Origin of the sequence: Streptomyces prunicolor (assembly GCF_045162825.1) — a bacterium.
In the GTDB taxonomy this organism is placed as follows: Bacteria; Actinomycetota; Actinomycetes; order Streptomycetales; family Streptomycetaceae; genus Streptomyces; species Streptomyces prunicolor.
In genome coordinates, this window is record NZ_CP108676.1 from 3361086 (window position 1) to 3474752 (window position 113667).

Genomic DNA, 113667 nt, shown 5'->3' on the forward strand with positions numbered 1-113667 from the left:
GCTTCGGCTACGAGGCGACGACGGACGCGCCGACCGTCGTGAACCTCACCAACCACAGCTACTTCGATCTGAGCGGCGCGGGCGGCACCAGCGGTGCGGGCGGTCATGAACTCCGGCTCACCGCCTCCCGGTTCACGCCGGTCGACGGCGATCTGATCCCTACCGGTGCGCTCGACGAGGTGGCGGGCACGCGGTTCGACTTCCGGGAGGCGCGGAAGGTGGGCTCGGGCTACGACCACAACTTCGTGCTGGACAAGGGGCTGACCCCGGCCCCGGTCGAGATCGCCGAGTTGTACGACCCGGCGTCCGGGCGGGTGCTGACGGTGGCGACGACCGAGCCCGGCATCCAGCTCTACACCGGTGAGCATCTGGGCGAGCCGTTCGCCCCGGGGGCCGGGATCGCCCTGGAGACCCAGCACTTCCCGGACTCCCCGAACCGCCCCGAGTTCCCGAGCACGGAGCTGCGTCCGGGCCAGGTCTACCGGTCGGAGACGGTGTACGGCTTCTCGGCCCGCTGAACGCGTCGGCCGACCGGGATGTGATGAGCCCCGGCCCAGGGGTCAGGTCCCGGGCCGGGGCTGTCTGTGGGGAGCTTGTCCCGGCTCAGACGTTAATCGTCGTGGCGACCCTGCGGTCCGCGATCGAGCGTCCCGCCTGGATCTCGTACGAACCCTTTACAACTGCCCACGAGTTCGCCGTCTCATCCCAGATCTCGAAAGCCCGTCGCGGAAGTTCGACGATCACGTCGACGCTCTCGCCGGGTCCGGCCTCGACCCCGGCGAAACCGGCCAGCCAGCGGGCCGGGCGCTCCGGGGCGGTGTCGGTGTCGGTGTTGGTCCCAGTGGGGGCATCGGTGGGGGCATCGGTGGGGGCCAGATAGACCTGGACGACCTCACGGCCGTGCCGGGCGCCCGAGTTGGTGACGCGGACGGTGACCGACGTCCCGTCCGTGTCGTCCGCTGCGATCTCGTCGTAGGTCCAGTCCGTGTAGCCGAGGCCGTGCCCGAAGGGGTACGACGGGGTGCGGGCCGCTTTCTCCCAGGCGCGGTAGCCGATGAACACGCCCTCGGTGTACGGGAGTTCGCCGTTGTCCGGGACGACCTGGGTGACCGGGGCGTCGGTGAGGGAGCCCCAGGTGGTGGGGAGGCGGCCGCCGGGTTCGTGGGTGCCGGTGAGGACGTCGGCGAGGGCGGCGCCGCCCTCCTGGCCGGGGAACCAGCCGAGCAGCACGGCGGCGACCTCGTCGCGCCAGGGCAGTTCGACCGGGGAGCCGGAGTTGACGATCACGACGGTGTTCGGGTTGACGGCGGCGACGGCGTGTACCAAGTCGTCCTGACGGCCGGGGAGTTGGAGGTTCGTTCGGTCGTAGCCCTCGGACTCGACGCGTTCGGTGGTGGCGACCACGACGACGGCGGTGTCGGCGCCGCGTGCCAACTCGACTGCTTCGGCGATGAGTTCGTCGGGGTCGCGCTGTGGTTCCTGGTGGACGAGGGAGAAGCCGATGACCTTGAGGGAGCGGTTCTCGGCGAAGCTCACGACGTAGGTCAGGGACACCTCGACCAGGGCGCCGGCAGTGAGGTCGACGCGGGCGCGGGGTTCGGGGGCGCCGAAGAAGGAGCTGAACGGGTCGTCCTTGAGCGGGCGTTGGACGTCGTCGTAGTACGTCGTGCCGTCGACGGTGAGGGTGAAGGCGCCCAGGCCCTTGATGCCGAAGGTGTGCGTGCCGGTGGCGCGCGGGGTGAAGGTGCCGGTGAGTTCGACGGTGTGGAGGGTGTCGTGGGTGACGCCCTCGGGGAGGTCGGCGCCCATCCAACGGAGCTGTCCGCTGGGCGCGGAGGCGGTGCCGATGACCTGGCCCGCCGCGTCCCGGCAGACGGCGCGCAGCTCGAACCCCTTGTCCGCGTCGGCGAGTTCGGTGTTCGGGTCGGCGCCGACGGCGTAGCTGAGGGTGCCTTCGGGGAGGGCGGCGGTGAGGCCGTCGAGCGGGGAGACGGTGTGGGGTGGGAAGACGATGGCGGAGCCGCCGCCGAGGACGCGGGCGTCGCGGGCTGCGGCGCCGAGGAGCGCTACGGTGCCGTTCGGCTTCAGCGGGAGGGCGTCGTTCTCGTTGCGGACGAGGACGAAGGAGCGGCGGGCGATCTCGCGGGCGAGGGCCTCGCCGTCTACGGGGGACGGGAGTTGGGCCTCGGCGACGACGGGTTCGGCGCCGTCCAGGATGCCGACGCGGGCGGCGAGCCGCAGCACGTTCCGCACGGCGGCGTCGACGGTGGTCTCCTCGACCTCGCCGTCGCGCACGGCCTGCGCGAGGGCCTCGCCGTAGACCGTCCTGGGGCCGGGCATCGCGGCGTCGAGGCCGCCCTCGATGGCGCCGACGGTGGAGCGGGCGGCGGTCCAGTCGGAGACGTTGAAGCCGTCGAAGCCCCATTCGCCGCGCAGGATCTCGTTCACGAGGTAGCGGTGCTCGGTCATCGTGGTGCCGTTGACCCTGTTGTAGGCGGTCATGATGCCCCAGGGGTGGGCGTTCTCGACGATCGCCTCGAAGGGGGCCAAGTACAGCTCGCGCAGGGTGCGTTGGGAGATGAGGTTGTCGACGGTGAAGCGGTCGGTCTCGGCGTCGTTGGCGACGAAGTGCTTGACGGTGGTGCCGACTCCGCCTTCCTGCACGCCTGTCACGTATCCGGTGCCGATCCGTCCGGTGAGGTAGGGGTCCTCGCTGTACGCCTCGAAGTGCCGTCCGCCGAGCGGGGAGCGGTGCAGGTTGACGGTCGGGGCGAGGAGGACGTGGACGCCCTTGCGGCGGGCCTCCTGGGCGAGCAACACGCCTGCGCGGTGGGCGAGTTCGGGGTCCCAGGCGGCGGCGAGGGCGGTGGGGGACGGCAGGGCGACGGAGGGGTCGTCGGCGGTCCAGCGCACGCCCCGGACGCCGATCGGGCCGTCGGACATGACGAGGGACCTCAGGCCGATCTCCGGGAGCGCGGGCAGCGACCACATGTCCTGACCGGCGAGCAGCCGCGTCTTGGCGTCCAGGTCGAGCTTGCCGAGGGCCGCCTCCACGACTGCTTCACGGGCCTCGTCGGCCGGGGTGCGGGTTCCCGCCATCGCTGTGCCTCCTCGTTGAGTCCGTACCGTGCGGTGCCTCCATCGTGCATCGATTACCTGTAGAGCGGTAGGTTTCGTAACCTTGCTGTTATGTGAACTGTGGTCGGGTGTCGTACGGTGACGCCATGAACGCCACGAACTCCAGGACCCGGCGCGAGGAACGACGCGCCGAGATCGTGCGGGCGGCCCTGGAGGTGATCGCCGAGCGCGGCTACCGGGGCGCGAGCCTGGCGGCGGTGGCGGAGCGGGTCGGGCTGACCCAGCAGGGCCTGCTGCACTACTTCCCCACGAAGGACGCGCTGCTCGTCGCGGTCCTGGAGGAGCGGGACCAGTGGGACGCCGTACCGGACAGCCGCTGGCGGGTCGACCTGCTGGCCTCGCTGGTCGAGTACAACGCGATGCGGCCCGGGATCATCCAGACCTTCTCCGCGCTCCTCGGCGAGAGCGTCACGGAGGGGCATCCGGCGCGGGGCTACTTCACCGAGCGGTACGTCCGGGTGCGGGCGAACATGGCGGGGGTCCTGCGCACCGAGTACGGCGACCGGCTGCCGAACGGGCTGACGCCCGAGCGGGCGGCGCCGCTGCTGGTCGCGGTGATGGACGGGTTGCAGTACCAGTGGCTGCTGGATCCGGAGTCGGTGGACATGCCGGGGGCGTTCCGGGACTTCCTGGCGCTGCTGGGCGAGGAGACGTAAGGCCTCGGCCAACTCCCCTGCTACTGCCGCCAGATGACGGCGAACGCTACTGGCGCCACATGACGGCGAGCGTCTTGCTCACCGCGCACACGAGGACGAGGACGAGGGCCCAGTCGTAGGCGCCGGCGAGGACCAGCGCGGCGACTCCGGCCCCGAACCACACCGCCTCGAACCCGACCCGGCCGGCGCCCCGCACCTTGTACCTGGCCTTCGGTGAGCCGCACAGTCCCCACAGCGCGGCGAGGACGAGGGGCGCGCCGAGCCCGAGCAGCCAGGTCAGCGGTGTGGCGAGGTCCCGCGTGAACCCCCAGTAGGCGACGGCCACGAGGACGCCGAGTTCGATGGCGAAGAGGACGCCGAGGTTCGCTGCCTTCGCTGTCTTCATGGGTGGCAGTATCGCGGGCCGCTCCGCCCCGCGCGCAAGACCGCATCAGGGGGCGGCCGGTGGCGGGTGTTGGGGGGACCGGGACCAGCTGGCCAGCAGCTTCAGGCGGTCCGCGGAGGGGGAGCCCGGTTCGGCGGTGGAGACGCCCAGGATCTGCTCGGGGTCGTCGGTGGGGGCGAACGCCTCGTAGCCCAGGACGAGTTCGCCGACGACGGGATGGTGGAAGCGCTTGGTGCCGTGGGTGCGCTGGAACACGTCGTGGTCGGCCCACCAGTGGCGGAAGTCCGCGTCCTGGACGGAGAGTTCGCCGACGAGTTCGGCCAGGGCGGGGTCGTGCGGGTGGCGTCCCGCGTACAGGCGGAGCGAGGCGACGATGGAGCGCGCGGCGTCCTCCCAGTCGACGTACAGGCTCCGGAAGTGGTCGTCGAGGAAGACCAGGCGGGCCATGTTGCGGCCGCGGGCGGGCAGCGCCTCGAAGTCCGTGTACAGGGCGCGGGCGAGGTGGTTGGCGGCCAGGACGTCCATGCGGCGGCCGTAGACGAGGGCGGGGACGTCGGTGAGGCTGTCGAGCAGCAGGCGCAGGCCGGGGCGGACGCGCTGCGGGGGCAGCGGGCGCGGACGTGTGTGGGTCGGTCGGGCGACCCGGAACAGGTGGGCGCGCTCCAGGTCGGTGAGGCGCAGGGCGCGGGCGATCGCGTCCAGGACGGACGCGGAGACGTTGAGGTGGCGTCCGCGCTCCAGGCGGACGTAGTAGTCGACGCTGACGCCGGCGAGCTGGGCGACCTCCTCGCGTCGCAGGCCCGGAACGCGGCGGGTGCCGGGCAGCGGGGCCAGGCCCGCCTCCTCGGGGGTGATCTTCGCGCGGCGGGAGCGGAGGAAGTCCCGCAGCTCGCTGTTGGGTTCCTGGGCCATGTCACCACCGTAGACCGGGTGACCTGGGGAGCAGCCGCGCGAAAGGGGGTCTGTCGGACCCCCGGTCGGAGTGGGTCTCCCACCCTGGGCGCGAGCGGTGGTCGTCTGGTGGAGAGCAGAGCACGTGGGAAACACGTGGGGAAAGCAGCGCAAGTACGCACCTGGAGGCCCGTGATGAAGCGCAGGATTCTCGGCGGTACCGGTATGTCGGTGAGCGAGTACGCGCTCGGCACGATGATGTTCGGCGCGATGGGCAACACCGACCACGACGAGTCGGTCCGCATGATCCACACGGCGCTGGACGCCGGGATCAACCTCGTCGACACCGCCGACGTGTACTCCGGCGGAGAGTCGGAGGAGATCGTCGGCAAGGCGTTGAAGGGCCGGCGCGACGATGTCGTCCTGGCCACCAAGTTCGGGCTGGCGATGGGCGAGGACCCCAACCGCCGTGGCGGCTCGGCCCGTTGGATCCGGCGCGCGGTGGAGGACAGCCTGCGCCGCCTGGACACCGACCACATCGACCTGTACCAACTGCACCGCCCGGACCCGCGCACCGACATCGACGAGACCCTCGGCGCGCTGTCGGACCTGGTCAGGGCCGGGAAGGTGCGGGCCGTCGGCGGTTCGTTCTTCTCCCCCGAGGAGATCGTCGAGGCCCAGTGGACGGCCGAGCGGCGCGGTCACCACCGGTTGCGCACCGAGCAGTCGCCTTACTCGATCCTCACCCGCGGGGTGGAGAGCCGGGTACTGCCCACCGCGCAGCGCTACGGCATGGGCGTGCTGACCTTCGGGCCGCTCAACTCCGGTTGGCTGTCGGGGCGTTCGGATCCCACCGCCGGGCATCGCAGCGCCGGCGCGGGGGCGAAGATGTTCGACCTCGGCCGGCCTGGTGTGCGGGCCAAGGCCGACGCCGTGCGCGAACTGACCGCGCTGGCCGCCGAGGCCGGGCTGCCGTTGCCTCATCTGGCCACGGCTTTCGTCCTGGCCCACCCGGCGGTCACCGCGGTACTCATCGGCCCGCGCCGCCCCGACCAGCTGACCGACCTCCTCGCCGCGGCCGACGTGCAACTCGGCGACGACCTCCTCGACCGCGTCGACGAGATCGTCCCGCCCGGGGTCGATGTGAATCCCGACGACTTCTACATCGACCCGACCCCGGCGATCACCGACAAACGGCTGCGGCGGCGGTGAAGGCCGTGGGGGTGGGTGCGGGGCGGCCTATTCGCCGGGACGTACTTCGTGGAATTTGCGGGTCATCGTAGGCCCCAGATGGGACACGATCTCGTGTCCCGGGTCACCCGGGTTGGGCATGTACCAGAGGAACGAGGTGACGATCACCTCGGTCACCGCCAGGACTCCCCTGTTCAACTGTTCCTCCAAAAAGGCGAGGACGGATCGCCAGTCCAGAGCATCCGGATCCCGCGAGATGAAGGACTGCACCACTTCCTGCGAAACCTCGTAGAAGTAAACGTGCGGCAGCAATTCGTCCATGTTGTTGAACACATGGGATTCGTAGGAATCCTCAAGGATCGGGAACCTGGTCACCAGGTCTTTCACCAGCTGCACGTCCGCACTCATGAGCACGGCCCCAGACCGGCGTAATTGCCGAGACCCGAATATTTTCCGGCATGGGCGTCATCGATCGCCGAAATCAGACCATTCGCGACCTCGATATCACGTGCTGTCCTCACCACGGCCTCCTTCTTTCCGCCCTTCAGTCTGACCACGTCATTCGTCAGGAATTTGTTGAGCGCGCTACGCATTTGCGTTGTGCTGCTGATGTGGTTCTTCCCCTCGACCGACGCTCCGCCGAGGGCTTCGTGGTTTGCTGCGGCCATTGCCGAACCGTCACCGACCGCCCTCTCGTTGCCCAAGCCGTGGAAAAGGGAGTTGACAACCAGCTGCAGCCGTGGATTGTCGACCTGCGGTATGCCGTCGCCACTGTTGTGAACGAGGACCGGCGTCTCCCCGGCCAGCACATAGTACGTATGCAGGTCATCGACCGTGAGGTTGTACGTCGTCGCGTGCCGGGTGTAGGCGCGGTTGGCCGTGACGATGACCGTGGCGCCCTCGTCGGTGAGGAGGGTCGTGCCCGGGGTCAGGGAGGCGGAGGCCGAGGCGGCCGACGGGGTCGTCTCCGCCGCGGCGGCCGTGCCGCCCGCCGAGTCCCACATGGCCGCGGGCGGCGCCGAGAAGACCGTCGTACCGTCCTCGTCGGCGGCCACCATCCCGCCGGCCGCCGTCTCGCGCAGTGTCACGCCGTCCGTGGCCAGGGCGAACTCGACCCGCTTCAGTTCCTCGCTCGCGGCGGCGGCGGCCGACTTCACGACCAGGAGTTCACGGAACCCCTCGACCGTCGCGGTCAGTTGGAGGTCCACGTCCGGCAGGACCGAGGCGTACGTCGCCGTCGCCCCTTCGATCACCGGCTCGGGGAGCTTGTCGGCCCAGCCCAGCGACAGCGCGGCGCCGTCCCGGCCAATCGACACCAACTCGCGGTCCCCGCCGCCCGAGAACGACAGGTCCACAGCGGCGGCCACCGGCCCGACCGAGCCGTCCGACCGCACCTCCAGCGTCGCGTCCGGCGCCCGCCAGGAACCGTCCGCGCCCTTGACCCGGACCACCGCGGCCGAGTCCGCCAGGGTGAAGGAGATCCCGTCGGGGTTCGCGTAGGTGGTCGAGTACTCCGAACCGAGGCCGGTCACCTCGACGCGTTCGCCGCTCGACTCGGCTTTCTCCAGGGCGAGTTGGGCCTCGGACCGCTCAGTCTGCTCGGCCTGTTCCGACTGCGACGACGGACGCGTCATCGTCGCCGCCGAGCCGACCGCCACCGGCAACGCCGTGCACCACAGCCCTGTCAGGACTGCGGCGACCATGGCTCCGCGCACACTCCGGCCCATCGCGATTTCCCCCCAAAAGATCACCGATACGCGAGGAGCAGCTTCCAGACCTAGCGCGGGCACGTCAAGGAATGGCAATGAGTCCATGGGGAAGCAACGAAGAAGCAAAGACCTTTACTTGCCCTGGAGTTCACCTCCTGTACATCCGCTCTCCGGACGGAACGGAACAAGGGCCGCATAAGGCTACGGCTGCCCCGGCACCAAATGTTCATCTTGCCGACCGGGCGATGGCGTGCGCCGCTTCCGCCAAGCCATACTGCGGCCGTCCGGCACCCCAGCGCCCCCGCACCCCACTGCGACGGAAGGCCCCAACCACCTTGAACGTCATACGAGTTCGGACCAGCGTCCTCGGACTTGCCCTGCTGGCCGGTTTCTCCGCCCCCAGTACCGGGGCGGCGGCCGAGACCACCCTGTCCCCGACCGTCGAGGAGCAACGGCTCGACAAGGCGGTCCCCCAGGAGATCCTCGAACACTCCGGATTCGACACCGTGGCACCGGAGTTCACCCACGCGCTCGAAGCCGCGCACAGTTACGCGCAGGCCCGGCGCGTCGTCGTACGCGAAGGAACCGCGCTGTGGCGGCGGGCGGTCGACCGGGCGCAGGGGCGGGGGTCGGCCGGCGGGGATCTCAGCCGGGACGATGATCGGCCGTTGTACTGGGCCCGGTTGGGGATGACTCGGGAAGTGCGGGGCTGGGAGCCGGAGTTCGGGATCAGTGAGGCTCAACGGAACGCTCTGCTCTCCGAGTTGGAGACGGCCTCGCGCGGGCAGAGCAGTATTCGGTATCCGCAGGAGAAGGCGCTGAAGCGGATTCTCGTGACCGGGTTCGACCCGTTCACGCTCGACGCGGACATCCGGATCTCCAATCCGTCCGGGGCCACCGCGCTCGCCCTCGACGGCACGGTGATCCAGACGGCGGACGGGCCGGCGCGGATCGAGACGGCCATGTTCCCGGTGCGGTGGGCCGACTTCGCGGAGGGGACCGTGGAGCGGGCGTTGCGGCCGTATCTGCCGAAGGTGGATCTGTTCACGACGGTGAGTCAGGGGCGGGTCGGCCGGTTCGACGTCGAGCGGACCAACGGGGCCTGGCGGGGCGGATATCCGGACAACGACAAGGTGTCGCGGACGGAGACGATCCCTGTCGCTGATCCGGGCTCGCAGCCTCAGTGGACGTCAACGACCCTGCCGTACAAGGACATTGTGGCCGCGAACACCGGGCGTTTCCCCGTCTACGACCACACCGAGGTGACGGAGATTCCGGCGGGCGGGACCGTTCCCGTCGTGCGGGCGGACGGGCCGACCTCGGGGTCCACGGCCCGTGCCGGGGGTGGCGGCAACTATCTCTCCAACGAGATCGCGTACCGCGCCACGTTGCTACGGGATCGGCTCGGGCTGCACGATTCGTTGCCCGGTGGTCATATCCACACGCCGGTACTGCAGTTCGGGACGGGGAACACGGACCCGGCGACGGGGGCGATCACCGATCCGGAGTTCGTGCGGAACCGGGTGGACATCATCGCGCAGGTGAGGGCGATGGTGACGGTGGCGATGGACGCGGCAGCTGGTTCACCGGGTTCGTAGGCACCCGGTACCGGTGCGGGCCGAAGCGGGGGCTGCCGCCCCCACACCCCCGCTTCGGCCTGAACGGCCTCGTCCTCAGACGCCGGACGGGCTGAGAATTGACCGGCGTTGAGAAGTGCCTCGCCCCCTCAAACGCCGGACGGGCTGAATGATGCCGGCCTGCGCTGAAAAGGCGAGCGCCTCACCGGATGCCGTCCTCAGTCATCCGCAGGGCCGGTGTCCTCGCCCTCCTGAAGAGCACCCTCGGTCTCCTCCCCCAACAGCTCCCGCGCCATCATCGTCGCCCCCGCCACCGCCCCCGGCATCAGGAACACCGCGACGAACGGGACCAGGAAGGACAGGCCGAGGGGGGTGCCGAAGCCCCAGATGAGGGTTTTGCGGGAGCGGAGGAGGGTGAGGCGGGCGCGGAGGTCGATGCCTCGGCGTTGGAGGGCGACCGCGGTCAGTTCCTCCGTGAGGAAGAAGCCCGTGACGAAGAAGCCGATCACCGGGATGAACGTCTGGCCGATGAACGGGACGAAGCCGAGGGCGAAGAGGAGAATGCCCCACAGCACCGCGCGGACCAGGATGCGGAGGCTGTCGCGGGCCGAGATCCACAGTTCGCGCCAGAGGGGGAGGCCCGATTCCGGGGCCGTGCCGTCCGGGGAGACGTCCCGGTCGACCTTCTCGGAGAGGGTCTCGTAGAAGGGCTGCCCTATGAGGAGGGTGACGGCCGTGAAGGTCAACACCGAGAGAAGTAGGGCGAGTACGAACAGGACCGCCGTGAGGAAACCGCGGAACAGGCCCTGCCACGGGCTCGACCAGTCGTCCGCGAAGGGGGTCGCCCAGGTGACGAAGTCCTCGCCCCACAGGGCCAGCGCCACCAGCGCCGCCACGTACAGGACCAGGGTGATCAGGCCGGGGATCAGCCCGAAACCGTAGTGCCTCCCGTGCCGGGCCATCCAGCGCTGGCCCTTCAGGAGATAGCTGAATCCCGCGCCAAGATCATGCATGGGGTGAACTTTACTCAGCGTCAGCGCTATGTGGTCGACACCGCCAACACGACTCCCCGATCCGCCGTCGGCGACACCGCCGCCGTCACCCGTACCGCGGTCGCCCGGGCCACCCGGCCCGCGCGGGAGGTCGCCGCGAGGAGGGTCGGCTGGACGCGTTCCAGGGCGGAGAGCAGGAGTTCCTCGCCCGCGACCAGCATCGGGGCGGTCGCCTTCGTGGTGGCCGCCGCGGCCTCCGTGAGGTCGGCGAGGGGTGGGAGGGTGGCCCGGAGGATGCTCGCGCCCGCGGTCGCCGCCCGTTGTGCGAGGGCGACCTGGAACGGCAGCAGCGGAGCCAGTACCGCCGTCAACGCCTCGGCCACGCGCCGGAGTTCGGGGGACGCGTCGGCCAGGGTGTCGGCCAGCGCGCGGATCAGCGGGGTGAGGGCCAGCAGTACGCCCGCCGCCACACCGGCCGCCGCGGGCAGCAGCGGGGAGGCCGCCTCGACCAAGTCGCCGAGTGCCGTGGTGAATTCCTCGACCGCCGGTTCCACCGCGTCCAGGACGGGCAGCAGGCTGTCGCCGAGGACGGTCAGCAGCGCCTGGGCCGGTGCGCTCACCGGGTGCACGGCCAGCGGGGCGCCGGTCGTGCCGAGTCGGGTCAGGGTGTCGACGATGCGGTAGAACGCCTCCTGGGCCTGCGGCGACGCGCTCGCCTCGGCCAGTTCGGCGGTGGTCTCGCGCAGCACCCGTAGCGCCTCCGCGCCCGAACCGTCGCGTGGATCAAGGGTGTTGATCGCGATCCTGGTGATGTTCCCGGCCGTGTCCAGGAGTTGGCCGGTGATGTCGGTGGTGCTGCGTGCCATGCGCAGCACCTCGTCCCTGCTGGGGAGCGAAGGAATCGTTGCCATGGGATCTGGGACCTCCTCGCCGTACGCAGTCGTGCGCAACCGGCCGCGCCCGCTGCCCGGTAGCGATTCCGGTGACCTCTGCTCAGCATGCCCCCTTCCCGGCCCCGTGAATGCGCCATACGGGGCATCGACGACACCGACAACTTCCTGTTCACCGTTGAGTCGAAAAGGTGCGGCTCGCCGTACCGATCTCTGGAACCAAAGAGGAGGTACGCGTGCGCACCATTGCCAGAGCCGTCCCCCCGAGACCCGTTCTGATCGCCGCCGTCGCCCTGACCACCGCCGCCGGTTCGCTCCTGCTCTCCCCTCGCGTCGCGGGCGCCGACCCCCGCCCCGCCACCCGCGAGGGTTCCGCCCCCGACCGACGCGCCGCGCGCGCACCGGCCGCCGCCGCCCGGCGCGCCCTCACCGCCACCGTCCCCCGCGCCGATCCCCACCTCGGCTATCCCCGCCGCCAGGTCCTCTCCCCCGACCCGGCGAACCCCGCCGACACCTCCCGCAAGCTCGGCCTGACCCCGTACGACGCCCTCGCCCCGCGCCTGAACGCCCTCCAGCGGCTGGGCGACCGGGTGAGTGTCGAGGTCGCGGGCGTCTCGGCCGGCGGGCACCGGCTCTACCTCGTCACGGTCACCGCCCCGGAGACCGCCGACCAGGCCACCGCCCAGGAGCGGATGCGCGAGCTCATCGAGAACGCGCCCGCCACCGCCGCCAAGTCACCGGAGATCAAGGCCGGTTACAAGACCCCGGTCCTCTTCGACAACAACATCCACGGCGACGAACGCGAGGGCACCGACGCCTCCCTCGATCTCATCTCCCAGCTCGCCACCGCCAACGACACCGCCACCAAAGACCTGTTGGCGCACAGCCGCCTCTACTTCAACCTCACGGCGAACCCGGACGGCCGTATCGCGGGCACCCGCGCGAACGCCAACGGCTTCGATCTGAACCGGGACTTGATCACCGCCTCGCAGCCCGAGACCCGCGCGATCCGCGCGCTCACGATCGACAAACAGCCCGCCGTCCTGCTCGACCTGCACGGTTACGTCAACGGCACCCTCATCGAGCCGACCACTCCCCCGCACGGCGAGAACTACGAGTACGACCTCTTCCTCAAGAACACCTACGCCAACGCCCTGGGCATGGAGTCCGCCGTCAATGGCCTCGGTTACACACCGGCCAAGGACGGCGTCGAGCCCGTCCACATCCCCTTCCGGGACCAGGCGGAGGGCTGGGACGACTGGCCCCCGGTCTTCACCCCGCAGTACGCGGCCTTCCAGGGCGCGGTGGCCGCCCACACCGTCGAGATCCCGCTCCAGGTCAACAACGCGGCCTACGACACCCTTCCCACCACCGAGCTCCGCCGCCGCTCCGCGATCAACGTGGCCGTCGCGGGCGCCGCCATGCGCGCGACCCTCGACTTCGCCCGGTCCCACCGGACTTCGCTCATCGCCGACCAGATCGAGATGTTCCGGCGGGGCGCGGCGGGCGCCGAGCAAGTCCCGGTGTCGGCACGGACCGTCCCGGGCGTCCCGGGCATCGGCCCCGAGGACGTCTACACGACCGAATTCCCCCGCGCCTACACCATTGCGGCCGACACCGCGGGCGCCCGCCTCGTCGCCCACCTCATCGCCAACGACGTCCGCGTGCTACGCGCGGCGACCGGCCCGTACGTCATCGACATGCGCCAGCCCAAACGGGGCCTGGCGAACGCCCTGTTGGCCGACGGCCGTGACATCAGCGACAAGGTGACGGCCATGTACGACATCTCGGCGTGGAGCCTGGGCCGCCTGTGGGGCGCCACCGTCGAGGCCGTAACCACCCTCCCCGGCACCGCACTTGACGCCGTCACCGCCCCCTCCCCCACCGCCCGGGTCGCCCCGCACGGCGACCTGCGCCTGCGCCTCACCGACCCGGCCGAGTTCGCCGCCCTCAACTCCCTTCTGCGGCAAGGGATTCCGGTACGACGGGCAGCGGACGGCAGCGCGATCGTGCCGGAGTCGGCGCGAGCGAAGGCGACCGAGGTGGCCGGTGAGTACGACGTGGCCCTCGACGCGGCGCCCCTCACCGGCACCACCACTACCGCCCTCCACCCCGTCCGCGTCGCCGCCGCCGTCACCGCGGGCGAGCTGTTCGCGCTGCGGGAGATGGGCTTCGACGTCACGCCCGTGTCGACGGACATCCTGAACGCCGGGTTCGACTGGTCGAAGGCGGACGTCCTGTTCGTGTCGGCGGGCTTGGACCACGGCGACCTGACCCCGGCCGCCCGCACCGCCCTCGGCACCTTCCTCACCACCGGCCACGGACTCGTCGGCCGGGGCGTCACCGGTGCGGCCCTCGGCTCGGCGGCCGGACTCCTGACGGCGACACCCGTCGAGGGCGACGAGGAGGCCAACGGCGTTGTACGGGTGGTGAATTCAGGACCGGTCACGCTCGGCGCACCGGCCTACGGCTTCGTGTACGCGCCGGTGTGGTTCACCGGTCTCGGACCCGGGGTGCGGGTCGAGCAGTCGTACGCGACCGGGAATCCACTCGTCGCCGGGCACTGGCGGCCACTGGACGACGGAACCGGCGGTCCTGCCGCCGCGGCAGGGCGCCCCTCGGTCATCAGCGGCCCGCACGCCGTCCTGTTCGGTACGGAGCCCCTCTTCCGAGATCATCCGAAGGGGGAACTCCCGCAGGTCGGACGGGCGTTGTTCACCATGGCACACACGTACGACGGCACACGAGCGATGGCACACGCGAGCAGCGGATCAGTCGAGGAGAGCAGATGACCCAGGAGATCCACGGCACCGTAGCCGACGGCTTCGAGGCGGTGCGGGAGGAGTTCGCCGCGGTGGTGGCGGTCGAACGCGCCGATTACGAGGGCCAGTTGTGTGCGTACGTACACGGACGGCGGGTCGTCGACCTGTGGGCGGGACCACCCGGCACCGACGGCGACTCGCTCTATGGCGTGTTCTCGTCCACGAAGGGCGCCGCGCATCTCGTGGTGGCGCTGCTCGTGCAGGACGGCACGCTGGAGCTCGACCGCAAAGTGACGTACTACTGGCCGGAGTTCGCGTCCGAGGGCAAGGGCGCGCTGACCCTGCGCGAGCTGCTCGCGCACCGGGCGGGTCTGGTCGGGACGGACACCGGGTTCACGCTCGACGAACTGGCCGACGACCGCGCGGTCGCCGAACGCCTCGCCGACCAGCGGCCGTTCTGGCGCCCGGGCACGGCCTTCGGCTATCACGCCCTGGTGATCGGCGCGTTGACCGGCGAGATCGTACGGCGGGCCACGGGCCGTTCGCTCCGGGACGTGCACGAGGAGAGAGTGCGGGCGCCGTACGGGCTGGACTTCTTCCTCGGGCTGCCGGCGGCGCACGAGCCCCGATTCCGCACCGTCCAGCCCCAGTTGCTCACCCCGGAGCAGGAGGCCGCGCGCGCGGCGGAGCCGGCCGGGCCGCACAGCCTCGCCGCGATCGCGTTCAACGAGCACGCGGCGCAGCCGACGGTCCTGGAGTCACTGCCGAACGAGCGGGTGATCCGGGCGAAGGGTCCCGCGTCGGTCGGCGGGGTGGCGTCGGCGCGCGGTCTCGCCGGGCTGTACGCGGCGGCGATCAGTGAAGTCGACGACCGGGCCGCGCTGTTGAAGCCGGACACGGCGGCGGAGTTCGGGCAGCTGCACTCCGTCGGGTACGACGTGGTGACCGACACGCACCGGGCGTACGGCCTGGGTTTCCAGGCGACCGCGGACGCCTGGTACCCGTTCCTGGGTGCCGGCACGATCGGCCACAGCGGCGCGGCCGGCTCCCAGGCCTTCGCCGACCCCCGCAGCGGCCTGGCCTACGGCTACACCCGGCGCCGCTTCGCCTTCCCGGGCGGCGCGGCCCTGGAGAACGAGGGGTTGGTACGGGCGGTGCACAGCGCGGCGCTGGCTCAGTAACGTCCGTTCAGTGACGTCCACTTGATGACGAACGAAGGCCGCACCCCACGTCCAGGGGTGCGGCCTCGTCGTAGAAGCGTCTTGCGTCAGAGCTTGACGATCATCTTGCCGGTGTTCTCGCCCCGCAGCTGGCCGAGGAACGCCTCCAGGTTGTTCTCGATGCCCTCGACGACCGTCTCGCGGTACTTCAGCTCGCCGGACGCGACCCACGCGCCGACCTCCTGGACGAACTGCGGCTGGAGGTCGTAGTGGTCGCCGACGAGGAAGCCCTCGATGCGGCCGCGGGTCTGGATGAGGCGGCCGAGGTTCTTCGGGCCGGGGGTGGGCTCGGTGTTGTTGTAGACCGAGATCATGCCGCAGATCGCGATGCGGCCACGCTCGTTCAGGGAGCCGATCGCCGCTTCCAGGTGGTCGCCGCCGACGTTGTCGAAGTAGACGTCGACGCCGTCCGGGGCGGCCTCGCGGAGCTGCTTGCCGACCGGGCCGTTCTTGTAGTTGAAGGCCGCGTCGAAGCCGTACTCCTCGACGAGGAGCTTGACCTTCTCGTCGGAGCCGGCGGAGCCGATGACGCGGGAGGCGCCCTTGAGCTTGGCGATCTGGCCGACCTGGCTGCCCACGGCACCCGCGGCGCCGGAGACGAAGACCGAGTCGCCCTCCTTGAAGGAGGCGGTGCGCAGCAGACCGGCGTAGGCGGTGAGGCCGGTCATGCCGAGGACGCCGAGGTAGGTGGAGAGCGGGGCGAGGTCGGGGTCGACCTTGACGGCGCCCTTGGCGTCGATGGTCGCGTACTCGCGCCAGCCGCCGAAGTGCAGCACGTGGTCGCCGGGCGCGAAGCCCTCGGCGTTCGACTCGACGATCTCGCCGACCGCGCCGCCCTGCATGACCTTGCCGAGCTCGAAGGGGGCCGTGTACGACTTGGCGGCGCTCATCCGGCCGCGCATGTACGGGTCGACCGACAGGTACTTGTTCCGCACCAGCACCTGGCCCTCGGCCGGGGCCCGGGTCTCGGTCTCCACCAGGGCGAAGTCCTCGGGCTTCGGCCAGCCGACCGGGCGGCTGAGCAGGTGCCATTCGCGGTTGATCATCACAAGCGCCTTTCGTAGTGCAGGGGGCCGTGCGGGGTGGTTCGCACACTGCCAAATACTTCAGTACCTGAAACAACCATGCTCCTGAATATTTCATGATGTCAAGTAACGGGGTACTCTGAGTCCATGGCCACACCCGAAAAGACGCGTCGCTCCGACCCCGTGACCGTGGAGGTCGTCGAGCTGATCGGCGATGTCGTGGCGCGGTTCTACGCGGACTACGAGGAGGCGGCCGGCGACCACCGGCTGACCGGCGCGCAGGCCAGGCTGCTCAGCCTGCTGTCCCTGGAGCCGCTGCCGATGCGCAAGCTGGCGCTGAAGCTGAAGTGCGAGCCGTCGAACGTCACGGGGATCGTGGACCGGCTGGAGACCCGCGGCCTGGTGGAGCGCCGCCCCGACCCCGCCGACCGACGCGTGAAGCTCGCGGCGGCCACGGAGGAGGGGCGCCGGGTGGCCCGTAGCCTGCGGGAGTCGCTGCGTTTCGCCCGCGAGCCGCTGGCCGGACTGTCGGACGAGGAGCGGCTGGCATTGCGCGGGTTGCTGCGGCGGATGCTGGAAGTCTGAGCCGGACGGCTCACAGGCGTCCGAGCCGAGCCACCCACGGGCGTCCGAGCCGAGCGGCTCGGCAGCGCCACTCAGACCCTAGGAACGCAGCACCACTCGGACCCTAGGAACACCACCACAGGATCTGCTTGCAGGTCTCCGAGGGCGACGGTGTCGGGCTCGGGTCGGAGGACGACGGGTCCGAGGACGGGGTGGTCGCCGGGTCCGTCGAGGACGTCGACGCGGGGGACGTGGTGCCGCCGCCCGTCGTCGGGGTCTGCGACTCCTCGGGGTCCTTCGTTCCCTTCGCGGACTTCGACGGTGACGCGGACGGGGATGCCGACGCGTCCGGGGACCCCGTACCCGCGCTGGTTCCGACGGTCTTGGTGACGTCCAGGGGCTCCGCGGTCTGACTGGCCTCCGCATCCGCCCCGCCCTCCGCCGACGCACCCGGCGCCGCGGACCTCTGGCTGGAGAACGGCGCGTCGGTGCCCAGCTCTGCCAGGCTCAGGCCGCCCGCCGCCAGTAGGAAACCGGCCGTTATGAGAAGCACCCGGCGCCGACGCCGACGGTGGGCCGCGGCCTTGCGATCGCGACGACTTCCGCCCGCCGTACCGGCTCCCGCGCCCTCGATGGCGTCGTCGCCGTCATCATCGAAGTCACCGCCGCCGCTGTGACTGCCGACCCGCCCGCGCCCACGGCTCTTGCGCCGCGCGGCACGCCCCCGGGGCTCGCTGTTCTCGGCGTCTTCGTCGTGCCCGGCATCAGGTGCGTCCGCCTGCGGGCGCGCTTCAACCGCACGCGTGTGGGCCTGAGTTGATTCGGCCGGCGCTTCGGCTGATGCGCCGCACCCCGGGCACGCGAGGGCGCCGTTCAGGTGCCGGCCGCAGGGGTGGCAGTAGTCCATGACGCGGGAAGACTAAGTTCCTCACAGGTAACGTTCATAGTCGCGCCTGTGAAAGTTGTGTAGGGACGCGGCGGCAAACGACAAGAATCGACACGAACCGACGCCGCCGAGCGGTACGCCGATCGCGCCTCTTGCCGAAACCGTTACATGTTCGACCCATTGACACCCCCGCCCCGGCGTCCTTACTGTCTGCCCAGCATTTCGAACGTGAGCCGAAATTTCGAACAGCACTGAAGAGCACAGGGGGCATCTGCCGTGCGCATCACGGGAATCAGTACGCACGTGGTCGGGACGCCATGGCGCAATCTGACGTACGTCCAAGTGCACACCGACGAGGGCGTCACCGGCGTCGGCGAGACCCGGATGCTGGGCCACACCGACGCGCTGATCGGTTACCTGCGCGAGGCCGAGGCAAACCACATTCTCGGCTCCGACCCGTTCGCCGTGGAAGACCTCGTACGCCGGATGAAGTACGGCGACTACGGGCGCGCGGGTGAAATCGTCATGTCCGGCATCGCCGTGATCGAGATGGCCTGCTGGGACATCAAGGGCAAGGCCCTCGGCGTGCCGGTGTGGCAGCTGCTCGGCGGCAAGGTCACCGACAAGGTGAAGGCGTACGCCAACGGCTGGTACACCACCGAGCGGACCCCGGAGGCCTATCACAAGGCCGCCCAGGGGGTCATGGAGCGCGGGTACAAGGCGCTGAAGATCGACCCCTTCGGCACCGGGCACTTCGAACTCGACCACGCGCAGACCCTGTACGCGGTCTCCCTCATCGAGGCCGTGCGGGACGCGATCGGTCCGGACGCCGAGCTGATGCTGGAGATGCACGGCCGGTTCTCGCCGTCGACCGCGGTACGGCTGGCGAACGAACTCGCGCAGTTCAAGCCCGCGTGGCTGGAGGAGCCTGTTCCGCCGGAGAACCTGAAGGCGCTGGAGAAGGTCGCCGCGAAGGTGGACATCCCGATCGCGACGGGTGAGCGCATCCACGACCGGATCGAGTTCCGCGAGCTGTTCGAGAGCCAGGCCGTCGACATCATCCAGCCCGACGTCGGTCACATCGGCGGCATTTGGGAGACGCGCAAGCTCGCCGCGACAGCCGAGGCGCACTACGTCCTCGTCGCCCCGCACAACGTCGGCGGACCGGTGCTGACCGCCGCTTCGCTCCAAGTCGGCTTCTCCTCCCCGAACTTCAAGATCCTGGAGCACTTCAACGACTTCGCCGACGCGGAGATCAAGAAGGTCGTCAAGGGTGCGCCCGAGGTCATCGACGGCTACTTCCACCTCTCCGACGCGCCCGGTCTCGGCGTCGAGCTGGACACCGACGCGGCGGCCGAATTCCCGCAGCAGCAGGCCCGGTTCGACCTCTGGGCGGACGGCTGGGAGCAGCGCAAGCCGAAGGGCGCGAAGTGAGCACGGCGGTCGTCATCGCGGCACCGGGTGAGCACCGGCTGGCCGCGCACGAGCCGCGGCAGCCGGACGCGGGCGAGGCGCTGGTACGCGTCCACGCGGTCGGCATCTGCGGCAGCGACCGCGAGGTGTACCAGGGCAACAGGCCCGAGGGCTACGTCCGTTACCCCCTCACCCCGGGCCATGAGTGGTCCGGCACGGTGGACGCGGTCGGCGCCGGGGTGCCGTCGACGCTGGTCGGCCGCAAGGTCGTTGGCGAGGGTTTCCGCAACTGCCAGGTCTGCGACCGCTGTCACGCGGGCGAGACGACGTTGTGCACGGCGGGCTACGAGGAGACCGGCTTCACCCAGCCCGGGGCGATGGCCACCACCCTCACGCTCCCCGCCCGGCTCCTCCATGTCCTCCCGGACGAGGCCGACTTGACGGCGGCGGCGCTGCTTGAGCCGGCGGCCTGTATCGCGGCGGCGGCGCTGAAGGCGAACGCCCGGCCGGGTGAGCGGGTCGCGGTGGTCGGTACCGGCACGCTCGGGATGTTCGCGGTGCAGTTCCTGAAGGCGGGCTCACCGGCCGAGTTGCTCGTGGTGGGTTCGCGCCCGGACCGGGCGGCCCTGTCGGAGCAGTTCGGCGCCACGGACTTCCGTACCAAGCACGAACCCCTCCCGGACGACTTCGACGTGGTGATCGAGACCGCCGGCTCCGCGGACGCAGCCCGTACGGCCGCCTCGCTGCTCCGGCGCGGTGGCCGCCTCGTCCTCACGGGCATCCCGGCGCCGGGCGCCGAGGGCCTGGACCCCACCGATCTCGTCGTACGGCAGCTGGAGGTGCACACCGTCTTCGGGGCACCGCCGGACGCCTGGGCGCACACGGTGCGGGTGTTCGGGGCGGGCTTGCTCGATCCGCTTCCCCTGGTCACCCATGAGCTGCCGCTCGCCGAGTTCCCGCAGGCCATCGAGCTGGTGGGCTCCGGCGATCCCAAGGTCGGCAAGGTGCTGCTGCGGCCGTAGGAAACCCCAGCCGTACGCCGGCACGGGGTGACCTGACCACCCCGTGCCGGCGTACCACCAGAGTCTTTTTCTACCCCGAGCCGCGAACCTCGTCCGAAATACCGAACGCGAAGGACAGCAAGTGACCGACACCGCCACGGCAGCCCGCAGGCCCGGGGAGCAGGCGCTCTCCGCGCTCGGCCTGGGCGCGCCCGCCCTCGACCCCGCCGACGCCTCCACCCACACCTTCCCGGACGGCGGTCGCTGGCGCACCGAGATCCCCTCTTGCGAGGGGCCCGAGGCGCTGGCGGTCATCCTCAAGGAGTCCTCGCGCCTCGACGTGCCGATCCACCGGATCAGCCAGGGCAGCGGTGTCTGGATGCTGACCGACGCCGAGATCACCGAGATGGTCGAGGCCACGGCCGAACGCGACATCGAGCTGTGCCTGTTCACCGGTCCGCGCGGGACGTGGGACATCGGCGGGTCGGTGCGCTCCGACTCGCGCGGTGGTGGGCTGCGTGCCCGGGGTCATGACGCGGTCGCCGGGTGCATCGAAGACGCCGTGCGGGCAACGGAGTTGGGCGTCAAGTGCCTGCTCGTCGCCGACGAGGGTGTGCTGTGGACCTTGCACCGGGCGCGGGTGGCCGGGATCATTCCGGCCGACACGACGCTGAAGGTGTCGGCGCTGATCGGTCCGGTCAACCCGGCGGCGTACGCGGTGTACGAGAAGCTCGGCGCGGACTCGCTGAACGTGCCGAGCGATCTGACGCTGGATCACTTGACGGAGATCCGGCGGGTGTCGGCGGCTCCGATGGACATGTACATCGAGGCGCCCGACGACCTCGGTGGCTACATCCGGATGTACGAGGTCGCGGAGCTGATCCGCCGCGGCGCTCCGCTGTACCTGAAGTTCGGCCTCTCCAAGGCCCCCGGTATCTACCCGTGGGGCACCCACCTGCGGGACGTCACCCTGGACACGGCGCGGGAGCGGGTCCGGCGGGGTCGGCTGGCCCTGGACCTGCTGGCGAGGCACGGCGCGGACGGTGACATGGCGGCCCTTGGTACGAGGTTGCCGGGGACTCTCAACCGTTTCCCCGCAGAGAGTGCCACTGACTGATCAACGGGGGCTGCGGCCCGGTGGGGGCTGGTCGCGCAGTTCCCCGCGCCCCTTGATGGCGGGCCTGGGTTTGCGAGGTGCACCTGGAAACCGGGGGGTGCGTTTCGTAGGGGCGCGAGGCTGTATCGAATTGCGGCTCCGCCGCGGGGCGCGACCAGCCCCCACCGGGCCGCACCACACAACTCAACCCGCACCACCCGCACCTCTTCAGCACAGGCCCGCTTCAGAAGGGGCGCGAGGAACTGCGCGACCAGCCCCCACCGGGCCCGCACCACACAACACAACCGGCACCACCCCGCACCCGCACCACCAATCCGCACCCTGAACCACCCCCCACGCCCGCTGCACCTCTCAACGACGAGAAGAATGAGGCCAGTTCACATGCGCATCCGTAGAAGTCGCGCCCTCCCCCTCATAGCCGGCGCCGCCACCCTCGCGCTGAGCCTGTCCGCGTGCGGACAGAGCGGTTCGGGCGGCAGCAAGGAGAAGGAGACCACCGCCAAGGGCGGCACGATCGGCATCGCGATGCCGACGAAGTCCTCCGCGCGCTGGATCTCCGACGGCAACAACATGGTCAGCGACCTCAAGACCAAGGGCTACAAGACCAAGCTGGTCTACGGCGAGGACGACCCGGACACCCAGGTCTCGCAGATCGAGAACATGATCACCCAGGGCGTCAAGGGCCTGATCATCGCGGCGATCGACAACAAGTCCCTGAACAACGTGCTCCAGGAAGCCGCGGACGCGAAGATCCCGGTCATCGCCTACGACCGCCTGATCCTCGGCACCAAGAACGTCGACTACTACGCGTCCTTCGACAACACGAAGGTCGGTGTCCTCCAGGGCAACTACATCATCCAGAAACTCGGTCTGGACCAGGGCAAGAAGGGCCCGTTCAACATCGAGCTGTTCGCCGGCTCGAACGACGACAACAACACCAAGTACTTCTTCAACGGCGCGATGAGCGTGCTCCAGCCGTACATCGACAAGAAGATCCTGGTCGTCAAGTCCGGGCAGACCGCGCTGAACAAGGTCACCACCCTGCGCTGGGACGGCACCAAGGCGCAGAACCGCATGGAGGACATCCTCACCGGTTCCTACAAGAGCGGCCGGGTCGACGCGGTGCTCTCGCCCTACGACGGCATCTCCATCGGCATCCTGTCCGCGCTGAAGTCGGACAGCTACGGCACCGCCAGCAAGCCGCTGCCGGTCATCACCGGCCAGGACGCCGAGCTGGCCTCGGTGAAGTCGATCATCGCCGGTGAGCAGACGCAGACCGTCTACAAGGACACCCGTGAGCTCGCCAAGGTCGCGGACACCATGATCGACGACGTGCTCAACAAGAAGACGCCGCAGACCAACGACACCAAGACCTACGACAACGGCACCAAGGTCGTCCCCGCCTACCTGCTCCAGCCGGTGAGCGTCGACAAGACGAACTACGAGGACGTGCTGGTCAAGGGCGGGTACTACACGGACGCTCAACTCAAGTAAGCCCGCGTCCAGTTACCCGACCCCACACTTGATTGGTAGGCACGACCATGGCGGGACCCGTCCTGGAAATGCGCTCGATCGTCAAGACCTTTCCCGGTGTCAAAGCGCTGTCGGACGTCACCTTGACGGTCCGTCAGGGCGAGGTCCACGCCATCTGCGGTGAGAACGGCGCCGGGAAGTCCACCCTGATGAAAGTGCTCTCCGGCGTTCATCCGCACGGCAGTTACCAAGGCGACATCCTCTTCGAGGGAGAGGAGTGCCACTTCCGCGACATCCGGGCGAGCGAGCACCGCGGCATCGTCATCATCCACCAGGAGCTGGCGCTGGTGCCGTTCCTCTCCATCGCGGAGAACATCTTCCTCGGCAACGAGCACGCCACGCGCGGGCTCATCAACTGGAACGAGACCCTGCGGCACGGCACCGAACTGCTGCGCCGGGTGGGCCTGAGCGACCACCCGGAGACCCGCGTCGCCGACATCGGCGTGGGCAAGCAGCAGTTGGTGGAGATCGCGAAGGCGCTGTCGAAGAAGGTGAAGCTGCTCATCCTGGATGAGCCGACGGCGGCCCTGAACGACGAGGACAGCGGCAAACTCCTCGATCTCATCCTGGAGTTGAAGACCCAGGGCATCACCTGCATCATCATCTCGCACAAGCTGAACGAGATCCGCAGGGTCGCCGACTCGGTGACGATCCTGCGCGACGGCCGCTCCATCGAGACGCTCGACGTGAAGGCGCCGGAGACGACCGAGGAGCGGATCATCTCCGGCATGGTCGGCCGCGACCTCGACCACCGCTTCCCCGAGCGCACCCCGCACGCGGGCGAGCCCGAGGCGGCACCCGCGCTGGAAATCCGCGGCTGGACCGTGTTCCACCCGATCGACCAGCAGCGCAAGGTAGTTGACGATGTGTCAATAAATGTGCGCAGAGGCGAGATCGTCGGCATCGCCGGACTCATGGGCGCCGGCCGCACCGAACTCGCGATGAGCGTCTTCGGCCGTTCCTACGGCCGTTACGCAGCCGGCACGGTCCTCAAGGACGGGCAGGAGATCCGTACGAAGTCGGTCGCGGAGGCGGTGAAGCACGGCATCGCCTATGTCACCGAGGACCGCAAGCACTACGGCCTCAATCTCATCGACACGATCAACCGGAACATCTCGCTGGCCGCCCTGAACAAGGTCTCCCAGCGCGGAGTCGTCGACGAGCACGAGGAACGGCAGGTCGCCGAGCGGTTCCGCAAGTCCATGAACATCAAGGCACCGACCGTCTTCGAGCCGGTGGGCAAGCTGTCCGGCGGCAACCAGCAGAAGGTCGTCCTCAGCAAGTGGATCTTCGCGGGTCCCGAGGTGCTGATCCTGGACGAGCCCACCCGAGGCATCGACGTGGGCGCCAAGTACGAGATCTACACGGTCATCGACCAACTCGCCGCCGAGGGCAAGGCGGTGGTCTTCATCTCCTCCGAACTGCCGGAGCTGCTCGGCATGTGCGACCGCATCTACACGATGGCGGCGGGCCGGCTGACCGGTGAGGTGCCCCGGGCCGAGGCCACGCAGGAAGTGCTGATGCGCCAGATGACGAAGGACAAAGAGGTAACGCGATGAGCACGGACGTGACCGCCAAGAGCCCGGCCCCCGCGCCACCGGGCAAGAGCGGATCGGCCGCGGGCGGCGGCCTGTTGTGGCTGGTGCTGGACGGCCTGCGGCGCAACATGCGCCAGTACGGCATGCTGATCGCCCTCGGTCTGATCGTGATCCTCTTCGCGGTCTGGACCGGCGGGGACCTGCTGCTGCCGCGCAACGTCTCCAACCTGGTGCTGCAGAACAGCTACATCCTGATCCTCGCCATCGGCATGATGCTGGTCATCATCGCCGGGCACATCGACCTGTCGGTCGGTTCGCTCACCGCGTTCGTGGGCGCCTTCGCGGCCGTCCTGATGGTCAATCACCAGGTGTCGTGGCCCATCGCGTTGGTGCTGTGCCTGCTGATGGGCGCGGTGGCGGGCTCGGTACAGGGGTTGTTGATCGCCTACGCGGGCATACCGTCGTTCATCGTCACGCTCGCCGGAATGCTGCTCTTCCGCGGCCTCACGGAGATCCTCCTCCAGGGCCAGACGCTGGGCCCCTTCCCCAATGGTCTGCAGAAGTTCGGCAACGGCTTCCTGCCCGCGGTCGGCCCGAACACCAACTACCACAACATCACCCTGCTGTTGGGCCTGGCGATGATCGCCGTGGTGGTGTGGCAGGAGTTCCGCGACCGGCGCCGGCAGCAGGAGTTCTCGCTCGACGTGGCGCCGACGAAGCTGTTCCTCCTCAAGCTCGTCGTCATCGTCGCCGCGATCCTCTGGCTCACCATGCTGCTCGCCAGCTACAACGGGGCGCCGATCATCCTGATCGTCCTCGCCGTCCTGGTGGCCGGTTACGGCTATGTGATGCGCAACTCCGTCTTCGGCCGCCACATCTACGCGATCGGCGGCAATCTGCCGGCCGCGAAGCTGTCCGGCGTCAAGGACAAGCGCGTCACCTTCCAGGTGTTCCTGAACATGGGCGTGCTCGCGGCCCTGGCGGGTCTGGTGATCACCGCCCGCCTCAACGCGGCCTCGCCGAAGGCCGGCGACGGCTACGAACTGGAGGCCATCGCCTCCTCGTTCATCGGTGGCGCGTCCATGAGCGGCGGTGTCGGCACCGTCTTCGGCGCCATCATCGGCGGTCTGGTCCTCGGCGTGCTGAACAACGGCATGAACCTCCTCAGCGTCGGCACCGACTGGCAGAAGGTCATCAAGGGCCTCGCCCTGCTGGCCGCGGTCGGCTTCGACGTGTGGAACAAACGCAAGTCCGGTTCGTAACTTCAGCGCGACGCTCCGCTGGGAAGGCCGTACGAAAACTGCGCGCCGTACGTGGCTGGTCGCGCACACGCGGCGGTAGCCGCATTTCGATACAGCCCCGCGCCCCTTTGGGGCGCGGGCCCAGCGGGGCCCCTCCAACTCACATGGGAGAGCCGCTACATGGAACTGAACAGACGCACGGTCATTGCAGGTGCCGCGGCAGCCGGTATCGCCGCGAGCACACTCGGCACAGGTACGGCGCAGGCAGCCTCGGGAGGCAGAAAGCCCGTGAAGGAACTCTTCGGCACCCTCGCCGACGGCAGCAAGGTCTACCGCTGGTCGCTGGAGAACGGCGGCACCCGGCTCAAGGTGCTGTCGTGGGGCGGAGTCGTCCAGTCCCTGGAACTCCCGGACCGGCACGGCAAGTACGCCAACGTCTCGCTGGGCTTCGACAACATCGCCGACTACGTGGCGAAGACCCCGTACTTCGGCGCGCTGATCGGCCGCTACGGCAACCGCATCGCCAAGGGCCAGTTCGCCCTGGACGGCAAGAGCTACCAGGTCTCTGTCAACGACGGGGTCAACAGCCTGCACGGCGGCACCCAGGGCTTCGACAAGCACATCTGGGACGTGGAGGGCTTCACCTCCGGCTCCGACGTCGGCCTGCACCTCTACTACACCAGCGTCGACGGCGAGATGGGCTACCCGGGCACCCTCAAGGTGAAGGTGACGTACACGCTCAACAAGCACGGCGACTGGCGCATCGACTACGAGGCCACCACCGACAAGGCCACGGTCGTCAACCTGACCAGCCACGTCTACTGGAACCTCGCCGGCGAGGGCAGCGGCACGATCGAGAACCACCAGCTCACGATCCCCGCCGCCCGCTACACGCCGACCGACTCGGGGCTGATCCCCACGGGCGAACTGGCCAAGGTCTCCGCCACCCCCTTCGACTTCCGCAAGACCAAGCCGATCGGCCGCGACATCCGGGCCGGCCACGTCCAGCAGGTGCAGGCCAAGGGCTACGACCACAACTGGGCCCTCGACAAGGGCATCACCGCGAAGCCCGAGCACGCCGCGACCCTGCACGACCCGCACTCCGGCCGCACCCTGAAGATCGCCACCGACCAGCCGGGGCTGCAGTTCTACACCGGCAACTTCCTCGACGGCACGCTCACGGGTACCGGCGGCCACACCTACCGCCAGGGCGACGCGCTCTGCCTGGAGACCCAGCACTTCCCGGACTCGCCGAACCACGCGAACTTCCCGTCGACGGTGCTGCGGCCCGGTCAGACGTACAAGACGTCGACGATCCACACGTTCGGCAACTGAAGAGGCACAACCGACGCGTAGTTCGGAACCGGGGTTCCCGAACACACACCATTTTCACATCCGTTGAACAGCGCCACTCGCGTATCCGTATCCATGGGTGGCCCGTGCTCCCCCGCGCGGGCCACCCAAGACGACGGGCCCGGTCGTCCCCGCCGGGCCCGCCTTCATACGGAGGTTCCATTGGCCGACTCCAACGTCACCTCGCTGTTCCGCAGTACGGCGGCGCACAGCCCGTCGATGGCAGCGCTGGCGCGTGAGAGCGACGGCACCGGCCCCGTGGACTTCTGTATCCCGTGCAACCCGTACTTCCCCACCCCCGCCATGTTCGACGACATGGCGGCCCGGTTGCGCGAGATCATCACGTACTACCCGAGCAGCGCCGACACCATCACGGCCGAGCTGTGCAACCTGCTCCAACTCCCGCCGAGCTGCGTGGCGATGGGCAACGGTTCGACCGAACTGATCACCTGGATCGACCACTTGATGGTGCGCGAGTCACTCGCCATCCCCGTCCCCACCTTCGGCCGCTGGACCGACCAGCCCATGGAGACCGGCAAGCGGGTCGACATGTTCCCGCTCCAGGAGTCCAGCGGTTTCGCCCTGGACCTCACGCAGTACGCCGAGTTCATCCGCAAGCGCAACACCAAGGTCGCGGTCATCTGCAACCCGAACAACCCCGACGGCGGCTATCTGCACAAGCAGGCGCTCGTCCAGTTCATGGACGCGATGGCCGACCTGGATCTCATCATCATCGACGAGTCGTTCCTGGAGTTCGCCGACGCGGAGGTCGAACCCAGCGTCGTACAAGAGGCGATGCTCCGCCCCAACGTCGTCGTGCTGCGCAGCCTCGGCAAGAACTTCGGTCTGCACGGCATACGGTTCGGCTACCTCGTCGCCAACCCGGCTCTCGCGGGCCGCATACGCTCCATGCTCCCCAAGTGGAACCTCAACGCCTTTGCCGAGCATGTGGTGTTCATCCTCAAGGAGCACGGCGCGGAGTACGCGCAGAGCCTCCAGCAGGTGCGCCGCGACCGGCTCGACATGGCGAGCCATCTCTCCGCGCTGCCCGGTCTGACGGTCTATCCGTCGCAGGGCAACTTCCTCTTCGTACGCCTCCCCGTCGGCGCCGAAGGCACGGTGGTGCGGGACCGGATGCTGACCGAGCACCGCATCCTGGTCCGCGAGTGCGGCAACAAGATCGGTTCGTCCAGCCGCTTCCTGCGGCTCGTGGTGCGCCCCCAGACGGACGTGCGTCGCCTGGTGTCCGGCATGGAACAGGTGCTCTACGGGACCAGGAGGGGAGCTGCCGTACCCGAGCTGGGTACAGGGACCAACTACAGCTCGGGTACGGCGGCCGTGGACCGTCTGGTCGGGGCGACGAACGGGGCGGGGATGCAGAACCTCGCCGCGCAGGCTCTCGCCACGGGTACGTCGGGGGTCGGTATGCCGATGCAGGCGCCTATGCAGATGCCGGTGCCGGTGCCCGCGGCGGCTCAGATGCCTATGCAGCCTCAGCCGGTGCCCATGCAGGCGCCGATGCAGATGCCCCAACAGCCTCAGCCTCAGCCCCAACCGCAGCAGCCTCAACCGCAGATGCAGCCGATGGTTGCCGCGGCGCAGGTTCAGCAGATGCCGATGGCTGCGATGGCGGACCAGTCCAATGGGATGGGGATGCCCATGCAGGCGCCCCAGCAGATGCCTCAGCAGCCTTACGGGGTGCCCGCGCCGGCTCCGGCGGCGCCGCCTATGCCGCAGGGGCCTACGCCGACTGGTGTGCCTGCGCGTAATGGGCTTACGGCTGCACAGGTTCGGGGGGCTACGAGTCCTAACGGGATGCAGAATCTTGCGCCGGCGCCTGCTACTGGGTGGCCCAATGCGCAGAGTTGGCCCAATGCTGCGGGGATGGGGCAGGCGGGCTGAGGGGTCGTTGCCGGGTGCGGGTGCGTGGGGGCTGGTCGCGCCCACGCGGCGGAGCCGCAAATCGACAGAGCCCCGCGCCCCTAAAAACAGGGCGTTGACCCTTGAGGTGTTGATTAGGGTCGCGGTATGACGCCTTCTCTCACCGGTACTGCCTTTGACTCGCTTCGTGTTGATGCCCTGTGTGATCAGGACGAGTTGCGGCGGGTCTACGCTCTGCCCAATGCCACCGCTCTGCGGAAGCAGATGACCGAACTCACCGTGCAGACGCGGGCGTTGATCGGGTGTTCCTCGTTGGTTTTTGTCGCCAGTGTGGATGGTGAGGGCAACTGCGATGTGTCGCCGCGTGGTGGGCCCGCCGGGTTTGTCGCTGTGTTGGACGCGCGGACCGTGGCGATTCCGGACGCGACCGGGAACAAGCGGCTGGACACGCTGCAGAACGTCCTCGCGACCGGACGGGCCGGGTTGCTGTTCGTGATCCCGGGGCGCACCACGACGCTCCGGGTGAACGGCCGGGCCTGTGTCTCCACCCGGCCGGAGCTGTTGTCGCAGCTGACCGCCGTGGGCAAGCCGCCGGCCAGCGCGCTGGTGGTGGGGATCGAGGAGGTCTACCCGCACTGCCCCAAGTCCCTGCTGCGCAGCGGGGCCTGGAAGCCGGACCAGTGGCTCCCGGCGGACGCCCAGCCGGCCTCCGCCGAGGTGACGCTGGCCCAACTGCGCATGCCGGAACTGACGATCGCCGACATCCAGCAGACGGAGGCGGACTCGCTGAAGTACCGGTACGAGTGACGGGCCGGAGCTACTGGAGCTAGGAGGGAGTCGCCCGCACCGCGTCGATCAGTGACGCCCCCAGCGGCAGGTCGTGACACCCCCGCACCTCGAAGCCCGCCTCCGCCAGCATGCGGGTGTAGTGGGCCTCGTCCCGTTCCCGGCCGCCCACGTTGCACAGCATGTGGACGTCCCATGCCACCGCCGTCGGGGTGGGCAACAAGCGTTCCACCACCAGGAGTTGGGCACCCGGGCGCATCGCCTCCGCGCACCTGCCGAGGATGGTGAGGCAGCGTTCGTCGTCCCAGTCGTGCAGGACCCGGGACAGGAGGTAGACGTCGCCGCCCTCCGGTACGGACCTCGTGAAGTCGCCGGCGACGAAGGCGCAGCGCTCGGTGAGCTGGGTGCGGGCCGCCTCCAGGGCGTCCGGGCGGTCGAAGAGCACGCCGTCCAGGTGCGGGTGGGCCCGTAGTACGTGCCCGAGCAGCGCGCCGTTCCCGCCACCGACGTCCACCACCTCGCGTACGGCCGAGAAGTCGATCAGTGTCGGTACGGGGGTGAACATCTCCGCGCTCGCCGCCATCGCACGGTGGAACAGGCTTCCCAGTTCCGGGTGTTGGGCGAAATAGGGGAAGTGGTGCTGGCCGTGGCGGTGGGCGAAGGCCTCCTGGCCGGTGCGTACGGAGTGGGTCAGGCCCGCGAAGGAGTCGTAGAACGGGCCGCCGTAGAGCTGTGCGAGCGGGTGGAGGGAGAACTCCGTGCCCGTGCGCAGGGGTTGGCCGGTGGCGGTGAGGTGGTAGGTGCCGTCGGCGGAGGTGAGCAGTCCCAGTGAGGTGAGGTAGCGGAGCAGGCGGCGTAGCGCGTCCGGGTGCGTCGAGGTGAGGGTTGCCAGCCGCTCCGCCGACATGCCGGGGTGGTCCGCCAGGTGGTCCGCGATGTTCAACTCGGCCATCGTGGCGACCGCTTGGGTGGCCCAGGCTCCGGTCATGACGGTGAGGAGCGCGGTCGTCGGGTCGGGCAGCGGGTCGTGGCGGCCGGGGAGGCGGAGTTCGAAGCGGCGGTGGGTGGTGGTGCGGTGGTAGAGGACGGTGACGTTCTCGTGGCCGTTGTAGCCGCCGCCATCGGGCACCGCGCCGCCCCGCTCCTGGAGGAGGAGCCGTAGACCCGCGGGGACCACCGGGCCGGGGGCCGTGACCGCGAAGGCGTGGTGCGACTCGTGTTCCGCCTCGCGTTCGTCCGCCGCCACGGCCTCCAGCGCGGAGTCGGGGGACACGGGGAGCGCGAAGATCTCCACGCTGCGTCCCCCGACCGCCACGTGCACGATGCCCACCGGGATGCCGGCGAGTGCCGGGCCGTAGCGGCGGGTGAGGCGGTCGCGGACGACCACGCTGGGGGTCACCGGGCCCGGTTCGAGGCCGAGGCGGCCGAGTTCCTCGCGGAGGCCGTCGAGGGAGTCGGGGAAGACGAGGACGGCGGTGTGGTCGAAGACCAAGTGGCGGGAGACGTCCGCCCGTTCGGCCGACGTGAGGGCCGGGAGGAGTTCGGCCAGGACCTGGTCCGTGTCGTGGGTCTCGACGTAGGCCGCCGCGCGCTCGATGCGCGCTACGTCGGCTTCGGCGAGGCGTGCCTGTACGACGGGGAGGTTCATGAAGGGGTTCCCGGTGAATCGTGGGGACGGAGACGGGAGACAGGAGAGCGGGGGGACGGGAGAGCGAGGGGGCGGGATCAGATGCCCGTGTAGTTCTCGGCGAAGAAGTCCTGGTGGGCGCGGGAGGTGCGCAGGCTGTCGAGGCGGGCGTACTGGAGCGCGCGGCCGTAGCGGGCGCGGGCGTCCACGGTGTTCTCGGTGTCCTCGGCGGACGGGCCGTGCAGCAGGCCGCTCATCCAGTGCGAGAACTCGTGGGCCCGCCAGACGCGCGGCAGACAGTCGGCGGCGTACCGGGCGAGGTCGCTCTCGTCGGCGTGCTTCAGCGCCAACACCATTGCCTGGGCGAGGCGTTCGGCCTGGAGTACGGCGAGATTGGCGCCCTTCGCGGCGGAGGGGCTGATGAGTCCGGCCGCGTCGCCCGCCAGCCAGAGGCGTCCGTCGCCGGGGGTGTCCAGGACGTCGGAGCGGAGGTCGACGACCGCCTTCTCCAGCACCGGGCCGTCCTTGAGCACGCCGAACTCGTCGACACGGAACCGGGTTTCCAGTTCGGCCCAGATCCGGTCCGCGCTCCAGTCGGCGGGATCGGTCCCGCGCGGGCACTGGAGGTAGTAGCGGGTGACGGTCGCCGTACGGGCCATGTGACCGGCGAATCCCCGTTCGTGCAGGGCGTATCCGACGGCTTCCATGCTCGGCGGGGCCTCGACGAGGACCGCGAGCCAGCTCACGCCGTGGTCCCAGCGGGCGGTACGCGCCCCGTGGGCGGTCATGGTCGCGCGGGCGACTCCCCGGTGTCCGTCGCACCCGGCGACGTAGCGCCCGGTGACGTCCGTGCCGTCGGACGTCCGTACCCGGCCGTCCTCGGAGATCTCCTCGACCTCCGTGTCGAAGCGGATCTCGCCGCCGCGTCGGAGGTACTCGGCGAGCAGGTCCCGTACCAACTCCTGCTGGGGGTAGACCGTGTGGACCTCGCCGCGCCCCAACTCGCCGTAGTCGAGGGTGAATTCACCCTGCTCGCTGCGGAAGAGGCAGGTCCGGTGGGTGTGCCCCCGGGCCAACAGCCCCTCCGCCAAGCCATGTTGGGTGAGGACGCGGACGGAGTGGGCGGCCAGGAAGCCCGCTCTGGCCCGCCCCTCCACCGCCTCGCGTCCGCGCCGCTCCAGGATCACGCAGTCGATGCCGCGGTCCAGCAGCAGGTTCCCCAGGACGAGCCCCGCCGGGCCCGCCCCGACGATCACCACCCCGGTCCGCACTCCGGTCCGCGCCCCGGTCCGCGCCCCGGAGTCGAATCGTTTCGCCACATCCACCCCTGATCTTGCTTTTTCGGCCAAGGGGTTTCATATCAGCCAGATCAGGGCGATGAGGAATCGAAGCTGGACTTCTTAGCCCATAAGAGCCAAGGGGCCAACTGGGCATATGTCACTGACCGTTGACACCGTCGTCAGTGGTCGTTGTCCAGGTGCAGTTTCAGCAGGTCCACGCCGTAGTCGCCGCCGTTGGGGGTGCGGATGATGGTGTGGATGTGCTCCTGGGACGGCGTGCCGCCGCCCATACCCATACCGCCGCCGGGAGGGCCGCCGCCGTTGGCACTCGCACTCGCACTGGCACTGGCACTCGGGCTGGCGGAGGAGGCCTCGTGGTAGAAGAGCGGGGCCTGGGCGTCGTACTCGATCAGCACGACCGGGCTGTGGATCCGGTAGTAGAAGGCGGACGTGTCCTTGGTCTCGCCCATCCAGTAGAAGTACGTGTCGTCGAGGTGCTTCTCCACCTCGGTCATCTTGACCTCGGCATGCCCCTCGCTGATGTAGCCGATGTACACGCGGGCCACGTCCAGGAGCTTCTCCCGCTGCACGGAGGTGAGTTCGGAACCGCGCAGGCCCTCGTAGGCGAGCTTGAGGTTGTCCGAGCCGGCGCCGGCCTTCATGTCCTCGTTGCCGTTGCCCTGCGAGGAGACCGCCTTGGCGAGCTGTGCCTTCGTGAGGGAACGGATCATCGCCAGACCGGCCGTGGTCTCCGGCCGGAACAGGGCGATCTTCTCGCCCTTGTACGTGGCCGTGGTCGGCTCGGACCCCATGAAGGTCGGTGTCATCACGACCTGGTCACCGAGCACGAAGTAGTTGATGGCGACGTGGTGGCCCTCGTACTGGAAGCCCCACGGCTTCGTGGTCGACAGGGTGCCCATGAAGGTGAAGAAGTAGTGGCCCTCGGTCAGGGTCTTCTGATTGCCGCCGTTGGAGTCGCCGAGGAACTGGTTGAGCTTCATGATGTTGCGGGTCTGCGTGAGACCGTCGGCGGACAGGGCGACACCGAGCAGCGCGTAACCGAGGTTGCGCTTCTTGTCGGTCAGGTCGCCCATGCGGACGCCCTTGCGGTCGTAGCCGTCGACGTTGCTCCAGGCCGTCCACTCGTCGGCGTCGATGTCGAACGTGCAGGACTTGCGCTCCTTCGCGGAGAGCCCGTCCAGGAACGCCTGCGCCGCCTTGACCAGGCCGTCCGTCGACACACCGGTCGAGTGGATCGTGAACAGGTCGTCGACGACCTTGCCGTCGGCGGTGACACCCTTGAGGTCCTCGTACTTGACCTGGGAGACCCCGGGGCCCATGCCGCCGCCTCCACCACCGCCGGCTCCGGGGCCGCCCGACGGCATGCCACTCGGGGCACCTCCGGAGGGTGCGGCCGAGGACGAACTCGCCGTGTCCGACGAGCCATTGGAGCATCCGGTCATGGTCGCCACCGCGGCGACGCCTCCGGCGAGCAGCGCCTTGTTCATGAACCAGCGACGGCTGCGCTCGGTTTCGGGGGTGTGGGGTCGGTGTCCATGCATACGGACCAACCTCCCGCACCAACCTGAACCGAACCTGAAGCCCGGTCCAGCCCCCTGACCAGCGTCAACCACCTCGGCAGGTCGATTTCCACCCTTACGGTCTTGCCCGGCGGCGGCACCCGCTCCACCACCTCCCACCGATCCGCGAGCGCCTCGACGACCACGAGCCCGCGCCCGCTCTCGTCGAGCAGGTCAGGCGGCTCTACGGCCCCGGGTGCGGGCGGACGCGGTCCGGTACGGGTGTCGGTGACCTCGATGCGGACACTCCCCGTGACGAGCGAGAGCCGGAGTTCGAAGTCCCGCCCGGGTACGCGGCCGTGGGTGACGGCGTTGGCGGCGAGTTCGGCGACGATCGCGCCGGCGGTGTCGGAGGCGGTGCTGCCGTGCGGGATGCCCCAGGCGTGAAGTTGGTGCAGGGCGAGGTGACGGGCCAGGCGGGCACCTCGAGGGGTGGGGCTGAGGCGCTGGACGAACGTATGTACGGTGACGGGGAGTTGGGGAGTCATGTGCCCAATGTGGCGGTCGGGGGCGGCACTTCACCAGGCTCCGGGCCCGTACGCTGCCGCAGCGTACGGGGTCACCCGCTGGACAGTACGCGCTACGTTCCGTAACCATGTCCGCGGGAGGTGGGTGACCATGACCGAGGGCAGCAGCGAGCCCGAAGTGTCCGACAGCCTGCGAACGTTCGGGGCGATGTTGCAGGCCCTGCGTGAGCATGCGGGGCTGAGCCGGGAACAGTTCGGACGGAAGATCAGGTACTCCAAACACACCGTGGAGTCGGTGGAGTTGGGGAGGCGGATGCCGGACGCACTGTACGTGGAGCGGTCGGAGCCGGTGCTGGGGAACACCGGGGCGGTGCGGCGGGGTGCGGAACACCTGGAGCGGCGGCCGGGGTTGGCGGCTTGGTTTCGGCAGTGGGCGCTGAAGGAGAAGACGGCGATCACGCTGTACACGTACGAATGCCGGTTGATTCCTGGGCTGTTGCAGACCGAGGCGTACGCGCGGACGCTGTTCACTGGGCAGTTGCCGCCGTTGAACGACTCACAGATCGAAGTGCAGTGGGTGGAACGGGAGAAGCGGCAACGGCTGCTGTGGGACCGACCGAACACGGCGTTCAGCTTCATCCTGGAAGAGGGGCTGTTCCTGCGCCGCACAGGCGGAGTTGAGGTCACACGGGGGCTAATCGACCACGTACTGGCGATCGCCGCGTTGCGGAACGTCGAGGTCCAGATCATGCCGCAGGTCCGGCAGAGCCATGCCGGGCTGGACGGTCCCATGCAGCTACTCGAAGAGCCCAACAACCGTTGGTACGCCTACTGCGAGGGACAGGAGAGCGGGCTGCTCGTAGCTGATCGAAAAGTGGTGAGCATGCTCCAGATGCGATATGCCAGAATGCGTTCGCAGGCTCTCACCATCCAAGACTCCTTGAGCCTGTTGCAGCGCATGCGAGGAGACCTATGAGCACCACTGAGCTGGCCTGGTTCAAGAGCAGCTACAGCAGCGGCGGTTCCGGTGACTGCGTAGAAGTCGCTCTCTCCTGGCACAAGTCGAGCTACAGCAGCAGTGGTTCCGGTGACTGCGTGGAGGTGGCCACCTGTCCCTCCACGATCCACATCCGCGACTCCAAAAACACCCAGGGCCCTCAACTCGCCCTCACCCCCACCACCTGGACCGAGTTCATCGTCACTCTGCGATAGGGACGCCCTCCTCGCCATACCGTTCCTGCTGGGTGTCGTCCCGCACTGGACCGGCATGCTGCTGGGCGTGTTTTCCGGGCTGGCCGGTCTCTTCGCGGGGATGACGTTGGACGGCCAGGGCGTGGACCGGGAACCGTGGACCGCGCGCACGGCATCACACCCGTCGGCGCGCTGAGCCCGGCGCCCTACGCAGCGGGCACTCCGTCCCTGCGCGGGCGGTCAACTCGGCCCGGAGTGCGGTCAGTTCGGCCATGCGGGTGTCGATGACGCGGATCTTGTCGGCGAAGAGGGCGGACAGCGCCTCCGCTTGATCGGGGGCCTCGCTCAACTCCTCCCCGTGGTCGGCGATTTCGGCCAGCGAGAATCCGAGGGCCTGCGCCGTACGGACGTACTCGAGCCAGGGCACCGCTTCCGGCGGGTACTCCCGATAGCCGTTCGCCCGCCGCTCACTGGTGAGGATCCCCACCTGCTCGTAGAACCGAAGGGCGTCCCTGGTCAGACCCACCCGTGCCGCCAACTCCCCGATACGCATGCCCACATGATGACTTGACCTTGGACCGCACTCCACTGTTTAGCGTGAGCGGCATGACCACCGATTCCCGTCCCGCTTCCCTTCCTGCTTCCCATCCCGCTCCCCGCAGCGCTTCCCGCCCCACCTCCTACCTCCGTGTCGTACGCGCCAGCGCCTGGTACGACCTCGTCGTCACGGCCGGCTTCGCTACCCCGTGGACCTACGCGCTGGTGCATGACGCGTTGTCGGCGCTGGGCCGGGCCTGGGGGCTGGGCGTACTGCCCGAACTCGACCCGATACAGACCCTGTACGCGAACCTGATGGGCTCGGTGGTGGTCGTCTGGGCCGTCCTGCGCCTCGTCCGGCCGCTGCCTCTGTACGGTCTGCTCGACGGGGTGGCCCGCGTTCTCTTCACCGTCTGGCAGGCCTACGCCCTCGCGCAGGGCGCCCCGCGTTTCCTGTGGCTGTTCCTGGTCGTGGAGGCGATGTTCGGTGTGCTCCAACTGGCGCCGTGGTGGCGCCCCGCAACGGGAATGCGGGAGCCGCGAGTGCGATGATGCCGCCATGTCACAGTCACCGCAGGACGCCTCTGACTCCCCTGACTCCTCTGACTCCCCTGACTCCTCTGTCACGGAAGACGGCATGACCGCGGTCCAGGCCGTCGACCGGATCGAGGCCGCCGCGCACCCGCGTCCGCACGATCGCCGTCTGCACGCCCGCGGGGCCGTGTACGACGCGCGGTTCGTGCCCACCGGGCAGATCGCGGAGTGGACCACCGCCGCCTGTCTCACCGCCGAGTCCGCCGCCGTCATCCGGTTCTCGAACGGCTCCGGCAACTTCGCCGCCGACGACCGGGCACGCGGCGTACGCGGGATGGCGGTCAAGTTCCTTGACGGCGACGGCAGTAGCGATGACGCGAAGGCCGTCATGGATCTGGTGGCCGCGAACTTCCGGGTCTTCCCCAGTCACAATCCCGAGGGGTTCATCGACCTCGTCGAGGCGCTGGGCATGGCGGGCACGGAGGGCGGGTTCGCCGACCGGGCGAAGGGGAAGCTCGCCGCGGCCGGGAAGTTCGCCACCGTTCTCGCCCAACACCCGGAAAGCCGGGGCGCGTTGAAGTCGTTCGCCGGGCAACAGGCACCCGCCAGTTTCGCCACCACCCGCTACGACGGGCTGCACGCCTTCGTCCTGGTCGACGAGTCGGGCGTACGCCGCCCCTTCCGCTACCGTCTCGTGCCCCAACTGGGCGAGGTCGAGATCGATCCCGCGTCCGCCGAGACGCTCGCCCCGGACTTCCTCATCGGCGACCTCGACTCCCGTCTCACCACCGGTCCCGTCACCTTCACCGTGGTGTACCAGCTCGCCGAGCCGAACGACCCGACCCACGATCCGTCCCAGGCGTGGCCGGAGCAGCGCCCGCTGATCCCGGCCGGCCACCTGCACGTGACGGCCCGCTCGCCCCGCGAGGACCACTGGCAGCAGCAGGTGTTCGACCCGACGCGTCTCGCACCGGGCGTGGAAGCGTCCGACGACAAGATGCTGGCGTTCCGCCGCCACGCGTACTCCGTCTCGGCGGAACGCCGGCTCGCTCCCTAGGCGTACTGCCCCGCGGAGGCCTCTGCGAGGAACGGCCGTAGCGGCTGCCGTGCCGCGATCTCGGCCAGGCGCGGCAGCGGGTGGCCCGGGGCGAGGCGTGCGGCCAGCCAGCCCCACAGGGCGAAGTTGACCTGGGACGACCGCTCGGGGGCGCAGTGGCCGGCGTCCTTGATCACCCACACCGTCGTTTCCGGCCGCCCGGCCAGTCCTACGATGTCGCCGAGCGGGACGTAGACATCGTCGGCGCCGTTGATCACCAGCAGCGGGGAGCTCTCGGCCCCGGCCTTGTCGAGGAGCCCCTGCTCGCGCAAGGAGAAGCTCGCGAGCAGGTCGGCGATCACGGACTGGTCCGGCAGCTCGTCGAGGTGGAGGGCGTTGCCGACGATCCCGGCCATGCCGTACGGCAGGTTGAGCAGATCGACGGGTTCGTCGGTCAGACCGGTCGGGCCGTCGAGGTCGACCGCCGCGTCGACGTGGCCGGCGAGTGCCAGCTTGGCCGCCCAGTGCGCGCCGAAGCTGATGCCGTAGAACCCGACCGGTTGGCCGTAGGCGCGCCGGAGCTGGGAGACGAGGCCGACGAGGATGCGGTCGGCGTCGGGTGCGAGCGGGACCGTGGACTCGCCGGTGCCGGGCATGTCCACGGCGGCGACGAGGAAGCCGGTGGCGCGGGCGGTGGCCACGGCCAGGCGGTGCAGGTCCATTTTCCAGGTGTCGACGCCGCCGCAGAGCACGATCACACCGGGGCGGGCCGACCGCCCCCGTGGCCGTCGCCGTCGTTGGAAGAAGTGCACGGGGACGGGTTCGGGCACGTTCAGTACCGCGCGCTGGAAACGGACGGGGAAGCGGGGCGCCGCTTCGAGGTACGCGGCGAGCTGGTGTTCCTGCGCGGCTCGCCGGTCGTCGGTCGCCAGGCACGGGAAACGGGCCGCGCCCCAGCACAGGGAGGCGAGCAGCGGGTCGCCGGAGGCGTGGGCCCGCTCGGCCTCGGCCGCCCACACCGGGACCCAACTCCCCGCCCCCGTACCCCACATGTCGGTGATCCGGGCCCGGGCGCGGTCCACGACCGGGCGCGGGATCCCGAGCGCCACGAACTGTGGGGTGCGCTCGTCCAGAAGGTCGTCGGGCTCTACGGGGAAGGTGAACATGCCTTCTACAATGCGAGTAATCCTCAGTTTCTGACAACTCGCATTGGACCCCGGATCCGACTCATGTCCACACCCCGCAAACGCCCACGTCAGCAGCGGTCCCAGGAGACGTACGACGCGATCCTGGAGGCGGCTGCTCAGCTTTTCGAGGCCCTCGGCTACACCGGCGCGACCACCAACAAGATCGCGGACCGGGCCGGGGTGTCGATCGGCTCGCTCTACCAGTACTTCCCGAACAAGGACGCGCTGCTGTACGCACTGGGCGAGCGGCATGTGCGGGCGCTGGCCGCCGCGATGACCTCGGCGATGGCGGACCTGCGCGCGGCCGCACCCCCACCCGAACAGACCATCCGCACCCTCTACTCGACCCTGGCCCAACTCCACGACACGGACCCGCACTTGCACCGGCTCCTCTACGACCAGGCTCCGCGCCCCGCCGAGGCCGCGACCCAACTCCGCGCGCTCCAGACCGAGATGGCCATCGAGGTCGAACACCACCTGCGCCGCCTCGACTTGGGCGCCCCCGACCCCACCCTCACATCCCTGCTCTTGGTCCAGGCGGCCGAGGCCCAGATCCACGGCGCGATCCTCGACCCGCCGCCGGGGCGCACCCCGGCCGAGTGCGTGGAGGCGGCGATCGCCCTGTGCCTGGCGGCGCTGGGCATCCGGCCGACCACGTAGAGCGGCGCTACGGCTGTGTCACGCCGGCGAGTTCCCCCACCGGCGCGAGGTCATGGCAGTCGCCGCCGGCCGTACCGCCCCGGCACCACCACACCAGACGCCCGCTCCAGCCGTCGTCCCAGTCCCAGTCGGGCGCCGTGCCCTCGGGGCGAAGATGCGTGCCGAGCTGGTGGAACGGGCACATCGGCCAGGCCAGCCAGAGCCGGTCGGCCAGCGTCTCCTGCGCCGCGTCCGCGACGGGGCCCAGGGCGTCGAGGGCATCGCCGTCCGGTTCCTGGAGACCGTTGTGGTGCCAGGTTCCGTCGGACACGGCGACGTAGACCTGTTCCTCCCAGGCCATCAGCACGAGGGGTGGCTGGTCGGGGAGGGTTGCCGCGAGGTCACGGTTGACGGTGGCGAGGGCGGCCTCAAGTCGCGGGTAGCGGCCGGGTTCCGCGCGTCGGGGGTCGAAGGGTTCCATCGGCCGATCTTCGGTCATGTCCCGCACCCGGGACCAGCGGCTGCTTCACGTCACGGCGCGGTACAGGCAGGGGTGGGTGACGATCGGAGGCAGGTCGGAGCAGCTCGATGCGTGGTGGGGTCTTGTCTCGGAGGCGAGCGACCGGATGACGGCCGCCCTCGCGACGCACGGACGCGAGGGCGATCCGGAGTTCCGGCGGATGCTGCAGACCGATGCCGCACCGGTGCTCAGTATCCAGTCGGCCGACTGCTTCGACGATTTCCTGGGCCGGGCCGACGAGTTGGGGTTCACCGATGTCGTCGCCCCGTGGCCGCGTGCGCAGGGTCCCTTCTCCGCGCCGCGGTCGGTGGTCGACCGGATCGCCACGGATGTTCTTCCCCGGTGGCGGACCTCGGCGATCGACGGTCCGTGACGACGGCGGTGGCACCATCCGGTCTTCCCCCACCGGGCAGCAACCGCATGTCCGAGTTACCGAGTACGGACGGGCCGAGCCGCCTTCCAGGCGAGGTAGTGCCGGGTGGGCGCGTCCGTGAACGAGATGTGGCGCGGGGTCCAGCCCAGCAGGCGGTGGGCCTTGGCGCTGGTGACCAACTCGTCCTGGTCAGCGGCCAGTTGCATCATGCCGCCGGCCTCCGCGCTCTCCAGGGCGATCTCGCCGGTGTGGCCCGCGGCGCGTACGGCGGTGCGCTGCATGTCCAGGGCGGTCAGCCGCTGGTCGTCGGCGATGACGAAGGTCTCCCCGTCCACGGCGGCCGGGTTGTCGAGGATGCGGACGTAGCCGTCGGCGAGGTCGTCCACGTGGACCCAGCTCCAGCGCTTGGCGGGGTCGCCGTAGAAGACGGGGGTGCCCGCCTCTGCTGCGGCGAACCACTGGGCGGTCATGGACGTGGTCGCGGGACCGCCGTACATGAAGCCGGGGCGGACCACGGTGTGGGCGAGGCCGGAGGCGGCCAACTCCCGTTCCAGCGCGAAGCGGAAGCCGATCGGGCTCTCGGGGTTGCCGGGGGTGTTCTCGTCCATGAGGGGCAGGCCGGTGCGGCCGTAGGCGGAGATGCCGGTGGTGTAGACGAGGTGGCGGCTGCGTCCGTCGCGCTCCTGGGCGGCGCGCAGTTCGGCGAACAGGCGCTGGTCGCCGCCGATCGGGTCGCTCATGTCCATCAGCAGGTGGACGACCGCGTCCGTGCCGTCGAGGTGGTCGCGCCAGGTCTCCGGCTTGCCGAAGTCGCCCTCGATCGGGGTGACTTCGTCCGCCGTGAGCGCGTGGGCCGCGGGGGCGGAGGTATCGCGGGCCAGGCCCAGGACGGTGTGTCCGGCGCGGGCGAGGGCGGCTGAGACGCGGCGGCCCGCGTAGCCGGTGGCACCGATGACGAGGATCTGCATGAGAAGTACTCCGTGTGCTGTGTCGCGCCGCGCGTCGGGCGGCGGGGTCAAGTTGCGGGTTCGGGTGGGGAGTTCAGGGGGTCGCGGTGAAGAACGGGCGCGGCGGTCTGCGGTCCGGGCCGGGTTGTCGGCCGCGAATGCGTGCGCCGCCCACGGCACCGTGTCGTGCCACCTGCCAGGCGGCTGGGTCAACAGACCGACCCAGACGGCGAGTTCGGGCAACGGGATCAGGCGGCCCGGGGGTGGTGAAGAAGCAGGCGAGCCGGACTGTCGGCCGCAAGGGTGTGCGCGGCCCAGGCGACGGCGTCATGACGAACACCGATCGGCGACGTCAAGCGACCGGCCCAGGTGGCGTGTTGAGGTGACGGGTTCAAGCGGCGGGAGTGGTCGTGAAGAAGCGGGCCAGCCGGTCCGCCGTCCAGGCCGGGTTGTCGGCCGCGAACGTGTGCGCGGCGCCCGGGACTATGTCGTAGCGAACGTCGGTCGCGGCCTCGCGGGCGCCGGTCAGCAACACGTCCTGGGGCAGGCCGTGTTCGCCGTTCAGGACGAGGACGGGCATGGTCAGGCGGTCGCCGGAGCGGGCCGACTTCCCGTCCTCGACCAGCGTGGCGTAGTGCTCGAAGCCGCCGCGCATCGCGTCGGGGCGGGTGTAGGTGCGGAGGAGGTCGGCTCGGTCGGCGGTGGTGATGCCGCCGCTCGTCATCAGCGACCAGAAGCCGGAAAGGTACTGCTCCTCCTTGCCGGCGGTGAGCATCGCGGCCAGGTCGCTCTGGGCGTGGAAGCCGAAGTGCCATGAGCCGCCGGTCGCGGGGTTCATGTGCTCCTCCAGGCCGTAGCCGGGCAGGAACGCCTCGCTGAGCACCAGCCGGGCCACGTCCTCGGGATGGGCCTGGGCCCAGGCGTGCGCGGTCATCGTGCCGACGTCGGTGCCGACCACGAAGGCCCGGTCGTGGCCCAGGTGCTTCAGCAGGCGGTGCAGGTCCTCGGCCTCCTCTCGCTTGGTCCAGTGGCCGGGCGGGATCTGTGAGTCGCCGGATCCGCGCAGGTCGGGCGCGATCACCGTGAAGCCTCGTGCGGCGAGCAGCGGCAGCAGCGCCCGCCACTCGATCCAGCTGAACGGCCAGCCGTGGATGAGGACCGCGGCGGGGCCGGATCCGCCCACTACGTAGTGGAGTTGGACACCAGCGACATCGGCGACGGCGTGCTCGAATCCGTCCGGTGCGGGTGCTCCGGGATGCATACGATCACCTCTTACTTAATTAGTTAAGCAACCATTGCACCCACTTGCTTAACTAGTCAAATACAGTGGCCGCATGGACCCCACCGCCGACCCTGCCGCCGACGCCACCCCCCTCACCGATCCACCGACCGTCGATCCGCTGAGCGCCGACGAGCTGCTGCTCTGGCAGAGCCTCGGCCGTCTCGTCCACTCCCTGCCGCGCACCCTGGAGCAGGACATGTCCCGCACCGGCGTGACCATGACCGAGTTCGCCGTCCTGCTGCTGCTCAGCGAGGCGCCCGACCGTCGTATGCGCATGTCCGCGCTCGCCGCGGCCTCCGGCGTCACCCCGCCGCGCGTCACGCGGATCATCGACGGTCTGTCCCGGCACGACCTGGTGCGCAAGGAACGGCACGGCCAGGACGCCCGCGGCAGCGAGGCCGTTCTCACCGACGCCGGGCTGCGCGCCATGCACGCGGCGCAGCCCTCCCACCTCGCCAGCGCCCGGCGCCGGGTCCTCGACCACATCCCGGCCGACCTCCTGCCGGCCATCGCGGCGACGCTCGCCGAACTCGCCGAGCTCACAGAGGGCGGGCGCCGACAGCAGCCGTCGTAGCGCGACCGTGGCAGCCGTCGTAGCGCGACCGGCAACAGCAGCCGCCGTAGACCGATCGGTGACAGCGCCGTAACTCGCCTGTCTCGCAATGGACTTGACGGACCATCACTTTACGGTTCGCACAGCCGAGCGACAGCTTCCACTCCTAGCGTGCCGTGTCCATGACAGACAACAATGGAGCCACCCCCACCTCGGTCGGACGCCGTACCGTCCTGATCGCCACCGGCACCACCGCCGCCGTACTGGCCGTGGGCGCCGCCGCTCCCTCATCCCCCACGACCACCACCGCCGCGGACACAACTCCCGCTGCGGCGGCGGCAGTCTGCACCCTCACCAAGGAGATGACCGAAGGTCCCTACTACCTCGACGGCGCCCTGGTCCGCGCCGACGTCACCGAAGGCAAGGCCGGCATCCCGCTCAAACTCGCCCTCACCGTCGTGAACGACAGCACCTGCGCCGTCATCCCCAACGCACTCGTGGAGATCTGGCACTGCGACGCGCTCGGCGAGTACTCCGGCTACGTCGGCAACAACGGCCACAGCGAGCCGGACGACGGCACCTTCCTGCGTGGCGGAGTCCTGACGAACTCCGCCGGCCTCGCCAACATCACCACCATCTACCCCGGTTGGTACCGAGGCCGCTGTGTTCACATCCACGTGAAGGTGCACACCGGCGTCACGCTCACCTCGGACGGCTCGTTCACCGGCGGCAGCGAACTCCACACGGGCCAGCTCTTCATCGCCGAGACCATCACCACGGCCGTCGCCACGGTCTCGCCGTACTCGACCAACACGGTCACCCGCACCACCCTCGCCCAGGACTCCATCTACGACGACGGAGGCGCCGCGTCCGGGCTCATGACCCTTACGGCGCTGGGCAGTTCGACCTCGTCCGGCTACACGGGCACCTTGACGCTGGGCGTCAGCCAGAGCTGACCCGGCGCTGACATCCCCCCGCGAAAAAGGGGTGGCCCGCGGTGCGAGACGGGCCACCCCTTCCTCATGTCACCTCACAGCACCGCACGTCAGGAACCCGGGCAGTGCTCCCACGCCATGTGGTACACCGTGCTGATGTCGCCGTCCGTCGAGTCCATCGTCATGAAGCTGACCGCACTGGACGACGAAGAACCGGCGCTGACCCGCAGCTCCGTGTTGATGTTGAAGTTGCGCTGAACTCCGCAGGGCGCCCAGACCAGTTGGGCCACCTCCGTGGTGTCGTTCGCCTGCCAGTTGTCGTCGTAGGGGCCGCTGAAGGGGTGGTTCTTGCTCGTGGTGTTCGACGAACCCTGGAAGTAGTACGAGGCCTTCTGCGCACCGCTCGCGCCGCGCTGGAGCGAGGCGAAGCCCCGGTAGTCGGCGCTCGCGATGGCGTACGTGAAGCCCTGCGGGACGTGAACGACCAGGTTGAGCTGGCAGTTCTTGCGGAACGCCGTGGGGTCGGAGTTGCCGCCGACCTGGGCGAGGTACGCGCTGTAGGTCACCGTGAAGGCGGTGTTGTCCTCGGAGACGGCGACCGCCGTCGTGCCCTGCGGGCAGCCCGAGCCGTTCACCGTGGCGACGTTGATGACGATCTTGTCCGGGGGCGGGTCGTCGAACACGGGCGAGGACGAGTGCTGCGCGGGCAGCACGGTGGTGAGAAGAGCGGCGACGGCGCCGCTCAGGAGGAGCCCACCAGGCATGGTTTCTCCTTGGGGTTGGGGGGGTGGCTGCGCCCCAAGTCTTTGAAGAACCAATGAAGTTCCTGTGAAGACCGACGGCGCGCTCGCATCGTAGGGAGCCCCACAGGAAGCGGTCAGCGCGAACTCAGGCCATTCACAGACGCGTCTTTCACATTCTCTCCACAGTGTGTGAACTCTGTTGAAATAAGCGGCCGTTGGCCGTTCCGTCCCCAGGTCCTTCACAGCGGCACACCAAGGAATTCTTCAGGTACGGCCGTAGCTTCCTTGCACAAGTCGAACTGGAGGCAGATGACCAGGAAGCACTGATCGGGATCCGCCGATCACACCCCTACCGGCTGCCGCCCTTCGGCGGACTCGGACTCGGTCGGCGCCGGCGCCCTCTCCCGGCGATGGGCGCCGACCGAGTACGCCAGGGCGGCAGCCGATGTCCCGTACTGCTACTTCGGCAGCAACGGCTCGACGATCTTCGCGAGCTGGTCGCGGGTCACCGCGCCCATCCGCGTCGCCGCCACCTTCCCCGTCGGGTCGATGACGATCGTGTACGGCAGCGCCTGTGTGTTCACCAGGCCGCGCGGCAGCCGCAGCGCCTGCTTGCTCGACGGATCGTGCAGGGACGGATAGGCCAGGCCGTGGGCCTTCTGGAACGCGAGACCGGCGGAACGGTTCCCGTCGTTGTCGAGCCCCAGCACCCGCAGCCCGCGCCCGCCCCACTCCTGCTGGACCTTCTTCAGCTCGGGCGCCTCCGCCCGGCAGGGACCGCACCAGGACGCCCAGGCGTTGAGCAGGACCACCTTGCCGCGGTAGTCGGAGAGCCGGATCGCTTCGCCGTCCAACGAGGTCCCGGCCAGATCCGCCACGGCGGGACGCTTGCCCTCCTTGAAGGTCCGGGTGAGCGGATCGCCGGGGCTTGCGTCGCTGATCGGGGCCGGTGAGGAGCAGCCCGCGAGGACCGCGCACGCGGCGGCCACGGTCACGCACGCGCGTCGAGTCGTCGTCACCGCTCGCGCACGTCCCTGCGGGTGTCCTCCGCGGCGACCGCGCTGAGTACGACCTCCAGGTCCCGCGACCGCCACGCGCCCAGCGCCCAGGCCGCGGGCAGTTGGAGGGTGAACAGGGCGTAGATCGCCACCACGAACGCCGCGTCCGCCGGCGCCTCGTCGCCCGTGGCCCACGCCGACAGCCCGGCGGTGAGCAGCAGGGCCAGCAGGTACACGGATCCGTCGACCACGACCACGCGCCAGCGCGGCAGGGGCGCCAGCAGCCGCCGGGCCAGCGTCAGGGCTGCCGTGCCGCACACCAGGAAGACCCAGTTCCCCGGGTCCTTCAGCCAGAAGGACGCCCACGCTCCGAGGCCACCGGTGGCGGCCTGCCACGCCAGGTCGACGCCGGCGCCGATCAGCCAGGACAGGACAACGACGGTGAGCGCGTAGCGGACGGCCCCGCGCCAGGTGACAGTCACGTCACTCCCCCTTTCGTCGACGGGCCGCCGCCCAACAGCGGCCCGTCCCACGATCATTGTCCTCTGCCCGCTCCGCCGAGCGGGCCCGGGGTCAGTAGCCGCCGTTGTTGCCGATGGTGCCGAGTTCGCACATCGGCTGGGACAGGCACAGCAGGCTCTTCATCCTCGACTGGTGCACGGCCTTCGTGGAGTGCTTGGTCGCGCTGGTGTACCCGTACAGGTACATCTCGCTGTCCGGGGCCTGGCGGTACTTGCCCGACACGTAGAAGTCGCCGTTGCGGGCGAGCCGCGCGTCGTAGTACACGCCGATCCCGGCCCGCTTCACGCCGGTCTTCGGGCAGAAGGGGTCGGTGGCCTCGATCTGGCCGTGCACGGCACGGGTCTTGCCGTCGAAGCGCGTCTTCGTGGTGAAGTCGATCTTCTTCGTGGACGCCTTCCGCTTGGCCACGAACTTGCCCGTCTTGGCGTTGTAGACCTGCGTCCAGCCGGTCTCCGGGAAGAGGTCGTACGCCGACTTCGTCCAGTACACGACCCCCCGCAGGCCGGCACGGAACGACGGGCCGGTCACCTTCGAGGAGAAGCCGCGGTTGTCCCCCTTGTACTTGTAGCCCTTGGTGTACTCGCACCCCGACACCGAGCCGAGCTTGGTCGGCACGGTGGCCCACTGCTGCCGGATGAACGACCGCCGGACCATGGTCGTCTTGGTGTACTTCATCGGCCACCGGCTGCACATCGTCAACAGCTACGACCAGGACGTCCAGCTGGTCACCGATGTCACGTCCCGTATCGCCGGCGACAAGGCCGCGACCGCCACCCTGACCTTCACCGTCTCCGAGCGGATCTACGGCATCCCGGTCACCACCGAGGCCATCACGGTCAGCTTCGAGACCCGCGGCAGCGCCAAGAACAAGAACGCCCACGCCAAGGTCGCCCTGAAGAACGTCAACGCCGCCGTCGTGGTCAAGGCGTCCAAGCCGAAGGCCGTCGTCAAGGGGGCCATCGCCAACAGCTCCACGGTCTGGACCGCCACTCCTCAGGTGCGGGCCTTCGGCAAGAAGGTCGTCAAGGACCAGCTCATACAGGCGGCCGTCACCAAGACCGGCAAGACCTTCAACGGCAGGCTCACCAACCGCTGACCCGGGCGCCGAGCGGCCGAACCGACGGTCCTACGGGTTCTCCCAGGCCGCCGGTTCCGCTGCCAACCGCCGTACCGGTTCCGGGAGGGCGTCCGCCGCGATGTCCGCGACCGTGACGCCCTCCAGGATCTTGCGGACGTTGGCGCGCAGCGCGATCCACAGAGGGAGGAGGGGTTCGGCGGTGCCGGTGTAGGAGAGTCCGGTGGGGCGCTCGCCGCGCACGGACACGATCGGGCCGTCCACTGCGCGGATGACGTCCGCCACGGTGATCGCCCCGGCGGCGCGGGCCAGCCGGTAGCCGCCGCCCCCGCCGCGCCGGCTGTCGACGATCCCGGCGCGCCGGAGGTCGCCGAGAATTCCCTCCAGGAATTTGTGCGGGATGTCCTGCGCGGTGGCGATGGTCTCGGCCTTCACCGGACCGTCCGGCACAAGGCCGTCGTCACCCCGTACGGCGAGCTCCAGTACCGCCCGTACCGCGTAATCCGCCCGTGCCGAGATCCTCATGCGTCCATTGTGGTCCGTTCCGGCGTAGAGAATGGCCCCGCACGACAGCCTCCCTGGACCACCACGGAAAATGGCTTCGCACGTGCCGCCGACGGACCGGACCCGGGAGGAGCTTCCAGTGGAGCTGAGCAGGCGTACCTTCAGCACCCTCGCGGGGACGGCCGCGCTCGGCCTCGCGCTGGGCGGCGGCAGTGCCGCCCCCCAGGACGCGTACGCCGCACACGTCGTGCCGACCGGCCCGCCCCCCGCCCCACCGGGCGCGGACGGGCAGCCGCACACGATCGGCTACGACCGCTACTCCCTGATCGTCGACGGCAGACGCCTGGTCCTGTGGTCGGGCGAGATGCACCCCTTCCGGCTGCCGAGCCCGTCCCTGTGGCGCGACGTCCTGCAGAAGATGCGCGCCTTCGGCTACAACGCCGTCAGCATCTACGTCTCGTGGAACTACCACTCCCCCGCCCAGGGCCACTACGACTTCACGGGCATCCGGGACCTCGACCTGTTCCTGCGCATGGCCACCGAGACCGGCCTCTACGTCATTCTGCGCCCTGGCCCGTACATCAACGCGGAGATCGACGCGGGCGGCTTCCCGGGCTGGCTGACCGCCACCAAGGGCACCGCGAGGACGGCCGACCCGACGTACCTCTCACACGTCGACGAGTGGCTGACGCAGGTCAACTCCATCGTCTCCCAGCACCTGTTCACCCAGGGCACGGGCACGGTCCTGCTCTACCAGATCGAGAACGAGTACGACGCCCACGTCACCGAGCCCACCGGCCGCGACTACATGTCCCACCTGTACAAGAAGGTGCGCGCCGACGGCATCGACGTCCCCCTGTTCCACAACGACAAGGGCCGCAACGGCTATTGGACCCCCGGGTCCTTCGACACCGGCGCGGACAAGGGCGGTTGGCTGTACGGCTTCGACGGGTATCCGACGCCGTCCCAACCGCCGCCGGACTGGGGGCACTTCGGGATCGGCGGGGCGAAGGGCGGGGCCACCGCCAGCCCCAAGACCCCTGGTTTCGTGCCGGAGTTCGGCGGCGGCTGGTTCGATCCGTGGGGCGGGTCCTGGTTCGACGGCAAGGGGTACGCGGAGTCGCGCCGGACGCGTGACGCGGCGTACGAACGGCGCTTCTACCTCACCAACCTCGCCAACGGACTCACCCTGCACAACGTCTACATGACCTTCGGCGGCACCTCGTGGGGCTGGCTGCCCGCGCCGGTCGTCTACACGTCGTACGACTACGGCGCCGCCTTCGACGAGGGCCGCAATCCGACCGCGAAGCTCGTCCCGATGCACCAACTCGGCCATCTGCTGCGGACCGTGCCCGACTTCGCCAAGCTGGACAAGGCGGCGGACGTCGCGGTGGACGGCCTGAAGACCTACCACCTCACCAACGCCGACACCGGCGCCCATGTCTACGTCCTGCGCAACGACAGCACGAAGGAGGTCACTTCGACGCTGCCGACCGCGACCGACGACATCGAGGTCACCGTCCCGGCCCAGGACGCCCGTCTCCTCGTCACCCAACTCGCCCTCGGCGGGCGCAAGTTGAGGTACTCGACGGTCACGCCGATGATGTCCCTCAGCACCGGTCGGCAGGACCTCGCCGTGTTCGCCGGGAAGCGCGGCGAGATGGCCCACGTCGTCGTCGAGTGCCCGGAGGAGCCGGTGGTGACCCGGCTCGACGAGCAGGCCGCGTGGGTGTGGGACCGCGGTCTCCTGCACGTCACCGTCCCGCTCGGCATCGGCGGTCTGACCCGGGTCCTCGTCCAGGCCGGCGGCGTCGACAACCCCCTCGTCCTGCTCTTCGCCGACGAGGCCACCTCCGTACGCCTGTGGCCGTACGAGACCGGCTCGGGCACCGCCCTGGTCTACGGCCCCGCGCTGCTCCGCGGGGCCACGATCAGCGACACGACCGCCCAGCTCACCGGCGACACCATCGCCGAGACCGGCGTGGAGGTGTGGGGCCCGCGCGGCATCACCGCGGTCACCTGGAACGGGCGGCCCGTGCCCGCGACCGTCACCAACGCGGGCAGCCTGCGCTCGAACCCGGACGCGCTGCTGCCCGGTGTGCCCGCGGTACCGCTCCCCGCGCTCGACGGCTGGCGGCGGAAGGTGGAGAACCAGGAGGCCGCGGTCGCCTTCGACGACTCCAAGTGGACGGCGGCGAACAAGACGTCGACGTTCAGCACGACGGCCATCCCCTCCGGGCAGCCACTGCTCTTCGCGGACGACTACGGCTTCCACTACGGCGACGTCTGGTACCGGGGCCGGTTCACGACGACCACGGCCGACGACCTTGAGTCGCTGACCCTCGCCTACAGCACCGGCACCCAGGGGCTGCTGATGGCCTGGCTCGACGGCGAACCGCTCGGCACCCACCGGATGCCGGTACCGACCAACAGCAGTGTGCGGCAGGGAAGTTGGACGGCGAAAGCGACCCTCGCCGTCCCGGAGAAGCCCGCGAAACTGCGCGCGGCCGGTCCGCATGTCCTGTCCGTGCTGGTGCGGCGGATGCAGCACGACCAGGACGGCAAGGCCCTCGACACCCACAAGGTGGCCCGCGGCCTGACGGCGGCGACCTTCAAGGGCGCCTCCCCGAAGGTGAGTTGGCGACTCCAGGGCGAGGCCGCACCCGATCCCGTGCGCGGGCCGCAGAACAACGGCGGGCTGTACGGCGAGCGGGAGGGCTGGCATCTGCCGGGGTACGCGGACGCTGGTTGGGAGGCGGTCACGCTCCCCCGCGCCGACAAGCGGCAGGGCGTGGCCTGGTACCGGACCAGCTTCCAGCTCGCCGTGGACACCGGCATCGACGCCTCGATCGGCCTCGTCCTCGACGACGACCCGGCGCGTGCCTACCGCGTCCAGATCTTCCTCAACGGCTGGAACATGGGCCAGTACATCAACGACGTGGGCCCGCAGCACACCTTCGCCCTGCCGAACGGGATCCTCCGCACACGTGGCGCCAACACACTCGCCCTGGCCGTCCTGTCCGACGGCACCACACCGGCGGGCCCGAAGGACGTACGGCTGACGCTGTTGGGGAGTGCGGCCGGAGGAGTACCGGTTTCGCCGGTGGCCTCGCCCGGCCGCTGACACCCATGGGGTTCAGGGCTCTGTTTCGGTTCAGCTGATCCGGATCATGTTCCAGGACAGCGGCTCCAGTACGGCGGTCAGGGTGCCGTCCTGGAGGGTGGTGCCCTCGACCTCGTGCGGGGCCACCCGCTCCGGGTCGGCCAGGGTGTTGCGGGCGTCCGGGTCGGCGTCCGCAAGGGCGCTGTGCTCGACGACCGACGTCAAGTCCAGGCTGTTCAGGCCGACTTCGAGCGGGAGCGACTCGGTGCGGCTTCGGTTGACGGCGAACACCGTGACCGAGCCGTCCTCGCCGCGCACCGCGGTGGCGTGCAGCAGGTCGGCCTCGCCGTACTTCTGCGTCTCCTGCTTCGGGGAGTCGACGCGGACGTCGAGGACCTGGCCGCGGCCGTGCTTCGAGGCCTGCGCGAAGGGGAAGAACGTCGTCTGCCGCCAGGCCGGGCCGCCCGGTTCGGTCATGATCGGCGCGATGACGTTGACGAGCTGGGCGAGGCAGGCGACGGTGACGCGGTCGGCGTGCCGGAGCAGGGCGATCAGGAGCGAGCCGAAGACCACCGCGTCCATGACGCTGTAGTTGTCCTCCAGGAGGCGCGGGGCCTCCGGCCAGTCGGCGGGGTCCGCGTTCTTCGCCTGCTCCTCCCAGTCCGACGTGTACCAGACGTTCCACTCGTCGAAGGAGAGGTTGATCTTCTTCTTCGACTTGAGGCGGGCGCCCACGTGGTCGGCGGTCGCGACCACGTTCTCGATGAAGGACTCCATGTCGACGGCGGAGGCGATGAAGGAGTCGAGGTCGCCGTCGGTCGGCTGGTAGTAGGCGTGCAGCGAGATGTAGTCGACCAGGTCGTACGTCTCCTGGAGGACCGTCGACTCCCACTCGGCGAAGGTCGGCATGGCCTGGGAGGAGGAACCGCAGGCGACGAGTTCGACACCGGCGTCGATCTGGCGCATCGCGCGGGCCGTCTCGGCGGCGATCCTGCCGTACTCCTCGGCGGTCTTGTGGCCCGTCTGCCAGGGGCCGTCCATCTCGTTGCCGAGACACCAGACCCTGATGCCGAAGGGGTCCTTGTCGCCGTGGGTGATCCGCTGCTCGGAGAGGGTCGTGCCGGCGGGGTGGTTGGCGTACTCCTGGAGTTCCAGGGCCTCGGCTACGCCCCGGGTGCCCAAGTTGATCGCCATCATCGGTTCTGCTTGCGGGCCCAACTTCTTCAGGAACGCGATGTACTCGGAGAGGCCGAAGCGGTTGGACTCCGTCGAGCGCCAGGCCAGGTCGAGGCGGCGGGGGCGATCCCCTGCGGGGCCTACCGAGTCTTCCCACTTGTAGCCGGAGACGAAGTTGCCGCCGGGGTAGCGGATGGTGGTGACGCCGAGTTCGCGGACCAGGTCGAGGACGTCTTGGCGGATGCCCTGTTCGTCTGCGGTGGGGTGGGTCGGTTCGAAGATGCCGGTGTATACGCAGCGGCCGAGGTGTTCTACGAACGAGCCGAAGAGGCGGGGGTTGACTTCGCCGACTGTGAAGGCGGGGTCGAGGGTGAAGCGGGCGGTGCGCATTGCTTCCTTCCGGGGGTTGAGATTTGTCTGCCGGTGCGTCGTGGCTGGTCGCGCTCACGCGGCGGAGCCGCATATCGATACAGCCCCGCGCCCCTAAAAGCTAAAAGACCTTTGGCCAGCCGGTGTTTGTCCAGCTCAGGGTGTTTAGCCCTAGCTTTGGTGTGCCTGAATCCTCGCCGTCGTAGTAGTGGTATGCCAAGACATCCTTACCTTTGTCTCGGAAGATGGATTCTCCGCCTGGGCCTATGTAGCGGCCGTGGCTTGCGAGGAGTAGGTCCCCGCCGCCCGCCAGCATCGACTTGCCCGTGCTGTCCGCGTAGGGGCCCGTGATCGACGTCGAGCGCCCGACCCGGATCTTGTAGGTGGAGTTCACACCTGCGCAGCACGCGTCGTACGACGCGAAGAGGTAGTAATAGGGGCCGTGCTTCAGCACATACGCGCCCTCCACCGCATACGGCGCGTCCGGGCGGGTCGCCAGCTGGGCGACCGTTGCGCCGGGGATCGCCTTACCTGTGGCGGGGTTCAGTTCGACCATGCGGATGCCCGTCCAGTACGAGCCGAACGCCATCCAGAGTTTGCCGTCCGCGGTGATCAGCGCGGGGTCTATGGCGTTCCAGGCGTCCGTCGTCTCCGAGGTGAAGGCCTTGCCCTGGTCGGTCCAGGTGCCGGGGAGGCCGGTGGGGGACGTCGCCACGCCTATCGCGGAGTGGTTGGTGCCCCAGGAGGAGACGGCGTAGTAGAGCCAGTAGCGGCCGTCCCGGTAGGAGAGGTCGGGGGCCCAGGGATCGCCGGTCGAGCTGTAGTCGTACCACCAACTCGGGGGCGCGGCGAAGGCGTTGCCCGCGTCGTCCCACTGGACGCGGTTCTTGGAGGTGCGGGCGCCGATGACGCCGCCGGTCGAATAGGCCACGTAGCCACCGGACTTGAGGGCGATGACCGTGGGGTCGTGGATGATCTGCTGGCCGGTGATGGGCTGTGGGTCGGGGTAGGTGACGGCGGCCCCGGCCGTGGCGGGGAGGATCGCGATCGCTGCTGCGGCGAGCAGGGTCGCCAGTCTGTAGTGCTTCAACTCAGTACCTCCGAAGGTGAGTTACTGGCCGGCCAGACCGGTGTGGGCCACGCCCGCGACGATCTGGCGCTGGAAGAAGACGAAGACGATGATCAGCGGCAGGCCCGCCATGAGACCGCCGGCCATGAGCTGGGCCCACTGGATGCCGTAGGAGTTCATGACGGTCGCGATGCCGTTCGGCATGGTCATCAGGTCGGGGTTGTTGGTCACCATGTACGGCCACAGGAAGTTGTTCCACGAGGCGATGAAGGTGAAGATGCCGACCGCCGCGAGGGAGGGGCGGGAGAGCGGGACGACGATGGTGAAGAAGATCCGCCAGCGGCCGGCGCCGTCGATGAAGGCGGCCTCCTCCAGTTCGCGGGGGATGCCCTGGAAGAACTTGTACAGGATGTAGACCATCGCGGCGGGCGCGCACTGGGGCAGGATCATGCCCCAGTAGGTGTCGACCATCCCCATCTGCTGGACGGTGGTGAAGAGGGGGACGCCGAGGACGGCCGGGGAGATCATCAGGCCCGCCATCACCACGCCCATCAGGACGGTCTTGCCCTTGAACTCGGTGCGGGCGAAGCCGTATCCGGCGAGGGCGGCGACAGTGACCACGATGGCCGTCACCAGGATCGAGACGACTAGGGAGTTGACGAACCAGTTCGTGATGTTGCCGGTCTTCCAGAGGGCCTTCCAGGCCTGGGTCGTCCAGACCTTCGGTAGCCAGTGCGGCGGGATCTCGGCTGCCTCGGTCTCCGACTTGAGCGAGGTGAACAGGGCCGCGGCGATCGGCGCGACGAAGAGGGCGGAGACTGCGATGCCGAGGAGGGTGAGGACGATCTGGCTGGGTGTCCAGGGCTTGCGGGGCTCGGTCCGTAGGGGCTTCAGCCGTATCTGGGTGGTGCTCATCGGGTGCCCTCCTCACGGTTGCGGAGCAGTGCCGTCCGGGCGAGGGCTACGGCGGCGATGATCACGAAGAAGATGACGGACATCGCGGAGGCGTAGCCCACGCGGTAGCTGGTGAAGCCCTGTTCGAGGGTGTACTGGACGAAGGAGCGGGTGCTCAGCTCGGGTCCGGGGCCGAAGTCCATCATCACGACGGCCTGGTCGAAGAGCTGGAGCGAGGCGAGTGCCTGGAGCGCGATCACCAGGCCGGTGATGTGGCGCAGCATCGGCAGCGTGATGTGGACCGTGCGGTGCCAGGCGTTCGCGCCGTCGAGCTTGGCGGCCTCGTAGAGGTGGTCGGGGATGCCCTGGAGCGCGGCGAGGTAGAGGAGGAAGCTGAAGCCGACCGTCCACCAGAGGGTCTCGATGACGATGGCGAGCATCGCGTAGGACTTGTCGGTCAGCCAGGGTGTGGTGAGTCCGAAGGTCTCGTTGAACAGGCCGATTCCCTGGGTGAACAGCCACTGCCACATGTTGCCCGCGACCGTCGACGGCAGCAGGAACGGCGCGAAGAAGCACAGCCGCCACAGCCACTTTCCGCGCTCGATGTGGTGCGCGAGCATCGCGAGCAGGAAGGCGAGGACGGTGATGCACGGTACGACGAGCAGCGTGAAGTACGCGCTGTGGCCGAGCGCGTCCCACATCGCCCGGTCGTGCAGGGCCTCGCGGTAGTTGTCGAGGCCGATGAAGTTCGCGCCGTCGCCGGAGATGTTGGCGTCCGTGAGGCTGAGGTAGACGCCGCGCAGCAGCGGCCAGACGACGAACAGGGCGAAGAGCGCCAGGAACGGGGCGACGAACCAACCCCCGTGCTGGAAGCCCTGGTTGCGGCGGACGGTCGCGATGGCGGTGGCGGTCCTCGCCCGCGCCGGGGCGATGACGGTCCCGGCACTGGTCGTCATGCGGCTGCACCTCCCTGTGCGGCGGTCCTGCCGTCCATCGGGTTCTTCGAGGCGAGGAGCTTGGTGAGGTGGTTCTTCATGGTCCGCGCGACGGCGGCCGGCTTGGCGGAGCCCATCGTCGAGGAGACGACGAGGGGGCCGAGATCCTGGGCGAGAACGCCCGTGGAGCCCGCGAACCACACCTTCGGCTCGGTGGCCTGGTGGTTCATCGCGGAGACGTACTCGTTCTGCGGGGTGAGCTTCTTGTACGCGGCCGTGGACAGCGTCGGCGTGTACGCGGGGATGTGGCCGCCGGCCGCCCACTGCAGGGCGTGGGTGACGACGTACGCGGCCAGTTCGTGCGCGGCCTCGTTGGTGGCGCCGCCGCGGCCCGCCTGGTGCGGCAGGACGAAGGAGTGCGACTCGGCGTGCGTGGCCTGCTTGCCGAAGACAGGCGGCAACGGGGTCGCGCCGTAGTCGAGTTTCGCCCCGGAGAAGACCGGTACCGACCAGTCGCCCTCCCAGGTGAAGGGGGCGCCGTTGATGAACTGCTCGCCGGTCGGTGCGCCCGGGATGACGTATCCGTCGGTGACGTGCCTGCGGAAGAACTCCAGGACCTGGGTGGCCTTGTCGGCGTCGAAGAGGACCTGGGTGTTGCCGTCGTCGAACCACGCGCCGCCGAGCTGGGTGTAGAAGGCGACGAAGAACCACCACTGGAAGTTCTGGTCGTTGGTCCACAGGCCGATGGTCTGCAGGCCCTTCTTCTGGACCGCCTTGGCCTTCTTCAGGACGTCGAACCACTCGTCGGTGGAGGCGACTTGGACCATCCGGCCGTCGTCGCCGAGCAGGCCCGCCTTCTTCAGGACGTCCTTGCGGTAGAAGCAGAGCTGTACGTGGACGTCGAGCGGCAGGGCGTACAACTTGCCGTCGATGACACCGCGGTTCCACAGCGCGGGGTGGTAATCGGCCTTGCGCACGCCGTACTTGGCGAGGAGGCCCTCGTCCCAGGGGTCGAGGAGCCGACCCGGTGAGAAGCCCGCGACCCGGCCCATGTGCATGACGCCTAGCTCCGGTGCGCGATTGCCCGCCGCGGCCATGGCGAGCTTCGTGTAGAAGGGGTTGCCCCACTGGAGGGTGGAGTCCTTCACGTCGATGCCGGGGTGTTCCTTACGGAAGGCGTCCAGCATCGCGATCATGTTGGCGCCGTCGCCGCCGCTGAAGAGGTTCCAGTAGCGCACCCGGGTGTCCGCGCCGGAGGCGAGCGCGTCGGCGCCGGTGCCGAGAGCGGCGAAGGCGAGGCTGCCCGCGACCGCGAGGCCGCCCGCCGTGGCCAGTAGGTGCCTGCGATTCAGGTCAGGTCGTCCCATTGCCTGCCCTTGCTGTAGAGATCCTGTCGTGTTCGAAATATCGAATGTCGCTCGCAACTTCGAACGGGACCGTAAAATCGAAGCGCTTGCGCGTCAATGGGTTGAACACTCTGCACAGTTCATTCTCGGGGGCGATTTCCGGACACAGCGGTCGTTCCCGGTCCCACATCGGCCACCGGATGACATGACGTTGGCAGTTGTGGGCGCGTAACCTCGGACCGGCTTGTGCGGCGGACGGTGGGAAGGGGGGAGCGTACGACGTGGTGACGACCTTTCTCGGCGAGCTGTACGGGTCCTTCGCGTGGATCCCCACCGGGGTCCTCGCCGCCGCTCTCGCGCTGAAGCTGCCGGCCGTCATCCGGCTGTGGCGGGAGCCGCTGTTACGGGCGGTCGGCGGGCTGTTGCTGCTGGCCTGTGCGCTGTTCGTGTCCGTGACGCCGTCGGTCATCGTCTGGACGAACCGGGTCACCGGTATGCCCAACTTCTCGGCGCCGTGGGTGTATTCGCTGCTCATGGCGTACAGCGGGGCCGGGTTACTGCTCCTTGTCGCCTGGCGCGACGGGCTGCCCGACCGTTCGAACGCGACCCGGCGTGCCAGACGGTGGGTCATCTCCGTGTACTCGGGTGTGATCGTGGCGCTGTGGGTGCTGTTCGCCCTCGCCGACGTGCCCGTGGAGCGGGTGCGGGACCTGGACACGTACTACGCCAACACGCCATTCATGCGCGAGGAGATCCTGCTCTATCTGCTCGCGCACACCGTGGCCGTACTGATCACCGTGCGGCTCATCTGGAACTGGGTGCGCGCCGACGGGCTGCACGGCTGGCTGCGCTGGGGACTGACGTCCCTGGGTGCCGGTTACGCGCTGGACCTCGTGTTCGATCTCGCCAAACTCACGGCGGTAGTGGCCCGTTGGACCGGCCACGATCTCGACACCCTCAGCACGGACATCGCCCCGTGCGCGGCCTGCCTCGCCGCCGTCCTGACCGCCGTCGGTTTCATCCTGCCGCACACCGGCCAGTACCTGCACGACCGCCTGCGCGTCCGCCTCGCCCACCACCGACTGCGTCCGCTCTACGTCCTGATGCGCACCGTCGACGGCGAGGGCGTTCCCTTCCTGCTGTTCGCCGCACCCGAACTGCGGCTGACCCGGCGGGAGACGTACATCCGCGACGTGCTCCTCCCGCTCGCCCGCCACCTCGACGAGGACCTCCGCTGCCGCGCCCAGCGCGCCGCCCTCCGCCTCGGCTGCACACCGCGCCGGGCGAAGGCCCTCGCGGCGGCGGTGGCGATCCTGGACGCCGTCGACTCCGCCGGCCGCCCCGCGCTCCACGGCGCCGGCACCGGCACCGGCCACCCCGACACCGCCGACCTCCTCCAGGAGATCGGCTCCCTCTCCCGGGCCCTGCGCCGGCGCGACGCGATCGACGCGGTGCGCGCGATGGTGCGGGGCGGCGGGACGGGGGCCGGCGCGACGGAACCGGCCGGTACCGTGCACGCGAACCCGGCGGGTGGCTGAGTCGACGTATGTCCTGGCATATTGCAGCGGTGCGCACGAAGAAGGAGATGCGCCGGTTCGCCGGTGCCCTCATCGATCCCCTGCGCGTTCCGGTCCCCGCCGAGCCCGAGGCCCTGTTCGACGCGCTGGTCGACTCCGTCACGCGCTGGCGAGGGCGTGAAGTGGTCGTGCGCCGCGAGGTGTTCCCGCCGCACACCGCCAGCGGGCTATGGCTGGAGGGCGACACCTACGACGTCATCGTCATCGACAAACGGGCCGCCGCCTGGCACCAGATCGTGATCTTCTGCCACGAGGTGTGGCACATGCACCAGCGCACCGCCGACCCCACACGTGAGCCGACCGCCGACGGCAGCCCCCGACCGGTCGCCGCCCGTACCGACTTCAGCCTCGCCGACGAGCAAGAGGCGGACAGGTTCGGCATGTTGATGAGCGGACGGCTGCGGCCCTGGCTGGAGGCCGCGGTGACCTCGGACTCCGCGCTCGATCCCGCCGTGGCGGACGACGGTACGCAGGCCGGGCTCGCCGGGCGTATCGGAGCCGCTCTCAACTATCGCGGGACCAGAAAATGAGCGGCACGATCAACTACCTGAGCTGCGGCCTGCTGTGGCTGGGTCTGCTGGTGAAGGCCCCGGATCTGATACGTCACTGGCGCGACCCCTATCTCCGGGTCATCTGTGTGCTCCTCGGCCTCGCCGGGACCTGTTTCTTCCTCGGGGCGCCGCCCACCGTCGGCGCGATCAACCACTTCAGCGGCATCACGAACCTCGCCGCCCCGCTGACGTACGCGTCGATCACCGCGTACAGCGCCTCCTCCCAGGTCCTGATCGTCTACTGGCGGGGCGGACCGCACGTCCACCGCACCGCCCGCCGCTGGATCGTGGCGTACACCCTCGTCCTGGTCGGTATCGCCGTGATGTTCACGCTCGGCCACACCCCGGTCGAGCGGCGCACCGACCTGGACACCTACTACGCGCGGACGCCGTTCATCACCGAGATGATCGTGCTGTATCTCTCCGGGCACCTCGCCGCCGTCAGTGTCACCACGGTGTCGTCGCTGCGCTGGGCCCGGCAGGTGCACGGCTGGCTCCGCGCGGGGCTGCTCACGCTGGGCGTCGGCTCGCTGTTCGGCGCGGGGTACAGCCTGACCAAGCTCGCGGCGGTGATCGCCAGTTGGTGCGGCCTGGACTGGACGAAACTCGGTACGAAGGTCTCGCCGGCCGCCGCCGGACTGAGCGCTGTCCTCATCGTCATCGGGGTGCTGATCCCGCTGGGCGGCCCCCAGCTGTCCCAGTGGTGGCAGGCCAGGCGCACGTACGCCCGGCTCCAGCCGCTGGAGCACGAGCTGGACGAACTGCTCACCCGCCGTGCGTTACGGCTGCCCCGGCCGCGCTGGTCCTCCCCCGCGACCCGGCTGGTGTGGCGGCAGACGAGCATCCACAACGCGCTCGGCCACCTCGACGTGTTCTTCGACCGGGCCCTGTACGAGCGGACCTCGCAGGCCGCGGCGCGCACGACGGGCGACCCGGAGCAGGCCGAGGCGACCGCGTGGGCGGCGGTCGTCGCCGCGGCCGTGGCCGAGGAGCGCAGCCGTGACACCGACGACGAGGACGGCGACCCGCACCTCACCTCCGCCGACGAACCGGGCGGGCTCCCCGACCGGGCCCCCGGCACCGCCCTCCTCCCGCACATCGCCGACGCGCTCACCCGGTCCCCGCTCGTCGCCGCGGCCCGGGTCCGCACCGGCACGACGGAAGGGAGTTCGCGGGCATGAGCCTCATGGTGTATCTCGCCGCCGCCGTCTTCGGGCTGTCCTGCACCGCCCTGCTGGTCCGGCCCTCGCGCGCCCCGCTCGACCCGCTGACCGTCTCCACCTGTGCGGCGATCGTCCTCGGCTCGCTGGGCCTGGTCTGCGCGGCGCCGCCGACCCTGAGCGCGGTCAACGGCCTGACCGGCATCGCGAACTTCGGCGCCCCCCTCACCTACGGCATGGTCTCCGCGTACAGCTGCTCCCTGCTGGTCCTGCTGTTCCAGTGGCGGGGCGGCTCCCCCGCCCGGATCCGCCGCATGGTGCTGCGCGGTATGGCCGCCTACGCCGCGCTGATCGTCGCCATCGTCGTGCTGTTCGCGCTGGCCGACCCGAGCACCGAGCGGCTCACCGACCTCGACACGTACTACGCCAACACGCCCTACATGCGCGAGATGATCGTGCTCTATCTGCTCGGGCACAGCGCGGCCACCCTCGCCATGTGCGCGGTGTGCGTCTCCTGGTCCCGGGAGGTCACCGGGCTGCTGCGGACCGGGCTGCAACTGATCCTGATCGGCACCATGTTGGACGTGGTCGGCTTCCAGCTCACCAAGTACACGGCGGTGGTGGCCCGTTGGACCGGCCACGACCTCGACTTCCTCTCCACCGGTGTCGCCCCGCGGATGGCCTCGCTGGCCGCCCTGACCTGCTCCGCGGGCTTCGCCCTGCCGCGGCTGCTGCCCATGGCCCGCGCGCACTGGCGCTACCTCGACGATCTGCGCGGGCTCGGCCCCTTGTGGTCGGAGGTCCGTTTCGCGTCCCTCGCCCCGAAGCCGCCCAGCGCCCTCTGGCAGCTGCCCCGGATGCGGCTGCACTGGCGTGAAGTGTCCATCCACGACAGCCTGTTGGCCCTCGCCCCGTACTTCGACGACCGGCTGCGCGAACGCACCCGCGAGGCCGCCCTGCACGAGGGCCGCTCCGCGCACGAGGCCCGGGTGGTCGCCGAGGCGGCGATGGTGGCCGACGCCGCCCGCCGCGCCGCCGCCCGCGAGGAGCCCTTCGGCACCCCGAGCACCTACCGGCTCTACGCCACGGAGGTCTCCGACACCTGCGGGCTGGTCGAGTTGGCGCGGGCGCTGGCCAGGTCCCGTGTCGCTGCGGCCATACCGCAGGGTACGGTGAAGGCCACCCCCCGTTGACCCAGCCCCTGTTGACCGCTGCGTGCCCCAACACCCCTGTTTCCTGGCTGACTTGAGGAGCCCCATGTCGCGGAGAGCTGTCGTCATCGGTGCCGGACTGGCCGGCCTGCTGGCCGCGGCCGCGTTGTCCGTCCACGCGGACGAGGTGATCGTGCTGGACCGGGACGAGCTGCCCGACGGCCCGGAGCACCGCAAGGGTCTCCCGCAGGGACGCCACGCGCATCTGCTGATGTCCGGCGGCCTGACCGCGATGGAGGACCTCGTCCCCGGCGTGAGCGTGCGCGGACGGCTGCTCGACGCGGGCGCCCACGAGATATCCCTCAACTCGGGCATGCTGGCGCTGACTCCGGAGGGCTGGCTGCGCCGCTGGCGGCACGAGGGTCCCCGGATGCTCACCTGTAGCCGCGCGCTGCTGGACTGGGTGGTCCGCGAGACGATCCTGGCCGAGACGAAGACCGAGATCCGCAAGGCCCAGGCCCTGCAACTCCTCGGCGACACAAGGAGAGTCACCGGCGTCCGCATCTCAACGACCGCCGGAGAGACGGACCTTGACGCCGACTTCGTGGTGGACGCGAGCGGCCGGGGCTCCCGCATAGTCCACTGGCTGGAGACCCTCGGTGTGACCGGCATCGAGGAACGCACGGTCGACTCGGGCCTGGTGAACGCGACCCGCATCTACCGCCGCCCCGAGGGCGCCGAGCACTTCCCCCTCACGGTCCTCCAGGCGAACCCCTACGTGTCCCTCCCCGGCCGCGCGGGAATGGTCCTGCCCATCGAGGGCGACCGCTGGATGGTGAGCCTCGCCGGCACGCGGGGCGCCGAACCACCCGCGGACCCGGCCGGCTTCGCCCAGTACATGCGCGACCTGCCCCACCCGATCCTCGCCCGCCTGATCTCCGGCGCGGAACCCCTGACGGACGTCCACACCAGCCACAGCACGCAGAACGCCCGCCGCTACCTGGAGAAGGTCCAGAACTGGCCCGCCGGCCTGGTCGTCCTGGGCGACGCCCTGGCCACCTTCAACCCGGCCTACGGACAAGGCATGTCGGTCGCGGCACTGGGCGCCCAGACCCTGTCCCGCGAACTGAACGAAGAGGGCTTCACCGCCCCCACCCTCTCCACCAAGGTCCAACACGCGGTGGCCCCCTCGGTGGAAGGCGCCTGGGCCATGGCAGTGGGCCAGGACATCTGGTACCCCAACACCAAGGGCCCCGCCCCCACGACAGCGGACCGCCTGATCACGCGCTACTCCCGCCGCCTGCTCAAGTCGGCAACGGGTTCGTACGCGGCGGCGTCAGCGTTGGCAACGGTCACGAGCATGGAGGCAGACGCGTCCACGCTGCTGCACCCCGGCACGCTGTGGGCAGCCCTCAACGGCCCACTCCTGCCTCCTCTTTCAGGCCCACCCCTGACACCGGCGGAACGAGAGACGCTGGCTGAGCTGGGCAGTTCAGGGAACTGAGGTCTTTACGGGCGCGGGGCTGCATCACTATGCGGCTCCGCCGCGCGGGCGCGCCCGGCCCAAGACACTGGCCAGCTTGGACCGTACGCCAGCCGAGTCTTTTAGCGGCGCGGGGCTGTATCAATGTGCGGCTCCGCCGCGCGGGCGCGCCCGGCCCAAGCACTGGCCAGCTTTGACCGTACGCCAGCCGAGCTGCTTTTAGGGGCGCGGGGAACTGCGCGACCAGCCACGACGCTCCCGCACCCAAAAACCGAACCTCACCCGGCAAACGCAGGCTGCGCCAACCCTTTCCCCGCCCCCGGCACAACCAACAGCGAACCGGCAACAGGATGCGGTGACTTGAGCCCCACCCGAGCCGTCGTCACGTACAGGTCAGTGAGATCCGCACCCCCGAACGCGCACGCGGTGACAAGCGACGTAGGCAACGAAACAACCCGCTCCAACTCCCCGTCCGGCGTATACCTCCGCACCGCGCTCCCACCCCACAACGCCACCCACACACACCCATCGGCATCAACAGTCAGCCCATCAGGAAACCCCGCGCCAACCTCGACCTCAGCGAACCGCCGCCGCTTCGACACCCGCCCGTCCGCATACTCGAACACATCGATCCGACGGGTGGGCGAGTCGATGTAGTACATCAACCGCCCGTCCGGGCTCCACCCCGTCCCGTTGCTCACAGCAACGTCATCAAGGATCAGCTGAACAGAACCGTCCCCGGCGACACGGGACAACGACCCCCCGCACGCCGCCTCGTCGTACCGCATCGTCCCCACCCACAGCGCCCCGTCAGGCGCGACGGCCGCGTCATTGGCCCGCCGCCCGGCAACAGGCTCCCGATGCAACCACCGGAACTCCCCGTCGGGATCGACAAGCCCGATCCCGTCCCGGAGGTTGAGGACAAGCCCCCCACCGACCCGAGGCTTGGCCGCACCCACGTGCTGCTCGGTCACCCGCACCGTACGAACCCCGGACGAGGGGTCGTACGTGTACACCCGGGACCCGAGGATGTCGATCCAGATCAACCGCCCCGCCGCCGCGTCCCACGTCGGCCCCTCACCGAGCGTCGCCTCGGCCCGTACCGCCACCTCGTACGTCATCCCACACTCCGATGCCCAAGCCGCTCCGACAGTTCGACCGCACCCTTCGCGGCAAGCTGCTCCAGCTCGACCCGCCGCTCGTCGCTCCACCGAATCATCGGAACGGAGATGGAGAGAGCGGCTACGACCTGTCCCGTACGGTCCCGAACCGGCGCCGCGACACACGACACATCCGGGTTCGACTCACGGCTCTCGACCGCGACCCCCCGCTCCCGGATCTCGGCAAGAGCCTCCCGCAGCGCCCCCGGCTCGACAATGCTGTTCGGCGTCATCGCGGCCAACGACACATCCGCGGGGATACGCGCGCTCAGCTCCGGCTCGGGAAGAGACGCCAGCAGCATCTTGCCCACGGACGTGCAGTGCGCGGGCAGCCGCCGCCCGGCCGCCGACACCATCCGCACCGCGTGCGTGGAGTCGACCTTGGCGATGTAGATGACGTCGGTGCCTTCGAGGATCGCCACGTGCACGGTCTCGTCGCAGGTCTCGGCGACGGACCGGGCGACCTGCTGCCCCTCGGCGGCGAGGTCTAGCTGCTCGGCGTATCGGCTCCCGAGCTGGTACGGACGGACCCCGAGCCGGTAACGTCCGGGTTGTCCCGGCACCGGCACGATGTACGACCGGGCGGCGAGGGTGGTGACCAGTTCGTGCACGGTCGTGCGCGGCAGCTGCAGCTTGCGCACGATGTCGGGGGCGGAGAGCGTCCCGTCCCCGTCGAGGAAGAGCTCGAGAATATCGAGAGCCCGGGTCACGGCAGGTACGAGTCGTCCCACAACCGGCCCCCTTCTAAGTGTCGTGTTCGAAATTTCAACTGACGATCGGGATAACGAACACAGGCTAGCCATAGAGGGTTGCACGGGCAATGGTCGCGTGACCACGTGACTACCGATGACTACCGACCGGCCCTGGGATCGCCCAGTTCACCACGCAACCGCTGGGCGCGCAGCACCAGTTCGAGCTGGAACCGACGGTCCGGGTGGTCGATCTCGTCCCCCCACAGTTCCCGGATCTGCCGCAGGCGATACCGCACGGTCTGCGGATGCACACCGAGCCGCGCGGCCACCTCCGGCGCCCCGCCCCGCGTCTCCAGCCAGGCCAGCAGGGTCTCCGCGAGCCGCCGCCCGTGCGTCGGCCCGCAGTGCTCCAGCGGCGCGAGACACCGCGCGGCGAGATCGTCGATCAGCTCCTCCGGCTGCAACAGGACCAGTGCCTCGGTGTGCTCGGTGCAGTACAGAACACCCCCGCCCGGCAACAACCCCCGCTCCATCAGTCCTACGGCCGCCTCGGCCCAGCGCGCCGACTTCACCGCGTCGGCCAGCGGCACCGGCGGCCCGATCGCCCCGGCCCAGCCGGTCAGCGCCCGGTGCAGCAGCTCGGGCCGACCGGCGGCATCCGGTTCCGGCACGACCATGCGGGGCTGCTCGTACTCCATGTCGAGCAGCACCTCCTGCCCCACGGCGGGGGCGACCGCCTCGCGGGCCGGGCGCAGCAGGACGCCCACGGCGACCTTGTCGGGCACCGGCCAGCCGATGCGGGCGGCGCGTTCGGCGAGGGCCTCGGCGGGGTCGCCGCGGTGGTGCTCGGCGAGGAGGAGTTCCATGAGCCGGCGCTGGAGGCGCAGCCGCTCCCCCGCCTGCCGGGCGGCGGCCTCGGCGTACCCGCGCACGGACTGGTCGACCAGCCCGTCCAGATACTCGTAGCCCGTGTCGACGAGTTCGTACATCGCGGGTGGCGGGATCTCGACGCGCTGCCCGATCTCGGCCAGCCGGCGCCAGGCGAGCCGGACACCCATCCGGTAGATCGCCTGGAGCGAGTCGAGGCTGCGGCCGTGCAGTCCCTCGCCGCGCCCGAACTCCTGGAAGACGCCCGGCGGTACGGTCGGACGCCCCTCGGCGGTCTCCAGGTGCTGGACGAAGACCTCGATGGCACGCCGGATGCCGACCAGAGCCATCGGCTCACCCGACTCGTCGAGAACCAGGGGCAGTTGGGGGTGCTCACGGCGGATCTCGCGCAGGATCTCCTCGGCGAGCGCGGGCGCCTCGGCCATCGCGATCGCCGCGAACTCCCGCACTTTCGGGCGCGGTACGTCGTGCCACGCCGAGCGCGCCGTCACGGTCGCCGGGCGAGCGGTCGCTGATCGTGCGGTCGCCGGTCGAGCGGCCACGGGGTCAACTCCCTTGGCCCGCTTGCTCGTACGTGACCAGGGGTGTGTTCGACTGCTCGGGTCTGGCGTCGAGCAGCGCGACGATGCCGAGCGCGGCCCCGACGGCGAGGGCGGCGGCCAAAGCCATGGTGAGTGCGGCGGCGAGCAGTCTGGACATCGCAGGGTCAACCTCTCTGTCCCGAGGTTCAGTCCTGAGGTTCAGGACCGAAGTTCTGTCCCGAGGTCGTCCCACCCCTGCCCGTCGGCCCCAGTGTCGGCAGACATTGACACTCCGTCAAGGGCCCTCTACGGTTCCCGGCCCAAGAGCGGCCCGAACTCCGTCATCAACCTTCACTGGAGTGTCCGGATGCGCCGTACGACCTCTCCACTTTCCTTGATCCTGCTGGGACTTGGCACGTTTCTGCTGGTCCTGGCGCCGATGCTGGCGTGGTACGTCGAGCCGCGGGCCGCCGTGACCCCGATCGACATCGACACCACCGCCGTCTACCGGGGCACCGGAAGCTACTTCGACACCGGCGAGTTGCGGACCGTGGACGACCAGCGGATCACCGTGACCCAGCAGGTGCGCGGCGAGGTCGCGGACAGCGAGAAGAGCGGGGCCGCGGTCTGGGACGTCACGACGACCGTCGACACCGACAAGTCCCTGCCGGCCTCCGATCCGCACGACGCGCTGGAGTTCTTCCCCAACCGCTGGGTCACGGACCGTAAGACCAACAAGCCCGTGCACTGCTGCCACGAGAACCCCTACTTCGAGGGCGACGCCTTCCTGAAATTCCCGTTCGACGTGCGGAAACAGCCGTACCAGTGGTGGGACAACTCCCTTGGCGCGACAGTGACTTTGCGTTACGCAGGGACCAAGAAGGTGCAGGGCTACTCGGGTTACGTCTTCAAGGGCACGGTCCCGCCCTCGAAGATCGGCACCCGACTGGTCCCCGGCAGCCTCGTCGACCAGCCCAAGTCCCCCCAGATCCTGGCGGAGGAGTGGTACTCCAACCACGGCATCGAGCTGATCGTCGACCAGCGCACCGGCCGGGTGATCTACGCCCAGACCGGCCCCCGGCGCACCCTGCGCGCCCCCGGCCACGCCTACGACGCGGTCCTGCTCCTGGACGCCGACAAGCTCGCGTTCACCCCCGCCACGCAGCGCGAACAGGTGAAACTGGCGAAGCGCGAGAGCGGCCAACTGCGCCTGGTGGGGCAGTCGTTGCCGATCGGTGCCGCTGTGGCCGGATTCGTCCTCGCCGTGGCGGGTGGCGTTTTGGTGCTACGCGGTCGCAGGCGCCCCGAATCACCCACTTCACCCGAGTATCCACCCACGATGTGACGTGACGTCAGTTCTAACAACCCCGGAAATTGTCATGCGGGTGAGTAGCCGTCGGGAACGCCGGAGCGAAAACTGTCCAACCCCACCCCGGCACAGCCCATCCACAGAACTCCGCACCGAGCCCCGCCCCATCCCGCCCCACCCCGGGGAGTTCCGCCAGAGTTCAACACCCTGAACCGCCACAGTTCCGCACCCTGAACCGCCAACGTTCCGCACCCTGAGACGAGTTGGAGCACCCATGCCCCAGCACGTGCCCTACTCTCCCCCACCCTCGAATTCACTCGGGCGGGGGGACCCCCACCGCGCCCCGTTTCCACCAGCCGCGCAGCACCCCCCGGCGCCGGTGCCGCAACCGCGCCGGATCGTCTTCCTCGCCCACCGGGACCTCGACAATCCCCAGGCGGGCGGCTCCGAACTCCTCGTGGACAGACTCGCCGACGGGCTGACCCGACTGGGCCACCAGGTCACCCTGTTGTGCGGCGGCCCGGCCTCCTACCGCGACTATCGCGTGGTGTCGGCGGGCGGTGCGTACGGTCATTTCCTGCGCGCCCGTACCGCCTTCGCCCAACAGATCGGTGACTGCGACCTGTTGGTCGAGGTGTGCAACGGCATGCCGTACTTCGCGCCCATGTGGCATCACGGGCCGACCATGTGCCTGGTCAACCACGTCCACACGGACCTGTGGAAGATGCGGTTCGGGGGGCCGATGGCACCGGCGGCGAGGATCGGGCGAAGACTCGAACACTGGGCGCTGACCGGGGCGCAGCGTCGTGGGCTGTTGGTCGCGGTGTCTCCCTCGACCGCGGGTGCGCTGCGCGGGATCGGGGTCGAGCGGGAGCGGATCCGGGTTGTCCACAACGGAGTTGAGGAGCCTGGGCCGCGCGCTGAGCGTTCCGCCGAGCCGCTGTTCGTGGCGGTGGGGCGGTTGGTCGAGTACAAGCGGATCGATCTGTTGCTGCGGCTGTGGGAGCGGGTACGTCCCGTGACCGGCGGGCGACTGGTGATCGTCGGTGATGGTCCTGAACGTGAGCGGCTTGAGCAACTCGCCGGCCCTGGCGTGGAGTTCACCGGGCATGTCTCTGAGGCTCGGAAGCACGAACTGCTGTGTGCGGCCTGGTTGTTGCTGCATCCCTCTGCGCTGGAGGGGTGGGGGTTGGTCGTGACGGAGGCTGCCGCCCGTGAGACTCCGGCGATCGCGTTTGACGTGCCTGGGCTGCGGGACTCGGTTGTCGACGGGGAGACCGGTGTGCTGGCTCGTGGTGAGTCCTCGTTCGCGGCGGCGTGGTGTGCGTTGGCCTTGTCCGGGGAGCGCCGTGAGGTGATGGGCAAGGCCGCGTGTGATCTTGCGGGGCGTTATCGCTGGGATCGGACTGTCAGACAGTTTCGTTTGGTGGCCGGTGAGGTGGTGAAGGGCTGGGGGTCGTGAGTTGGCTGCGGGCCGGTGGGGGCTGGTCGCGCAGTTCCCCGCGCCCCTTCGGAACTCACCGGGGTTTCAAGGATCCCTCTCTCCGGCGCTCCCTCGCCCTGTTTCGCGCCTTCCTGCATGAACAAGACGACCCGGAGTTTTGCTACTCACTGCTCGCGACCGACGCCGTCAACCAGGTCGAGGCCTACGACGGGCCCGTCGCCGGCCGCACCGTCGTGGACGTCGGTGGCGGGAGCGGGTATTTCACGGAGGAGTTTCGGCGGCGTGGTGCTCACGCCTACCTCTTCGAGCCGGACGTACGGGAGTTGGGGCGGAAGCCGCCGGACGGGACCGTGATCGCGGACGGGTATTTGTTGCCGCTGTCCGACGGGGTCGCGGACGTGACCTTCTCCTCCAACGTCCTTGAGCATGTGGCCGATCCGGAGACGTTTCTCAGTGAGCTGGCTCGGGTGACCCGGCCCGGTGGGCTGATCTATGTGTCGTTCACCAACTGGCTGTCCCCGTGGGGCGGTCACGAGTGGGCGCCCTGGCACTACCTCGGTGCCGAACGGGCCCGCGCCCGCTACCGGCGCCGTACCGGAAAGCCGGCCAAGCACACCCTCGGCGAGAACCTGTTCGCCGTGCACATCGGTGCCACCCTGCGGCAGGTCCGCGCCCGCGACGACGTGATGGTCGTCGCGGCGCGTTCCCGCTACTGGCCCTTCCTCGACCGAGCCGTCGTAAAAGTGCCCGGGATAAGGGAGTTGGCCACCTGGAACCTCCTCCTCATCCTCCGGCGGTGTCCACCATGACGGCGACCACGGTCCAGGCCCCGCCCCCGGCGGCCGACCCCACCACGACCATCGCGGGTTCCCCGGAGGGCCCGAGGTCCTGGCGCTGGTTGCTGGGGTTCTGGGCCGTGGTGTTCGTGCTGTTCCTCGCCGTGCACCCGGGGCGGCAGACCTTCGACACGAAGCTCGGCGTCACCGTGGACCCCGGTCAATTCCTGTCCGACCTGGGGCAGTTGTGGCACGACCGGGGTTCGTTCGGCGGTATCCAGGACCAGTACGCGGGCTATCTCTGGCCGATGCTCCCGTTCTACTGGCTCGCCCACGCCGTGCACCTCCCGGTCTGGCTGGCGGAACGGCTGTGGTTGTCCCTCGTTGTCTCGGTCGCCTTCTGGGGTGCGCTGCGGCTGGCCGAACGGCTGTGTGTCGGCAACTCCGCGTCCCGGCTGCTCGCCGCCGTGACGTACGCGTTGTGGCCGGTGTTCACGATCGTGGTCGGGTCGACGTCCGCCGCCGCGCTCCCCGGTGCCTTCCTTCCCTGGGTCCTGCTGCCGCTCACCAACGAGCGTTATACGGCCCGGATCGCGGCCCTGCGGTCGGCGTTGATCGTGCCGTTCATGGGCGGAGTGAACGCGGCGGCGACCCTGGCCTCACTCCTCCCCGTCGGTCTGTATCTGCTCTCCCGCCCACCCGGACCACGGCAGCGCAAGCTGATCACGTGGTGGGTGCCCGGGGTGATCCTGGCGACGGCATGGTGGTGGATCCCGCTGCTGATGCTCGGCGTCTACGGGGAGAACTTCCTTCCCTACGTGGAGACTTCGCAGACCACGACCGAGACCATGTCGGCGACGGAAGGCCTGCGCGGGGCCGGTGACTGGGTCGCCTATCTGCACCTCGGGGAGGCCTGGATACCGGCCGGCTGGACGGTCGCGTCCTCGGTGATCGTGATCGTCTGCTCGGCACTGGCGGCGGGGCTCGGCCTCGCGGGGCTGGCCCGCCGGGACATGCCGGAGCGGCGTTGGCTGGTGCTGATCGGGGTGTCGGTCGCGCTGGTCCTGTTCGCCGGGTACGGCGGCTCGTTCGGGGCGCCCTTCCACGGGCTGGTGCAGGACTGGCTGAACGGCCCGCTCGTCCCGTTCCGCAACATCTACAAGTTCCAGGCGGGCCTGGCCCTCGCGCTCGTCCTGGGCCTGGCCCACCTGGTGGGAGTGGCCGCCGAGACACGCGGAGCCCGTCCGGTACGGGGCCGCCGACTCGCCCCGCTGATCGCGGCGATCCTCGTCCTGCCCGGTCTGGCGTGGCCGTATCTCAACGGGTCGATCCTGAACCCGGGTTCGTTCCAGCAGCTCCCCACGTACTGGCAGTCCACGGCGGACTGGCTGCACAAGTACTCCCCCGACTCCCGCGCCCTGGTCGTCCCGGCGACCGCGCACGGCATCTACACCTGGGGCTCCCCCATCGACGAGCCCCTCGACGTCCTCGCCAACTCCCGCTGGGCGGAACGGGATTACGTCCCGATGGGCACCCCCGGCAACCGGCGCGCGATGGACGCGGTGGAGCAGGCCCTGGCGAGCGGGAGTGAAGTCCCGGGCCTGGCCGACTACTTGAGCCGGGCGGGCGTCTACTACGTCGTCGTCCGCAACGACCTGGACCCCGACCAGATCGGCTACGTCCCGACGACCACCGTCAAACGCACCCTGGAACAGTCCGGCTACCAGCGGGTGACGGGCCTCGGCCCGATCATGACCGGCGGCCGCATCGCCAACGACACCCCGCTCCAGGTCGAGGGCCTCTACCCGCGCCAACGGGCGGTGGAGATCTACGAACCGACGAGCAAGGACGTGATCCGCCCCGGCCAGGCGGGCCTGACGCCGGTGTCCGACACGGCGGTCGTCTCCGGCGGCCCGGAGTCCCTCCTCCCCCTCGCCACCGAACTCCGGGGCAGGGCAACGGTGTTGACGGGCGACAACCACCCGGGCCTGGGCTCACCCCCGCTCCAGGTGGTGGGCGACGGACTGCGCCGCGCCGACACCCGGTTCGGCCTGGTGGACGCCAACACGTCGTACACATACACCCCCGACGAACGCAACGCGCCGGACGCCGTCCAGGACGCGGGCAAGGAACCGAAGCAGATCCTGCCGACGAAGGGCATCGCCCACCAGACGGTGGCGGAGTTGCGCGGCGCCCGCTCGGTGACGGCGTCTTCGAGCGGCAACTGGCTGTTCTCGCTCCCTCAGTTCGACCCGGTGAACGCCTTCGACGGCGACCCGGACACCGCGTGGGCGGAGGGCGCGGCGGGCTCGGCGAACGGCCAGTGGCTGCGCATCGGCTTCACGGGCGGGTCGTACGACATGCCGGGTTCGTTCAAGGTGACTCCGCTCCCGCAGGAGAGCGTGCGGGCGGCGGCGACGGAGGTGAAGGTGGAGACGGCGAAGGGATCGGCGACGAGCCATCTCCAGCCGAGCGGCATGCCTCAGACCGTCAAGGCGCCCTCGGGCTCCACGAGTTGGATGAAGCTGACGATCGTCGACTCGGTGGCCCGCCGCACCGGCCTGACCGGCGCGGGCTTCTCCGAGATCGCCCTCCCCCACATCCAGGTCACCCGGCTCCTCAAACTCCCCACCGACGCGAACACCTCCGACGCCTCCGCCGAGATCATCTCCCTGCACCGCGCGGCCGACCCGACGGGCCTCTCCCCGACGGGCACGGAGGCGGGCCTGCACCGCACGTTCTCGACGCCGGCGGCGGGAACGTACGAGATGAAGGCGACTGCGGCGGCAACCCCGGGCGAGGAGTTGGACAAGCTCCTCTACGAGGTGGCCCCCGCCCAGCAGCACCGCATCACGGCAACGGCCGACTCCACAGCGGCACTTGGCGCGGGCCTCTCCGCCCGCAACCTCACGGACGGCGACCTGACGACGGGCTGGACAGCGGGCGACCGCCCGACGATCCACCTCACCTGGACCGGCAAACAGGCAGTGGGTGAAGTGGTGTTGGCCCCCGCCGGCGGCCTGTCGGCGCGCCCGACCGAGGTGGACATCACGTCACCGGACGGTTCGACGATCGCGGGCGTGGACGAGAACGGTGTGACCCGCTTCGACCCGATCACCACGGACAGCCTGACCATCACGATCACGAAGACGGCCCCGCTCACACTCCACAACCCGATAGCGGACGAGAACCTCCAACTCCCCGTGGGCCTGACCGAGGCCTACATCCCGGCCCTGGACCAGTACCGCACCCCCCAACCGGACCCCACCCGCACCTTCACCCTGCCCTGCGGAAAGGGCCCGGTGGTGGCGGTGGACGGGGAGCTGTACGGGACGAGCGTGACGGGGACGGTGCGGGACCTGACGGAACGGCGTTCGGTGGAGGTGACGCCCTGTCAGCAGGGCAAGACGGACGGGGCGTTGGAGCTGACGTCGGGCCCACACCGGGTGGAAGCGGGAGACACCGGCCCGTTGACCCTCACGGACGTGACACTGACCCGGGGAACGGTCACCGAACCCACCGCCCAGACACGCGAGTTGACGGTCCAGGACTGGCTGGGCGACCGCCGGGAGGTGACGGTGGGCGCGGGCGCGGCCTCGTACCTCACCACGTACGAGAACTACAACACCGGCTGGCAAGCCACCCTGAACGGCAAGGAGTTGACCCCACTCCGCCTGGACGGCTGGCAACAGGGCTGGCGCGTCCCCGCAGGCGCGGGCGGCACGATCAAGCTGTCGTACGAACCGGCGACGACGTACGAGGCCGGCCTCATCGGCAGCGGAGTCGCCGTCGCCGCCCTCCTGGCCCTGGTGATCTGGCGCCGCGACGAGCCCAACCCCGACGAGTTCCAACTGCCCCCGCCGCTACCCGGCCTCTGGCTCGGCACGGTGGCGCTGACGCTGGTCGGAGTGGTGACAGCGGGCTGGTTCGCCCTACTGGTCCCGGCATTGGCCCTGTTGGCCTACCGCAGACACGCGCTGCTGGTCCCGATCGCGTTCGTGGCACTGGCGGGGGCAGGCATCGTGGCGGCGACGGGAGCGGGCGACCCGGTGGGCGCGGGCGAGGGAGCGTTCAGCCACGCGGCCCAACTCCTGGCACTGATCGGCTTGTTCGCGGCACTGGTGAGCGTCCGGGAGCGGCAAGAACTGCCCGCTTCCACCTCTCAACCAGCGGCACTCGAAGGCGCCCCTTCAGGGGCGCGGGGAACTGCGCGACCAGCCCCCACGGACCCGCACCAAAAGGACGACCCCCGATGACCACACTCGACCAACCTCGCTCCCCCACCCGCATCCCCTTCCCCACAGTCGACGAAATCGCCCGCCACTGCCACCAGTCCGCCGAACCGGAAACCGTCCACATAGAGGTCCACCTCCCAGGCCCCGTAAACGCGGAACGCCTCCGCACCGCCTTCACAGAGGCCCTCCACCACCACCCCCGCATCCTCATGCGCGAGGCCCCCGGCCCCTGGTACCGCCGCCGCTACGAATGGGAGTTGACCAACTCCCCGGACCTGGAGGTGGTGACCTTCCCACCCCCCACCAAGGACGCCCTCAAACAGGCCCGCACCCGCTCCCTCACCCACACCCCACCCCTCACCGCATCCCCACCCATCCGCCTCGAAGCCATCGAACTCCCCCACGGAACCGCCCTGATCCTCACGGTCAACCACACCGCCCTGGACGGCCCCGCCTGCCTCCGCATCCTCGCCACCGCGGCGCAGCTGTACGGCGGCAAGGACAACACCCCCACCGCCCCACCAACCCGCCCCCCGGACACCCCGGAACCCCCCACGGACACCCCCTCCGTATGGACCCCGCCCGCCCGAGTAGCCCCCGGCACCCCCACTCCCACCCCCGGCGGCAACGGCCTCCTCCTCACCGAACTCCCCGTCCCCCACCGCCCCAAGGGCTCCCCGTACACGGTGAACGACCAACTCATGGTCACCACGGCCCTGATGATCGCCCACTGGAACCGCGAACACGGCGCACACCCCCGCCCGATGCGCATCACGATGCCCGTGGACGACCGCCCCCGAGGCACGGACATGCCGATAGGCAACGGCACGCGACTGGTCGAAGTCACCTTCGCCCCAAGCGAGTTGACCACCACCCCCGACCACCCCATGGCCGAACTGCTCCACCGCACGGCAACCCGAACCCGCGCCCTCAAAGCCCTCTCCCGCCCCCAACTTGGCCACGGAGCAACCCTGTTGACGGCCCCGGTCGTCCCCGTCGCCTGGCGAGCCACCCTCACCCGAGGCCTCCGCAGGGCAGCCGCCCCCTGGACCTCGACCACCCTCCTCAGCAACATCGGCCGCATCCCGTACACCCTGGACTTCGGCGCCCCGACGGGCCGCGCACACGCGGTCTGGTTCTCCGCCCCCGCCCGTATGCCCCGCGGCCTCACCGTGACGACGGCGTCCACCGCAGGGAAACTCCACGTGGCCCTCCGCTGGTCCCGCACCCTCCTCGGCCCCGGCGACGGAGCCCACCTCCGCGACCTCTTCGAGCACTACCTGCACACGACGGAACAGACGGAGGAGCACCCGAAATGACGACCACCACTCCCCCGAACCAGGTGCGCCCCGACCTCCGCGACTTCTACGAGAACCCCGCCACCCCCGTCGCCTCCGGCCCCTCCCGCACCCTCCGTCAGGCCCGCATCCTCGCCACCGCGCTGGGCCCGGCCACCGACCGGACCCGCACCGTCCTCGACATCGGCTGCGGCGACGGCACCGCGGCCGCCACCGCAGCCCCCCTCCTCACCGGCCACCGGGTCATCGGCATCGACTGGTCCCAGGACGCCCTGACCCGCGCCCGCACCCACCTCCCGTACACCGTCCGAGGCGAACTCACCGCGTTACCACTCCACTCGACCTCTGCCGACGCCGTCCTGTTCAGCGAGGTGATCGAGCACCTCGTCGACCCGGACACGGCTCTCGCCGAGATCCACCGCGTCCTGCGCCCGGGAGGCCATCTCATGCTGTCCACACCGAACTTGGCCGCCTGGTACAACCGCGCCCTGCTGCTCGCCGGAGTCCAGCCCGTGTTCTCGGAGGTGAGCCTGCGCGCGATCCACGGCCGCCCGGGCAAGGAGGTCGTAGGACATCTGCGGCTCTACACCCCGCGTGCGCTACGGGAGTTCGTGACGGCGGCCGGCTTCGAGGTCGTAGGGCTAAAGGGCGCGCCCTTCCACGGCGTACCGCGACCGCTCCGTCCCCTCGACCGACTGGCCTGCGTCAGACCGCAGTTGGCGTCGATCCTGCTGCTGCACGCACGGAAGACGTAGGGGGCGCGGCCGTGTGGTGGGGGGTGGCTGCGGCCCTGTTGGCGAACGTGCTCTACAGCACCGGTTTCGTCCTGGAGAAACGCGCGCTCGCGGCCCTGCCCGAGGTGACGGTCCGTCAACCGGCAAGGCTGCTGCGGCTGGTGCTGGGCAGCCCGCTGTGGATCGGAGGATCCCTCGCGCTCGCGTCCGGGTTCGGCGCGCAGCTCGCCGTGTACCGGACGCTGCCGATCGCCGCCGCGCAGGGCATCTTCGTGTCCGGCCTGGTGCTGCTCGTGCTGTTGTCCGCCCGGATGCTCGGCGAGGAGACCAGCGGTCGCGAACGGTACGCGCTCGGGGCGATCCTCGTCGCCCTGCTGATGGTCGTACTGTCCCTCAAAGAAGGCTCGGACCATGTCAGCCGCAACGCGCCCTACCCACTGATCCTGCTGGTCTGCGTGCCCTCGCTGGCCGCCGGCGTCTGGCTGTACCGCTCCACCGAACGCGGCGCGGGCCACCGGCACCGACGGCCCACCACGGGCGTCGAATACGGCGTGGCGGTGGGCCTGTTGTACGGGGTCAGCTCGCTCGCCATCAAGGGCGTGTCGAGCTATCTGACCACAAGTGACCTGGGAGGGGCGGTGGTTGGCCTGCTCAAGTCCCCGTACCCGTACCTCCTCCTCTTCACCGGTGCATTCGGCCTGGTCATGTCCCAGGCGGCGCTGCAACGTTGCCGGGCCTCGCTGATCGTGCCGGTCTGCACGACAGTGACCAGTCTGTTCACGGCGGTGCTCGGCACGCTCGCGTTCGGCGAGGCCCTGCCGCACGATCCGCTGCGCCTGGCCCTGCGCATCGGGGGCACCCTCCTGGCGGTCACCGTCCTGCTGACCATGCCGAAGCACGACAACGCGCCTCAACCACCGGTCGAGGCAAAGGAGTTGATGCCCCCATGAACCCGGACGACCCCCTGCTGAAGATCCTGGCCTGCCCGCTCGACAAGGGCCCGCTGCACCTGCTCCCCACGGACGCCCTCTACAACCCGCGCCTGCGCCGCCGCTACCCCATCGTCGACGGCATCCCGCAACTGCTGCCCTCGTCCGGAGAGCAAGTGACCGACGACGCCGAGCACTTGGAACTCCTCAAACGGATGGCGCCATGACCCCCACGAACCCAACGGACCCCACTCCCCGCACCCCGGTTCCTCGTACTCTCACCGCCCGCCTCGCACCCCTCCTCCCCACCCGCCTCGTCGCCGCCACCGCCCGCGCCGTTTACCCCCGCTTCGAACCCGAACTGGCCCGCCTGGCCGACCTGTTGCCACCGGACTGCGGCACGGCGGTCGACGTGGGCGGCTGGTACGGCCCCTGGACGCACCGTCTCTGGAGACACGCGCGCGAGGTGGTGACCGTAGAACCCGTCCCCCACCTGGCCCGGCTGCTCGCCGCTGCCGCCCCCGCGCACGCCCGGGTGATCCCGGCCGCCGCCTCCGACCGCCCCGGCACCGCCCGCCTGTGGCTGCCGCCGGACGACGAGGGCGATCGGGGGGTGTCCTCGCTGGTCCGCCGGGACATCCACGCCCGCGCCGTGCACGTCCAGTGCGTCACGCTCGACGGCCTGAACCTCTGCGACGTCGGCTTCATCAAGATCGACGTCGACGGCAGCGAACTGGCCGTCCTGCACGGCGCGACCGGCCTCCTGACCCGCGACCACCCCGCGCTCTTCGTCGAACTGGAGTCCCGCATCCAGCCGATCGCCCCGGTGGTGACGTACCTGTCGCTGCTCGGCTACGAGGGCTGGGTCCTCCCGGACCGGAACAGGGACTGGGTCAGGCTGGCGTCCTTCCCCTTGGAGAAGCACCAGGCCCGGAACTCGTACGTCGTCTCCCAGGGGCTGCTGCGCCGGGTCCTGCCCTTCGCCCGCGGACCCCGTTACGTCAACTCGGTGCTCTTCCTCCCCGACGGCCGCACCCCCGGTGTCAGTGCCGTGCACGACGATGGATCGCATGCCCGAAGCGAACCGCCCAACCCGCCCCGCCCGCCCCTTCAGTCCCCTCGACTTCCAGCTGGTCCTGCTGCGCCGCATGGCGGACCACAACCCGGACCTGGTCGAGAACGCCCGTCATGAGCTGGGCGTCTCGATCGCCGACATGCGCGAGGCCAACAAGCGTTGGCAGGCGATGCTGCACTCCCCGAGAGGCCGGGCCGCCGCGTCCCGCTACCGCTCGATCCTCGGCACCCCGGAGTCGTCCGCGAAACGCCGGATCGGCGACCTGGACTGCGAGGCCTGGCAGTGGCCGGTCCCCCTCTGGCCCGATCTCCGCTTCGAGGTACTCACCGCCCCGAACGGCGCCGTGTGGAACGAATGGCTGGTCCGCGCCCCGGGCGCCGAAGGCCCCGCCCTCCACACCCTGGAGGACCTGACCCCCTGGTCCTGCACGGTCGACGAGGCGGCCCGCGCCTTCGCCCCCGCCCGCCCCCTGGAGGGCACGGCCCCCACCCGCTGGGGCCTCGCGTTCACCGCCCCGGACGCGCAGGGCGTACGCCACAGGTGCGCGGCCGAGTTCACCTGGGGCCTGCTCCAGCGAACGGCGGTCAACGACTAGCGGCCCCCAGAATCGCCTCGACTACGACGGTCAACGACGACTCCGGATGCAGATCGAGGAAAAGGTTCGGCTCGACGAGTTCCAGCTCCATCACACACGGCTCCCCGTCCGGCCCGTCGACGAGGTCCACGCGCGCGTACAGCAGCTCCGGTGCGTCCGGTACGGCGGCCAACGCCCGCTCCGCGACGGAGAGTTCGGCCTCGGTAGCGGTCCACGGCTCCAGGTCCGGGTGGGACACCTTGTCGTCGTCGTACGCCGTCCCGCGCGCCAGCACGGCCCCCTTCCGCGAGGCGTGCACGAACCGCCCCCCGAAGAACAGCAGCGCCCGCTCCCCACTGACGTCCACATGCGTCAGATACGGCTGCACCATCGCGGTGAGCCCCTCCGCATACATGCGCTCCAGCTGCCGTACGGCCGTCTCGTGCTCGTCGGGTGTGTAGCGGGCGGCGAAGCGGGCGCCCGCGCCGGAGGTCGGCTTGACGACGTACTCGTGGTCGTCGGGCAGGTCGACCGGATCACCGGCGGCGAGATACCGGGTCGGCACGACGGGCACGCCGGCCGCCGCGAGGTCGCCGAGGTACCGCTTGTCGGTGTTCCACCGCACGACCTGCACCGGATTCGCGAGCCGCGTCACCTTCGCGATCCGCTCGGCCCACGCCACGAACTCGACCGGCCGCCAGCTGTAGTCCCAGGTGGAGCGGATGAGCACGAGGTCGTAGGCACCCCAGTCGGTCCCGGCGTCGTCCCACGGCGCGGCGACGGCCTCGGCCCCGGCCGCCCGCAAGGCATCCACCAGCACCGGGAGGTCACGGTCCTTGCTGGGCTTGGGTCCGGGGTTGTAGGTGGCGAGCGCGATACGGGGCACGGGGTCTCCATCCGGGTGCGGGCTGTGGACAGATCCGCAGGTTAACCGAGCCGTGTGGCGGGGGAGGTGACGGAGCGCACGGCAGCCTGACCGCCGTACTGATAGGAACGGTTCTGTCGTCTCTGTCGTGCTCAACCTGTTCTAGCTGTCGAGGAGTGTGCCGGTGTCCTCCCTCTTTCCCGCCCTGGTGGGCAGCCCGGGCGACCAGGCCGCCCTGCGCTTCGGCGACCGGTCCCTGACCTATCGGGAACTCGCGGTGGCGTCCGGCGCACTGGCCGAGCGCCTCCGCGAGGCGAGCGGCGGCAGCGCCGACGGCCGGATCGCGGTCTGGGCGACACCGACGCTGGAGACGGCCGTCGCCGTGATCGGCGTACTGCGGGCGGGAGTTGCGGCCGTTCCCCTCAACCCGAAGTCGGGCGAGAAGGAACTCGGGCACATCCTCTCGGACAGCTCACCGACTCTGGTGCTGGCAGCTCCTGGCGATGAACTTCCGTCTCCGCTACGGGACTTGAAGCGCATCGACGTCGACGTGCGCGCGGTGGGACCGCTCACCGAGGAGCAGTCGTCCGGCTCCGACGAGGACCCCGCCCTCGTCGTCTACACCTCCGGCACCACCGGCCCGCCCAAGGGTGCCGTCATCCCGCGCCGGGCGATCGCCGCGACGTTGGACGCGCTCGCCGACGCCTGGCAGTGGACCGGTGACGACGTGCTCGTGCACGGGCTGCCGTTGTTCCATGTGCACGGGCTGGTGCTGGGCATCCTGGGCCCGTTGCGGCGCGGCGGTTCGGTGCGGCACCTGGGCCGGTTCAGTACGGAGGGCGTGGCACGGGAGTTGAACGACGGCGCGACCATGATGTTCGGCGTCCCGACGATGTACCACCGCATCGCGGAGACCCTCCCCGACGACCCCGGGCTCGCCAAGTCCCTCGGCCGGGCACGCCTGTTGGTCTCCGGCTCGGCGGCCCTGCCGGTCCACGACCACGAACGCATCACGTCGGCGACCGGGCGCCGGGTCATCGAGCGCTACGGCATGACGGAGACCCTGATGAACACCAGCGTGCGGGCGGACGGTGAGCCGCGCGCCGGGACGGTGGGAGTCCCGTTGCCCGGCGTGGAGTTGCGGCTCGTCGAGGAGGACGGCACGCCGCTGTCCGGGTACGACGGCGAGAGCGTGGGCGAGATCCAGGTGCGCGGCCCGAACCTCTTCACCCAGTACCTGAACCGGCCCGACGCCACGGCCGCCGCCTTCACCGCCGACGGCTGGTTCCGCACCGGCGACATGGCCGTGCGCGACCCCGACGGCTACGTCAGGATCGTCGGCCGCAAGGCCACCGACCTGATCAAGAGCGGGGGTTACAAGATCGGCGCGGGCGAGATCGAGAACGCGCTCCTGGAGCACCCCGGGGTCCGCGAGGCCGCCGTCACCGGCGAACCGGACCCCGACCTGGGCGAGCGGGTCGTGGCCTGGATCGTGCCGACGGATCCCCAATCCCCTCCGGGGCTCGACGAGTTGGCCGATCACGTGGCCGCTCGCCTCGCCCCGCACAAGCGCCCCCGCGTCGTCCACCATCTCGCTGCCCTCCCCCGCAACGACATGGGCAAGATCCTCAAGCGCTCCCTGACCAACGACCGAAACGCCTGAGATGCCTGAGCGCCGCCTGTCCGCCCGCGCGTTCCTCGCCCTGGTCACGGACGACGCCACCTTCACCGAACTCCCGTACCCGGCACGGGAGTCCAAGCCCGACGGGCCCCTCGCCTGGCAGGGCTACGACGCCTCGCGCGCCCGCGCCGCCGACCGCACCGGCGAGTCGGAGTCGGTGGTGTGCGGCACGGCGACGGTGGAGGGCACGCGAGCGGTGCTGATCGCCTTCGAGTTCGGCTTCCTCGGCGGCTCGCTCGGCGAACGTACCGGGGACCGCCTGGAGTCGGCGTACACGTACGCCCGTGAACACCGGCTGCCGGTCGTGCCGTTGATCGCCACCGGGGGCAGCCGGATGCAGGAGGGCATGGTCGCCCTCACCCAACTCCAGCGCGTGGCACGCCAGTCGGTGCTCACCAGGGAGGCCGGCCTCCCGCAGATCGCGGTACTGCGCGACCCGACCACGGGCGGCGGCTGGGCCACGCTCGGCGCGGGCGCCGATGTGATCCTGGCCCTGCCCGGCGCCCAGGTCGGCTTCGCGGGCTCCCGGGTCCGGCCACCGGACGCGGACCCGACGGCGTACACGGCCGAGGCCCAGGTGGCAGCGGGCGCGGCCGACGCGGTCGTACGGCAGGAGGAGCTGAAGGAGACCCTGGGGAGGTGGCTGCGGCTGCTGACCACGCCGTGGGCGGGCCAGGCACCGGTGCCTCCGGCGCTCGGGGCGAGCGGCCCGCCGGCCACGGGGTGGGACGACCTCGACGCGCCCGCCCGGTCGGCGGCAGCAGCAGCAGCAGCAGCAGCAGCAGCAGCAGCACGGGAGGACGCGCGGGGAGCGCTTTCGGTTCGGGGTGCGGCGGCAGACCTGCCGGTGACCGCACGCGAGGCCGCTCAGGACGCGGGGCGGGGTCACAGCAGTGCGGCCGGCCTCCCCGTAGCCGCGCGGGACACCCGGTCGGCGGTCGACCTCCCGGTCACCGGCTGGGAAGCCGTGCAGCGCGCCCGCTCACCCCAACGCCCGCGTGCCGAGCGGTACTTGGACGCCTACTTCGCCCACCGGGTCGCGATCAGCGGGGACCGGTGCGGGGGCGTCGACGCGGGGATGTTGTGCGGGTTCGGGGAGCGGGCGGGGCGGACGGTCGCGTATGCCGCGCAGGCCGGGACGGCGACCCGGCCGGCCGGGTATCGCACCGCCGCCCGGCTGATCCGGCTCGCGGGCCGGCTCGGTGTCCCGGTGCTGACGTTGGTGGACACCCCGGGCGCGGCGAACGACGCCGAGGCGGAGCGGGAGGGCGCGGGCGCCGCGATCGCCGACTTGTTCGGCGCGGTGGCCGGCGCCCGTACCCCGCTCACCACGTTGCTGATCGGCGAGGGCGGCTCCGGCGGCGCGTTGGCGCTGGCAGCGCCGGGCAATACCTGGGCCACGCCGGACAGTTACTTCTCGGTCATCGCCCCGGAGCCGGCGGCCGCGACCCTCAAGCGGCCGCCGGCGGAGACGGAGGCGACGGCCGATCAACTCCGCCTTCGGCCGCAGGACTTGGCGGAGCTGGGGGTGATCCGGACGACGTGGCCCGGGTGAGTGACGACACCTCACCAGCTGCCCCTTACTTGTTCTTTACTTCGGACATAACAGACAAATACCCCCATTTAGCCGCACCCCACCCGGCCCACCACAAGACGCGCCCGCTCCACCGCCCCCGCACGATGCGAAAGAGGCCCGCCGCCCGGCGAAGCCCCGGTCCGCGCTCTCGGGAGACCCTGCCATGACCGTCAGTCTGGAGCAGTTGCGACGCTGCCATTTCGCCGTCGACCTGGGTGCCGCCCGTACCCGCGTCTACGTCAAGGGCGCCGGGCTCGTCGTCGACCAGCCGTCCGCCGCCGCCGTGAACACGCGGACCGGCGCGCTGATCGCCGTAGGAGAGTTCGCGGAGAAGATGACGGGCCGTACGCCCGACTACATCCGGGTCGTGCGGCCCGTGTCCGGCGGGACCGTCGTCGACATCGAGATGGCGCAGCGCATGCTGCGGCACCTGATCGGCGACAAGGTGCGCCGCGCGCTGCGCCGCAAGCCCCGGCTGCGGGCCGCCGCCTGCACCCCGCACGACGCCGATCCGCTGGCCCAGCGCGCCGCGATCGAGACGCTGGTCGGGCTCGGCGCGCGCCGCGTCGAGCTGGTGGACACGCTGATCGCCGCCGCGGTCGGCTGCGGACTGCCCGTCGAGCGGCCCGAGGCGACCATGATCATGGTGTGCGGGGCCGCCGCGACCCAGGTCGCCGTGCTCTCCCTCGGTTCCATCGTCACCGCCGAACGCATTCCGGTGGGCGGTGAGGCCGTGGACCACGCGATCGTCCAACACCTGCGCCACGAGCACGAGTTGATGCTGCCGAGTCAGTCCGTACGGCCGTTGCAGCTCGCCCTGTCCGGCAACGGTCTCACCCCGCACGGGCCGACCACCACCGAGATCCACGGGCGGGACGTGGCGAGCGGTCTCGCCCGTTCCGTACGGGTCGACACCGCGGCCGTACGGGACGCGATCGAGACCCCGCTGACCGCTGTGCTCGACGGGATCGGCCGGGTGCTGCGCAACTGCCCGCCCGACCTGGTGGCCGACCTCGCCGACCGGGGGATCATGATGGTCGGCGGCAGCGCGCTGCTCCCCGGCTTCGACCAGATGCTGCGCGCGGCGACCGGGATGCCGGTGCACATCGCCGAGCGGCCGGACGTGTGTGCCGTACAGGGCCTGGGTTACATGCTGGAGGGCAAGATCGAACCGCTGGTCCTGGACCCGCTGGCCACCGCCTGAGCCCCGGCCCGGCCGAGGCGGGTGACGGCGCCCCCGACCTCTCCCGCCTCCTCGAAGCCGTCCTGAGCGTCGGTTCCGAGCTCGAACTGCGCACCACGCTCCAGCACATCGTGGACGGCGCCGCCGAGCTGACCGGCGCACGGTACGCGGCGCTCGGGACCACGGACCCCGGGCAGGACGGCCTCACCGAGATCCGCACCGGCTGTACCGAGCCGCCCGCGGGGGTGGTCAGCGTGCCGATCCACGTCCACGACGAGGTGTTCGGCCACCTCCACCTCGCCGGAAAGCGGCACGACGCCCCCTTCACCGCCGAGGACGAGCAACTCCTGCACGTGCTCGCCGCCCAGGCCGGCATCGCGATCGGCAACGCCCGCCTGTACGAGACGGCCCGGCAGCGCGAGCGCTGGATCGAGGGCGCGGCGGCCGTCACCACCGCGCTGCTCACCGGCGAGGCCGCGGCCGACGCGCTGAAGACGGTCGCGGAGGGCGCGCGGGCCCTCGCCGACGCGGCGGCGGGCGTGATCCTCCAACGCACGGCGGCGGGCGGCATGGAGATCGTCACGGCCTCGATCTACGAGGACCCGGGTGACGTCGTCGGTACGACCATCGAGCCCGGCAGCCCCGTCCTGGTCCAACTCCTGGGCGGCGAACCGGTGTTCATCGACGACTCGGCGACCGACCCGCGCATGACGACGCATGTACGGCACCGGTTCGGCCCCAGCATGATGCTCCCGCTCCAGGCGGACGGCCGCCTCATCGGCACCCTGGCTCTCCCGCGCCGCCCGGGCGACCGCCCCTACACGGCCGTGGAACGGTTGCTGGCGACGCAGTTCGCGTCCCAGGCCGCGCTCGCCCTGGTCCTGGCCGACGCGCAGCACAGCCGTGAACGCCTCGCGGTGTACGAGGACCGCGACCGCATCGCCCGTGATCTGCACGATCTGGTCGTCCAACGCCTGTTCGCCACCGGCATGTTGCTGGAGTCCACGCAGCGCAGAACCGAGGACACGGACCAGGCCCACGAGCTCCTCGGCCGCGCGGTGGACGAACTCCAGTCGACGATCCAGGAGGTCCGCACGGCGATCTTCGCCCTGCAACAGCCCCCGGCGGAGGCCCCGACAAGCGTGCGCGGCAGGGTACTTCGGGAGACGGCCGGCGCGTCGGCCGTGCTCGGCTTCCAGCCTTCGACCCACTTCAGGGGCCCGGTGGACACCGTCGTCCCCGACCAGGTGGCGACCCACCTCGTCGCCGCCCTCCGCCGCGCCCTCGCCGCCGCGTCGGGCCGCGCCGATGTGTCCCGCCTGGAGATCACCATCGACACGACGACGCCCCTGCCGGACGGCAGGGAGGCCGTACGACTGAAGGTGTACGACGACGGAGGGACCGGTGTCGGCGACGGTGGCGGCACGACGGTCCGTTGGCAGTCGCCCCTGTGAGAGCGGCGCCGGAGGGGTGTCGGTGGGGCAGGAGGCGGGGTGTCAGTAAGGCAGGATCCGCCCCGACGGCGTCCTGCGGTCGATGGTGTCGTCGCGGGGCGTGATGGGCCGGCGACTGACGCGAACGCGGATCTGTCGGTTCATGGCGCCCTCCCGAGGCTCATATCTCCTATGCCCCTCTCCTATGCCCCACACTCGTCCTCGCGACTCCCAACAACATCAAGTCCGTACCGTGAGGCCCATGACGACCACCTTCACGCTGCTGCATCCCGGCGCCATGGGCGCGAAAGTCGGCGGCGAGGCGACCCGTACGGGCGCCCGAGTGCTGTACGTCCCGACGGGCCGCAGCCCCGCCAGCCTCGAACGCGCCCGCGAGGCAGGCCTGGAGCCCGCCGAGTCCCTCGAATCCGCCCTGGCCGCAAGCGACTTCGTGCTGTCGGTCTGCCCACCGCACGCGGCGGAGGACGTGGCGCGCGAGGTCCTCACGCACCCCTTCCCCGGCGTGTACGTCGAGGCCAACGCGATCAGCCCGGACCGTACGAGGCGTATCGCGGCGGCGTGCGCGGAGCGTGGCGTGCCGATGCTCGACGGCTCGATCGTCGGCGGGCCGCCGGGACCGGGCAGCGCCCCGCGCCTGTATCTGAGCGGCGACGGGGAGCAAGTCGCCCGAGTTGCGGGGGCGTTCAAGGACACGCAGGTCGTGGCCCGCCCGCTGGACGCGGAGATCGGTGCGGCGTCGGCGCTGAAGATGGCGTACGCCTCGTACCAGAAGTCGGCCCGCGTGCTGGCCGCCGTGTCGCACGCCCTCGCCGCGCACCACGGCGTGGCCGACGAACTCGCCCGCGAGGCGGGCTCGTTGACGTCCAACATCCTCGCCCAGACCGACCAGCTCCCCAGCGTGGCCGCCCGGGCCTGGCGCTGGGCACCGGAGTTGGAGGAGATCGCGGCGACCCTGCGCACGGCGGGACTGCCGCCGGAGATGGCGGAGGGCGCGGCGACGGTGCTGCGCCGATGGGCGGGGGACAAGGACAGGTTCGACCTGCCGTTGGAGGAGGTGCTGGCTCACCTCCGTACAGAGGGGTGACTCAGGACCCTGTGGTGGGCGCGATCGAGCGCAGCTCCTGCACGGTCCCGCCGAGCCGGGAACGGAACCCCTCCAGCAGCTCCGGCGTCGCGCTGACGACCCAACGAGTGCCGACGAGGTACTTGCCGCCGTACATGGCGGCACTGTCGAGCCAGGTCACCTTGAACCGTTCCTCGGGGAAGGTGGTGATCCGGTACTCCCCCTGCTTCGTACGGCACAGCCCCTCGCGCAGCTCCTCCGCCTCGACCCGGATCTCGGCGGTGCACCCGGTCAGCCCGGCGATCACCTCGACCTTCGCGGGGGCCACAACTCCGGCTTCAGGGGCGGCGGTCACGGCGGCCGTGGCCGACTTGCGCTTCTGCTCCGCACTGTCCTCGCCCCCGCCGCAGGCCACGGCCAGCGGGAGCAGGGCGAGGGCGGCACCTCGGCGCAGGCGGGAGGTGGAGGTGTGCCCTCGGGCGGGCCGGCGGCTCTGGTGGGTCTGGTGGGTCATGTCAGGGGGTACGGGGGCGCCGCTGCGGCCGTTCAAAGTCGTGGACGCGCGTACCCGTAGTGCGCTGGCGCCTTGCTCTCCGGCCGTGCGCCCCCTCGTACCTCGTGCTCCTTTCCGCCCGCTTCCTTGATTTCCCCGCTGTTGTCCAGGGCGTTCCGGGGAAATGCGTCGGGCGTGGTTTGTCGGGCGACAGATAGTGGCCCGTAGCTGCCGGTCGGACAGTTCCGGCTGCGGGAAGGAATTCATGACGCATCGGACGACGGACCCCGCCACGGATACGGACACGGGCACAGGCACCGCAACCGCCACCGCGATCCTCGAAGGGCTGCTCACCGAGGAAGGCTCGGCCGACCCCTTTCCGCTGTTCGAGCGGGCCCGGGCGCTCGGGCCCGTGCTGCCGACCGGGGACGGGGTCCTGCTGGTGACCGGCTACGAGGAAGCGGAACGGCTGACACGCGACCGCGCCTTCGGGATCCGGCGTACGGAGGCGGGCGAGGCGACCGGCCCCGGCGGCACCGAACATCTCGCGCAGCGGATCATCAGCGCCTCCCTCCTGGAGACCGACCCGCCCCGGCACACCCGCCTCCGGTCCCTGGTCTCGTCGTTCTTCGCGGCCCGCAGGATTCCCGCGCTCGAACCTCTGATCGCGGCGGCGGTGGAGGACCTGCTCGATGAGATGGCAGGCCAAGCGGGCCACGCCGGCACTCCAGGCTCCGGCACCCTCGGCTCCGGCACCCTCGACTTCATGGAGGTCTTCGCCTCCCGGCTGCCGATGAGTGTGATCTGCGAGCTGATGGGCGTACCGAAGGAGGACCGGCACAGGTTCCGCGCCCTCTCGTCCGCGCTCACCGTCACGCTGGAGATCGCCCAGCCTCCCGAGGCGGTCCTGGCGGCCGATGCCGCGGCGGCCGAACTCGTCGATTATTTCTCGGACTTGACCGCCCGGCGCCGCGCGGACCCGCAGGACGATCTCGTGAGCGCGCTGGCCACGGCGGCGGAGGGAGCGGCGGGAGGGGACGCTCGGCTCAGCGAGGACGAGATGCTGTCCATGTTCGTGCTGCTTCTCGTGTCCGGGTTCGAGACCACCGCCAGTCTGCTCGGCAACGCCCTCGCGCTCTCCTTCCAACACCCCCTGGCAGCGGCCGGGTTGCGTGACGGCACGACTCCCCTCCTCGGATTCGTCGATGAGGTGCTGCGGCTGGATGCCCCCATCCAGTACGCGGCCCGTGTACCGCTCACCGAAGGGCTCGATGCCGGAGGGGTGCCCGCGCCTCTCGGTACGGTCGCCCTGGTGCTCCTCGGGGCCGCCAACCGCGACCCGAGGCAGTTCGACCGCCCGGCGGAGTTCGACTCCCTGCGCACCGGCCCCCAGCCGCTGGCCTTCGGCGGGGGTGCCCACTTCTGTCTGGGCGCCCCGCTCGCCAGGCTGGAGGCGAGCATCGCGCTGCCCGCGCTCCTGAGACGCTTCCCCCGGCTGCGTCCGGCCGGTGAGCCCGTCAGGCGTTACGGACTCATGCTGCGCGGCTACGAGGAACTGCCCGTCACGCTCGGCTGACATTCGCACCGATGTTCCCCACCTCCTTCGTTACGGGTAGGCATTGCCTCCTAAATCGCCATCAAGCCGACAGAGCACTCAGAGCACACTTGAGGGAAAGTTAAGCTGCAATACGCAAATAGGCCGCATAACGCTTCATTTCTTTTCCCTCTTTCCTGACGCGATTCGCGGACCGTCAGGCGGTCCTCACCCAGCTCGAATTCCTTGTTGAGCCGCGCCCACCCACGTGTACAGGCCACCCACCCCACCGGCCCCCGCCGGACGAGAGGCACCACCCCGTGAAGTTCCTGCACCATGAACGCGCCACCGTAGAAGCCCTGTTGCCGGGGCTGGACGCGGCGCTCGCCCGGCATCCGCTGGCCGCGCTGGAGAGCGCGCCGAGTCCCGCCATCGCCGAGTTCCGCGCGGCGGGCGGCCCCGCGCTGCTGGTGCCCACCGAGAACGCGGGCATCGGCGCCGGACCTCTCCAGGCCGTACGGGTGCAGCGTGCCGTCGGCTCCCGCTGTCCCTCGCTCGCGGTGGCGACCACCATGCACCACTTCTCGATCGCGGGGCTCGTGCAGGCCGCCGCGTACGGCAACGGCAGCGGCGCGGAAGGGCTGCTGCTCGAAGCCATCGCCAAGGAAGGGCTGTTGCTCGCCTCCGGGTTCGCCGAGGGAAACACCGGCCAGAACATCCTGGGCCCGCACATCACCGCCCGCCGTACGGACAGCGGGAGCATCGTGCTGAACGGCAGCAAGATGCCGTGCAGCCTGTCCCGTTCGATGGACCTGCTGACCGCGTCCGTGATGATGAAGGACGACGACGGTGTCGATCGGCTCGCCGTCGCCCTGATCCCGGCCGGATCACCGGGACTTGAGGTGCGCCCCTTCTGGAAGTCCCCGGTCCTCGCGGGCGCCGAGAGCGACCAGGTCGTGCTCACCGAGGTCGAACTCGACCCCGCGATGGTGGTGTTCACCCAGGTCACCGCCGACGCCGTCCCCGACGAGCTGAACATCGCCGGCTTCCTCTGGTTCGAACTCCTGCTGACCGCCGGGTACATCGGGATCGCCGGCGCCCTCGTCGAGCGGGTCCTCGACAAGGCGGGCGGCCCGCAGGACCCGACGCCCTTCCTGGTCGACATCGAGGCCGCGATGCTCGGCGTCGAGTCGGTCGCCCGGGCCATGGACACGGAGGCGTGGAGCGAGGCGCTGCTCGTCGACGCCCTGGCCGCCCGGTACGCGGCGCAGGACGCCATCGCCCGCACCACCACGGCCTGCCAGGCGGCGCTCGGCGGCATGGCGTTCATCACCGCGCCCGACAGCACGTACCTCGCCTCCGCCGCCACCGGGCTCACCTTCCACCCGCCGTCCCGGGCCCGCATGGGCGCCCCTCTGCGGGAGTTCCTGAACGGCGCCCCCTTGCGGATCGGCTGAGCGCGGTGCTGACGACGAACAGGAGCGGGTTGCCCATGGAGCCCGCAGCCGACGCCGCCGCCTGCCGGGTCGAGGTACTGCGCTCCATCGACTTCCTGCCGGAGTCGGTCTGGCACGAACTCGCCCCGCCGGACGACCCGATGTGGTCCAGCGCCGTCTTCGCAGCCATGGAGGACGGCGCCATCGGCCCGGACAGCTATGCCTACTTGGTGGTCCGCAGGGGCCCGCGCACCGAGGCCGTACTGCCTCTGGCGCTCTTCCGGAACCTGCACCTCGACGACATCGTCGGCCCGCAAGAGCGCCAATTCCTGGCCCCCGTGCGGAAGTTGGCTCCCCACCTGCTGCGGGCGCCGATGCTCTTCTGCGGCAACTTCCTCGGCCAAGGGCACGTCCTCACCTCCCGACCGCTCACCGACGAGGTCGGCCGGTTGCTGGTCGAGGGCGTACTCCGATTCGCGCGGACCGAGCGCCTCGGCACTGTCGTCTTCAAGGACTTCGCCCCCGCCGACCTCAACCCGCTGCGCACCGCCCTCAGTTCGGCGGGTTTCTTCCCCGCGCGGAGCATGCCCGACACCGAACTCCCGCTGTCCGCAGCGTCGTTCGACGAGTACATCGAGCAACTTCCGGCCAAACCACGGCGCAACGCGCGCAGCAACATCCGTAAGTTCGCCGCCCACCCGGGACTGCGGATGGAGACCGTCGAGGACTTCCGCCCGCTCGTACCACAGATGCTCGGCCTCTACCGGCAGGTCATGGACCGGGCGGACCAGCGGCTCGACGTCCTCGACGCCGGTTTCCTGACCGCCCTCGCGGCCGCCCCCGGGCCGGACCGGCGGCTGGTGGCCTGCTTCGACGGCGAACACGGGGACCGGCTCGTCGCCTTCCTGCTCTGTCTGTTCAGCGGCTCCGGCGCCACCGGCGCCCGCATCGGTCTCGACTACGCGCTGGCGCACGAGGCCCGCCTTTACCACAACGTGCACTACGCGGCGATCCGCCTCGCGCTCGACGCGGGCTGCCGCCACATCCGCTTCGCGCAGACCGCGTACACACCCAAGGTCGAGCTCGGCTGCCGGCTGCTCCCGCAGTCGTACGCGATCACTCATCTACGTCCGCTGCCGCGCGCGGCGTTGCGCCGGCTGCTGCCCGCGGCCCTCGCGGCGGCACGGACCCAGGCGCTCGGCCCGCACCTGCCCGCGCGGGCCACGCGTTCCCCGAGCCGCCCCGACCAGAAAGGCGCCCCCTCCGCATGCCCCGAGTAGAGGTCGAACTCCCCATCGCCGTACCGCCGGAGACCGCGTGGGCCGCCGTCGTGGACGTGGAGGCCTTCCCCGCGTGCATGGACAGCGTGGACTCCGTCACGATCACCCGGCGGGCCGACGACCGGCACCGGACGAGCGCCTGGGCGGTGCGGCTGAAGGGTTCCGTGCTCCAGTGGACCGAGGACGAGGTCCTCGACCCGGTCGCCCGGCGCTTCGACTTCCGCCAAGTCACCGGCGATCTGGGGGAGTTCGAGGGCCACTGGGCCGTACGGCCCGCGCCGGGCGGGCACAGCACGGTCTCCCTCGACGTCACCTTCGACATCGGCATCCCGCTGCTGGCCGACCTGCTCAACCCGGTCGCGGCGGACGCCCTGCGGGAGAACGCCGCCCAGATGCTGTCGGCGCTGGAACGCCGACTGCTCGCCGCCGACGCCCAGTTGAGCACCCCCGTGAGCGACCCGGTGAGTGTCCCGCCGCCCACCCGTGAAGCCGAAGAGGAACACGACCGCGTATGACCACGACGATCGGCGCCCCCTCCGACACCTTCGATCTGATCCGGCGTCACCTCTCCCCCCGGCTCGCCCTGACCGGTTCGTTCGCGGGCCGGGGCGCGACCGAGGTGTCCGGCGAGGGCTGCCGGGTGACGCTGTCCGACGGGCGTACGGCACTCGACTTCGGTTCGTACGCCGTCACGCTGCTCGGCCACCGGCACCCGGACGTGCTCGCCGCCGTCCGCGCGCAGCTCGACACGATGCCGACCTCGACCCGCAGCCTCGCCAACCCGACGGCCGCCAGCGCAGCGGCGCAGCTCGCGGAGTACTTCCAACAGGCCCTGCCCAAGGTGTACTTCGGGCTCAACGGCGCCGACGCCGTCGAGGTCGCCGGCAAACTCGCGCGCCTCGCCACCGGACGCGGCCGGGTCGTCGCGGTGGAGGGCGGCTTCCACGGCAAGTCCCTAGGCGCGCTGGCGCTCACCCACAGTCCGCTGTTCCGGCGGGGTCTGCTGGGCACGTCCGTCGACGTCGTCCACGTCTCGCCCGACGACCCCGGTGCCGTCCTGCGGGAGGTCCGGGGCGGGGAGGTCGCCGCGGTCGTCTTCGAACCCGTCCAGGGCGAGAACGGCGCGGCCGTGCTGCCCGTCGACGTCCTGCGCCAGTGGTGCGCCGACGCCGCGCGGTACGGCACGTTCACCATCGCCGACGAGATCCAGTGCGGGCTGCGCCGGTGCGGGGAGCGTTCCGTCGCCCTCGCGGCCGGACTGCCCGTCGACGCCGTCCTGGTCGGCAAGCCGCTGGGCGGAGGGGTCGTACCGCTGTCGGCGCTGGTCTGCTCCGAGGAGTTGTACGCCCCGCTGAGCGCCGATCCCTTCCTCCACTCGGCGACCTTCGGGGGCCACCCGCTCAGCTGCGCGGCGCTGCCCGCCGCGCTCACGGCGATCGAGGGGGCGGCCGAACACGGCGCGGGACTCGCCGCCGCGCTGGACCGCGCCCTGGCCGAACTCGTCGGCAGGCACGGTGAGTTGATCGCCGGGATCCGCGGCAAGGGGCTGCTGCGCGGTATCGACTTCACCTCGCCCGGGGTGGCCGGCTCGGTGGTGGTCGAACTCGCCGGCGCGGGACTGCTGGTGTCGCCGTGCCTGGGCCGCCCGGGCACCGTACGGCTGCTGCCGCCGCTGGTCAGCACCGAGTCGGACATCGCGGAGGCGGCCGACATCCTCGATACGGCGATCGGCGTGGCGGCGCGGCGCTGCGAGTGACCGGCCGTACCACCACCCTCGCACCGCACAGGAAAGGACACCTATGGACCTGAACACCCCGGCGGACCCGGGCAATTCGGGGACTGCCACCGAACTGGCCCTCAGCCGCGCGGAGTTGTCCCTCACCGTCAGGACGGCCGTGTCGGACGTCCTCGGTACCGAGGTGGACGACATCGACGAGGCGACCGACCTCGGCAACGACTTCGGCATCGACAGCCTGGAGTTGATGGATGTCGGCAGCCGGCTGGAGAACGCCTTACGGGTCAAGATCCCGGTCTCCGATCTCCTGGAGGCGAGGACCGTCGGCGACGCCGTCGACCTGCTGGCGCGGCGCATGGGGAGGACCGTATGAACGGCGCCTCTCCTTCCGGGCGGGTCCGGGTCGTCGTCACCGGCCTCGGGGTCAAGTCACCCGCGGGCAACGACGTCGAGGCGGCGTACGCGCGGCTGCTCGCCGCCGAGTCGACAGCCGTCGTAGCGAAACACCTGGTGGAGGCGGAGCGCGACCTCGCCGTCGAAATGGCGTGTCTGGTACCGGAGTTCGATGTCGAGCCGTACATCACGCGGCGGGAGCGGCGGCAACTCGACCGGGCGGCCGAGCTGTTGCTCTGCGCGGCCGTGGACGCGGTGTCCGACGCGGGCGAGTCGGCCCTCTCCGACCTGCCGTCCTCGCGGGTGGGTGTGCAGGTCGGTACGGGGATGGGTGGCCTGGGGACGATGGAGGGCACCACGTTCGACTACGGGGCGCAGCCGATGACGATGCCGGTGCACACCGTCCCCAGGACCATGGCGAACTCGCCGGCCTGCCGGGTGGCGATGCGCTACGGCTTCCGCGGCAACTGCGCCACCTACGCCACCGCCTGCGCGAGCGGCACCACGGCCATCGGTGAGGCGGCCCGCCGGATCCGGTACGGCGAGTTGGACGCGGCGGTGGCGGGCGGTGTCGACGCGCCCGTCACGACCACCATCGTGGGCGCCTTCGCCAAGATGCGGGCCCTGTCGCGGCGTTGCGACGAACCGGACCGGGCCAGCCGCCCCTTCGACACCGACCGCGACGGCTTCGTGATGGGCGAGGGCGCCGCCGTACTCGTCCTGGAGCGGCGGGACTTGGCCCTCGCCAGGGGGGCCAGGATCTACGGCGAGATCACCGGCTACGCGGCCAACTGCGACGCCTTCCACATCGCCGCGCCGGACCCGGAGGCGGCGACGGCGGCCGAGTGCATGCGGCTGGCCGTCGCGGACGCCGGGCTCTCGCCGGGCGACATCGGGCACATCAGCGCGCACGGCACGTCGACGGTGCTCAACGACCGGGCGGAGGCGACCGCGGTCCACCGGTGCTTCGGGGAACAGTCACCGCCGCTGACCGCCGTGAAGGGCGTGAGTGGTCATCTCATCGGCGGATCGGGCGCGTTGGAGGCGCTGCTGGGCCTGCTCTGCGCCGACCGGGGTGTGGTCCCGGCGATCGCGAACACGCTCGGCAGTCCGGAGGCGGACCTGGTGGACGTGGTGATCGGCGGGCGCCGCACGATCGCGCGCGGGCCGGTGCTGTCCAACTCCTTCGGTTTCGGCGGGCAGAACGCGTGCCTGGTCCTGACCCCACCGGCGTGACCCGCCACCACCGGACCCCCTCTCCTCACGGAACGGCCAACACCATGCGAACCCTTGTCACCGGCGCCACCGGTGTGGTGGGCACCGAAGTCGTCGACCGGCTGCGCGCGGACCCCTCAGGTCCCGGGTCACTCACCCGAGTGGCCAGGCGGGCGCCGGACGCGGAGGTGACGACCTGGAACATCGGCAACGAGCCGCCGCCCCAGGAACTGTCGGGGCACTGGGACGTGATCGTGCACACCGCCGCCTCCACCCGCTGGACCATGAGCAGGGCGGAGGCACAGGCGGCCAACGTGGACCCGCTGCGGGCGGTGCTCGCGCTGGCCGACCGGGACACCCACGTCGTGCAGGTCTCGACGGCGTACGTGGGCGGGGTGCGGGCCCCGGAGGATCTGCGGGGCGCGGAGTTCGAGGGATACCGCAACGGCTACGAGTGGTCGAAGGCCGCCTGCGAGTCCGTGGTGCGCGAGGAGCACGGCGGGCCGCTGACGATCGTGCGGCCACCGCTGATCGTGGGCCGGCGCGACGACGGGCGGATCGCCCGTTTCTCCGGGCCGTACACGATCATCCACGCCCTGGTCTCGGGCCTCGCCGCCGTCGTCGTCGGCGACCCGGAGGGCTACGCGGAGATCAGCCCGGTCGACGAGGTGGCGGAGGCCGTCGCCTCGGCGGTGCTCGCCGCTCCCCCGGACACTCCACGCGTCGAGGTGGTCGCGGGCGGCGGCGGCAGTCTGCGCCTCTCCGCGATGATCGGCATCGCCTGCCGGACCCTCAACGAGTTCCGCGCGCACCATGGCGTCGCCCCCATCGAGCAGCCCCCGTTCGTCCCGCCCGCCACCTGGAACCGCTTCTTCCTGCCCCTCGCGGACCAGTACCTGTCGCCGTTCCAGCATCACGCGGTCCAGCTGCTGGCCATGTTCCAGAGCTACACCAGCATGTCCTCCCCCTTCGAACCGACGCGGACGGTCCACGATCCGGGGGCGGTCATGGAGACGGCGGTACGGCACTGGGCCGCGCGCAAGCCGCGGCTGGCGCTGGCCCAGCCGAATCCGTGGACTCTGCTCGCGACCTGAGGGGGGCCGAGCCCAGGCCCGGCGCCCGCGTTGTCCGGCTCGGCGCTCGGGAGGGGTCCCGGGCGCCCGGCGACAGAGATCGGTCCGGCCGCCCGATCCGCAGACCCTGAAGCCCTCCCCGTGAATGATCCCGCCGCCCCTCTCCTGCCTCCGCGAGGGCACTGGCCGACCGCGGTCGCGGTCGCCGACCCGTCGTCCCCTCCGGGGACCCGTCCCCGTCCACCCGCACCGCAAGTTCAGTGCCCGGCGCTCTGGCCGCCGTCGACGTGGAGGATCTCGCCGGTGACGAAGGGCGCGTTCTCCAGGAAGAGGATCGCGTCGACGACGTCACCGATCTCGCCCATCCGCCCGAGCGGGTGCAGCGCGGCGAGGCTCTCGGTCGCGTCCGGGTTCATGGCGGTTCTGATGACGCCCAGCGCGACCGCGTTGCTGCGGATGCCGCGGGAGGCGTACTCGATCGCCAGCGCCCTGGTGGCGGACTGCAGCCCGCCCTTGGTGAGGGAGGCGAGCACCGCGGGGATCTCGGAGTTGGCGTGGTCGGCGAGGCTGGTGCTGATCTGGACGATGTGGCCGGTGCCCTGGCGCAGCATCTGCCGGACGGCGAGCTGGGTGAGGTGGAAGAAGCCGGTCAGGTTGACGCCGATGACCGTCTCGTACTCCTCCCGGGAGTAGTCGGTGAACGGCTTGGCGACGTAGAGGCCCGCGTTGTTGACCAGCGTGTCGATCCGGCCGAAGCGCTCGATCGCGGCGACGGTGACGCGCCCGGCCGTGCCCGGATCGGCGATGTCGCCCTGGACGGTGAGCACGTCCGGGTCCTCGGAGGGGGTGATGGTGCGCGAGGTCGCGACGACCGCGTGGCCGAGCTTGCGGTATGCCTCGACCAGGCCGGCGCCGATGCCCTGTGACGCGCCGGTGATGACGGCTACCCGCTTGACGGGAATGTCCATGGTGGCCCTTCGAGGTGGCGGTGGTGGTGCGGACCGATGGTTGTCGGTTAGCGGTGCGGAGGGCCGAGGTGGGGGAACTCGGGCAGCAGGTCGTCGTGCGGCGGCACCCCGCCCTCGGTGACCTTTCCGTTGGTCAGGAAAGCCATCCGAGCCGTGAAGACGTCATCGGTGAGGCCGCGCCCATTGGGATAGGCGGCGGGTCGGCCGCGGTCGTAGCTCAGGACGTCCGGCAGGACGGTGGCGGCCGCCGCACCCGCTTCGGCGGGCGGATAGCCGTTCCCCTCCAGGATTTTCGACCACGGCGCCAGGTACGTCGCCACGTCGTCCGCCGGACGTCCGGCGTTGTACGCGTCCTTGGCGTACTCGGGGTTGATGAACGGGTTGATCGTCGGATGCCCGCCGCGGTCCACCTGCACGAGGGCGCCCGCGCGGCGCACGCTGACGGTCGCCCAGAGGTGGATCACCGGTTCCGGGCCGAGCATGTCGTCGGGCACCTCCAGCGCGATGCACTGCACGTCCTTGCCGGCGAAGGCGTCCTCTCCCGTCCACTCGAAGCCGTGCAGGGCACCTTCGGCGTCGGCGAAGAACGGTTCGCTGCGGACGCCGGTGAACAGCCGGCAACGGCCCGCTCGCACGGGCTGCGCGGACGCGTCGAAGCCGACCGGCAGGCCACTCGCGAGCACCTCACCGGCCGGCTCGGCGCTGCGGGCGTCGGCACCGGTGGCGTAGTAGGCCGTGCCCGTCTGCCGGCCGCCGTTCGCCGGCGTGAACACGAACGAGAAGGCGGCGTCGGCCTCGTTGTCGCCGTCGTTGTCGATGTTGATGCGGTACACCGCGTCGGGGTGCAGTTCCGGGCTCATGAGGAACGGCGGGGTCGCGCTCAGGCCCGTCGTGAAGGGGTTCACGTCGATGATCAACACCGTTCCGCCGGTGTCGCCGGACGCCGGGAAGGCGTACAGGTCGGTCAGGTCCAAGCGCGCGTCATTGCCCGGGAACCTGAGGTAGGCCGCGCTGAAGTGGTTGGACATGGTGACTCCCTCCGCCGGCCACGGCATGGGTGGGCGGCTTCGTCCAGCTTCGCCCCGGGCGAGGGGGCATCGCGCCCGTGGAAGTCCCTGGTCCGTTCCGTGCCGGGCGGTGGCGGTGGCGGGCGGCGCAGTCGCCGTCGGCCGGTCGACTCCCTGGTCGGCGATCCGCCAGGGAGGACCACGGGCGCGAGCGACACGGTGACCGCACGATCCTGGACAGACCGACGGCCGGAGGCACCTGACCAGGCTGTGGGGACTGCCCGGCCAGGGGAGCGGTCGCGTGCGGGGACCGGGCGTCTCCAGCGGCTCGACGGTCTGACCGGCGCCGGCGCCATGTCCCTTCTCCCCCCTACGGAGGCAGCCGTGAACGATCTCTCAGGAAGCACAGTTGTCGTCATCGGCGGCAGCTCCGGCATCGGGCTGGAGACGGCCCGCCAGGCGCACGCGACCGGCGCGAGGATCGTCATCACCGGCCGTGACCAGGAACGGCTCGACGCCGCGCGGGACCAGCTCGGCGCGACGTCCGCGAGGCTCGACCTGGGTGATGCCGAAGGGCTGCACCGGTTCTTCGCGGAACTGCCCTCGCCGGTCGACCACGTCCTCGTCGCCGGGGGCGGACCGCTCTACGCACCGATCGCCGACATGGACTTCGACCTGGCCCGGAGCGTGCTCGACGAGCATCTGCTGGGCTCGCTGCGTGTCGCGCGGGAGTGCGCGACAGGTGTCCGTCCCGGCGGATCGCTGACGTACATCACCGGCACGCACGCCCGTCGCCCCGGCGTGGGCCTGAGCATCGCGGCGATCGCGGCCGCGGGCCTGCCCGCCATCACGGCGAACGCCGCTCTCGAACTCGCCCCGGTCCGGGTCAACGCGATCGCCGCCGGGTTCGTCGACACCCCGCTGTCGGCACGCCTGCTCGGCGACGAACTGGAGCCTCGCCGGGAGCAGTTGCGCGCCAGGCTGCCGATCCGGCGGGTCGTGGGCCCGTCGGACGTGGCCGCGCTCGCCCTCCACCTGATGACCAACACAGCACTCACCGGGGCGACTTACGACATCGACGGCGGCCAGCAGCTGGTGCCTTGAGCTTGAACTCCTAGTCCGGCGTGGCCTCGTACTTGCCGCGCGGCAGTACGTCGCGGAGTTGTCTGCGGGAGGTGATCGACAGCTTGGTGAAGATCTTTCGTAGGTGCCACTCGACGGTCCGTGGGCTGAGGAACAGGCGGGAGCCGACTTCCGGGTTGGAGAAGCCGTCCTGTACGAGCAGCGCGATCTGCTTCTCCTGGGGCGTCAGTTCGTCGCTCGTCGAGGCCTCGACCGTGCGCTTGCGGACGGTCTCCCCGGTGGCGAGCAGTTCACGGCGGGCCCGTTCGGCGAAGGCCTCCATTCCGATCGACCCGAACATCTCGTAGGCCGTACGGAGCTGGCCGCGCGCGTCGCTGCGCCGCCGGTCCCGGCGCAGCCACTCGCCGTACAGGAGATGTGCGCGCGCCAGTTCGGGGCGCAGCCGGGTGCGGCCCAGGCGCTCGATGGCCCGGCGGTAGAGGCGGTCCGCGGGTGCCCCGGTGCTCAGCAGGGCCCGGCAGCGGGCCAGGACTCCCTGTGCCCAGTCGGTGTCGCAGGGCTCCGCCGCGTCCGCGAGCCGGGCGAGCGCGTCACCGGCGACGTCCTCGGCTCCGACGCGCGCCGCCGCCTCGACGAGTTCGGGCAGTACCCAGACCGAGACCCACAGGTCGGCGATCCGGCTGCTGATCTGGGCCGCGGGCAGCGCCTGCTCGTAGCGGGCGAGACCGTTGTTGAGGACGGCGGCGGCCCAGTGGGCGACCGTGACCCCCATCAGCTGGCCGTTCGCGCCCGCCTCCTCGATCGTGGCGGCGATGAGGGGCTCGGCATCGGCGCTCCGGCCCCGCAGCGCGCTGAGCCGGAGCTTGACGTGCGGCGCCAGCGGGACGCCGGTCGCCGCGGCGACGATGTCCGCCTCGTCGACGATCGCCGCGGCGGCGTCGAAGTCCCCGGTCCAGGTGGTCGCCATGCCCAACGACGCGAGGCAGAAGGGGAGTTCGGTCAGGGCGCCGGCGGCTCGCGCCACCTCGACGGCCCTGCTGTAGGTGCTGCGCATGGCCTGGTCGTCCCAGACCGCCGCGCTGACGCCGTTGGCCACCCAGCCCCAGGTCAGAAGGTCGGGCGCGGGAAGGTCCGCGAGCGCGGTCACCGCCCGCCGGAGTGCGGGGACGGCGGCGGCGCGGCCGTCCGTGACGAGCAGCGCGCAGGCCTCGATGACGAGGTCGAGGGCGCGGGGAGTTCCCGTGGCCGCCGGGAGTTCTCGCATCGCCCGGGAGATCGTCATGAGGCTGTCGGCGTCCGCGGCGACGAGTGCGGAGGTGCCCCACGCGAGCAGGTAGGTCTCGCGCGCGAGGTCCGTGTCGAAGGGCTCCAGCCGTTGTGCGGCCGTCAGCAGCAGCGGTGGTGCCTCTTGGCCGAGGCCGGCCGCGAACGTGATCCGGCTGCGTACGAGATGGGCTCGGACGCGCTGGAACTCGCTCCGGGCGTACTGCTCCGCGATGTCGACGAACCGGCGGGCGGCGTCGAGGTCACCGGCCTGGAGGCTGATGTCCGCGGCTGCCACGGCCCGTTCGGCGCGCCGTGAGGTGTCGCCGGTGAGGGCCACGGACCGCTGGAGGAACGCGGCCGCGGCGGCGAGACCGCCGCGTGCCTGCGCACGGCCGGCGGAGCGTTCCAGCTCGGCGGCGACGGACTCGTCCGGGCCGGCGGTCGCGGCCGCCAGGTGCCAGGCACGGCGGTCCGGGTCGGCCTGCGGGTCGGTGACCTCCGCGAGGGCCAGGTGTGCCGCCCGGCGGTCCTCCTCCGTCGCCGACCGGTACACGGCCGACCGCACCAGCGGGTGCCGGAACGTCACGCATATGTCGAACGACAGCAGCCCGTCCGTGCCGCCGACGAGAGCCGTCTCCGGTGTCACCCCGCGCCGTCCGGCCGCACTCCACACCAGGGCGGGATCGCCGACCGGCTCGGCGGCCGCGATCAGCAGGAGCAGCCGGGTCTCGTCCGGCAGCCCCTCGATCCGGCTCAGGAAGCTCTGTTCGATCCGGCCGGGCAGCGTGTCGCCGTTCAAGAGGCCGAATCCACCGGCCAGTTGGGTCACGGTCAGTCCTCGGGGCAGTTCGAGGAGGGCAAGCGGGTTGCCTCTGGTCTCCGCGACGAGCCGGTCGCGGATGTCCTGGTCGAGCCGGGTGTGGGTGACCGAGTCGAGCAGGGTGTGGGCGTCGGCGTCACCCAGCCCGGTGACCTTCAGCTCCGGCAGTCCGAGCAGGTCCCGAGGTTCCTCGCGGGCCCCGAAGACCAGGGCAACCGACTCCGCCAGCAGCCGGCGGGCGACGAAGCCGAGGATCTGCGCCGAGACCCGGTCCATCCACTGCGCGTCGTCGACCAGGCAGAGCAGCGGGTGTTTCTCGGCGGCGTCGGACAGCAGCCCGAGTACGGCCATCCCGACCAGGAAGCGGTCGGGCGGGGGGCCCGCGCGTATCCCGAACACCGTCTCCAGGGCGGCGCACTGCGGCTGGGGCAGGTTCTTCAGACGTTCGAGCAGCGGCGCACAGATCTGGTGCAGGGTGGCGAACGCGAGTTCCATCTCGGATTCGATGCCGACGGCGTGCAGCACGCGCAGGTCGGTCGCCGCCCGGGTCGCGTAGTCGAGGAGCGCCGATTTCCCGACGCCGGGTGGGCCGTGGATCACGAGGGTGCGGCTGTCCCCGATGCGGACCGCGCTGATCATCTCGTCCAGCAGGGCGCACTCGGTCCGTCTCCCGAGCAGGCCGGTCTTCGCCCCGTCCGGTGAGCTGTGCTCGGCATGCGCCACGGCTACCCGCCTTGATTGCGGTACGCCCCCTGGTCACACTGCACGCTACAGCGGGGAGAGCGCGGGCCGTAGGCGGTAAATTTCAGGTCATTTCTGCCAGGAATGCCCGGATTCGCCGGGCGGCGTCGTCGGCGCGGGTGTCCAGGACGAAGTGGCCGGAGCACCAGCCCACAGCGGCCCGAGCCCGCTGTCGTGGGCCACCGCGTTCTGGACGATCAGGGCCTCCAGCCGCTCCGGGCGCGCCATGGCCATCCGGAAGCCGTGCGGGAGCAGCAGGACGGGGGCGTCGGGCGGCCCGGCCTCGCGGTAGAAGATCTCCAGGTCGTCGACCTTGAGTGTGCGGTAGCGCGTCATGCCGACCGCTTCCCCGCTACGGCCCCGATCTGCTCGTGCAGGTCCTTGAGCGCGGCGACGTAGATCTCCGAGAACGTGGGGAACGGCTGGATCGTGTCGCGCAGTACGTCCAGCGGGACGCGGGCGCGGATCGCGAGGGTCGCCTGCTGCAGCCACTCCCCCGCCTCCGGGCCGAGGGCGTGGGCGCCGGTGATCACCCGGCCGTCGCTGAGCAGCGTGAGGAACCCGTTGGCGTCGGCGTAGGCACGGGTGTAGGCGGCGGTCTTGGCCACGCCGGAGATCGGGACGGTGGCGCCGAACCGTGCCTCGTCCGCGCCGACCGACGCCGCCTGCGGGTCGGTGTAGACGACGCGGGGTACGGCCGTGTAGTCGGCCTCGCGGGGTTCGCCGAGGATGTTGGCGGCGACGATCTCGCCCTGGTACTTGCCGACGTGGGTGAGCATCCAGAGGCCGGTGGCGTCGCCGACGACCCACAGCCGCTCAGCGGCACGCAGCCGCGAGTCGACGGGAATGCCGTGCTCGTCGGCCTTCACGCCCACCGTGTCCAGGCCGATGTCGTCGACGCGCGGGCGGCGCCCGGTGGCGACCAGAAGGTGATCGCCGCGCAGTTCCCGCCCGTCGTCGAGCGTCAGGACGTAGTCCTCGCCCTCACCCTCGCCCTCGCGCCGGGCGGCGACCGTGCGCGGCCCGAGCACCAGCTCGACCCCGTCGCGGCGCAGCACCTCGCCGAGCGCCTCGCCCAGTGGCCGGGGCTCGCGGGGCAGGACGTACGGGCCGTGGGCCGTGAGGACCACCTCGCCGCCGAGACGGCGTACGGCCTGCGCCATCTCCACGCCGACAGGGCCCGCGCCGAGCACGATCAGCCGGCGCGGGACCGCCTTCATGCCCGTCACCTCGCGGTTGGTCCACACGCCGGTCAGTTCGGCCAGGCCCGGGACCGGCGGCATGATCGGTGCCGCCCCCGTGGCCACGACGACGTGCTCGGCGGTGTGGCGGGCGCCGGCCACCTCCACGACACCCGGTCCGGCCAGGCGCCCGGTGCCGCGCAGCAGCGCGATGCCGTTGTCGGCCAGCCAGCGTTCCTGCCCGGCGTCGGAGTAGTCCGACACCATGAAGTCCCGCCAGGCCAGGGCCTGTTGGACGTCGACCTGGGCGCTCGCCGCGGCCTCTCGGGCGCCGTGCACGGCCTCGCCCGGGCGCAGCAGTGTCTTCGAGGGGATGCAGGCCCAGTACGAGCACTCCCCGCCGACCAGTTCGCGCTCCACCAGGGCGACTCGCAGACCGCCCTCGGCCAGGGCGCCGGCGCAGTGCTCGCCGGGCGATCCGCCGCCGAGCACGATGACGTCGTAGTCGTAACCGTTGTCGTAGGGGCTCATCCGTCCGTCCTCCTCGTCTGCGGCTACCACGGCTGGTCACCGGCCCGCACCAGCATCTCGTTGACGGCCACCCGGCGCTCCCGGGTGACGATGTAGCCGATCGCGTCCGCGATGTCCTCGGCCCGTAGCGGTTCGATGCCGCCGACCTGTCGGAGGGCCGTCTCCCGGGTGGCCTCGCCGAGGTGGTCCGCCAACTCCGTGCGTACGGTGCCGGGTTCGACCACGGCGACCCGTACCCGCTCCACGAGCAGCTCTTGGCGCAGCGCTTCGGTGAAGCCGTTCAGACCGAATTTCGTCAGGTTGTAGACGCTGCTTCCCGGGCGGGCGACCCGGCCGGCCGTCGAGCCGACGTTCACGATGTCGGCCACCTGCCGCGGGGAGGTGGCCGCCGCGTCGATCAGATACGGAACGGCGGCGTGGGTGACGTGGAGCAGCGCGGCCACGTTGAGCGAGACCATCCGGTCCCACTCCTCGACGGTGGTGTGCAGGGCGGTGCCGAGCAGCATGATCCCGGCGTTGTTGACCAGGATGTCGAGGCGCTCCAGCCGCCCGAGCGTGACCTGGACCGCCTGGTACGCCTGCTCGGGCTCGGTGATGTCGGCCGCCACGGCGTGGGCCCGGCCGCCCAGGTTGGCGATGTCCTCGGCAAGCCGGTCCAGGCGGGCGCGTCGGCGGCCGACGAGCGCCACCGCCGCGCCCTCCTCGGCCAGTCGGCGCGCGGTCGCGGCGCCGATGCCGCTGCTTGCGCCGGTGACCAGCGCGACGGCTCCGGCCAGCGGTTTCCCGGACACGGCCGGCTCACTTCCCTCGCGTCGAGGACGCGGCGGAATCCGAGGCCGTCGGGCGCTTCGGGCCCCGGCCGAGGTACCGAACGGGCGCAGCCGCCCGCCCGACCGACGTGCTCACGACGGCAGCTCGGTACCGGCCTGCTCGCCGACCATGTACCGCGCGTACCAGTCGGGCCAGTCCGGGTCCTCCTCGCCGGTACGCGCCTCGTGCTCGCCGTGTGCCGCGGCGGCCCGGCGCAGCGCGCTCGCCAGGTCCTCGGCGGAGGCGAACGTCGTGGCCGCCGGGTCCACGCGGCCCGGGAGCCGGGTGGTGATCTCCTGGAGGATCCAGCCGTTGCCGTCCGGGTCGCTGAACGACAGGAACGAGCCGTAGCTGCTGCGCTGCGGATCCGGCCCGGGCACCCGGGCGTCGGTCCCCGCGTGGTGGAAGACGCCGCCCTCGTCGTGGAACACGTCGCTCGGGTCGGCGCCGGCCCGCTTGAGCTCGTCGCGGGCGGCGGCGATGTCGTCCACGATCAGGTGCAGTCCCTGGGCCGAGCCTGGCGCCTGGGACGAGACCGAGGTGCCGAAGATGACGGAGGCCGGCGAACCCGGCGGGGTCACCTGCACCACCCGGAAGTCCTCGCCGGTGGCGACGTCGGCGTCGAGCCGCCAGCCCAGCGCCGTATAGAAGTCCTTGGCCCGGTCCACGTCCCCGACCGGCACCACGACGACTTCGAGCTTCATGTCCATGGGGTGCTCCTCCGTTCCATGGGGTACTTCTCCGTTCTCGGACGAACTTCCGACACCACCAGACTCGCCCCTACGGCCCCGGTTCGCGCCAGGGAGTTCCAGGTTCCGCTGCCGGCTATGTCACGAGCTCCAGGAGACGCTCCGCCAGCACCGCGGCCGAGTCGGGGTTCTGCCCGGTGATGAGGTTGCGGTCCTCCACCGTGTACGGCTTCCAGATCGCACCGCGGCTGAACTCGACGCCGATCTTGTCCTTCAGCTCCGTCTCCAGCAGCCACGGCGCCCGGTCCGCGAGACCGACACCTTCCTCCTCCTCATTGGTGAAGCAGGTGATCCGGTAGCCCTTGAAGGGCGACTCGCCGTGGATCCTGGTGGCCAGGATCGCGGCGGGGCCGTGGCACACGATCGCGAGCGGGTTGCCCGAGGCGAGCTGCGCCGTCAGTATCCGGCCCATGTCGGCGTCCCACGCAAGGTCGGACATCGGGCCGTGACCGCCGGGCACGTACACCGCGTCGTAGTCCTCAAGACGGACGTCCGACAACTGGATCGGCCTCCGCATCACCTCCGCGGAACGGATGATCTCCTCAAGGTCGAGGGCGCCCTGCTCACCGCCCGCCATGGAGGGCCGAAGGCTCATCATGTCGACGTTCGGTGTCACGCCGCCGGGTGTCGCGACCACGACCTCGTGACCTGCCTCCGTGATGAGCTTGTACGGGGCCGCGAACTCCTCGGCCCAGTAACCGGTCGCGTACCTGGTGCCGTCCTTGAACACCCAGTACGTCGCTCCGGTGAGCACGAAAAGCAGCTTCGCCATCTCCATCACTCCTACCGTCGAGGGCCCGGCGCCCGCGTTCGCACCGCGGAACCGCCACCTGCCGCCACTCTCCGGCCTGCCGCCGCCCGGTCGCACCGGTGGGACACCCTGGTCGTCGTCACTGGGCAGGCGGGAACCGTGGGAGGCAGGAGTGCCTGGTGCAGGAGCGATGCCCGTACCCCGTGCGCGGTCGTGATGAGCAGGACCCGTTCGAGGGCCGCTGCTCGAAGGGGCGCACGGTGAGGCCGTTCCGGTGGCGGTGGGCGCCGAAGTCGCGCACCGGCACGCGTTCCAGGGAGTCCTGGAGACCGAGCGCCTGCGCCGGTATGCCCAGGCCGCTGTCGTGCGTCTCCGCCACCCAGCGGCGGCTGTCCGTGGCGCGGTCCGCGTCAGTGGTGTTGCGGTGCTCCGCCTCCCTCGTGAGGGACAGCACGCCGTCGGCCCCACGGGGCGGGAGGCAGTGCAGCCGTGCCCCTTCCCTGTGTGCCGCTTCGGCCAGTTCGGTACGCAGGGCGGTGGGCAACTGCCGTCCAGAGAAGGGGAATCGGCTGCTGCGCCGGCGCCACACGGCGTCGTACGGCGCAGTGTGCGAGGACGTCCTGGCGGTGCCGCCGAGACGTACGGTGGCGAGCAGGTCCGGCTCCTCCGGGCGTGGGAGGAACGGGTCACCGGTTCCCGGCCGAAGTGCTCGACCGCGACCCGCAGGTTCAGTACGGCGCAGCCGACGGACAGGTGCAGGGCGCGGCCCGTCGGGTCGATGTGGCGCAGGCCGCGCTGCGTGGCCGCGCGGATCTCGACCGTGAGGGTCTCCGGGGCCGGGCTGAAGCGCCAGGGCTGGGTGTTGTGGATCGAGGGAGCGGCTACGGCCGCGGCGAGCACCCTTTCCAGCGTCGTCCCGTCGAGGGCCGCGGTACGCATCGGGGCCTCCTGCCCGCCCTGCGCCGATGGCGGCGGTCGGGCCCGGCGGCCTCACTTCTCGGGGCGGTCGCCCGCCTGCGACTGCTCCAACTGCGAGGCCAGGACCGCGGCCTGGACCCGGCGCTGGACGCCGAGTTTGGCCAGCAGCCGGGAGATGTGGTTCTTGACGGTCTTCTCCGAGAGGTAGAGCCTCTTGCCGATCTCGCGGTTGGTCAGTCCGTCCCCGATCAGGGCGAGGATGTCCCGCTCACGCGGGGACAGGCTCGCCAGTTCGGGCGACAGCGCCGGGGTCTCGGCGGGCTCGGCGCGCAGCGAGCGCATCAGGCGGGCCGTGGTCGCGGCGTCCAGCATCGACTGGCCCGAGGCGACCGTCCGTACCGCGGAGACCAGGTCGGAGCCCCTGATCTGCTTGAGCACGTAGCCGGACGCCCCGGCCATGATGGCGTCGAGCAGGGCGTCCTCCTCGTCGAACGAGGTCAGCATCAGACAGGCCAGCTCCGGCATCCGGCTGCGCAGCTCGCGGCAGACCGTGATGCCGTCACCGTCGGGGAGACGTACGTCGAGCACGGCGACGTCCGGGCGCACCGCCGGGCAGCGGGCGAGGGCGTGCTCGACGGTGTCCGCGTCGCCGACCACCGAGATGTCCGGTTCGGTGTCCAGGAGGTCGGTGATGCCGCGTCGTACGACCTCGTGGTCGTCCAGCAGGAAGACACGGATCGGGTTCTGCTCCGTGAAGGTGCGTGGCTCGGCCATGACGACCCCTTGTTCCCCTTGTTCCCCGGTGGCGAACGGGCTGCGGGTTTCCCGTGAGGACGATCATCACGCGCCGGGCCCGATCGCACTAGGGCCGACCGGCCCCCGTCGGCTCGGAAACACGTCCGCACCGTGTGTCGGTGGGGTCGCTGTCGCGAACCTCCTCCTTGGGCCCGGTCAAACGGTGCCAGAGGGTGTCAGAGGGTGCTGCCGGCGCCGTACGGGGCGTACAGGTCCAGCAGCCGGGTCCGGGCGGAGCGCAGGCGGTGGGCGAGCACGTCGCCGACCCACTGGGCGACGGCGCTGCCCAGGGCCGGGTCCTCCCGGCACATCAGGCGGACGGCCGTGGCGTCGAACTCGTACGCCCGCACGGGGGTCGTCGCTTCGGCGCCGAGATGCCAGGCGTGCGGGGCGAACAGCCAGGACCAGCCGACGAGTTCGTCGTGCCGAAGGGTCTCGATGACGGCCGGGCGACGGCCCGGCACACGCATGTCGAGCTCGATCGTGCCCGTGCGGATGATCCAGAACCGGTCGGCCCGGCCGCCCTCCTCGAACAGGCGCGTCCCTTGCGCGAAGGACACCTCGCGGGCGGTGCGCAGCAGCCGCTGCCGGTCCTCGGCGGGCAGCGCGCGCAGCATGCTGGGGGTGGGGGTGGTGATCATGGCCTGCCTCCCGACGGAGTAGGGGAACTGCCATGACCAGCGTGTGTCCGGCGCCCCGCGACGGACCATGGGCCACCCGGTCCGTCGGCCGGGCCACTCGGCTCCGATCAGGAGACTTCTGGCACCCTGCGGCCACGCCGATCCGGCGGTTCGATGAGGTGTGCCGCGCTCGACGCACCGGTCGTCCCGTTCCGGACCCTCCGTCCTCCACTCCCCCTTACTGCTCCTCCGTCCGCTGACCCTCCGTCTCCTGCCGTGGCAGGGAACCGAGTCAGGGCCGGACGGCACGCTTCGGGTACCCGTCCGGCCCTGTCGGGTGCGCGGCGCCGGGGAGAGTCTGAGTCCTGGGGAGCAAGCCGGGTGCTGCCGGGCCGACACCGCGAGGTCACGGATCCGGCAGCACCCGGTCGCCCGCCGACGAACGCCGTGCGAGGCGCCCGAGGTTCCGAGACGACGTGTGGTGAAGGGAGGACCGTCATGAGCGGCCCGGTCGTAGTGGGAATCGATGGCTCGCAGTCAGGCATGGCCGCGGTGGAGGCCGCGGCGCACGAGGCCGATCGCATCGGGGTGGAACTCCGGTTGGCGTACGCCTACGAGTGGCCGACAGCTCGTGTGTCACCCGGTGTTCCGCCCTGGGACCGGAGTGGAGCGGGGGCGTGCCGTGTGGTGAAGGGAGCGTTGACCGAGGCCGAGCGATGGGCCGTCGGTGCCGCGCCCCAACTCCGGGTGACGCACGAGGTCTTGATGGGTGCCCCCGTGGCGGTGCTGGAGTCCGCATCCCGAGAGGCGTCCCTCCTCGTGGTCGGCGGCCGTCCGCCGGGCGGGGCCGGGTCGCTGCGACGTGGCTCGGTCGCCGGGCAGTTGGCAGCCCACGGACGTACGCCGATGCTGGTGGTACGCGGCAGGCCGGACCCGGCCGGTCCCGTCGTGCTGGTCGGCGGCCACGCACAGGAGGTCCGGGAAGCGGTGGAGTTCGCCTACGCCGAGGCAGCGGCGCGTGACACGGATCTGGTCGTGCTGGAGAGGACGACCGCGTGGCACGGCCGGTCGTACGACGCCTTCGCCGAAGCCCTGTCCGTGCAGAGCGGTAAGCACCCGGACGTCACCACACACCGTGCCCGCGCCCGGGGCGGGCTCAGCCGGGCGCTCGTCGAGGCGAGCACCCGGGCACAGCTGGTCGTCGTCGGTGCGCGAGGCCGGGGCCGCCGGACTGGCGTTCTGCCGACCCCGGTCAGCATGGTGGCCCTGCACCGCGCGGACTGTCCTGTCGCCGTGATCCACTCGGCGGAGAGGTGACCTTGGCGACTGCACGGTTCTCCGGCACCGTGCAGGCACGAGGAGAATTCAGTGGCTCGCCCGACTCCTCGCGGGCGCGGGGATGGTCCCGTCAACATGGTCGGCAAGTGCCGCTCCGGCAACTGCTCCCCGCACCCGCGGAGTTGGTCGGGCTACTGACGAAATGCGGTTCGCGAGGTGACGGAATGCCTCATCGACCGCTGACGCCCTGCGGCCGTGACCTCCGCGCCGCCAGGAACACCAGCGCGCCGCCCGCCACCAGCAGGACGGCGATGCCCGCCCGCAGCAGGACTCCGTCCGCGCCCGTGGCGGCGAGCCCGCCGCCGGTCGTCGTTCCGCCGCTGGTTCCCGCCCCGGAGCCGGACGGGCTCGGGGTGGCCGTGGCCGACGGGGACGCGGAGGCGCTGGGCGACGGGCTGGACGTCGCCGAGCCGGTGGCCTTCACCGCGACCGCCGCGGTGTCGTTCGCCGCGTCGTCGTCACGATTGGGGTACTCGGGGTTCTCCACCGCCCGCACGCTGCCCCGTGCGCCGGGGACGACCTTGTCGATCCGCACCGTGAACTCCTGGGTCACCAAGTCGCCCGGCCCGAAGTCCGTGCTGGCGATGTCGCAGGTGTAGCTCTTCGCGCCGGCCTTGCCCGGTGTGCAGCTCCACAGCGGCCCGGGGTCACCCTGCTCGCCGGGGCCGGGGGCGCCGGTGATGGTCGTGCCGGCGGGCGGGGTCACCACGAACGTGCCGGAGTTGTTGGCATCCCCCCACCGGAAGTCCATCCGGCCCGGACCGTTGTTCCGCACGCCCAAGGTGATGCTCACCGTCTCGCCGACCTTGCCCTGGACCGTGTCACCGAGTGCCTGGTAGTCGGCGTGCTGGGTGGTGGCGAAGGTGCCGTACCCGGGGCCGGTGAATCCGGAGCCGGAGGCGACGGACTTCAGGCCGAGCGGCGCGCCGGTGCCGGTGTCGGGGAAGTCGGACGGGTCGAAGGAGTCGGGCGCGCTGCCGCCGACCGGCCACGCGAGGTAGGTGTTGTAGCCGTACATCGTGTCCTTGGAGGCGGTGTAGCGCAGCGGCGCGTCCGTCTCGTAGGCCGCGCCGGGCGCGACCGGGGTGTCGAACCGGCACCAGGCGCCGATGTCGGGCCGGTCCGCGTAGTGGCAGTTGGAGTGGTCACGGGCGAGAGAGACGCCGTCCGAGTCCTGCACCCACAGCATGACGCCCTTGTCGGCGGGGGCTGCGCCGGTGTCGGCGAAGGCCGGGGTGCGCTCGAAGACGGCGCCGGGCGCGATGCCCTTCAGCGCCGGGTAGGGCCGGGCGACGAGCTTGGGCCCGCCGACCAGGACGTCCGTCTTCCCCGTCACGGTGGCCGCGTCGGAGGCGGTGGCGGTGTAGGTGATGGCACCGGTGTCGCCCGCCTTGGCGGCCGCGGTGGGCTTCAGGAAGAACGGGTCGATCGACTCCTTGCCCGACAGCGGGCCCACGTCGCACCTCACCTTCAGGGTGCCGGTGCTCACGCAGTCCCCCGTGACCTCCATCGTCGCCTTCCCGGCGAGGGACGACGCGTCGACCGCCACCGAGACGTCATGGGCGTCCCCGCCCGAGGCGGTGATGCCGAGGTCCAGGTTCGGACCCTCGCCCTCAGTAGGGAGGTAGTAGTTCTCCTGGGCGTCCAGGACGAGCGTCGTTCCGGCGGCGTGCGCGGCCGGGGTCGCGACCGCCATGACGGCGGCCGCGAAAGCGGCGGCCGCCGCTCTTCGCCATGTTCTACGTATCGTCAGCACACTACGTGGACACGCCAGAACACCGGAGGGTTGTGCCCGAGGGCCGGACGGCGTTCGGTCGCCGGGCCCTCGTCATCGGGCCGAAGGTCGCCCCGGTCGGGCCACGTCAGAGGAGCTGGAGCACCTCGGCCAGCGCGCCGGGACGCTGGTCGACGGGCAGGGGATCGACCAGGTGGACCCGGCATCCCAGTGTGGCGGCTCCGACGTCCGCGACAGGCTCGTCGCCCACCATGAGTGCATCGCCGGGCGCCACTCCGAGCTGGTCGCACGCCATCTGGAAGATCCGGGGATCGGGCTTCTTCACCCCGCGCTCGAAGGAGAGGAAGTAGGCGTCCACGAGGTCATCGACACCGTGGTCGCGGAAGACGGGGCGCATGTCCCAGCCGATGTTGCTGACGACGGCGACCGGGATGCCTCGGCCGCGCAGGGCGCGGAGGGTTTCCTCGGTGTCGGGATAAGGCAGCCATGCCCCGGACACTTGGGAACGTTCGTACAGGGCCTCGGCCAGGTCGGCCGCAGGCGGTTTCGCTTCCCGGGCAAGGGCTGTGAAAGCGGCCCGGTGTCGTTCGGCGGTCAGATCCCGCTCCCGCCACAGCGCCTCCAGATGGGGCGGCACCGTGCGCGGAGGAACCCCTCCGGGCTGAGCCCCGAACTCTTCCAACCGGCTGACGCACGCGTCGAGTTCACCCTCGGGCACGTCCAGACCGGCCTTCGTCGCCACCGCGCGCAACCACTGCGCGGCCGGTTCGATCCGGAAGAGGGTCCCGGAGAAGTCGAACATCACACCCTTGATCATGCAGCCGATCCTGGCGGCACCGACGAGCCGGCCGCAAGCCCAGGACGATCAGGATCCGCGACCCGAGCAATCCGCCAACGTCCTCAGACCCTTGAAGGTCACTGCAGGCACACCAGATCGGACAGCACGGCAGGCGGCAGGGACGGGTTGGCTGCGGCGGCTTCCACCACTTGCCGGTCCGCGTCGGCGAGCAGCTCCACGATGACCGGTGGCGGGAGCGCCGGATGGCCGGCGGCCACGGGTCTCGCCTGTCCGTCCGCGAGGCAGACGAGCAGCGCCGAGGCCGTTGCCCCGCGATGTCGGGCAACCTCACGGAACACCTTCTGCACCGTTGGTTCGTGCCGGACCAGTTCCTCCAGCAGTGCCGGGGGCGCGTCCGGGTTGGTCGCCACCTTGGCCAGGACACGGACGCCGTGTCGGTCGACCATGGCGCGCAGCTGCGCTTCGGTGAGACCGGGGTGCGGAGCGAGGGCCTTGACCACCTTCGCGTCGGGGTCGTCGGCCAGCCGGTCGCGTATCTCGGTCGGCAGATCGCGTAGTTGGGCCACGAGCATGCGGGCGGCCGGGTCCGGTGATGTGGCCAGTTCTTCGACCTCGGCGGGAGAAGCGGCTGCGATTCGGGGCAGCAGGGTGTTGCCGATCTTGGCAGTTCGGGCCAGGTGGGTGAGCACGTCGAGCGGCACGCGGGGATGGTGGGCAAGGCTGCGGCGCACGTCGGGGTCACGGTCACCGGCCAGCACACGGATCAGGGCATCGTCGATCGCGGGATTTTCGGCAAGGTCGGCGCGGACACCGGGAACGGGGTCCGAGGCGAGCCGTGCACACACCTGCCGGGGCAGGTCCTGGCGGGCGGCGAGCGCCCAGCGCAACAGCATCGACGGATGGTCCACGAAGCCGACGACGGCTTCGACGGGGGTGGCAGGGTTACGCAGTGCCGCCTCCCGCATGCCATGAACGGTGGACTCGTGGGAGCCGTCGCAGGAGGCGCCCGGCGGTAGCTCGCAGTCGAGCCGCGGGCAGTACGGATCGTGAACGAAGGGGGTCTCCTCACGGTCACAGACCAGGCAGCGTCGCGCCGCAGGCAGCCCTTCTCCGGTCACCAACGCTGCCAGTACGGCGGGGGGCGTCGCCTCGTTGCCCGCCACCGCGCGGCGTACATCGGCGTGCGGATGAGCGGCGAGCCTCGCGGCCACGTCCGGGGTGGTCCACAACGCGAGTTCGGCGACGACACGTACGTCCGGGTCCGCCGCGAGCGTGTCCACCACGTCGGACGGGAGGCCGGGGCAGGCTGCCAGCTTCTCCCGGCGCTCACGGACCGGGTCCGCCGCGAGGAGACGCGCCCACTCCGGGCGGCCGACACCGTGGTCGAGCAGGGCGAGGGCGGCATCCGGCCAGACAGCGGGATCGACGTCGGCGGCGGTCAGCCGACCCTCGTGCGCGAGCCGCACCGCGCTCTCGTCGACGCGCTCGGCCAGCGCGACCGCCTGTGCGCGACTGAGGTCCGCGCGACAGGCGAGGTCCGCGGCGATGTCGTCGTCCGCGATGGATATCAGCCGGTCGACCAGCTCGGACGACAGAGCTGGATTGGCGGCGAGCCCGCACAGGATGTGATGCACAGAGGCATCCTGCCCGGAGTGTGAATGATGAGTTCGGGATTTTCCGACACCAACGAGCCGGCGGGACGCCAGGACAGCTGCTCAGCGCGACACCTGGCCAAAGTAGCGCTCCGTCACAGCCAGGGGGGGACCGCTCCGGGTGACGAGCGGGCTGTGTTCACGGCGGTCGCGCATGTGCTGACCAGCGGGTGTGCCTGGCGGCAGCTGCCGGA

105 protein-coding genes (2 of these 105 running past the window's edge) are annotated in these 113667 nt (G+C 70.5%); 57 read left to right on the forward strand and 48 right to left on the reverse strand.

What is annotated here, in order from left to right; genetic code table 11:
• Positions 1 to 518: the 3' portion of an aldose epimerase family protein gene (locus tag OG588_RS15020; RefSeq protein ID WP_405947712.1), read on the forward strand. Its footprint begins 463 nt before the window's first position; 518 of the gene's 981 nt are visible here — the last part of the coding sequence; its start codon lies off the left edge, out of view; it ends in the stop codon at positions 516 to 518.
• 85 nt (positions 519 to 603) lie between these two features.
• Here the strand turns inward: OG588_RS15020 and OG588_RS15025 are convergent, their stop codons facing one another.
• Complete coding sequence (locus OG588_RS15025) at positions 604 to 3099, reverse strand: glycoside hydrolase family 3 protein (RefSeq protein ID WP_405947713.1); 2496 nt, start codon at positions 3097 to 3099, stop codon at positions 604 to 606.
• 107 nt (positions 3100 to 3206) lie between these two features.
• On the opposite strand from OG588_RS15025, the gene OG588_RS15030 reads away from it, so the two are divergent.
• Complete coding sequence (locus tag OG588_RS15030; RefSeq protein ID WP_405947714.1) at positions 3207 to 3794, forward strand: TetR/AcrR family transcriptional regulator; 588 nt, start codon at positions 3207 to 3209, stop codon at positions 3792 to 3794.
• 46 nt (positions 3795 to 3840) lie between these two features.
• On the opposite strand, the gene OG588_RS15035 is transcribed toward OG588_RS15030, so the two are convergent.
• Together OG588_RS15035 and OG588_RS15040 are read right to left on the reverse strand one after the other, a co-directional pair.
• The gene (locus OG588_RS15035) at positions 3841 to 4179 is read right to left on the reverse strand and encodes a YrdB family protein (RefSeq protein ID WP_405947715.1); all 339 of its coding nucleotides are present in this window, start codon (positions 4177 to 4179) and stop codon (positions 3841 to 3843) included.
• 45 nt (positions 4180 to 4224) lie between these two features.
• A complete protein-coding gene (locus OG588_RS15040) occupies positions 4225 to 5091 on the reverse strand; it encodes a helix-turn-helix domain-containing protein (RefSeq protein ID WP_405947716.1) in 867 nt (288 codons plus the stop codon).
• Between the two features lie 174 nt (positions 5092 to 5265).
• On the opposite strand from OG588_RS15040, the gene OG588_RS15045 reads away from it, so the two are divergent.
• Positions 5266 to 6282, forward strand: coding sequence for an aldo/keto reductase (locus tag OG588_RS15045; RefSeq protein WP_405947717.1), 1017 nt, complete (start codon positions 5266 to 5268; stop codon positions 6280 to 6282).
• Between the two features lie 27 nt (positions 6283 to 6309).
• Here OG588_RS15045 and OG588_RS15050 read toward each other — a convergent pair whose 3' ends face one another.
• Positions 6310 to 6669 (reverse strand): hypothetical protein, encoded by a 360-nt coding sequence (locus tag OG588_RS15050; protein WP_405947718.1) that lies wholly within the window; start codon positions 6667 to 6669, stop codon positions 6310 to 6312.
• Positions 6666 to 7964 (reverse strand): polymorphic toxin-type HINT domain-containing protein, encoded by a 1299-nt coding sequence (locus tag OG588_RS15055; protein WP_405947719.1) that lies wholly within the window; start codon positions 7962 to 7964, stop codon positions 6666 to 6668. The genes OG588_RS15050 and OG588_RS15055 overlap by 4 nt, the downstream gene beginning before the upstream one ends.
• Positions 7965 to 8305: 341 nt before the next feature.
• On the opposite strand from OG588_RS15055, the gene OG588_RS15060 reads away from it, so the two are divergent.
• Entirely contained in the window at positions 8306 to 9568 is a 1263-nt protein-coding gene (locus OG588_RS15060) for a pyroglutamyl peptidase (protein WP_405947720.1), read from the forward strand.
• Positions 9569 to 9765: 197 nt separating this feature from the next.
• Here OG588_RS15060 and OG588_RS15065 read toward each other — a convergent pair whose 3' ends face one another.
• Both OG588_RS15065 and OG588_RS15070 read right to left on the reverse strand, forming a co-directional pair.
• The gene (locus OG588_RS15065) at positions 9766 to 10560 is read right to left on the reverse strand and encodes an EI24 domain-containing protein (RefSeq protein WP_405947721.1); all 795 of its coding nucleotides are present in this window, start codon (positions 10558 to 10560) and stop codon (positions 9766 to 9768) included.
• A gap of 26 nt (positions 10561 to 10586) precedes the next feature.
• Positions 10587 to 11450: a hypothetical protein gene (locus OG588_RS15070; RefSeq protein WP_405947722.1), complete on the reverse strand. Its 864-nt coding sequence runs from the start codon at positions 11448 to 11450 to the stop codon at positions 10587 to 10589.
• Between the two features lie 215 nt (positions 11451 to 11665).
• Here OG588_RS15070 and OG588_RS15075 point away from each other — a divergent pair, with 215 nt between their 5' ends.
• Positions 11666 to 14221, forward strand: a complete 2556-nt coding sequence (locus OG588_RS15075) for a M14 family zinc carboxypeptidase (protein WP_405947723.1) — start codon at positions 11666 to 11668, stop codon at positions 14219 to 14221.
• The gene (locus tag OG588_RS15080; protein WP_405947724.1) at positions 14218 to 15372 is read left to right on the forward strand and encodes a serine hydrolase domain-containing protein; all 1155 of its coding nucleotides are present in this window, start codon (positions 14218 to 14220) and stop codon (positions 15370 to 15372) included. The genes OG588_RS15075 and OG588_RS15080 overlap by 4 nt, the downstream gene beginning before the upstream one ends.
• Positions 15373 to 15458: 86 nt before the next feature.
• On the opposite strand, the gene OG588_RS15085 is transcribed toward OG588_RS15080, so the two are convergent.
• Positions 15459 to 16457 (reverse strand): NADP-dependent oxidoreductase, encoded by a 999-nt coding sequence (locus tag OG588_RS15085; protein ID WP_405947725.1) that lies wholly within the window; start codon positions 16455 to 16457, stop codon positions 15459 to 15461.
• A 126-nt stretch (positions 16458 to 16583) separates the two neighbouring features.
• On the opposite strand from OG588_RS15085, the gene OG588_RS15090 reads away from it, so the two are divergent.
• Positions 16584 to 17021 (forward strand): MarR family winged helix-turn-helix transcriptional regulator, encoded by a 438-nt coding sequence (locus OG588_RS15090; RefSeq protein ID WP_019060322.1) that lies wholly within the window; start codon positions 16584 to 16586, stop codon positions 17019 to 17021.
• Positions 17022 to 17124: 103 nt separating this feature from the next.
• Here the strand turns inward: OG588_RS15090 and OG588_RS15095 are convergent, their stop codons facing one another.
• Positions 17125 to 17907, reverse strand: coding sequence for a hypothetical protein (locus OG588_RS15095; protein ID WP_405947726.1), 783 nt, complete (start codon positions 17905 to 17907; stop codon positions 17125 to 17127).
• A 255-nt stretch (positions 17908 to 18162) separates the two neighbouring features.
• On the opposite strand from OG588_RS15095, the gene OG588_RS15100 reads away from it, so the two are divergent.
• The 9 genes from OG588_RS15100 to OG588_RS15140 all read left to right on the forward strand — a co-directional run bounded on the left by OG588_RS15100 (position 18163) and on the right by OG588_RS15140 (position 29770).
• Positions 18163 to 19320: a mandelate racemase/muconate lactonizing enzyme family protein gene (locus OG588_RS15100; protein WP_398847004.1), complete on the forward strand. Its 1158-nt coding sequence runs from the start codon at positions 18163 to 18165 to the stop codon at positions 19318 to 19320.
• Positions 19317 to 20321 (forward strand): zinc-binding dehydrogenase, encoded by a 1005-nt coding sequence (locus OG588_RS15105; RefSeq protein ID WP_019060318.1) that lies wholly within the window; start codon positions 19317 to 19319, stop codon positions 20319 to 20321. Before OG588_RS15100 ends, OG588_RS15105 begins: the two co-directional genes overlap by 4 nt.
• Positions 20322 to 20442: 121 nt before the next feature.
• On the forward strand, positions 20443 to 21417 hold the full coding sequence (locus tag OG588_RS15110; RefSeq protein ID WP_405947727.1) for a hypothetical protein: 975 nt from the start codon (positions 20443 to 20445) through the stop codon (positions 21415 to 21417).
• Positions 21418 to 21798: 381 nt separating this feature from the next.
• On the forward strand, positions 21799 to 22911 hold the full coding sequence (gene chvE / locus OG588_RS15115) for a multiple monosaccharide ABC transporter substrate-binding protein (RefSeq protein ID WP_405947728.1): 1113 nt from the start codon (positions 21799 to 21801) through the stop codon (positions 22909 to 22911).
• 47 nt (positions 22912 to 22958) lie between these two features.
• The gene (mmsA, locus tag OG588_RS15120; protein WP_405947729.1) at positions 22959 to 24509 is read left to right on the forward strand and encodes a multiple monosaccharide ABC transporter ATP-binding protein; all 1551 of its coding nucleotides are present in this window, start codon (positions 22959 to 22961) and stop codon (positions 24507 to 24509) included.
• A complete protein-coding gene (mmsB, locus tag OG588_RS15125; RefSeq protein WP_405947730.1) occupies positions 24506 to 25750 on the forward strand; it encodes a multiple monosaccharide ABC transporter permease in 1245 nt (414 codons plus the stop codon). Before mmsA ends, mmsB begins: the two co-directional genes overlap by 4 nt.
• Positions 25751 to 25909: 159 nt before the next feature.
• On the forward strand, positions 25910 to 27064 hold the full coding sequence (locus OG588_RS15130) for an aldose epimerase family protein (protein WP_405947731.1): 1155 nt from the start codon (positions 25910 to 25912) through the stop codon (positions 27062 to 27064).
• Positions 27065 to 27244: 180 nt separating this feature from the next.
• Positions 27245 to 28984, forward strand: a complete 1740-nt coding sequence (locus tag OG588_RS15135) for a pyridoxal phosphate-dependent aminotransferase (protein WP_405947732.1) — start codon at positions 27245 to 27247, stop codon at positions 28982 to 28984.
• Positions 28985 to 29110: 126 nt separating this feature from the next.
• The gene (locus OG588_RS15140) at positions 29111 to 29770 is read left to right on the forward strand and encodes an MSMEG_1061 family FMN-dependent PPOX-type flavoprotein (RefSeq protein WP_405947733.1); all 660 of its coding nucleotides are present in this window, start codon (positions 29111 to 29113) and stop codon (positions 29768 to 29770) included.
• Between the two features lie 19 nt (positions 29771 to 29789).
• On the opposite strand, the gene OG588_RS15145 is transcribed toward OG588_RS15140, so the two are convergent.
• The 4 genes from OG588_RS15145 to OG588_RS15160 form a co-directional block, all read right to left on the reverse strand.
• Positions 29790 to 31397, reverse strand: a complete 1608-nt coding sequence (locus tag OG588_RS15145) for a methyltransferase (protein WP_405947734.1) — start codon at positions 31395 to 31397, stop codon at positions 29790 to 29792.
• 77 nt (positions 31398 to 31474) lie between these two features.
• Positions 31475 to 32695: a 4-hydroxybenzoate 3-monooxygenase gene (locus tag OG588_RS15150; protein ID WP_405947735.1), complete on the reverse strand. Its 1221-nt coding sequence runs from the start codon at positions 32693 to 32695 to the stop codon at positions 31475 to 31477.
• A 140-nt stretch (positions 32696 to 32835) separates the two neighbouring features.
• A complete protein-coding gene (locus OG588_RS15155; protein ID WP_405947736.1) occupies positions 32836 to 34218 on the reverse strand; it encodes a DUF3500 domain-containing protein in 1383 nt (460 codons plus the stop codon).
• Positions 34161 to 34724, reverse strand: coding sequence for an ATP-binding protein (locus tag OG588_RS15160; protein WP_405947737.1), 564 nt, complete (start codon positions 34722 to 34724; stop codon positions 34161 to 34163). Before OG588_RS15160 ends, OG588_RS15155 begins: the two co-directional genes overlap by 58 nt.
• Positions 34725 to 34854: 130 nt before the next feature.
• On the opposite strand from OG588_RS15160, the gene OG588_RS15165 reads away from it, so the two are divergent.
• Both OG588_RS15165 and OG588_RS15170 read left to right on the forward strand, forming a co-directional pair.
• On the forward strand, positions 34855 to 35679 hold the full coding sequence (locus tag OG588_RS15165; RefSeq protein WP_398846986.1) for a Scr1 family TA system antitoxin-like transcriptional regulator: 825 nt from the start codon (positions 34855 to 34857) through the stop codon (positions 35677 to 35679).
• Positions 35676 to 35915 carry a DUF397 domain-containing protein gene (locus OG588_RS15170; protein WP_366092415.1) on the forward strand — a complete coding sequence of 80 codons (240 nt, stop codon included), beginning with the start codon at positions 35676 to 35678 and terminating at the stop codon, positions 35913 to 35915. The genes OG588_RS15165 and OG588_RS15170 overlap by 4 nt, the downstream gene beginning before the upstream one ends.
• A gap of 154 nt (positions 35916 to 36069) precedes the next feature.
• Here OG588_RS15170 and OG588_RS15175 read toward each other — a convergent pair whose 3' ends face one another.
• Entirely contained in the window at positions 36070 to 36447 is a 378-nt protein-coding gene (locus OG588_RS15175) for a MerR family transcriptional regulator (protein ID WP_405947738.1), read from the reverse strand.
• Between the two features lie 53 nt (positions 36448 to 36500).
• Here OG588_RS15175 and OG588_RS15180 point away from each other — a divergent pair, with 53 nt between their 5' ends.
• The gene (locus tag OG588_RS15180) at positions 36501 to 36983 is read left to right on the forward strand and encodes a hypothetical protein (RefSeq protein WP_405947739.1); all 483 of its coding nucleotides are present in this window, start codon (positions 36501 to 36503) and stop codon (positions 36981 to 36983) included.
• 7 nt (positions 36984 to 36990) lie between these two features.
• On the forward strand, positions 36991 to 38022 hold the full coding sequence (locus OG588_RS15185; protein WP_405947740.1) for a catalase: 1032 nt from the start codon (positions 36991 to 36993) through the stop codon (positions 38020 to 38022).
• Here OG588_RS15185 and OG588_RS15190 read toward each other — a convergent pair.
• Complete coding sequence (locus OG588_RS15190; RefSeq protein ID WP_405947741.1) at positions 38019 to 39167, reverse strand: alpha/beta fold hydrolase; 1149 nt, start codon at positions 39165 to 39167, stop codon at positions 38019 to 38021. The genes OG588_RS15185 and OG588_RS15190 overlap by 4 nt on opposite strands.
• 63 nt (positions 39168 to 39230) lie before the next feature.
• Here OG588_RS15190 and OG588_RS15195 point away from each other — a divergent pair, with 63 nt between their 5' ends.
• Positions 39231 to 39848, forward strand: a complete 618-nt coding sequence (locus tag OG588_RS15195) for a TetR/AcrR family transcriptional regulator (protein ID WP_405947742.1) — start codon at positions 39231 to 39233, stop codon at positions 39846 to 39848.
• A 7-nt stretch (positions 39849 to 39855) separates the two neighbouring features.
• Here OG588_RS15195 and OG588_RS15200 read toward each other — a convergent pair whose 3' ends face one another.
• Positions 39856 to 40326 carry a hypothetical protein gene (locus OG588_RS15200; RefSeq protein WP_405947743.1) on the reverse strand — a complete coding sequence of 157 codons (471 nt, stop codon included), beginning with the start codon at positions 40324 to 40326 and terminating at the stop codon, positions 39856 to 39858.
• A 58-nt stretch (positions 40327 to 40384) separates the two neighbouring features.
• Between OG588_RS15200 and OG588_RS15205 the strand changes: the two genes are divergently transcribed.
• Entirely contained in the window at positions 40385 to 40720 is a 336-nt protein-coding gene (locus tag OG588_RS15205; protein WP_405947744.1) for a hypothetical protein, read from the forward strand.
• Between the two features lie 56 nt (positions 40721 to 40776).
• On the opposite strand, the gene OG588_RS15210 is transcribed toward OG588_RS15205, so the two are convergent.
• Both OG588_RS15210 and OG588_RS15215 read right to left on the reverse strand, forming a co-directional pair.
• Positions 40777 to 41688, reverse strand: a complete 912-nt coding sequence (locus OG588_RS15210) for an NAD-dependent epimerase/dehydratase family protein (RefSeq protein ID WP_405947745.1) — start codon at positions 41686 to 41688, stop codon at positions 40777 to 40779.
• A gap of 370 nt (positions 41689 to 42058) precedes the next feature.
• Positions 42059 to 42928: an alpha/beta fold hydrolase gene (locus OG588_RS15215; RefSeq protein ID WP_405947746.1), complete on the reverse strand. Its 870-nt coding sequence runs from the start codon at positions 42926 to 42928 to the stop codon at positions 42059 to 42061.
• Positions 42929 to 43001: 73 nt separating this feature from the next.
• Between OG588_RS15215 and OG588_RS15220 the strand changes: the two genes are divergently transcribed.
• The gene (locus OG588_RS15220; RefSeq protein WP_405947747.1) at positions 43002 to 43523 is read left to right on the forward strand and encodes a MarR family winged helix-turn-helix transcriptional regulator; all 522 of its coding nucleotides are present in this window, start codon (positions 43002 to 43004) and stop codon (positions 43521 to 43523) included.
• 161 nt (positions 43524 to 43684) lie between these two features.
• Positions 43685 to 44458, forward strand: a complete 774-nt coding sequence (locus OG588_RS15225) for an intradiol ring-cleavage dioxygenase (protein ID WP_405947748.1) — start codon at positions 43685 to 43687, stop codon at positions 44456 to 44458.
• 89 nt (positions 44459 to 44547) lie between these two features.
• Here the strand turns inward: OG588_RS15225 and OG588_RS15230 are convergent, their stop codons facing one another.
• From OG588_RS15230 to OG588_RS15245, 4 genes are all read right to left on the reverse strand, one after another.
• Positions 44548 to 45201, reverse strand: a complete 654-nt coding sequence (locus OG588_RS15230) for a DUF4360 domain-containing protein (protein ID WP_019060293.1) — start codon at positions 45199 to 45201, stop codon at positions 44548 to 44550.
• Positions 45202 to 45638: 437 nt separating this feature from the next.
• Entirely contained in the window at positions 45639 to 46199 is a 561-nt protein-coding gene (locus OG588_RS15235; protein ID WP_405947749.1) for a TlpA family protein disulfide reductase, read from the reverse strand.
• Positions 46196 to 46660: a hypothetical protein gene (locus OG588_RS15240; RefSeq protein ID WP_405947750.1), complete on the reverse strand. Its 465-nt coding sequence runs from the start codon at positions 46658 to 46660 to the stop codon at positions 46196 to 46198. Before OG588_RS15240 ends, OG588_RS15235 begins: the two co-directional genes overlap by 4 nt.
• Positions 46661 to 46751: 91 nt before the next feature.
• On the reverse strand, positions 46752 to 47375 hold the full coding sequence (locus tag OG588_RS15245; protein WP_405947751.1) for a hypothetical protein: 624 nt from the start codon (positions 47373 to 47375) through the stop codon (positions 46752 to 46754).
• Between OG588_RS15245 and OG588_RS15250 the strand changes: the two genes are divergently transcribed.
• Positions 47353 to 47796, forward strand: coding sequence for a hypothetical protein (locus OG588_RS15250; protein ID WP_405947752.1), 444 nt, complete (start codon positions 47353 to 47355; stop codon positions 47794 to 47796). The two genes, OG588_RS15245 and OG588_RS15250, sit on opposite strands and share 23 nt — an antisense overlap.
• 30 nt (positions 47797 to 47826) lie before the next feature.
• Here OG588_RS15250 and OG588_RS15255 read toward each other — a convergent pair whose 3' ends face one another.
• Positions 47827 to 48300, reverse strand: coding sequence for an Rrf2 family transcriptional regulator (locus OG588_RS15255; RefSeq protein WP_019060284.1), 474 nt, complete (start codon positions 48298 to 48300; stop codon positions 47827 to 47829).
• Between the two features lie 118 nt (positions 48301 to 48418).
• Here OG588_RS15255 and OG588_RS15260 point away from each other — a divergent pair, with 118 nt between their 5' ends.
• Entirely contained in the window at positions 48419 to 51403 is a 2985-nt protein-coding gene (locus tag OG588_RS15260; RefSeq protein ID WP_405947753.1) for a glycoside hydrolase family 35 protein, read from the forward strand.
• Positions 51404 to 51433: 30 nt separating this feature from the next.
• Here the strand turns inward: OG588_RS15260 and OG588_RS15265 are convergent, their stop codons facing one another.
• The 5 genes from OG588_RS15265 to OG588_RS15285 all read right to left on the reverse strand — a co-directional run bounded on the left by OG588_RS15265 (position 51434) and on the right by OG588_RS15285 (position 57192).
• Positions 51434 to 52948, reverse strand: coding sequence for an alpha-N-arabinofuranosidase (locus OG588_RS15265; RefSeq protein ID WP_405947754.1), 1515 nt, complete (start codon positions 52946 to 52948; stop codon positions 51434 to 51436).
• A 100-nt stretch (positions 52949 to 53048) separates the two neighbouring features.
• A complete protein-coding gene (locus OG588_RS15270) occupies positions 53049 to 54017 on the reverse strand; it encodes an arabinan endo-1,5-alpha-L-arabinosidase (RefSeq protein WP_405947755.1) in 969 nt (322 codons plus the stop codon).
• Positions 54018 to 54038: 21 nt separating this feature from the next.
• A complete protein-coding gene (locus OG588_RS15275; protein ID WP_405947756.1) occupies positions 54039 to 54911 on the reverse strand; it encodes a carbohydrate ABC transporter permease in 873 nt (290 codons plus the stop codon).
• Complete coding sequence (locus OG588_RS15280; RefSeq protein WP_405947757.1) at positions 54908 to 55846, reverse strand: carbohydrate ABC transporter permease; 939 nt, start codon at positions 55844 to 55846, stop codon at positions 54908 to 54910. The genes OG588_RS15275 and OG588_RS15280 overlap by 4 nt, the downstream gene beginning before the upstream one ends.
• Positions 55843 to 57192 carry an extracellular solute-binding protein gene (locus OG588_RS15285; RefSeq protein ID WP_405947758.1) on the reverse strand — a complete coding sequence of 450 codons (1350 nt, stop codon included), beginning with the start codon at positions 57190 to 57192 and terminating at the stop codon, positions 55843 to 55845. The genes OG588_RS15280 and OG588_RS15285 overlap by 4 nt, the downstream gene beginning before the upstream one ends.
• Before the next feature lie 260 nt (positions 57193 to 57452).
• On the opposite strand from OG588_RS15285, the gene OG588_RS15290 reads away from it, so the two are divergent.
• From OG588_RS15290 to OG588_RS15310, 5 genes are all read left to right on the forward strand, one after another.
• Positions 57453 to 58709 (forward strand): DUF6545 domain-containing protein, encoded by a 1257-nt coding sequence (locus tag OG588_RS15290; RefSeq protein WP_405947759.1) that lies wholly within the window; start codon positions 57453 to 57455, stop codon positions 58707 to 58709.
• Between the two features lie 29 nt (positions 58710 to 58738).
• Positions 58739 to 59278, forward strand: a complete 540-nt coding sequence (locus tag OG588_RS15295; RefSeq protein WP_405947760.1) for a toxin — start codon at positions 58739 to 58741, stop codon at positions 59276 to 59278.
• Positions 59275 to 60480 (forward strand): MAB_1171c family putative transporter, encoded by a 1206-nt coding sequence (locus OG588_RS15300; protein WP_405947761.1) that lies wholly within the window; start codon positions 59275 to 59277, stop codon positions 60478 to 60480. Before OG588_RS15295 ends, OG588_RS15300 begins: the two co-directional genes overlap by 4 nt.
• Positions 60477 to 61652 carry an MAB_1171c family putative transporter gene (locus tag OG588_RS15305; protein WP_405947762.1) on the forward strand — a complete coding sequence of 392 codons (1176 nt, stop codon included), beginning with the start codon at positions 60477 to 60479 and terminating at the stop codon, positions 61650 to 61652. Before OG588_RS15300 ends, OG588_RS15305 begins: the two co-directional genes overlap by 4 nt.
• A gap of 64 nt (positions 61653 to 61716) precedes the next feature.
• On the forward strand, positions 61717 to 63114 hold the full coding sequence (locus OG588_RS15310; RefSeq protein WP_405947763.1) for an NAD(P)/FAD-dependent oxidoreductase: 1398 nt from the start codon (positions 61717 to 61719) through the stop codon (positions 63112 to 63114).
• A gap of 257 nt (positions 63115 to 63371) precedes the next feature.
• Here the strand turns inward: OG588_RS15310 and OG588_RS15315 are convergent, their stop codons facing one another.
• The 4 genes from OG588_RS15315 to OG588_RS15330 all read right to left on the reverse strand — a co-directional run bounded on the left by OG588_RS15315 (position 63372) and on the right by OG588_RS15330 (position 66532).
• Entirely contained in the window at positions 63372 to 64214 is an 843-nt protein-coding gene (locus tag OG588_RS15315; protein ID WP_405947764.1) for an SMP-30/gluconolactonase/LRE family protein, read from the reverse strand.
• On the reverse strand, positions 64211 to 64984 hold the full coding sequence (locus OG588_RS15320; protein WP_266856066.1) for an IclR family transcriptional regulator: 774 nt from the start codon (positions 64982 to 64984) through the stop codon (positions 64211 to 64213). The genes OG588_RS15315 and OG588_RS15320 overlap by 4 nt, the downstream gene beginning before the upstream one ends.
• 119 nt (positions 64985 to 65103) lie before the next feature.
• A complete protein-coding gene (locus OG588_RS15325; protein WP_405947765.1) occupies positions 65104 to 66375 on the reverse strand; it encodes a helix-turn-helix domain-containing protein in 1272 nt (423 codons plus the stop codon).
• Between the two features lie 4 nt (positions 66376 to 66379).
• Entirely contained in the window at positions 66380 to 66532 is a 153-nt protein-coding gene (locus OG588_RS15330; protein WP_405947766.1) for a hypothetical protein, read from the reverse strand.
• Between the two features lie 189 nt (positions 66533 to 66721).
• Between OG588_RS15330 and OG588_RS15335 the strand changes: the two genes are divergently transcribed.
• From OG588_RS15335 to OG588_RS15380, 10 genes are all read left to right on the forward strand, one after another.
• Positions 66722 to 67699: a DUF3068 domain-containing protein gene (locus OG588_RS15335; RefSeq protein ID WP_405947767.1), complete on the forward strand. Its 978-nt coding sequence runs from the start codon at positions 66722 to 66724 to the stop codon at positions 67697 to 67699.
• A gap of 238 nt (positions 67700 to 67937) precedes the next feature.
• Positions 67938 to 69125: a glycosyltransferase family 4 protein gene (locus tag OG588_RS15340; RefSeq protein WP_405947768.1), complete on the forward strand. Its 1188-nt coding sequence runs from the start codon at positions 67938 to 67940 to the stop codon at positions 69123 to 69125.
• A gap of 5 nt (positions 69126 to 69130) precedes the next feature.
• Entirely contained in the window at positions 69131 to 69916 is a 786-nt protein-coding gene (locus OG588_RS15345) for a class I SAM-dependent methyltransferase (RefSeq protein ID WP_405953129.1), read from the forward strand.
• Positions 69913 to 74139, forward strand: coding sequence for an alpha-(1->3)-arabinofuranosyltransferase family protein (locus tag OG588_RS15350; RefSeq protein ID WP_405953130.1), 4227 nt, complete (start codon positions 69913 to 69915; stop codon positions 74137 to 74139). The genes OG588_RS15345 and OG588_RS15350 overlap by 4 nt, the downstream gene beginning before the upstream one ends.
• Positions 74136 to 75437, forward strand: coding sequence for a condensation protein (locus tag OG588_RS15355; protein WP_405947769.1), 1302 nt, complete (start codon positions 74136 to 74138; stop codon positions 75435 to 75437). The genes OG588_RS15350 and OG588_RS15355 overlap by 4 nt, the downstream gene beginning before the upstream one ends.
• A complete protein-coding gene (locus tag OG588_RS15360) occupies positions 75434 to 76171 on the forward strand; it encodes a methyltransferase domain-containing protein (RefSeq protein ID WP_405947770.1) in 738 nt (245 codons plus the stop codon). Before OG588_RS15355 ends, OG588_RS15360 begins: the two co-directional genes overlap by 4 nt.
• A 23-nt stretch (positions 76172 to 76194) precedes the next feature.
• Positions 76195 to 77100 carry a hypothetical protein gene (locus tag OG588_RS15365; protein ID WP_405947771.1) on the forward strand — a complete coding sequence of 302 codons (906 nt, stop codon included), beginning with the start codon at positions 76195 to 76197 and terminating at the stop codon, positions 77098 to 77100.
• Positions 77097 to 77306, forward strand: a complete 210-nt coding sequence (locus OG588_RS15370) for a Trm112 family protein (RefSeq protein ID WP_019060261.1) — start codon at positions 77097 to 77099, stop codon at positions 77304 to 77306. Before OG588_RS15365 ends, OG588_RS15370 begins: the two co-directional genes overlap by 4 nt.
• Positions 77303 to 78271, forward strand: a complete 969-nt coding sequence (locus OG588_RS15375; RefSeq protein ID WP_405947772.1) for an FkbM family methyltransferase — start codon at positions 77303 to 77305, stop codon at positions 78269 to 78271. The genes OG588_RS15370 and OG588_RS15375 overlap by 4 nt, the downstream gene beginning before the upstream one ends.
• A complete protein-coding gene (locus OG588_RS15380) occupies positions 78228 to 78749 on the forward strand; it encodes a hypothetical protein (protein WP_405947773.1) in 522 nt (173 codons plus the stop codon). Before OG588_RS15375 ends, OG588_RS15380 begins: the two co-directional genes overlap by 44 nt.
• On the opposite strand, the gene OG588_RS15385 is transcribed toward OG588_RS15380, so the two are convergent.
• Positions 78739 to 79614 carry a RimK family alpha-L-glutamate ligase gene (locus tag OG588_RS15385; RefSeq protein WP_405947774.1) on the reverse strand — a complete coding sequence of 292 codons (876 nt, stop codon included), beginning with the start codon at positions 79612 to 79614 and terminating at the stop codon, positions 78739 to 78741. The genes OG588_RS15380 and OG588_RS15385 overlap by 11 nt on opposite strands.
• 163 nt (positions 79615 to 79777) lie before the next feature.
• On the opposite strand from OG588_RS15385, the gene OG588_RS15390 reads away from it, so the two are divergent.
• The 5 genes from OG588_RS15390 to OG588_RS15410 all read left to right on the forward strand — a co-directional run bounded on the left by OG588_RS15390 (position 79778) and on the right by OG588_RS15410 (position 86571).
• Positions 79778 to 81256 carry an acyl-CoA synthetase gene (locus OG588_RS15390; protein WP_405947775.1) on the forward strand — a complete coding sequence of 493 codons (1479 nt, stop codon included), beginning with the start codon at positions 79778 to 79780 and terminating at the stop codon, positions 81254 to 81256.
• 1 nt (position 81257) lies between these two features.
• The gene (locus tag OG588_RS15395; RefSeq protein WP_405947776.1) at positions 81258 to 82829 is read left to right on the forward strand and encodes a carboxyl transferase domain-containing protein; all 1572 of its coding nucleotides are present in this window, start codon (positions 81258 to 81260) and stop codon (positions 82827 to 82829) included.
• Between the two features lie 184 nt (positions 82830 to 83013).
• Positions 83014 to 84054, forward strand: coding sequence for a rod shape-determining protein (locus OG588_RS15400; RefSeq protein ID WP_327404302.1), 1041 nt, complete (start codon positions 83014 to 83016; stop codon positions 84052 to 84054).
• A complete protein-coding gene (locus tag OG588_RS15405) occupies positions 84051 to 85487 on the forward strand; it encodes a GAF domain-containing protein (protein WP_405953131.1) in 1437 nt (478 codons plus the stop codon). The genes OG588_RS15400 and OG588_RS15405 overlap by 4 nt, the downstream gene beginning before the upstream one ends.
• A 241-nt stretch (positions 85488 to 85728) precedes the next feature.
• The gene (locus OG588_RS15410) at positions 85729 to 86571 is read left to right on the forward strand and encodes a DUF1932 domain-containing protein (protein WP_405947777.1); all 843 of its coding nucleotides are present in this window, start codon (positions 85729 to 85731) and stop codon (positions 86569 to 86571) included.
• Between the two features lies 1 nt (position 86572).
• On the opposite strand, the gene OG588_RS15415 is transcribed toward OG588_RS15410, so the two are convergent.
• Complete coding sequence (locus tag OG588_RS15415; protein WP_405947778.1) at positions 86573 to 87064, reverse strand: hypothetical protein; 492 nt, start codon at positions 87062 to 87064, stop codon at positions 86573 to 86575.
• A gap of 244 nt (positions 87065 to 87308) precedes the next feature.
• On the opposite strand from OG588_RS15415, the gene OG588_RS15420 reads away from it, so the two are divergent.
• The 8 genes from OG588_RS15420 (at position 87309) to OG588_RS15455 (ending at position 95730) form a co-directional block, all read left to right on the forward strand.
• Positions 87309 to 88619: a cytochrome P450 gene (locus OG588_RS15420; RefSeq protein WP_405947779.1), complete on the forward strand. Its 1311-nt coding sequence runs from the start codon at positions 87309 to 87311 to the stop codon at positions 88617 to 88619.
• A gap of 278 nt (positions 88620 to 88897) precedes the next feature.
• The gene (locus OG588_RS15425) at positions 88898 to 90034 is read left to right on the forward strand and encodes an acyl-CoA dehydrogenase (protein ID WP_405947780.1); all 1137 of its coding nucleotides are present in this window, start codon (positions 88898 to 88900) and stop codon (positions 90032 to 90034) included.
• Between the two features lie 35 nt (positions 90035 to 90069).
• Positions 90070 to 91293 (forward strand): GNAT family N-acetyltransferase, encoded by a 1224-nt coding sequence (locus OG588_RS15430; protein ID WP_405947781.1) that lies wholly within the window; start codon positions 90070 to 90072, stop codon positions 91291 to 91293.
• Positions 91281 to 91808 (forward strand): type II toxin-antitoxin system RatA family toxin, encoded by a 528-nt coding sequence (locus OG588_RS15435; RefSeq protein ID WP_405947782.1) that lies wholly within the window; start codon positions 91281 to 91283, stop codon positions 91806 to 91808. Before OG588_RS15430 ends, OG588_RS15435 begins: the two co-directional genes overlap by 13 nt.
• Positions 91805 to 93049, forward strand: coding sequence for an aspartate aminotransferase family protein (locus OG588_RS15440; protein ID WP_405947783.1), 1245 nt, complete (start codon positions 91805 to 91807; stop codon positions 93047 to 93049). The genes OG588_RS15435 and OG588_RS15440 overlap by 4 nt, the downstream gene beginning before the upstream one ends.
• 43 nt (positions 93050 to 93092) lie before the next feature.
• Positions 93093 to 93401, forward strand: a complete 309-nt coding sequence (locus OG588_RS15445; RefSeq protein ID WP_405947784.1) for an acyl carrier protein — start codon at positions 93093 to 93095, stop codon at positions 93399 to 93401.
• Positions 93398 to 94657: a beta-ketoacyl-[acyl-carrier-protein] synthase family protein gene (locus OG588_RS15450; RefSeq protein ID WP_405947785.1), complete on the forward strand. Its 1260-nt coding sequence runs from the start codon at positions 93398 to 93400 to the stop codon at positions 94655 to 94657. The genes OG588_RS15445 and OG588_RS15450 overlap by 4 nt, the downstream gene beginning before the upstream one ends.
• 44 nt (positions 94658 to 94701) lie before the next feature.
• Positions 94702 to 95730, forward strand: a complete 1029-nt coding sequence (locus tag OG588_RS15455; protein ID WP_405947786.1) for an SDR family oxidoreductase — start codon at positions 94702 to 94704, stop codon at positions 95728 to 95730.
• Positions 95731 to 95966: 236 nt separating this feature from the next.
• Here OG588_RS15455 and OG588_RS15460 read toward each other — a convergent pair whose 3' ends face one another.
• Together OG588_RS15460 and OG588_RS15465 are read right to left on the reverse strand one after the other, a co-directional pair.
• Entirely contained in the window at positions 95967 to 96677 is a 711-nt protein-coding gene (locus OG588_RS15460) for an SDR family NAD(P)-dependent oxidoreductase (protein ID WP_405947787.1), read from the reverse strand.
• A 47-nt stretch (positions 96678 to 96724) separates the two neighbouring features.
• A complete protein-coding gene (locus OG588_RS15465; RefSeq protein ID WP_405947788.1) occupies positions 96725 to 97705 on the reverse strand; it encodes a DUF4331 family protein in 981 nt (326 codons plus the stop codon).
• A 363-nt stretch (positions 97706 to 98068) separates the two neighbouring features.
• On the opposite strand from OG588_RS15465, the gene OG588_RS15470 reads away from it, so the two are divergent.
• Positions 98069 to 98788 (forward strand): SDR family oxidoreductase, encoded by a 720-nt coding sequence (locus tag OG588_RS15470; protein ID WP_405947789.1) that lies wholly within the window; start codon positions 98069 to 98071, stop codon positions 98786 to 98788.
• 10 nt (positions 98789 to 98798) lie between these two features.
• Here the strand turns inward: OG588_RS15470 and OG588_RS15475 are convergent, their stop codons facing one another.
• From OG588_RS15475 to OG588_RS15515, 9 genes are all read right to left on the reverse strand, one after another.
• Complete coding sequence (locus OG588_RS15475; RefSeq protein ID WP_405947790.1) at positions 98799 to 101576, reverse strand: ATP-binding protein; 2778 nt, start codon at positions 101574 to 101576, stop codon at positions 98799 to 98801.
• 87 nt (positions 101577 to 101663) lie between these two features.
• Positions 101664 to 101930, reverse strand: coding sequence for an alpha/beta fold hydrolase (locus OG588_RS15480; protein WP_405947791.1), 267 nt, complete (start codon positions 101928 to 101930; stop codon positions 101664 to 101666).
• Positions 101927 to 103306 carry a dihydrolipoyl dehydrogenase family protein gene (locus OG588_RS15485; protein WP_405947792.1) on the reverse strand — a complete coding sequence of 460 codons (1380 nt, stop codon included), beginning with the start codon at positions 103304 to 103306 and terminating at the stop codon, positions 101927 to 101929. Before OG588_RS15485 ends, OG588_RS15480 begins: the two co-directional genes overlap by 4 nt.
• A gap of 23 nt (positions 103307 to 103329) precedes the next feature.
• Positions 103330 to 104097, reverse strand: coding sequence for an SDR family NAD(P)-dependent oxidoreductase (locus OG588_RS15490; protein ID WP_405947793.1), 768 nt, complete (start codon positions 104095 to 104097; stop codon positions 103330 to 103332).
• A 111-nt stretch (positions 104098 to 104208) separates the two neighbouring features.
• The gene (locus OG588_RS15495; RefSeq protein WP_405947794.1) at positions 104209 to 104826 is read right to left on the reverse strand and encodes a VOC family protein; all 618 of its coding nucleotides are present in this window, start codon (positions 104824 to 104826) and stop codon (positions 104209 to 104211) included.
• 115 nt (positions 104827 to 104941) lie between these two features.
• Positions 104942 to 105637: a type 1 glutamine amidotransferase domain-containing protein gene (locus OG588_RS15500; protein ID WP_405947795.1), complete on the reverse strand. Its 696-nt coding sequence runs from the start codon at positions 105635 to 105637 to the stop codon at positions 104942 to 104944.
• A 118-nt stretch (positions 105638 to 105755) separates the two neighbouring features.
• On the reverse strand, positions 105756 to 106160 hold the full coding sequence (locus OG588_RS15505; protein ID WP_405947796.1) for a hypothetical protein: 405 nt from the start codon (positions 106158 to 106160) through the stop codon (positions 105756 to 105758).
• Positions 106161 to 106606: 446 nt separating this feature from the next.
• Positions 106607 to 107308 (reverse strand): response regulator, encoded by a 702-nt coding sequence (locus tag OG588_RS15510; RefSeq protein WP_405947797.1) that lies wholly within the window; start codon positions 107306 to 107308, stop codon positions 106607 to 106609.
• A 197-nt stretch (positions 107309 to 107505) separates the two neighbouring features.
• Entirely contained in the window at positions 107506 to 107970 is a 465-nt protein-coding gene (locus tag OG588_RS15515) for a Crp/Fnr family transcriptional regulator (RefSeq protein WP_405947798.1), read from the reverse strand.
• A 477-nt stretch (positions 107971 to 108447) separates the two neighbouring features.
• Between OG588_RS15515 and OG588_RS15520 the strand changes: the two genes are divergently transcribed.
• Entirely contained in the window at positions 108448 to 109266 is an 819-nt protein-coding gene (locus OG588_RS15520; protein ID WP_405947799.1) for a universal stress protein, read from the forward strand.
• Between the two features lie 190 nt (positions 109267 to 109456).
• Here OG588_RS15520 and OG588_RS15525 read toward each other — a convergent pair whose 3' ends face one another.
• The 3 genes from OG588_RS15525 to OG588_RS15535 all read right to left on the reverse strand — a co-directional run bounded on the left by OG588_RS15525 (position 109457) and on the right by OG588_RS15535 (position 113455).
• Entirely contained in the window at positions 109457 to 110983 is a 1527-nt protein-coding gene (locus OG588_RS15525; protein WP_405947800.1) for a hypothetical protein, read from the reverse strand.
• Between the two features lie 166 nt (positions 110984 to 111149).
• Positions 111150 to 111839, reverse strand: a complete 690-nt coding sequence (locus OG588_RS15530; protein ID WP_405947801.1) for an HAD family hydrolase — start codon at positions 111837 to 111839, stop codon at positions 111150 to 111152.
• Between the two features lie 98 nt (positions 111840 to 111937).
• Positions 111938 to 113455 carry a hypothetical protein gene (locus OG588_RS15535; RefSeq protein ID WP_405947802.1) on the reverse strand — a complete coding sequence of 506 codons (1518 nt, stop codon included), beginning with the start codon at positions 113453 to 113455 and terminating at the stop codon, positions 111938 to 111940.
• Positions 113456 to 113482: 27 nt separating this feature from the next.
• Between OG588_RS15535 and OG588_RS15540 the strand changes: the two genes are divergently transcribed.
• Positions 113483 to 113667, forward strand: the 5' portion of a protein-coding gene (locus tag OG588_RS15540; RefSeq protein WP_405947803.1) for a transposase. The gene runs 112 nt beyond the window's last position; the window shows 185 of its 297 coding nt (coding positions 1–185); it begins with the start codon at positions 113483 to 113485; its stop codon lies off the right edge, out of view.

Excerpts from the sequence above, each read along its gene's own strand:
- OG588_RS15025 (WP_405947713.1), bottom strand. The coding sequence starts at position 3,099 with ATGGCGGGAACCCGCACCCCGGCCGACGAGGCCCGTGAAGCAGTCGTG.
- OG588_RS15035 (WP_405947715.1), bottom strand. The coding sequence starts at position 4,179 with ATGAAGACAGCGAAGGCAGCGAACCTCGGCGTCCTCTTCGCCATCGAA.
- OG588_RS15040 (WP_405947716.1), bottom strand. The coding sequence starts at position 5,091 with ATGGCCCAGGAACCCAACAGCGAGCTGCGGGACTTCCTCCGCTCCCGC.
- OG588_RS15045 (WP_405947717.1), top strand. The coding sequence starts at position 5,266 with ATGAAGCGCAGGATTCTCGGCGGTACCGGTATGTCGGTGAGCGAGTAC.
- OG588_RS15050 (WP_405947718.1), bottom strand. The coding sequence starts at position 6,669 with ATGAGTGCGGACGTGCAGCTGGTGAAAGACCTGGTGACCAGGTTCCCG.
- OG588_RS15055 (WP_405947719.1), bottom strand. The coding sequence starts at position 7,964 with ATGGTCGCCGCAGTCCTGACAGGGCTGTGGTGCACGGCGTTGCCGGTG.
- OG588_RS15065 (WP_405947721.1), bottom strand. The coding sequence starts at position 10,560 with ATGCATGATCTTGGCGCGGGATTCAGCTATCTCCTGAAGGGCCAGCGC.
- OG588_RS15070 (WP_405947722.1), bottom strand. The coding sequence starts at position 11,450 with ATGGCAACGATTCCTTCGCTCCCCAGCAGGGACGAGGTGCTGCGCATG.
- OG588_RS15080 (WP_405947724.1), top strand. The coding sequence starts at position 14,218 with ATGACCCAGGAGATCCACGGCACCGTAGCCGACGGCTTCGAGGCGGTG.
- OG588_RS15085 (WP_405947725.1), bottom strand. The coding sequence starts at position 16,457 with ATGATCAACCGCGAATGGCACCTGCTCAGCCGCCCGGTCGGCTGGCCG.
- OG588_RS15090 (WP_019060322.1), top strand. The coding sequence starts at position 16,584 with ATGGCCACACCCGAAAAGACGCGTCGCTCCGACCCCGTGACCGTGGAG.
- OG588_RS15095 (WP_405947726.1), bottom strand. The coding sequence starts at position 17,907 with ATGGACTACTGCCACCCCTGCGGCCGGCACCTGAACGGCGCCCTCGCG.
- chvE (WP_405947728.1), top strand. The coding sequence starts at position 21,799 with ATGCGCATCCGTAGAAGTCGCGCCCTCCCCCTCATAGCCGGCGCCGCC.
- mmsA (WP_405947729.1), top strand. The coding sequence starts at position 22,959 with ATGGCGGGACCCGTCCTGGAAATGCGCTCGATCGTCAAGACCTTTCCC.
- mmsB (WP_405947730.1), top strand. The coding sequence starts at position 24,506 with ATGAGCACGGACGTGACCGCCAAGAGCCCGGCCCCCGCGCCACCGGGC.
- OG588_RS15130 (WP_405947731.1), top strand. The coding sequence starts at position 25,910 with ATGGAACTGAACAGACGCACGGTCATTGCAGGTGCCGCGGCAGCCGGT.
- OG588_RS15140 (WP_405947733.1), top strand. The coding sequence starts at position 29,111 with ATGACGCCTTCTCTCACCGGTACTGCCTTTGACTCGCTTCGTGTTGAT.
- OG588_RS15145 (WP_405947734.1), bottom strand. The coding sequence starts at position 31,397 with ATGAACCTCCCCGTCGTACAGGCACGCCTCGCCGAAGCCGACGTAGCG.
- OG588_RS15155 (WP_405947736.1), bottom strand. The coding sequence starts at position 34,218 with ATGCATGGACACCGACCCCACACCCCCGAAACCGAGCGCAGCCGTCGC.
- OG588_RS15160 (WP_405947737.1), bottom strand. The coding sequence starts at position 34,724 with ATGACTCCCCAACTCCCCGTCACCGTACATACGTTCGTCCAGCGCCTC.
- OG588_RS15165 (WP_398846986.1), top strand. The coding sequence starts at position 34,855 with ATGACCGAGGGCAGCAGCGAGCCCGAAGTGTCCGACAGCCTGCGAACG.
- OG588_RS15170 (WP_366092415.1), top strand. The coding sequence starts at position 35,676 with ATGAGCACCACTGAGCTGGCCTGGTTCAAGAGCAGCTACAGCAGCGGC.
- OG588_RS15175 (WP_405947738.1), bottom strand. The coding sequence starts at position 36,447 with ATGCGTATCGGGGAGTTGGCGGCACGGGTGGGTCTGACCAGGGACGCC.
- OG588_RS15180 (WP_405947739.1), top strand. The coding sequence starts at position 36,501 with ATGACCACCGATTCCCGTCCCGCTTCCCTTCCTGCTTCCCATCCCGCT.
- OG588_RS15185 (WP_405947740.1), top strand. The coding sequence starts at position 36,991 with ATGTCACAGTCACCGCAGGACGCCTCTGACTCCCCTGACTCCTCTGAC.
- OG588_RS15190 (WP_405947741.1), bottom strand. The coding sequence starts at position 39,167 with ATGTTCACCTTCCCCGTAGAGCCCGACGACCTTCTGGACGAGCGCACC.
- OG588_RS15195 (WP_405947742.1), top strand. The coding sequence starts at position 39,231 with ATGTCCACACCCCGCAAACGCCCACGTCAGCAGCGGTCCCAGGAGACG.
- OG588_RS15200 (WP_405947743.1), bottom strand. The coding sequence starts at position 40,326 with ATGACCGAAGATCGGCCGATGGAACCCTTCGACCCCCGACGCGCGGAA.
- OG588_RS15210 (WP_405947745.1), bottom strand. The coding sequence starts at position 41,688 with ATGCAGATCCTCGTCATCGGTGCCACCGGCTACGCGGGCCGCCGCGTC.
- OG588_RS15215 (WP_405947746.1), bottom strand. The coding sequence starts at position 42,928 with ATGCATCCCGGAGCACCCGCACCGGACGGATTCGAGCACGCCGTCGCC.
- OG588_RS15220 (WP_405947747.1), top strand. The coding sequence starts at position 43,002 with ATGGACCCCACCGCCGACCCTGCCGCCGACGCCACCCCCCTCACCGAT.
- OG588_RS15225 (WP_405947748.1), top strand. The coding sequence starts at position 43,685 with ATGACAGACAACAATGGAGCCACCCCCACCTCGGTCGGACGCCGTACC.
- OG588_RS15230 (WP_019060293.1), bottom strand. The coding sequence starts at position 45,201 with ATGCCTGGTGGGCTCCTCCTGAGCGGCGCCGTCGCCGCTCTTCTCACC.
- OG588_RS15250 (WP_405947752.1), top strand. The coding sequence starts at position 47,353 with ATGGTCGTCTTGGTGTACTTCATCGGCCACCGGCTGCACATCGTCAAC.
- OG588_RS15245 (WP_405947751.1), bottom strand. The coding sequence starts at position 47,375 with ATGAAGTACACCAAGACGACCATGGTCCGGCGGTCGTTCATCCGGCAG.
- OG588_RS15255 (WP_019060284.1), bottom strand. The coding sequence starts at position 48,300 with ATGAGGATCTCGGCACGGGCGGATTACGCGGTACGGGCGGTACTGGAG.
- OG588_RS15265 (WP_405947754.1), bottom strand. The coding sequence starts at position 52,948 with ATGCGCACCGCCCGCTTCACCCTCGACCCCGCCTTCACAGTCGGCGAA.
- OG588_RS15275 (WP_405947756.1), bottom strand. The coding sequence starts at position 54,911 with ATGAGCACCACCCAGATACGGCTGAAGCCCCTACGGACCGAGCCCCGC.
- OG588_RS15280 (WP_405947757.1), bottom strand. The coding sequence starts at position 55,846 with ATGACGACCAGTGCCGGGACCGTCATCGCCCCGGCGCGGGCGAGGACC.
- OG588_RS15285 (WP_405947758.1), bottom strand. The coding sequence starts at position 57,192 with ATGGGACGACCTGACCTGAATCGCAGGCACCTACTGGCCACGGCGGGC.
- OG588_RS15300 (WP_405947761.1), top strand. The coding sequence starts at position 59,275 with ATGAGCGGCACGATCAACTACCTGAGCTGCGGCCTGCTGTGGCTGGGT.
- OG588_RS15305 (WP_405947762.1), top strand. The coding sequence starts at position 60,477 with ATGAGCCTCATGGTGTATCTCGCCGCCGCCGTCTTCGGGCTGTCCTGC.
- OG588_RS15310 (WP_405947763.1), top strand. The coding sequence starts at position 61,717 with ATGTCGCGGAGAGCTGTCGTCATCGGTGCCGGACTGGCCGGCCTGCTG.
- OG588_RS15315 (WP_405947764.1), bottom strand. The coding sequence starts at position 64,214 with ATGACGTACGAGGTGGCGGTACGGGCCGAGGCGACGCTCGGTGAGGGG.
- OG588_RS15330 (WP_405947766.1), bottom strand. The coding sequence starts at position 66,532 with ATGTCCAGACTGCTCGCCGCCGCACTCACCATGGCTTTGGCCGCCGCC.
- OG588_RS15335 (WP_405947767.1), top strand. The coding sequence starts at position 66,722 with ATGCGCCGTACGACCTCTCCACTTTCCTTGATCCTGCTGGGACTTGGC.
- OG588_RS15340 (WP_405947768.1), top strand. The coding sequence starts at position 67,938 with ATGCCCCAGCACGTGCCCTACTCTCCCCCACCCTCGAATTCACTCGGG.
- OG588_RS15350 (WP_405953130.1), top strand. The coding sequence starts at position 69,913 with ATGACGGCGACCACGGTCCAGGCCCCGCCCCCGGCGGCCGACCCCACC.
- OG588_RS15355 (WP_405947769.1), top strand. The coding sequence starts at position 74,136 with ATGACCACACTCGACCAACCTCGCTCCCCCACCCGCATCCCCTTCCCC.
- OG588_RS15360 (WP_405947770.1), top strand. The coding sequence starts at position 75,434 with ATGACGACCACCACTCCCCCGAACCAGGTGCGCCCCGACCTCCGCGAC.
- OG588_RS15370 (WP_019060261.1), top strand. The coding sequence starts at position 77,097 with ATGAACCCGGACGACCCCCTGCTGAAGATCCTGGCCTGCCCGCTCGAC.
- OG588_RS15375 (WP_405947772.1), top strand. The coding sequence starts at position 77,303 with ATGACCCCCACGAACCCAACGGACCCCACTCCCCGCACCCCGGTTCCT.
- OG588_RS15380 (WP_405947773.1), top strand. The coding sequence starts at position 78,228 with ATGGCGGACCACAACCCGGACCTGGTCGAGAACGCCCGTCATGAGCTG.
- OG588_RS15395 (WP_405947776.1), top strand. The coding sequence starts at position 81,258 with ATGCCTGAGCGCCGCCTGTCCGCCCGCGCGTTCCTCGCCCTGGTCACG.
- OG588_RS15400 (WP_327404302.1), top strand. The coding sequence starts at position 83,014 with ATGACCGTCAGTCTGGAGCAGTTGCGACGCTGCCATTTCGCCGTCGAC.
- OG588_RS15410 (WP_405947777.1), top strand. The coding sequence starts at position 85,729 with ATGACGACCACCTTCACGCTGCTGCATCCCGGCGCCATGGGCGCGAAA.
- OG588_RS15415 (WP_405947778.1), bottom strand. The coding sequence starts at position 87,064 with ATGACCCACCAGACCCACCAGAGCCGCCGGCCCGCCCGAGGGCACACC.
- OG588_RS15420 (WP_405947779.1), top strand. The coding sequence starts at position 87,309 with ATGACGCATCGGACGACGGACCCCGCCACGGATACGGACACGGGCACA.
- OG588_RS15430 (WP_405947781.1), top strand. The coding sequence starts at position 90,070 with ATGGAGCCCGCAGCCGACGCCGCCGCCTGCCGGGTCGAGGTACTGCGC.
- OG588_RS15435 (WP_405947782.1), top strand. The coding sequence starts at position 91,281 with ATGCCCCGAGTAGAGGTCGAACTCCCCATCGCCGTACCGCCGGAGACC.
- OG588_RS15440 (WP_405947783.1), top strand. The coding sequence starts at position 91,805 with ATGACCACGACGATCGGCGCCCCCTCCGACACCTTCGATCTGATCCGG.
- OG588_RS15445 (WP_405947784.1), top strand. The coding sequence starts at position 93,093 with ATGGACCTGAACACCCCGGCGGACCCGGGCAATTCGGGGACTGCCACC.
- OG588_RS15450 (WP_405947785.1), top strand. The coding sequence starts at position 93,398 with ATGAACGGCGCCTCTCCTTCCGGGCGGGTCCGGGTCGTCGTCACCGGC.
- OG588_RS15455 (WP_405947786.1), top strand. The coding sequence starts at position 94,702 with ATGCGAACCCTTGTCACCGGCGCCACCGGTGTGGTGGGCACCGAAGTC.
- OG588_RS15460 (WP_405947787.1), bottom strand. The coding sequence starts at position 96,677 with ATGGACATTCCCGTCAAGCGGGTAGCCGTCATCACCGGCGCGTCACAG.
- OG588_RS15465 (WP_405947788.1), bottom strand. The coding sequence starts at position 97,705 with ATGTCCAACCACTTCAGCGCGGCCTACCTCAGGTTCCCGGGCAATGAC.
- OG588_RS15480 (WP_405947791.1), bottom strand. The coding sequence starts at position 101,930 with ATGACGCGCTACCGCACACTCAAGGTCGACGACCTGGAGATCTTCTAC.
- OG588_RS15485 (WP_405947792.1), bottom strand. The coding sequence starts at position 103,306 with ATGAGCCCCTACGACAACGGTTACGACTACGACGTCATCGTGCTCGGC.
- OG588_RS15495 (WP_405947794.1), bottom strand. The coding sequence starts at position 104,826 with ATGGACATGAAGCTCGAAGTCGTCGTGGTGCCGGTCGGGGACGTGGAC.
- OG588_RS15500 (WP_405947795.1), bottom strand. The coding sequence starts at position 105,637 with ATGGCGAAGCTGCTTTTCGTGCTCACCGGAGCGACGTACTGGGTGTTC.
- OG588_RS15510 (WP_405947797.1), bottom strand. The coding sequence starts at position 107,308 with ATGGCCGAGCCACGCACCTTCACGGAGCAGAACCCGATCCGTGTCTTC.
- OG588_RS15515 (WP_405947798.1), bottom strand. The coding sequence starts at position 107,970 with ATGATCACCACCCCCACCCCCAGCATGCTGCGCGCGCTGCCCGCCGAG.
- OG588_RS15520 (WP_405947799.1), top strand. The coding sequence starts at position 108,448 with ATGAGCGGCCCGGTCGTAGTGGGAATCGATGGCTCGCAGTCAGGCATG.
- OG588_RS15525 (WP_405947800.1), bottom strand. The coding sequence starts at position 110,983 with ATGGCGGTCGCGACCCCGGCCGCGCACGCCGCCGGAACGACGCTCGTC.
- OG588_RS15530 (WP_405947801.1), bottom strand. The coding sequence starts at position 111,839 with ATGATCAAGGGTGTGATGTTCGACTTCTCCGGGACCCTCTTCCGGATC.